Origin of the sequence: Parvibaculum sp. (genome assembly GCF_039973015.1) — a bacterium.
Taxonomy (GTDB): Bacteria; Pseudomonadota; Alphaproteobacteria; order Parvibaculales; family Parvibaculaceae; genus Parvibaculum.
This window is the reverse complement of sequence record NZ_JBDWLT010000007.1, coordinates 1-115343: the sequence shown is the minus strand read 5'-3', so window position 1 is coordinate 115343 and position 115343 is coordinate 1. Positions and strand designations below refer to the sequence as shown.

General features: G+C 59.7%; 104 protein-coding genes, 2 tRNA genes and 1 pseudogene (1 of these 107 running past the window's edge). 64 read left to right on the top strand and 43 right to left on the bottom strand.

The annotated features are described in order from the left end of the window. The 10 genes from nagZ to ABJO61_RS05215 all read left to right on the top strand — a co-directional run. A protein-coding gene (nagZ, locus tag ABJO61_RS05260; RefSeq protein WP_348327406.1) for a beta-N-acetylhexosaminidase crosses the window boundary here: on the top strand, window positions 1-717 show its 3' portion. It extends 297 nt beyond the left edge of the window; the window shows 717 of its 1014 coding nt (coding positions 298-1014); its start codon lies beyond the left edge, outside the window; its stop codon occupies window positions 715-717. Between the two features lie 144 nt (window positions 718-861). Beyond that, window positions 862-1767, top strand: a complete 906-nt coding sequence (locus ABJO61_RS05255) for a ScpA family protein (protein ID WP_348327403.1) — start codon at window positions 862-864, stop codon at window positions 1765-1767. Between the two features lie 185 nt (window positions 1768-1952). After that, entirely contained in the window at window positions 1953-2597 is a 645-nt protein-coding gene (gene scpB / locus ABJO61_RS05250; protein WP_348327594.1) for an SMC-Scp complex subunit ScpB, read from the top strand. Window positions 2598-2809: 212 nt separating this feature from the next. Then, a complete protein-coding gene (locus ABJO61_RS05245; protein WP_348327400.1) occupies window positions 2810-3037 on the top strand; it encodes a twin-arginine translocase TatA/TatE family subunit in 228 nt (75 codons plus the stop codon). Window positions 3038-3106: 69 nt separating this feature from the next. Beyond that, window positions 3107-3592 (top strand): Sec-independent protein translocase protein TatB, encoded by a 486-nt coding sequence (gene tatB, locus ABJO61_RS05240; RefSeq protein WP_348327397.1) that lies wholly within the window; start codon window positions 3107-3109, stop codon window positions 3590-3592. Further along, window positions 3589-4422 (top strand): twin-arginine translocase subunit TatC, encoded by an 834-nt coding sequence (gene tatC, locus ABJO61_RS05235; protein WP_348327394.1) that lies wholly within the window; start codon window positions 3589-3591, stop codon window positions 4420-4422. The genes tatB and tatC overlap by 4 nt, the downstream gene beginning before the upstream one ends. 139 nt (window positions 4423-4561) lie before the next feature. Further along, the gene (gene serS / locus ABJO61_RS05230; protein WP_348330670.1) at window positions 4562-5869 is read left to right on the top strand and encodes a serine--tRNA ligase; all 1308 of its coding nucleotides are present in this window, start codon (window positions 4562-4564) and stop codon (window positions 5867-5869) included. Next, window positions 5862-6686, top strand: coding sequence for a 5'/3'-nucleotidase SurE (gene surE, locus ABJO61_RS05225; RefSeq protein ID WP_348323125.1), 825 nt, complete (start codon window positions 5862-5864; stop codon window positions 6684-6686). The genes serS and surE overlap by 8 nt, the downstream gene beginning before the upstream one ends. 29 nt (window positions 6687-6715) lie before the next feature. After that, complete coding sequence (locus ABJO61_RS05220) at window positions 6716-7366, top strand: protein-L-isoaspartate(D-aspartate) O-methyltransferase (RefSeq protein WP_348323124.1); 651 nt, start codon at window positions 6716-6718, stop codon at window positions 7364-7366. 33 nt (window positions 7367-7399) lie between these two features. Further along, on the top strand, window positions 7400-8404 hold the full coding sequence (locus tag ABJO61_RS05215; RefSeq protein WP_348323123.1) for a M23 family metallopeptidase: 1005 nt from the start codon (window positions 7400-7402) through the stop codon (window positions 8402-8404). On the opposite strand, the gene ABJO61_RS05210 is transcribed toward ABJO61_RS05215, so the two are convergent. After that, on the bottom strand, window positions 8401-9261 hold the full coding sequence (locus tag ABJO61_RS05210) for an ATP-binding protein (RefSeq protein WP_348323122.1): 861 nt from the start codon (window positions 9259-9261) through the stop codon (window positions 8401-8403). The genes ABJO61_RS05215 and ABJO61_RS05210 overlap by 4 nt on opposite strands. 214 nt (window positions 9262-9475) lie before the next feature. Between ABJO61_RS05210 and yajC the strand changes: the two genes are divergently transcribed. The 6 genes from yajC (at window position 9476) to ABJO61_RS05180 (ending at window position 14505) form a co-directional block, all read left to right on the top strand. Then, window positions 9476-9793, top strand: coding sequence for a preprotein translocase subunit YajC (gene yajC / locus ABJO61_RS05205; protein ID WP_293331566.1), 318 nt, complete (start codon window positions 9476-9478; stop codon window positions 9791-9793). 39 nt (window positions 9794-9832) lie between these two features. Beyond that, a complete protein-coding gene (gene secD, locus ABJO61_RS05200) occupies window positions 9833-11440 on the top strand; it encodes a protein translocase subunit SecD (RefSeq protein WP_348323121.1) in 1608 nt (535 codons plus the stop codon). Window positions 11441-11461: 21 nt separating this feature from the next. Continuing rightward, entirely contained in the window at window positions 11462-12415 is a 954-nt protein-coding gene (secF, locus tag ABJO61_RS05195) for a protein translocase subunit SecF (RefSeq protein WP_348323120.1), read from the top strand. Between the two features lie 5 nt (window positions 12416-12420). Beyond that, window positions 12421-12795 (top strand): Mth938-like domain-containing protein, encoded by a 375-nt coding sequence (locus tag ABJO61_RS05190; RefSeq protein WP_348323119.1) that lies wholly within the window; start codon window positions 12421-12423, stop codon window positions 12793-12795. A 168-nt stretch (window positions 12796-12963) separates the two neighbouring features. Further along, entirely contained in the window at window positions 12964-13578 is a 615-nt protein-coding gene (locus tag ABJO61_RS05185; RefSeq protein WP_348323118.1) for a urate hydroxylase PuuD, read from the top strand. Between the two features lie 96 nt (window positions 13579-13674). Beyond that, window positions 13675-14505 carry a phytoene/squalene synthase family protein gene (locus ABJO61_RS05180; RefSeq protein WP_348323117.1) on the top strand — a complete coding sequence of 277 codons (831 nt, stop codon included), beginning with the start codon at window positions 13675-13677 and terminating at the stop codon, window positions 14503-14505. On the opposite strand, the pseudogene trmFO reads toward ABJO61_RS05180, so the two are convergent. From trmFO to ABJO61_RS05155, 5 genes and pseudogenes are all read right to left on the bottom strand, one after another. Next, window positions 14506-15915, bottom strand: a pseudogene (gene trmFO, locus ABJO61_RS05175) (methylenetetrahydrofolate--tRNA-(uracil(54)-C(5))-methyltransferase (FADH(2)-oxidizing) TrmFO); the annotation flags it as partial. Window positions 15916-15942: 27 nt separating this feature from the next. After that, window positions 15943-17370 carry an amidase gene (locus tag ABJO61_RS05170; protein ID WP_348323116.1) on the bottom strand — a complete coding sequence of 476 codons (1428 nt, stop codon included), beginning with the start codon at window positions 17368-17370 and terminating at the stop codon, window positions 15943-15945. Between the two features lie 21 nt (window positions 17371-17391). After that, entirely contained in the window at window positions 17392-18819 is a 1428-nt protein-coding gene (locus tag ABJO61_RS05165; RefSeq protein WP_348323115.1) for an amidase family protein, read from the bottom strand. Between the two features lie 72 nt (window positions 18820-18891). Continuing rightward, a complete protein-coding gene (locus tag ABJO61_RS05160) occupies window positions 18892-21036 on the bottom strand; it encodes an alkaline phosphatase D family protein (protein WP_348323114.1) in 2145 nt (714 codons plus the stop codon). A 70-nt stretch (window positions 21037-21106) separates the two neighbouring features. Continuing rightward, a complete protein-coding gene (locus ABJO61_RS05155) occupies window positions 21107-21913 on the bottom strand; it encodes a helix-turn-helix transcriptional regulator (protein WP_348323129.1) in 807 nt (268 codons plus the stop codon). 92 nt (window positions 21914-22005) lie between these two features. Here ABJO61_RS05155 and ABJO61_RS05150 point away from each other — a divergent pair, with 92 nt between their 5' ends. Further along, window positions 22006-22878 (top strand): alpha/beta hydrolase, encoded by an 873-nt coding sequence (locus tag ABJO61_RS05150; protein WP_348330667.1) that lies wholly within the window; start codon window positions 22006-22008, stop codon window positions 22876-22878. On the opposite strand, the gene uvrA is transcribed toward ABJO61_RS05150, so the two are convergent. Further along, window positions 22875-25913 (bottom strand): excinuclease ABC subunit UvrA, encoded by a 3039-nt coding sequence (gene uvrA, locus ABJO61_RS05145; RefSeq protein ID WP_348323112.1) that lies wholly within the window; start codon window positions 25911-25913, stop codon window positions 22875-22877. The two genes, ABJO61_RS05150 and uvrA, sit on opposite strands and share 4 nt — an antisense overlap. A 305-nt stretch (window positions 25914-26218) precedes the next feature. Here uvrA and ABJO61_RS05140 point away from each other — a divergent pair, with 305 nt between their 5' ends. From ABJO61_RS05140 to ABJO61_RS05100, 9 genes are all read left to right on the top strand, one after another. Next, window positions 26219-26701, top strand: coding sequence for a single-stranded DNA-binding protein (locus tag ABJO61_RS05140; protein ID WP_348323111.1), 483 nt, complete (start codon window positions 26219-26221; stop codon window positions 26699-26701). 64 nt (window positions 26702-26765) lie between these two features. Beyond that, window positions 26766-27623: a hypothetical protein gene (locus ABJO61_RS05135; RefSeq protein ID WP_348323110.1), complete on the top strand. Its 858-nt coding sequence runs from the start codon at window positions 26766-26768 to the stop codon at window positions 27621-27623. Between the two features lie 247 nt (window positions 27624-27870). Continuing rightward, on the top strand, window positions 27871-30726 hold the full coding sequence (gene gyrA, locus ABJO61_RS05130; RefSeq protein ID WP_348323109.1) for a DNA gyrase subunit A: 2856 nt from the start codon (window positions 27871-27873) through the stop codon (window positions 30724-30726). A gap of 8 nt (window positions 30727-30734) precedes the next feature. Further along, a complete protein-coding gene (gene coaD / locus ABJO61_RS05125; RefSeq protein WP_348323108.1) occupies window positions 30735-31241 on the top strand; it encodes a pantetheine-phosphate adenylyltransferase in 507 nt (168 codons plus the stop codon). Between the two features lie 44 nt (window positions 31242-31285). Next, complete coding sequence (locus ABJO61_RS05120; RefSeq protein ID WP_348323128.1) at window positions 31286-31810, top strand: peptidylprolyl isomerase; 525 nt, start codon at window positions 31286-31288, stop codon at window positions 31808-31810. Between the two features lie 21 nt (window positions 31811-31831). Then, entirely contained in the window at window positions 31832-32305 is a 474-nt protein-coding gene (locus ABJO61_RS05115; protein ID WP_348323107.1) for a peptidylprolyl isomerase, read from the top strand. Between the two features lie 78 nt (window positions 32306-32383). Continuing rightward, on the top strand, window positions 32384-33436 hold the full coding sequence (gene queA / locus ABJO61_RS05110) for a tRNA preQ1(34) S-adenosylmethionine ribosyltransferase-isomerase QueA (protein ID WP_348323106.1): 1053 nt from the start codon (window positions 32384-32386) through the stop codon (window positions 33434-33436). Then, window positions 33433-34572 (top strand): tRNA guanosine(34) transglycosylase Tgt, encoded by a 1140-nt coding sequence (gene tgt, locus ABJO61_RS05105; RefSeq protein ID WP_348323105.1) that lies wholly within the window; start codon window positions 33433-33435, stop codon window positions 34570-34572. Before queA ends, tgt begins: the two co-directional genes overlap by 4 nt. A 127-nt stretch (window positions 34573-34699) precedes the next feature. Continuing rightward, window positions 34700-34775 (top strand) — tRNA-Lys (locus ABJO61_RS05100). 24 nt (window positions 34776-34799) lie between these two features. Here the strand turns inward: ABJO61_RS05100 and ABJO61_RS05095 are convergent. The 4 genes from ABJO61_RS05095 to ABJO61_RS05080 form a co-directional block, all read right to left on the bottom strand. Continuing rightward, on the bottom strand, window positions 34800-35519 hold the full coding sequence (locus ABJO61_RS05095) for a sulfotransferase (protein ID WP_348323104.1): 720 nt from the start codon (window positions 35517-35519) through the stop codon (window positions 34800-34802). A 104-nt stretch (window positions 35520-35623) separates the two neighbouring features. Continuing rightward, window positions 35624-37006 carry a glycosyltransferase family 2 protein gene (locus ABJO61_RS05090; RefSeq protein WP_348323103.1) on the bottom strand — a complete coding sequence of 461 codons (1383 nt, stop codon included), beginning with the start codon at window positions 37004-37006 and terminating at the stop codon, window positions 35624-35626. A 28-nt stretch (window positions 37007-37034) separates the two neighbouring features. Continuing rightward, the gene (locus tag ABJO61_RS05085; RefSeq protein ID WP_348323102.1) at window positions 37035-37583 is read right to left on the bottom strand and encodes a dTDP-4-dehydrorhamnose 3,5-epimerase family protein; all 549 of its coding nucleotides are present in this window, start codon (window positions 37581-37583) and stop codon (window positions 37035-37037) included. 30 nt (window positions 37584-37613) lie between these two features. Further along, the gene (locus tag ABJO61_RS05080) at window positions 37614-38201 is read right to left on the bottom strand and encodes a hypothetical protein (RefSeq protein WP_348323101.1); all 588 of its coding nucleotides are present in this window, start codon (window positions 38199-38201) and stop codon (window positions 37614-37616) included. A 201-nt stretch (window positions 38202-38402) separates the two neighbouring features. Here ABJO61_RS05080 and ABJO61_RS05075 point away from each other — a divergent pair, with 201 nt between their 5' ends. Further along, complete coding sequence (locus ABJO61_RS05075) at window positions 38403-38924, top strand: DUF1993 domain-containing protein (RefSeq protein ID WP_348323100.1); 522 nt, start codon at window positions 38403-38405, stop codon at window positions 38922-38924. Between the two features lie 12 nt (window positions 38925-38936). Beyond that, on the top strand, window positions 38937-39371 hold the full coding sequence (locus ABJO61_RS05070) for a GFA family protein (RefSeq protein WP_348323099.1): 435 nt from the start codon (window positions 38937-38939) through the stop codon (window positions 39369-39371). Between the two features lie 40 nt (window positions 39372-39411). Here the strand turns inward: ABJO61_RS05070 and rnk are convergent, their stop codons facing one another. Together rnk and ABJO61_RS05060 are read right to left on the bottom strand one after the other, a co-directional pair. Next, window positions 39412-39831 (bottom strand): nucleoside diphosphate kinase regulator, encoded by a 420-nt coding sequence (gene rnk, locus ABJO61_RS05065; protein ID WP_348323098.1) that lies wholly within the window; start codon window positions 39829-39831, stop codon window positions 39412-39414. Then, window positions 39831-40346, bottom strand: a complete 516-nt coding sequence (locus tag ABJO61_RS05060) for a GreA/GreB family elongation factor (RefSeq protein WP_348323097.1) — start codon at window positions 40344-40346, stop codon at window positions 39831-39833. The genes rnk and ABJO61_RS05060 overlap by 1 nt, the downstream gene beginning before the upstream one ends. 380 nt (window positions 40347-40726) lie before the next feature. On the opposite strand from ABJO61_RS05060, the gene ABJO61_RS05055 reads away from it, so the two are divergent. Further along, window positions 40727-41671 (top strand): helix-turn-helix domain-containing protein, encoded by a 945-nt coding sequence (locus ABJO61_RS05055; RefSeq protein WP_348323096.1) that lies wholly within the window; start codon window positions 40727-40729, stop codon window positions 41669-41671. Between the two features lie 144 nt (window positions 41672-41815). Here ABJO61_RS05055 and ABJO61_RS05050 read toward each other — a convergent pair whose 3' ends face one another. Further along, on the bottom strand, window positions 41816-42460 hold the full coding sequence (locus tag ABJO61_RS05050) for a carbonic anhydrase (protein WP_348323095.1): 645 nt from the start codon (window positions 42458-42460) through the stop codon (window positions 41816-41818). Window positions 42461-43218: 758 nt separating this feature from the next. On the opposite strand from ABJO61_RS05050, the gene cysD reads away from it, so the two are divergent. From cysD to ABJO61_RS05000, 10 genes are all read left to right on the top strand, one after another. Continuing rightward, window positions 43219-44013, top strand: coding sequence for a sulfate adenylyltransferase subunit CysD (gene cysD, locus ABJO61_RS05045; protein ID WP_348323094.1), 795 nt, complete (start codon window positions 43219-43221; stop codon window positions 44011-44013). A 13-nt stretch (window positions 44014-44026) separates the two neighbouring features. Next, on the top strand, window positions 44027-45946 hold the full coding sequence (gene cysC / locus ABJO61_RS05040) for an adenylyl-sulfate kinase (RefSeq protein WP_348323093.1): 1920 nt from the start codon (window positions 44027-44029) through the stop codon (window positions 45944-45946). 34 nt (window positions 45947-45980) lie between these two features. Next, window positions 45981-46967 carry a UDP-glucose 4-epimerase GalE gene (gene galE / locus ABJO61_RS05035; RefSeq protein ID WP_348323092.1) on the top strand — a complete coding sequence of 329 codons (987 nt, stop codon included), beginning with the start codon at window positions 45981-45983 and terminating at the stop codon, window positions 46965-46967. A 127-nt stretch (window positions 46968-47094) separates the two neighbouring features. Then, entirely contained in the window at window positions 47095-48456 is a 1362-nt protein-coding gene (gene glmU / locus ABJO61_RS05030; RefSeq protein ID WP_348323091.1) for a bifunctional UDP-N-acetylglucosamine diphosphorylase/glucosamine-1-phosphate N-acetyltransferase GlmU, read from the top strand. Between the two features lie 2 nt (window positions 48457-48458). Further along, entirely contained in the window at window positions 48459-50282 is a 1824-nt protein-coding gene (gene glmS, locus ABJO61_RS05025; RefSeq protein WP_348323090.1) for a glutamine--fructose-6-phosphate transaminase (isomerizing), read from the top strand. 155 nt (window positions 50283-50437) lie between these two features. Next, window positions 50438-51718: a tetratricopeptide repeat protein gene (locus ABJO61_RS05020; protein ID WP_348323089.1), complete on the top strand. Its 1281-nt coding sequence runs from the start codon at window positions 50438-50440 to the stop codon at window positions 51716-51718. A gap of 116 nt (window positions 51719-51834) precedes the next feature. Beyond that, the gene (locus ABJO61_RS05015; RefSeq protein WP_348323088.1) at window positions 51835-53343 is read left to right on the top strand and encodes a 3-oxoacyl-[acyl-carrier-protein] synthase III C-terminal domain-containing protein; all 1509 of its coding nucleotides are present in this window, start codon (window positions 51835-51837) and stop codon (window positions 53341-53343) included. A 12-nt stretch (window positions 53344-53355) separates the two neighbouring features. Then, entirely contained in the window at window positions 53356-54558 is a 1203-nt protein-coding gene (locus tag ABJO61_RS05010; RefSeq protein WP_348323087.1) for an acetyl-CoA acetyltransferase, read from the top strand. Window positions 54559-54704: 146 nt separating this feature from the next. Further along, the gene (locus ABJO61_RS05005) at window positions 54705-56213 is read left to right on the top strand and encodes an MBOAT family protein (RefSeq protein WP_348323086.1); all 1509 of its coding nucleotides are present in this window, start codon (window positions 54705-54707) and stop codon (window positions 56211-56213) included. Between the two features lie 20 nt (window positions 56214-56233). Further along, window positions 56234-57256, top strand: coding sequence for a hypothetical protein (locus tag ABJO61_RS05000; protein WP_348323085.1), 1023 nt, complete (start codon window positions 56234-56236; stop codon window positions 57254-57256). On the opposite strand, the gene ABJO61_RS04995 is transcribed toward ABJO61_RS05000, so the two are convergent. From ABJO61_RS04995 to ABJO61_RS04980, 4 genes are all read right to left on the bottom strand, one after another. Then, window positions 57253-57750: a PAS domain-containing protein gene (locus tag ABJO61_RS04995; protein WP_348323084.1), complete on the bottom strand. Its 498-nt coding sequence runs from the start codon at window positions 57748-57750 to the stop codon at window positions 57253-57255. The genes ABJO61_RS05000 and ABJO61_RS04995 overlap by 4 nt on opposite strands. Window positions 57751-57900: 150 nt before the next feature. Then, a complete protein-coding gene (locus tag ABJO61_RS04990; protein WP_348323083.1) occupies window positions 57901-58284 on the bottom strand; it encodes a DUF6285 domain-containing protein in 384 nt (127 codons plus the stop codon). 4 nt (window positions 58285-58288) lie between these two features. After that, a complete protein-coding gene (locus tag ABJO61_RS04985) occupies window positions 58289-59305 on the bottom strand; it encodes a phosphotransferase family protein (RefSeq protein ID WP_348323082.1) in 1017 nt (338 codons plus the stop codon). A 1-nt stretch (window position 59306) separates the two neighbouring features. Next, window positions 59307-60341 carry a hypothetical protein gene (locus tag ABJO61_RS04980; protein WP_348323081.1) on the bottom strand — a complete coding sequence of 345 codons (1035 nt, stop codon included), beginning with the start codon at window positions 60339-60341 and terminating at the stop codon, window positions 59307-59309. Between the two features lie 194 nt (window positions 60342-60535). Here ABJO61_RS04980 and ABJO61_RS04975 point away from each other — a divergent pair, with 194 nt between their 5' ends. Further along, window positions 60536-61270 carry a DUF502 domain-containing protein gene (locus tag ABJO61_RS04975; RefSeq protein WP_348323080.1) on the top strand — a complete coding sequence of 245 codons (735 nt, stop codon included), beginning with the start codon at window positions 60536-60538 and terminating at the stop codon, window positions 61268-61270. Here the strand turns inward: ABJO61_RS04975 and recG are convergent. Beyond that, window positions 61262-63346 (bottom strand): ATP-dependent DNA helicase RecG, encoded by a 2085-nt coding sequence (gene recG / locus ABJO61_RS04970; RefSeq protein ID WP_348323127.1) that lies wholly within the window; start codon window positions 63344-63346, stop codon window positions 61262-61264. The two genes, ABJO61_RS04975 and recG, sit on opposite strands and share 9 nt — an antisense overlap. Window positions 63347-63440: 94 nt before the next feature. Between recG and ABJO61_RS04965 the strand changes: the two genes are divergently transcribed. From ABJO61_RS04965 to ABJO61_RS04955, 3 genes are all read left to right on the top strand, one after another. Further along, window positions 63441-63734, top strand: a complete 294-nt coding sequence (locus ABJO61_RS04965; protein WP_348323079.1) for a succinate dehydrogenase assembly factor 2 — start codon at window positions 63441-63443, stop codon at window positions 63732-63734. A 15-nt stretch (window positions 63735-63749) separates the two neighbouring features. Further along, entirely contained in the window at window positions 63750-67259 is a 3510-nt protein-coding gene (gene mfd / locus ABJO61_RS04960; protein WP_348323078.1) for a transcription-repair coupling factor, read from the top strand. A 75-nt stretch (window positions 67260-67334) separates the two neighbouring features. Then, window positions 67335-67763, top strand: coding sequence for a hypothetical protein (locus ABJO61_RS04955; RefSeq protein ID WP_348323077.1), 429 nt, complete (start codon window positions 67335-67337; stop codon window positions 67761-67763). A gap of 44 nt (window positions 67764-67807) precedes the next feature. On the opposite strand, the gene ABJO61_RS04950 is transcribed toward ABJO61_RS04955, so the two are convergent. Then, complete coding sequence (locus ABJO61_RS04950) at window positions 67808-68248, bottom strand: hypothetical protein (protein ID WP_348323076.1); 441 nt, start codon at window positions 68246-68248, stop codon at window positions 67808-67810. A 21-nt stretch (window positions 68249-68269) separates the two neighbouring features. Beyond that, window positions 68270-68917 (bottom strand): DsbA family oxidoreductase, encoded by a 648-nt coding sequence (locus ABJO61_RS04945; protein ID WP_348323075.1) that lies wholly within the window; start codon window positions 68915-68917, stop codon window positions 68270-68272. 157 nt (window positions 68918-69074) lie between these two features. On the opposite strand from ABJO61_RS04945, the gene ABJO61_RS04940 reads away from it, so the two are divergent. The 4 genes from ABJO61_RS04940 to ABJO61_RS04925 all read left to right on the top strand — a co-directional run bounded on the left by ABJO61_RS04940 (window position 69075) and on the right by ABJO61_RS04925 (window position 72124). Continuing rightward, window positions 69075-69854, top strand: coding sequence for an SDR family NAD(P)-dependent oxidoreductase (locus ABJO61_RS04940; protein ID WP_348323074.1), 780 nt, complete (start codon window positions 69075-69077; stop codon window positions 69852-69854). Window positions 69855-69945: 91 nt separating this feature from the next. Beyond that, window positions 69946-70224 (top strand): hypothetical protein, encoded by a 279-nt coding sequence (locus ABJO61_RS04935; protein WP_348323073.1) that lies wholly within the window; start codon window positions 69946-69948, stop codon window positions 70222-70224. A 58-nt stretch (window positions 70225-70282) separates the two neighbouring features. Further along, window positions 70283-71809 carry a sodium/proline symporter PutP gene (putP, locus tag ABJO61_RS04930; protein ID WP_348323072.1) on the top strand — a complete coding sequence of 509 codons (1527 nt, stop codon included), beginning with the start codon at window positions 70283-70285 and terminating at the stop codon, window positions 71807-71809. 117 nt (window positions 71810-71926) lie between these two features. Further along, the gene (locus ABJO61_RS04925; protein ID WP_348323071.1) at window positions 71927-72124 is read left to right on the top strand and encodes a hypothetical protein; all 198 of its coding nucleotides are present in this window, start codon (window positions 71927-71929) and stop codon (window positions 72122-72124) included. Between the two features lies 1 nt (window position 72125). On the opposite strand, the gene ABJO61_RS04920 is transcribed toward ABJO61_RS04925, so the two are convergent. Continuing rightward, a complete protein-coding gene (locus ABJO61_RS04920; RefSeq protein WP_348323070.1) occupies window positions 72126-73682 on the bottom strand; it encodes an AMP-binding protein in 1557 nt (518 codons plus the stop codon). Between the two features lie 158 nt (window positions 73683-73840). Between ABJO61_RS04920 and ABJO61_RS04915 the strand changes: the two genes are divergently transcribed. Both ABJO61_RS04915 and ABJO61_RS04910 read left to right on the top strand, forming a co-directional pair. Further along, the gene (locus ABJO61_RS04915; protein ID WP_348323069.1) at window positions 73841-74971 is read left to right on the top strand and encodes a CaiB/BaiF CoA-transferase family protein; all 1131 of its coding nucleotides are present in this window, start codon (window positions 73841-73843) and stop codon (window positions 74969-74971) included. Continuing rightward, a complete protein-coding gene (locus ABJO61_RS04910) occupies window positions 74968-75726 on the top strand; it encodes a histidine phosphatase family protein (RefSeq protein ID WP_348323068.1) in 759 nt (252 codons plus the stop codon). Before ABJO61_RS04915 ends, ABJO61_RS04910 begins: the two co-directional genes overlap by 4 nt. A 21-nt stretch (window positions 75727-75747) precedes the next feature. On the opposite strand, the gene ABJO61_RS04905 is transcribed toward ABJO61_RS04910, so the two are convergent. Next, complete coding sequence (locus tag ABJO61_RS04905) at window positions 75748-77568, bottom strand: extracellular solute-binding protein (protein ID WP_348323067.1); 1821 nt, start codon at window positions 77566-77568, stop codon at window positions 75748-75750. A 203-nt stretch (window positions 77569-77771) separates the two neighbouring features. On the opposite strand from ABJO61_RS04905, the gene ABJO61_RS04900 reads away from it, so the two are divergent. After that, window positions 77772-78329: an invasion associated locus B family protein gene (locus ABJO61_RS04900; protein WP_348323066.1), complete on the top strand. Its 558-nt coding sequence runs from the start codon at window positions 77772-77774 to the stop codon at window positions 78327-78329. A gap of 2 nt (window positions 78330-78331) precedes the next feature. On the opposite strand, the gene ABJO61_RS04895 is transcribed toward ABJO61_RS04900, so the two are convergent. Further along, a complete protein-coding gene (locus tag ABJO61_RS04895) occupies window positions 78332-79054 on the bottom strand; it encodes an acyltransferase (RefSeq protein ID WP_348323065.1) in 723 nt (240 codons plus the stop codon). A 76-nt stretch (window positions 79055-79130) separates the two neighbouring features. Next, window positions 79131-79463 (bottom strand): heat shock protein HspQ, encoded by a 333-nt coding sequence (hspQ, locus tag ABJO61_RS04890; protein WP_348323064.1) that lies wholly within the window; start codon window positions 79461-79463, stop codon window positions 79131-79133. A gap of 157 nt (window positions 79464-79620) precedes the next feature. On the opposite strand from hspQ, the gene ABJO61_RS04885 reads away from it, so the two are divergent. Further along, the gene (locus ABJO61_RS04885) at window positions 79621-80724 is read left to right on the top strand and encodes an NADH:flavin oxidoreductase (RefSeq protein WP_348323063.1); all 1104 of its coding nucleotides are present in this window, start codon (window positions 79621-79623) and stop codon (window positions 80722-80724) included. A gap of 6 nt (window positions 80725-80730) precedes the next feature. Here the strand turns inward: ABJO61_RS04885 and ABJO61_RS04880 are convergent, their stop codons facing one another. The 4 genes from ABJO61_RS04880 to ABJO61_RS04865 form a co-directional block, all read right to left on the bottom strand. Then, window positions 80731-81774, bottom strand: a complete 1044-nt coding sequence (locus ABJO61_RS04880) for a CoA ester lyase (RefSeq protein ID WP_348323062.1) — start codon at window positions 81772-81774, stop codon at window positions 80731-80733. Window positions 81775-81846: 72 nt separating this feature from the next. Then, window positions 81847-83139: an MFS transporter gene (locus ABJO61_RS04875; protein ID WP_348323061.1), complete on the bottom strand. Its 1293-nt coding sequence runs from the start codon at window positions 83137-83139 to the stop codon at window positions 81847-81849. A 72-nt stretch (window positions 83140-83211) separates the two neighbouring features. Beyond that, entirely contained in the window at window positions 83212-83781 is a 570-nt protein-coding gene (locus ABJO61_RS04870) for a gamma carbonic anhydrase family protein (protein ID WP_348323060.1), read from the bottom strand. Next, the gene (locus ABJO61_RS04865) at window positions 83774-85054 is read right to left on the bottom strand and encodes an MFS transporter (protein WP_348323059.1); all 1281 of its coding nucleotides are present in this window, start codon (window positions 85052-85054) and stop codon (window positions 83774-83776) included. Before ABJO61_RS04865 ends, ABJO61_RS04870 begins: the two co-directional genes overlap by 8 nt. 162 nt (window positions 85055-85216) lie before the next feature. Between ABJO61_RS04865 and ABJO61_RS04860 the strand changes: the two genes are divergently transcribed. The 5 genes from ABJO61_RS04860 to ABJO61_RS04840 all read left to right on the top strand — a co-directional run bounded on the left by ABJO61_RS04860 (window position 85217) and on the right by ABJO61_RS04840 (window position 87904). Continuing rightward, on the top strand, window positions 85217-85834 hold the full coding sequence (locus ABJO61_RS04860) for a glutathione S-transferase (protein ID WP_348323058.1): 618 nt from the start codon (window positions 85217-85219) through the stop codon (window positions 85832-85834). A 127-nt stretch (window positions 85835-85961) separates the two neighbouring features. Then, complete coding sequence (locus tag ABJO61_RS04855; protein WP_348323057.1) at window positions 85962-86357, top strand: hypothetical protein; 396 nt, start codon at window positions 85962-85964, stop codon at window positions 86355-86357. 288 nt (window positions 86358-86645) lie between these two features. Further along, window positions 86646-87062: a PaaI family thioesterase gene (locus tag ABJO61_RS04850; RefSeq protein WP_348323056.1), complete on the top strand. Its 417-nt coding sequence runs from the start codon at window positions 86646-86648 to the stop codon at window positions 87060-87062. A gap of 64 nt (window positions 87063-87126) precedes the next feature. Further along, window positions 87127-87216, top strand: a tRNA-Ser gene (locus ABJO61_RS04845). 319 nt (window positions 87217-87535) lie between these two features. Then, window positions 87536-87904, top strand: coding sequence for a hypothetical protein (locus ABJO61_RS04840; protein WP_348323055.1), 369 nt, complete (start codon window positions 87536-87538; stop codon window positions 87902-87904). A 3-nt stretch (window positions 87905-87907) separates the two neighbouring features. On the opposite strand, the gene ABJO61_RS04835 is transcribed toward ABJO61_RS04840, so the two are convergent. Continuing rightward, a complete protein-coding gene (locus ABJO61_RS04835) occupies window positions 87908-89239 on the bottom strand; it encodes an MmgE/PrpD family protein (protein ID WP_348323126.1) in 1332 nt (443 codons plus the stop codon). Between the two features lie 192 nt (window positions 89240-89431). Here ABJO61_RS04835 and ABJO61_RS04830 point away from each other — a divergent pair, with 192 nt between their 5' ends. From ABJO61_RS04830 to ABJO61_RS04815, 4 genes are all read left to right on the top strand, one after another. Beyond that, window positions 89432-90433, top strand: coding sequence for a septal ring lytic transglycosylase RlpA family protein (locus ABJO61_RS04830; RefSeq protein ID WP_348323054.1), 1002 nt, complete (start codon window positions 89432-89434; stop codon window positions 90431-90433). A 42-nt stretch (window positions 90434-90475) separates the two neighbouring features. Continuing rightward, window positions 90476-91630 carry a D-alanyl-D-alanine carboxypeptidase family protein gene (locus tag ABJO61_RS04825; RefSeq protein WP_348323053.1) on the top strand — a complete coding sequence of 385 codons (1155 nt, stop codon included), beginning with the start codon at window positions 90476-90478 and terminating at the stop codon, window positions 91628-91630. Next, window positions 91620-92273, top strand: coding sequence for a dTMP kinase (tmk, locus tag ABJO61_RS04820; protein ID WP_348323052.1), 654 nt, complete (start codon window positions 91620-91622; stop codon window positions 92271-92273). The genes ABJO61_RS04825 and tmk overlap by 11 nt, the downstream gene beginning before the upstream one ends. A 166-nt stretch (window positions 92274-92439) precedes the next feature. Next, the gene (locus ABJO61_RS04815; RefSeq protein ID WP_348323051.1) at window positions 92440-93117 is read left to right on the top strand and encodes a M23 family metallopeptidase; all 678 of its coding nucleotides are present in this window, start codon (window positions 92440-92442) and stop codon (window positions 93115-93117) included. Window positions 93118-93157: 40 nt separating this feature from the next. Here ABJO61_RS04815 and ABJO61_RS04810 read toward each other — a convergent pair whose 3' ends face one another. Genes ABJO61_RS04810 through phnC form a run of 5 tightly spaced genes read right to left on the bottom strand, consistent with a single transcriptional unit; the run spans window position 93158 to window position 97549 of the window. Beyond that, a complete protein-coding gene (locus tag ABJO61_RS04810) occupies window positions 93158-94021 on the bottom strand; it encodes a LysR substrate-binding domain-containing protein (protein ID WP_348323050.1) in 864 nt (287 codons plus the stop codon). Continuing rightward, window positions 94014-95027 (bottom strand): NAD(P)-dependent oxidoreductase, encoded by a 1014-nt coding sequence (locus ABJO61_RS04805; RefSeq protein WP_348323049.1) that lies wholly within the window; start codon window positions 95025-95027, stop codon window positions 94014-94016. The genes ABJO61_RS04810 and ABJO61_RS04805 overlap by 8 nt, the downstream gene beginning before the upstream one ends. An 18-nt stretch (window positions 95028-95045) precedes the next feature. Further along, window positions 95046-95849, bottom strand: a complete 804-nt coding sequence (gene phnE, locus ABJO61_RS04800) for a phosphonate ABC transporter, permease protein PhnE (RefSeq protein WP_348323048.1) — start codon at window positions 95847-95849, stop codon at window positions 95046-95048. Window position 95850: 1 nt separating this feature from the next. Beyond that, a complete protein-coding gene (gene phnD / locus ABJO61_RS04795) occupies window positions 95851-96732 on the bottom strand; it encodes a phosphate/phosphite/phosphonate ABC transporter substrate-binding protein (RefSeq protein ID WP_348323047.1) in 882 nt (293 codons plus the stop codon). 10 nt (window positions 96733-96742) lie between these two features. Then, window positions 96743-97549, bottom strand: coding sequence for a phosphonate ABC transporter ATP-binding protein (phnC, locus tag ABJO61_RS04790; RefSeq protein WP_348323046.1), 807 nt, complete (start codon window positions 97547-97549; stop codon window positions 96743-96745). 209 nt (window positions 97550-97758) lie between these two features. Here phnC and ABJO61_RS04785 point away from each other — a divergent pair, with 209 nt between their 5' ends. From ABJO61_RS04785 to ABJO61_RS04770, 4 genes are read left to right on the top strand one after another with little or no spacing between them, the layout of a single operon-like run. After that, the gene (locus tag ABJO61_RS04785; protein ID WP_348323045.1) at window positions 97759-98922 is read left to right on the top strand and encodes a DNA polymerase III subunit delta'; all 1164 of its coding nucleotides are present in this window, start codon (window positions 97759-97761) and stop codon (window positions 98920-98922) included. Next, the gene (gene metG / locus ABJO61_RS04780) at window positions 98897-100516 is read left to right on the top strand and encodes a methionine--tRNA ligase (RefSeq protein WP_348323044.1); all 1620 of its coding nucleotides are present in this window, start codon (window positions 98897-98899) and stop codon (window positions 100514-100516) included. The genes ABJO61_RS04785 and metG overlap by 26 nt, the downstream gene beginning before the upstream one ends. Then, window positions 100513-101319, top strand: a complete 807-nt coding sequence (locus ABJO61_RS04775) for a TatD family hydrolase (RefSeq protein ID WP_348323043.1) — start codon at window positions 100513-100515, stop codon at window positions 101317-101319. Before metG ends, ABJO61_RS04775 begins: the two co-directional genes overlap by 4 nt. Beyond that, the gene (locus ABJO61_RS04770; protein WP_348323042.1) at window positions 101316-102134 is read left to right on the top strand and encodes an MBL fold metallo-hydrolase; all 819 of its coding nucleotides are present in this window, start codon (window positions 101316-101318) and stop codon (window positions 102132-102134) included. Before ABJO61_RS04775 ends, ABJO61_RS04770 begins: the two co-directional genes overlap by 4 nt. A 95-nt stretch (window positions 102135-102229) precedes the next feature. On the opposite strand, the gene ABJO61_RS04765 is transcribed toward ABJO61_RS04770, so the two are convergent. From ABJO61_RS04765 to ABJO61_RS04730, 8 genes are all read right to left on the bottom strand, one after another. Then, window positions 102230-102595, bottom strand: a complete 366-nt coding sequence (locus tag ABJO61_RS04765; RefSeq protein WP_348323041.1) for a hypothetical protein — start codon at window positions 102593-102595, stop codon at window positions 102230-102232. Between the two features lie 195 nt (window positions 102596-102790). After that, on the bottom strand, window positions 102791-103183 hold the full coding sequence (locus ABJO61_RS04760; RefSeq protein ID WP_348323040.1) for a hypothetical protein: 393 nt from the start codon (window positions 103181-103183) through the stop codon (window positions 102791-102793). A 175-nt stretch (window positions 103184-103358) separates the two neighbouring features. Continuing rightward, complete coding sequence (locus tag ABJO61_RS04755) at window positions 103359-104210, bottom strand: hypothetical protein (protein WP_348323039.1); 852 nt, start codon at window positions 104208-104210, stop codon at window positions 103359-103361. Window positions 104211-104827: 617 nt separating this feature from the next. Next, a complete protein-coding gene (locus ABJO61_RS04750) occupies window positions 104828-108049 on the bottom strand; it encodes a type I restriction endonuclease subunit R (protein WP_348323038.1) in 3222 nt (1073 codons plus the stop codon). Continuing rightward, complete coding sequence (locus ABJO61_RS04745) at window positions 108049-109398, bottom strand: restriction endonuclease subunit S (RefSeq protein WP_348323037.1); 1350 nt, start codon at window positions 109396-109398, stop codon at window positions 108049-108051. Before ABJO61_RS04745 ends, ABJO61_RS04750 begins: the two co-directional genes overlap by 1 nt. Beyond that, window positions 109395-111014: a class I SAM-dependent DNA methyltransferase gene (locus ABJO61_RS04740; protein WP_348323036.1), complete on the bottom strand. Its 1620-nt coding sequence runs from the start codon at window positions 111012-111014 to the stop codon at window positions 109395-109397. Before ABJO61_RS04740 ends, ABJO61_RS04745 begins: the two co-directional genes overlap by 4 nt. A gap of 244 nt (window positions 111015-111258) precedes the next feature. Beyond that, window positions 111259-112296, bottom strand: a complete 1038-nt coding sequence (locus ABJO61_RS04735) for a hypothetical protein (RefSeq protein ID WP_348323035.1) — start codon at window positions 112294-112296, stop codon at window positions 111259-111261. A 980-nt stretch (window positions 112297-113276) separates the two neighbouring features. Further along, window positions 113277-114854 (bottom strand): patatin-like phospholipase family protein, encoded by a 1578-nt coding sequence (locus tag ABJO61_RS04730; protein WP_348323034.1) that lies wholly within the window; start codon window positions 114852-114854, stop codon window positions 113277-113279. Window positions 114855-115343: the final 489 nt, after the last annotated feature.

Below are 115343 nucleotides of genomic sequence, written 5' to 3'. Positions count from 1 at the left end.
TACGCGGCGCGTCTCGGCGCCCGCCTGATCGCGGCCGAGCTTCGCAGTGTTGGGGTTACCGTCGATTGCCTGCCGGTGCTGGATGTTCCTGTGCGGGGCGCGCATGACATTATTGGCGAGCGTGCATATGGGGAGGAGCCGGGGCTCATCGCAGCGCTTGGTCTCGCCGTGGCGGAAGGGCTCATGTCGGTTGGTGTCTTGCCAGTCGTCAAGCACATGCCGGGGCATGGTCGCGCCCTTTCCGATAGTCACAAGAATTTGCCTGTGGTCGATGCATCTCTCGAAGAGCTCGAAGGCTGCGATTTCGTACCTTTTCGTGCATTGAAGGCGCTGCCGCTCGCAATGACGGCTCATGTCGTCTACACCGCACTTGACCCCAACAGTCCGGCAACGACTTCCGCGACCGTTATCGGCGAGACGATCCGGGGCCGTATCGGCTTCGAGGGGCTGCTTATGTCGGATGACCTTTCCATGAAGGCCCTCAAGGGCGATTTCGGGGCGCGAACGCGGGCTTCGCTCGCGGCAGGCTGCGATCTCGTTCTCCACTGTAACGGCGATATGGCCGAGATGGGGGCGGTGGCGGCTGAAGCCAAGGTTCTTGTGGGGGAAAGCCTCAGGAGGTCGGAGGCGGCACTTCACCGCTTCGTGCCGCCCTCCGAAGCGGCCGATATTGATTCGTTATGGGCCGAATTCAGCGAAATTACCGGTTTGGCCTGAGAAGATCGCTGGGGATAAGCCGAGAAACGGGGTACCCGCGCCGGGGGGTGAAGGGTATAAAGGCTATTCGTCTTTAGCCACCTGGCAGGATCGGCTAAAGGACGCGGGGAATTCAACAATCTGGACCGGATGCAGCAGGCAGTCATGACCGAGGCGTCTTCTCAAAGCGACGCAGATGGCGGCGCGCAGCCCGATGAAGCTGCGGGCGCGGACACGGCTGCGTCCTTCGAGGAAGGCCCGCCTCGCGACACGGTAGAGACAGATGAAAATACACTGATCGTCGATCTCGATGGCTTCGAGGGGCCGCTCGATGTTTTGCTGACGCTCGCGCGGAACCAGAAGGTCGACCTCACGAAGATTTCGATCCTGAAGCTCGCCGAGCAGTATCTCGACTTCATCACGCAAGCGAAGCGGATGGAACTCGATCTCGCGGCCGACTATCTCGTCATGGCGTCCTGGCTGGCGTTTCTCAAGTCGAAGCTGCTGTTGCCGCCGCCGGAAGAGGAAGAAGGCCCCTCCGGCGCGGAACTGGCCGCGCGGCTTGCCTTCCAGCTGCAGCGGCTCGAAGCCATGCGCAAAGCCGCCCAGGAAATCTTCAATCGGCAGTGCCGCATGGGAATGCACGTCTTCCAGCGCGGTGCGCCGGAAGGCATCCGCCTTATCAAGACGAGCGAATATCAGGGAACGCTCTTCGATCTTCTGAAGGCCTATTCGGACCAGCGCCTCAAGGGCCATGACACGAAGTGGGAACCGAAGCGCCTGCCGATCATGGCCATCGAGGCGGCTCGCCGCAGGCTTGAAGGCATGATGGGCACGATGTTCGACTGGGGACGGATCGACAGCTATCTGCCGCTTGAAGAGATGAGCCCGGCGCTCCGCCGTTCGGCGGTTGCGAGCACGTTCAGCGCGGCGCTCGTTTTGGCAAAGGACGGGCTCATGGAAATCCGGCAGTCGGGCGCTTTTGGTCCGGTTTTCGTCCGGCGGCGCGAACAGACCCCCGATCAACCGTCGGCCGGACCGGCCGACACGTCAGAGAACCACGAAGAATGACCGATGAGACGACCCTGAGCGAAGCCGAAAGCGATACCGACATGGCAGCCGACGAGCAGGAACCGGACAAGAACGAAGAAGAGGGCACGGAAGCCGAGGCGCCGGAAGAAGAAGCTGCGCCGGAAGGCGATGCTTCGGAGAACGTCGTCAAGTTTCCAGTCAATGCGACGGAACATGCGCAAATCATGCGCATGGCGGAGGCGCTGATGTTCGCGGCAGCCGAACCGCTCGATATCGACAGTATTGCTGCGCGCCTGCCGGACGGGGCCGACGTGGGCGCCGTCATCGAAGACCTTCAGAAGGCTTATGAAAGCAGGGGCGTAAACCTCGTCCGCATCGCAAATAAATGGATGTTCCGGACGGCTGACGATCTCTCCTTCCTGATGGAGCGTGAAGCTGTCGAACAGAAGCGGCTCTCGCGCGCGGCGATGGAGACGCTTGCGATCATTGCGTACCACCAGCCGGTCACCCGGGCCGAAATCGAGGAGATACGGGGCGTTTCCGTTTCGAAGGGCACGCTTGACGTGCTGATGGAAACGAGCTGGGTGCGTCTTCGGGGACGCAAGCGGACGCCGGGACGTCCCGTGACCTACGGCACGACCGAGGATTTCCTTGTCCATTTCGGGCTGGAGAATGTGGGCGATCTGCCGGGCCTCGACGAGCTCAAGGCTGCCGGGCTTCTGGATGGGCGGCTGCCGCCGGGCTTCGACATTCCTAACCCGTCGGATACGGGCGGCGAAGGGGATGGCGAGTTTGAAGATGCCGCCGAACCGGAATACGGCGCCGAGCTGGACGATCATCTGGAGCAGGAAAAGGGCGAGGACGACTAAAACGCCACTTCATCCAGATTCTAAGCCTTGAGCATAATACTGCTTGAACTCAGAGGGTTGCCGACCTTGGTTAATGGCGTATCTTGACTGCGTTGCGGGCTTTTTGCTGAGGGTTTGATATCGCAATTTCGGCCCGGAACGCCCATATTAGTTCTAGGTAGTGCTTTATTTCGAGCAAGGCCGGGGCTCGCCCTTGGCCATTGGAGACAGAAATGCCGGGTTGGACACAAATCCTGATCGTCCTCGTCCTCATCGTGCTGCTGTTCGGCAGGGGCAAAATTTCCGACATGATGGGTGACGTTGCGAAGGGTATCCGCAGCTTCAAGAAGGGGCTTTCCGACGAAGACGATGTTCAGTCGGCGCAGCCAGAGCCCAAGACGATCGATGCGACAGCCTCTCACGAGGAGAGCGCGGAGAAGAACAAGGCCTCCCACGGCTAACAGCTTCGGGCGGGCTTTCGTCCCGGAACCTCTACGGAGGTCAGGGGCCGAGGCGTTTCAGGACCGCATATGTTCGATATCGGATGGTCAGAACTCATGGCCCTTGTGGTCATTGCCATCGTCTTCGTCGGTCCCAGGGATCTGCCGAGGATGATGCGTACGGCTGGCCAGTATGCCGCCAAGGTCAGAGCCATGGCGCGTGAGTTTCAGAATTCCTTTGAAGACCTTGCCAGGGAAACCGAGCTGGATGAGCTCCGCAAGGAGGTGTCCGACCTTCGCGGCAAGGTCACCGAGCCGATGCGTTCGCTTCAACGCGAAATGGACAAACCGGTGAAGATCGGTGGTGGCGGTGCGGGGGCGGCTGCGTCCGCCGTGTCCGCGACCAAAGCCGAGGAGAAGCGGGGCGAGCCTCTGGACACGGGCGATGTTTCTGAGGGGATCGCGGAGGCGATCCGGGAGGCGGAAGCCGTCGACGCCTATGAGGCGAGCGAGCCGATGCCTGCCGGGGACATTACGGCGGAGAAGCGGGCCCAGACAAAGCAGGAAGGTGAATGAGCACCTCTTCCGCCGAGCCCAATCCCGACGATGATATCGAGGCCTCACGGGCACCTTTGCTGGATCATCTGATCGAGTTGCGTACGCGGCTGATCAAGGTGCTGCTGGCTTTCGGTGTCGGCTTCGGCATCTGTTTCTTTTTCGCCAAGTACATCTTCAACCTGCTGGTCGAGCCTTATAACCGGATCGTCGCCGCCGATGGGGGCGCGCATCTTATCTACACGGCCCCGCAAGAGTTTTTCCTGACCCAGCTCAAGCTGTCGATGTTCGGAGCGATCTTCATCGCCTTCCCGATCATTGCGGCGCAGATCTACATGTTTGTAGCGCCCGGACTCTACAAACATGAGCGCGGGGCTTTTATTCCCTATCTGATCGCGACGCCCATTCTGTTCCTTTCCGGTGCGGCGCTGGTCTACTTCGTGGCCCTGCCTATTACGCTCAACTTCTTCATGGGCATGCAGCAGTCGGGCGGGGAGGGCGAAGCTGTCATCGAATTGCTGCCCCGGGTTAGTGAATACCTGAACCTCGTTACAGCCTTCATCCTGGCCTTCGGTATCTGCTTCCAGTTGCCGGTGATATTGACCTTGCTTGCGCGGGCCGGGATCGTGAACTCCGCCCAGCTCAGGAGGGGCCGGCGCTTTGCCATCGTTATCATCTTCGCCATCGCTGCTTTCCTGACGCCGCCGGACTTCTTCAGCCAGGTTGCCCTTGGAGTGCCGACACTGCTCCTCTATGAGCTGTCGATTTTCGCCGTCGCATGGGCGGAAAAGAAGGCCGCCGCCGAAGAGGCGGATGAAGCCGGGGACCCAGAGGAAACCGGGGAGGGATAATCCCGCACGGGCCTTGTCTGGACGCTTCGGGCCCTTCCGCGTATACAGAGCGCGCGACAAGCGGGTAGGCGGATCGCGGCCGATTCGGCCGTGTTTCGCGCTTCCGCATTCCGGAAAATCTCATCACCTTCGGGGTGTCATGTTCGACATCAAAGCCATTCGCGACGACGCTCAGGCATTCGATGCAGGTCTCGCGAAGCGCGGGCTCGACCCTCAATCCGCGCGCCTCATCGAGATCGACGAGCGACGGCGCAAGGTCATTACCTCGCTCCAGGAAATGCAGCAGAGCCGCAACGACGCCTCGAAGCTGATCGGGCAGGCGAAGGCCAAGAAGGATGAAGACCTCGCCCGGAAGCTGATGGACGAGGTTGCCTCGCTGAAAAGCAAAATTCAGGCAAGTGAGGAAGAGGAGCGGGCGGTCAATGCCGAGCTTCACGCCGCTCTCGCCTCGATCCCCAATATTCCGCTGGACGAAGTGCCCGTCGGTGCCGACGAGAGCGCCAATGTAGTGCATCACGAGCATGGCGCCGCACGGCAGATGAATTTCGAGCCGAAGGAGCATTTCGACCTCGGCGAGGCGCTCGGCCTGATGGATTTCGAGACGGCGGCCAAGCTCTCGGGCGCGCGCTTCTCGGTGCTCAAGGGTCCGCTCGCGCGGCTCGAACGCGCCATCGGCAATTTCATGGTCGACCTGCACACGAGCGAGTTCGGCTATACCGAAGTCATGCCGCCCTTGATGGTGCGCGACGAGGCCATGTTTGGCACGGCGCAGCTTCCAAAGTTCGAGGATGATCAGTTCGCGACTTTCAAGGGGCTTTCCCGGGACGACCAGGAGAAATACTGGCTGATCCCGACCGCTGAAGTGCCGCTAACGAATCTCGTGCGCGAGACCATTCTTTCCGAGGAGGAGCTGCCGAAGCGCTTCACCGCCTATACCGCGTGTTTCCGGGCGGAGGCGGGGGCGGCGGGGCGCGATACGCGCGGGCTCATCCGTCAGCATCAGTTCTCCAAGGTCGAACTCGTCTCGATCACGACGCCCGAGGCCTCCCTTGCCGAGCATGAGCGCATGGTCGCCTGCGCCGAGGAAGTGCTGCAGCGGCTCGACCTCCACTACCGGGTGATGACGCTTTCGACCGGAGACATGGGCTTCGCCTCGCGCAAGACTTACGACATCGAGGTCTGGCTGCCGGGGCAGAATGCCTATCGCGAGATTTCCTCCTGCTCCGTCTGCGGGGACTTTCAGGCGCGGCGCATGAATGCGCGGTTCCGTCCCAAGGGCGAGAAGAACACGCGGTTCGTTCACACGTTGAACGGTTCGGGGCTTGCGGTCGGTCGTACGCTTGTTGCGGTGATGGAGAACTACCAGCAGGAAGACGGCAGCATCGCGGTACCGGAGGTGCTCAAGCCCTATATGGGCGGGCTGGAGGTCATTGCATCTCATGGCTAAGGGCAAGAGCGGTACAGGCGGACTTCGAATCCTCGTCACGAATGATGACGGCATTCATGCGCCAGGCCTCAAGGTTCTGGAGAAGATTGCCCGCAAGCTCAGCAAGGATGTCTGGGTGGTAGCGCCGGAGGAGGAACAAAGCGGCTCCGCGCATTCGCTTTCGCTCGCCAATCCGCTGCGTGTGCGCAAGATGAATGCGAAGCGTTATGCCGTGCGCGGTACGCCTTCCGACTGCGTGCTCATGGCGGTGCGCCATATCATGAAGGATAACGAGCCCGACCTCGTACTCTCCGGCGTCAACCGCGGACAGAACATTGCCGATGATGTCACCTATTCGGGCACCATTGCAGCGGCGATGGAAGGCACTCAACTCGGCATACCCTCGGTTGCGCTCAGTCAGGCATTCGGCTTTTCCGGTCAGTCCAAAGTGAAGTGGACGACGGCAGAGCATTTCGCGCCCGACATATTGAAGAAGCTCATTGCTGCTGGCTGGCCGCGGGAAGTGCTGATCAATATCAATTTCCCGGATGTCGTCCCCGGCTCGGTCACAGGCATCGAGGTCACGCGGCAGGGTAAGCGAGATCAGTCTCTGGTCCGTGTCGAGGAACGCATCGACGCCCGCAACACACCCTATTACTGGCTTGGTTTCGAGCGCATCCTCAGCAATCCGCCGCAGGGAACTGACCTTCGCGCGATTTATGAGGGCCGTATCACCGTTACGCCGCTGCACATGGATCTTACGCATCAGCGGACCGCGAAGAGGCTCAATGAGGCTCTCGGTTCGCTGGCCGGTCCTGTGAAGCGCCGCAAGTCCTGACCGTAGCGCCCGTGAACGAAGAGCCGTCCATGGACGAAGTTGAGCACGAAAAGATCGAACTCATCATGGGGCTCCGGCGTCAGGGCATTCGCGACAATCGTGTGCTCTCGGCCCTTGAGCGCGTACCCCGCGAAAAATTCATTTCCGGCAGCTTTCGCAAGCAAGCCTATGAGGACCATGCGCTGCCCATCGAATGCGGGCAGACGATCAGCCAGCCCTATATCGTTGCCTACATGACAGAGCAGCTCCGCGTCGGCGAGCGCATGAAGGTGCTGGAGGTCGGTACGGGCTCGGGCTATCAGGCGGCTGTTCTCGCGCGGCTTTGCAGGCGGGTCTACACCATCGAGCGTTACCGAACGCTTCTCAATGATGCGCTCAAACGCTTCGACGATTTGCGCATCCACAACATCACGGCGAAGGTCGGCGATGGCGGCAAGGGCTGGCCGGAGCAGGCGCCTTTCGACCGAATCATCGTCACCGCGGCGGCGCCCGCGGTGCCCCAGAATCTCGTAGACCAGTTGAAAGAGGGCGGGTTAATGATTGTTCCTGTTGCCATTTCCGGCAATCGGGGCGAGCAGAAGCTTGTACGCATCGAACGGACAGGGGATGGTGTGAAACGCGAAGAACTTTTGCCAGTGCGTTTTGTGCCGCTTGTAGAAGGCGTGGCGAAGGAGTCCTGAGCGGCGGTTCCGGGACGGAGGCAGCGAGGCCATATGGGGCGGCGCGATCAGATGCGGAGAGGGGGAAGGCTGGCTGTTGCGCTGGCCCTTCTCGGCTTTCTTGCGGCCTGCGGCGGCGGCGAACGACCCTGGTGGGACGAACCGCAGGGTGCCCGCAGCCAGCAGCCTCGCGGTACGCCCATGTCGCGCCCGATCGATACGGTGGCTCCCGGCGGCACTTATGTCGTCCGGCGCGGCGACACGGTCTACAGCATTGCCCGGGCGCATGATGTGCCGCTTCGCGCCGTGATTGATGCAAACGGGCTTCGCGCCCCCTACGATATCGAGGTAGGTCAACGGCTGAAGATTCCGGCCGGCCGCTTTCATGTGGTACAGCGCGGAGAGACGGCCTACAGCATTTCGCGCATGTACAGCGTCGACGTAACCTCGCTTACAAGCCTCAATCGGATTCCGCCGCCTTACACAATCAAGGCTGGCCAGAAGCTGCAGGTGCCTTCGCGCGAGCCGGTGCGCACGGCCTCTGCGCCAAGCACCTCCGCACCCTCGCAGGCTGGTGGCCCTGTGCCGCTTGCACGGCCTGCAACATCTACCGCCGCACCTGTGCGCACCGCGTCCAATACGGCCGCCCGGAAAGAGCCCCTGCCATCGCCGCCAGCCGCAGCCGGGAGCCTGATATGGCCGGTTGAAGGCAAGATACTTTCGACCTATGGGCCGAAAGCAAACGGGCTCCACAATGACGGTATCAATATCGCGGCCGATATGGGGGCTCCGGTCCGTGCGGCGCAGAGCGGCGTCGTTGCCTATTCGGGCAACGAGCTCAAGGGCTATGGCAACCTGCTTCTTGTCCGTCATGAAAATGGCTGGATGACGGCCTACGCGCATAACAGCAAGCTGCTGGTACAGCGCGGCGACACGGTTGCTCGCGGACAGACAATATCGCTGGCGGGTAATTCCGGGAGCGTGGTGACGCCGCAGGTCCATTTCGAGGTTCGACAGGGCGCAAAGGCGATCGATCCGCAGACGGTAATCGGGCGCTAGCCGAGGTTCTGGCCGAGGCGTCCCGCGAGATCCTGAATGAATTGCCAGGCAACGCGACCGGAGCGCGAGCCCCGTGTTGCCGACCACTCGATGGCTTCGGCCTTCAGCGTTTCAGGCTCTATCTTCAGCCCGTAATGAGCGGCATAGCCGGACACCATGTCGAGATAGTCGTCCTGGCTGCAATTGTGGAAGCCGAGCCAGAGGCCGAAGCGGTCCGACAGCGAGACCTTTTCCTCGACTGCTTCGGAGGGGTTGATCGCAGTCGAACGCTCGTTCTCCATCATGTCACGCGGCATCAGGTGCCGGCGATTCGAGGTCGCATAGAAAATCACATTCTTCGGACGCCCCTCGATGCCCCCTTCGAGAACCGCCTTCAGCGATTTGTAGCTGGTGTCGTCATGGTCGAAGGAGAGATCGTCGCAGAAAATGATGGCGCGCCGGTCCTGCGTGCGCAGTTGCGTCATCAGGCGGGGCAGGCTCTCGATGTCCTCTCTGTGGATTTCGATGAGGATGAGGTTGCCCGGCTTTTCCGCGTTCACGGCGGCATGAGCGGCCTTGACCATGGAGCTTTTGCCCATGCCACGTGCGCCCCAGAGAAGCGCATTATTGGCGGGCAGCCCTTTGGCGAAGCGGCGGGTATTATCGAGCAGAATATCGCGGAGCCGGTCGATTCCCTTGATGAGGGAGAGATCCACGCGGGCGACCTCCTGCACAGGGTCGAGACGCCCTTCTTCCGCGTTCCATACGAAGGCGTCTGCCGCGTCGAGCGAGGCATCGGAGGGGCGTGGCGGGGCCAACCGTTCGAGCGCTTCGGCGATGCGGGTCAGGAGATTTGCCGTTTCGGAGGAACTGGTCATGTGCAGTGCTCGCAAGAGAGATCGCCAGTGGAGGCGGGGCTGCCCCTGCCTCTGGAAATCCCTGTATATCCCAAAACTTAGCTGCGTCCACGCAAGGCGCCCGGGCTTGTTTGCAAATGCCCGGCTGGCCGGTATAGTCCGGCGCAATTCAGTCTGAGGCGGCCTCTTTCGACAAGCGGTTCCGCCGTGAAAACGGCCATAACAGGAGACTTCAATGGGTGGAGCCGGCGGCGCTTCGGATTTCATGATCCAGCTTTTTCCGTTCATCGCGCTTTTTGCGATCATGTACTTCCTCGTGCTGCGTCCTCAGCAGCGCCGCGTGAAGGAACATCGCGAAATGGTCGCCAATGTTCGCCGTGGCGACGTGGTGGTGACGGCGGGCGGACTCGTCGGCAAGGTCACCAAGGTGGATGAAGGCGAGATCACGGTCGAAATCGCCGAGAATGTTCGCGTCCGCGTCGTCAAGGGGACACTCAGCGAGGTGCGCTCCAAGTCCGAGCCGGTCCCCGCGAACACCAACACCCCGTCCTAAGCCGCAAGCTCTCAGCCGCCCGGGAGGGGGCAATCCGCCATGCTGCATTTCGACCGCTGGAAGATCGTTCTTATCTACATCCTCTGCATTGCGGGGCTGGTCTACACGGCGCCGAATTTCGTGCCGAAGTCGCAGCTGGAGGACATTCCTGGCTGGCTTCCCAACCAGCAAATCAATCTCGGTCTCGACCTGCGCGGCGGTTCCTACCTGCTGCTCGGCCTTGAAACCGATGCGCTGGTTCGCGAGCGCCTGCAGGATCTGGTGGGCGAGGTGCGCAGTACGCTGCGCGACGAGGGCATTCCCTATACGGGGCTCGGTATTCATGGCGGCAATGTCGTTGTGAGCATCACCAATGGGGATGATGCGGAAAAGGCGGAGGAGGCTATCGAAGGCCTTTCCTCCGTCGTCAGCGGCAACCAGTTTTCCACGCTGCCGGAGCGCGATCTTCTGATCGAGGCCGAGGGACAGACGGTCTCCATTGCCCTCAGCGACGCGGCAAAGCGCGCCAGGGTTCAGTCCGCGGTGCAGCAGTCGATCGAGATTGTTCGCCGCCGTATCGATGAACTCGGCACGACCGAGCCGGTCATCCAGCAGCAGGGCATCGACAGAATTCTGGTGCAGGTGCCGGGTCTCGACGATCCGGGCCAATTGAAGGCGCTGCTCGGCAAGACCGCAAAAATGAACTTCCGTCTCGTGAGTAACGCGATGTCGGGCCAGCAGGCGCTGGCGACGCGCAGCGTTCCTGCCGGGACGGAGCTGCTTTACACGGTCGATGAGCCCAAGGCGCCGGTGCTCGTCGAGCGGCGCATCATGGTTGGCGGCGACCGGCTGACCGATGCGCAACCCGGCTTCGACCAGCGGACAGGGGAGCCCGTCGTCAATTTCAAGTTCGATACAACCGGTGCGCGACAGTTCGGCGAAGTCACTCGTGACAATGTGGGGCGGCCTTTTGCCATCGTGCTCGACAATGAAGTCATCAGCGCCCCGGTGATCCGCGAGCCGATCATGGGCGGGCAGGGCCAGATCAGCGGCAGTTTCTCCGTTCAGGAAGCAAACAACCTCGCGATTTTGCTTCGCTCAGGCGCGCTTCCCGTGGCGATCAGTGTGCTCGAAGAGCGGACAGTTGGCCCCGGCCTCGGCGCGGATTCGATCCGGGCCGGTGAAATCGCCGCTATCATCGGCTCTGTGGCAGTCGTCCTCTTCATGATTGCCAGTTACGGCTTCTTTGGCGTCCTTGCGAACATTGCGCTCATTTTGAACATTGCGATGGTCTTTGCCGTTCTCTCGGTGCTTCAGGCAACGCTTACGCTGCCCGGCATCGCGGGCATCGTCCTGACCATTGGTATGGCGGTCGATGCGAATGTGCTGATCTATGAGCGAATACGAGAGGAAGTGGCGGCGGGAAAAGGACCGATCCCCGCGATCGAGTCGGGCTACAACCGCGCCCTTTCCTCCATTCTCGATGCGAATATCACGACGCTCATCTCGGCTGCGATCCTGTTCCAGATGGGGTCGGGGCCCGTGCGTGGCTTCGCTGTGACGCTCGGTATCGGCATCGTTACGTCGGTCTTCACGGCCTTCACTGTCAACCGCTACATGGTTTCGGTATGGCTGCGCCGTCGCCGTCCGAAAACCCTCGTTCTGTGATCGCCGGGAGAATATGACATCATGAGACATCTGAAGCTCATTCCCGACGATACGAAAATCTCCTTCACCCGCTGGCGCTATGTCGCGGTGGGGCTCTCGCTTGCCGTGATGATCGCCGCCGTCGTTCTGCTCTTCGCGCGCGGGTTGAATTTCGGCATCGACTTCGAGGGCGGTATCCTGATCGAGATCGCGACCGAAGGCCCTGCCGATATAGGTAACATTCGCAATGAGCTTGGTGGACTCGGGCTGGGCGAAGTGCAAATTCAGCAGTTCGGGCAGCCGGACAATGTGCTGATCCGTGTGCAATCGCCACAGGGCGACGACGCGGAGAAGGCCTCGCAAGCCGTTGTTCAGCAGATCAAGAGTGCGCTTGGGGACGGCGTCGAGTATCGCCGTGTGGAAGTGGTCGGTCCGCAGGTCAGCGGAGAACTGGTTCAGGACGGCATCCTTGCCATCGTCGTTTCTGTCGCGCTGATGCTCATCTATATCTGGTTCCGCTTCGAGTGGCAGTTCAGCCTTGGCTCGGTGATTGCGCTTGTGCATGACGTGATGGCGACGTTGGCGCTCTTCTGTCTGCTGGACATGGAGTTCAACCTTCAATCGATCGCTGCGCTGCTCACGATTGTCGGCTACTCGATGAACGATACCGTGATCGTGTTTGACCGGGTTCGTGAGAACCTGCGCAAATACAAGAAAATGCCGCTGACGGAATTGATCGATCTCTCGATCAATCAGACATTGTCGCGCACGGTGATGACGTCCGGCACGACCTTGCTTGCGCTGCTGGCACTTTTCATCTTCGGGGGCGAGGTCATCCGCGGCTTCACCTTCGCAATGATCTTCGGGATCTTCATCGGTACCTATTCCTCGATCTTCATCGCTGCCCCGGTGCTTCTCGCCGTCGGTGTCACGCGCGACGCGACGACCGGCGGGCTCGGCGGTGTTTCCAAGGAAAAGGTGCCCGGCAAGGCCTGAGCGATATGGGCACGAAACCGCGCTTCAAGGGGCAACCGCCTGTCGATGCCTATGGCGATGGCGGTTTCCGTCTTGGTGACCAGCGTTTCGAGGGCTCGGTCATCGTGACCCCGCTCGGGCTTTATCCCTGGTCGCCGAAATCCGTCGAGCAGATCACGCCCGCTTCGCTTGCCCCGATTATCGAGGCCGCCGGGCATTTCGACTTCGTCATCATTGGCCTGGGAGAGCAAACAGTTCGTTTGCCCGCCGATGCGCAGCGGCGGCTTGAGTCGCAGGCGATCTTCCCCGATGCCATGGCGACCGGCCCGGCCTGCCGGACCTACAACATGATGCTCTCTGAAAATCGGCGAGTCGCTGCGGCCTTCATTGCCGTAGCCTGAGTAGGGTTTTCGCGGGCTTGGCTTTCTTCCCAGAAAATCCTAGCTTTTGCGCAGCTGGCGACATTGAGTCGCATGATGATGAGGCATGCTTCCCGGGGCTTTGGGCGCGCGTCTTGGCATCCCTGCTGGCCGCTCTCGCGGCGATTGGCATTCAGAGGGGAGGACTCCATGGCATCAATTCTGACATCCTTGCGAAACACGGTCATTGCCGGTTTCGTGCTCGCAGCGGTTCTGCTGCTGATGTATCTCAACTTCAATGGCTGGGAAGGTTATGCGCTCGGTCATAACTTCTGGGCCTTTATCTTCCGCTGGCTGCATGTCATCAGCGGTGTGATGTGGATCGGTCTGCTCTGGTATTTCAACTTTGTGCAGATTCCGAACATGCCGAACATCCCGGACGAGCAGAAGCCGGCTATCGGCAAGGTCATCGCACCTGCTGCTTTGTGGTGGTTCCGCTGGGGCGCCATGGCGACCATCATCACCGGCCTCATCGTTGCTTCGATGAACTTCTACCTCCTCGAGGCGCTGACGCTGGGCGCAATCGAAGGTTTTGCAAACCCGAAGAACATCGCCATCGGTATCGGCATGTGGCTTGGTACGATCATGTGGTTCAACGTGTGGTTCGTGATCTGGCCAAACCAGAAGATCGCACTGGGGCTGGTCGACGCTCCGGCCGAGCAGAAGCCGGCTGCCGCGCGTACCGCGATGCTCTTTTCGCGGACCAACACGCTGCTGTCGATCCCCATGCTTTTCGCCATGGTGTCGGCGCAGAACATCTACTGATCTCCTGATCGGGTGATTATCGCGGGGCCGCCTTGAGGCGGCCCCGTTTGTTTTAGGTAAGGCTTCATGACGAAGAAGGATGCCCCGCAAAGCAAAATGAGTGAGAGCATGCGCATATGCCTCGATGAGTTGCGCGCGCATGATCACGACCGCTTTCTGACGCTCCTGTTTGCGCCCGCCGCCCAGCGCCCCGCCTTGATTGCGCTCTACGCGTTCAACCTTGAAACCGCTCGCGTCGCCGAAACGGTCACAGAGCCGATGATGGGCCACATCCGGCTACAATGGTGGCGGGAAACCCTGGAGGGCATTCCAAAGGGCGAGACGCGCGGTCATGCCGCGGCGGTCGCGCTCCACGAAGCGAATGCTTTTCCAATCGACGCATTATCTGCGCTCGCGGATGCGCGTGAGCGGGATCTCTCGGAAGATGTTTTCGAGAATATGGAACAGCTCGAAGCCTATGCAGAGGCAACTTCATCTGCCTTGATGAAACTTGCCGCGCAGGCGCTTGATGCCGGAAAGGCGGACAGCGCCGGCGAGGCGATCCGGCATGCCGGCATCGCCTATGCGCTCACAGGTCTCCTTCGCGCGCTTCCGCTTCACGCCTCGCAGGGACGGCTCATGCTTCCCGCAGACATTCTGCTCGCGCGCAATGTCGATCCGCATGACGTGCTGGCGGGAAAGATGAACGAGGAACTGCGAGCCGCAATTTCGGATGTTGCTGGATATGCCCGAGCACATCTCGCCTCGGCGCGCGGCGCAACCTACGGCGCGGCTATTCTTCCGGCGCTGCTTCCCGCCTCGCTTTGCGACCGTTATCTGGACATCATGACGGCACCGGATTTCAACCCGTTTGTTACGCCGGTCGATGTGCCTGCCTTCCGGCGACAGTTGCGGCTGATGGGTCGAAACATCGTGAAGCGGATTTGACTATTCCGCCGCTTCGGCACGTGGTTGAAGCCAGGCCTCAAGATCATTGAGCGCGCGGGAGGTATAGGCGCGCTTGCGGGCAGGGGCCTTCGCCTTGCCGCGCGGGCGTTTTCCGTTTTCGTCGCGCGGGACTTCGGGCTCGGGAAAAAGGCCGAAATTCACATTCATCGGTTGGAAAGTCGCGGCGTTCGCATCGCCCGTGATATGTGCGAGCAGCGCTCCGAGCGCGGTGGTGCGGGGCGGCGGTGTCACGCTGCGGTCCTGCCGTTCGGCGGCGGCGAAGCGGCCCGCAAGTAAACCCATCGCGCCGCTTTCGACATAGCCTTCGACCCCGGTGATCTGTCCTGCGAAGCGCAGGCGCGGATCGTTCTTCAGGCGCATGATGCCGTCGAGAAGGTTCGGGCTGTTGATGAAGGTGTTGCGATGCAGGCCGCCAAGCCGCGCAAACTCCGCATTCTCTAGTCCGGGAATGGTGCGGAAGATGCGCGTCTGCTCGCCATGTTTCAGCTTCGTCTGGAAACCGACCATGTTGTAGAGCGTGCCGAGGGCATTGTCCTGGCGGAGCTGCACGATGGCGTAGGCTTTCACATCCGGGTTGTGCGGATTGGTGAGACCGACGGGTTTCATCGGGCCGAAGCGCAGCGTCTCGGCGCCGCGTTCCGCCATGACCTCGACGGGCAGGCAGCCATCGAAATAGGGCGTCGACTTCTCCCACTCCTTGAACTCGGTCTTGCCGCCGCTCAGCAGCGCCTCGACGAAGCCTTCATATTGTTGGCGCGTCATCGGGCAGTTGATATAGTCCTTGCCTGCACCCGCCGGTCCCGTTGCGCCCGTGCTTTCCTTGTCGTAGCGCGACTGGAACCAGCAGACAGACATGTCGATGCTGTCGCGATGGATGATCGGCGCGATGGCATCGAAGAAGGCGAGCTCGTCCGCACCGGTGATTTCGCTGATCGCCTTGCCCAGCGCATCGGAGGTGAGGGGCCCCGTCGCGACGATCACCTTGTCCCAGTCGGCGGGGGGCAGTCCGGCGATCTCGCCGCGCTCCACCGTTACCAGGGGATGTGCGGTGAGCTTTTCCGTTACATAGGCCGAGAAGATGTCGCGGTCGACGGCGAGCGCGCCGCCAGCCGGTACACGCGCGACTTCCGCTGCCTCCATCATGATCGAGCCGGCACGCCGCATCTCCTCATGGAGGAGGCCGACGGCGTTCAGCTCATGATCGTCCGAACGGAAGGAATTGGAGCAGACGAGTTCGGCGAAACCATCCGTATGGTGGGCGTCCGTTTTCATCACCGGCCGCATCTCGTGCAGCACGACGGGTACGCCAGCCTGCGCGAGCTGCCATGTAGCCTCGGAACCGGCCATGCCTGCGCCGATTACGTGTACGGGTTGTGTGTCCTTCGTCATGGCCGAGGAGATATCACTCCGCGCGGGTTAATTCCAGACGGCTGGTTTCCGCGCCGCCCAGGGCAGTTCCTTCTCTAGCTGCGCCGCCAGCCGGAACAGCGTCGCCTCGTCGGCATAGCGCCCGGTGAGCATCATGCCGATGGGCAGCCCGCTTTCGGATTGCCAGAGCGGCAGCGACAGCGAGGGCTGGCCCGTGAAGTTGAAGGGCGGGGTATAGGGGAAGACCTGCCCCTGCCGCTTGTTCAGTTCGCGCGGTTCCTGATCCGGTCCGAGAAAGCCGATTTCCGGCGGTAACTTGCCCATGACGGGCGAAAGATAGACGTCCACATCCTCGAAAATTGCGAGCACCTGCCGGTTCATCAGGCGAAGCTGCTGCCAGCCCCACATGGCCTGCGCGCCGGTGAGGCGGCTGCCGTTCTTGAAGCCTGCCCAGGTCAGCGGTTCCAGCTCATGTTCTTCCGGCTCGCGGCCCATCATCTCGATCCGGCGCATCATGCCGGCCGCGAAATTCGAACCCGAGACGGCGCCCTGCGCCCGGTAGAGCGCGCGATAATCGATGCCGAGCCCGCGCGGGGTCATCTCATGTCCGAGCTTGCCGAGAAGCTCCGCCGTTTTTTCCAGCGCCGACTGGATTTCCGGGTCGATGGGTTTGCCGCCCGGCGTCTCGCTCGACCAGGCAATCTTCAGTTTACCGGGGCTCTTCGTGATCTCTTCCATATAGGGCCGCTCTTTCGGGGGCGGCGCATAGGGCGATGCGGGTTCCGGGTAGCCCGTGGCATCGAGCATGGCCGCGCTGTCGCGCACGGTCCGGCTCACCACATGGTCGACGCTGAAGCCGATGGCCCGGTCGAAGTCTCCGGGCCCTTGCGGGTTGCGGTCGCGCGTAATCTTCATGCCGACAAGGCCGCAGCAGGCAGCTGGAATGCGGATCGAGCCGAGCCCGTCCGACGCATGCGCCAGCGGCAGGATGCCCGCACCAACCGCAGAGGCCGCGCCGCCCGACGAGCCGCCCGAAATGTGGTTCGGGTTCCATGGATTGCGGCAGGGCCCGAGCAGGCGCGATTCCGTTGTGCCCGTGATGCCGTATTCCGGCGTGTTGGTCTTGCCGAAGAGCACCGTACCCGCCTCGCGGAAGCGGCTGACCAGCAAGCTGTCGCGATCATCCACGATGTTTGAAACGAATTTGCTGCCGCTTGTGCGTGGCCAGCCTTTTACCTCGGTGCCGAGATCCTTGATCAGGAAGGGCACGCCCTTGAAAGGACCGTCCGGGAGCTTGCCTTTCGCAGCCGCGCGCGCCTCGTCATAGGCTTCGTAGACAATGGCGTTCAGCGTGCCGTTGTGGCGTTCGGCGCGTTCGATGGCGGCATCCGCCAGTTCGAGCGGCGTCACGTCGCCCTTCTTCACGAGTTCGGCCAGGCCGAGGCCATCGTAATCCGCATATTCGGCAAAGCTCATCTCGTTCCTCCCGGTTTTTCTTCAGTTCCAGACGTGGGGGTGGCGGCCCTTCCAGGGCATTGCCTCTTCCAGTTGCGCGGCAATCCGGAAGAGTGTCGCCTCGTCGCCAAAGCGCGCGGAGAACATCATGCCCACCGGCAATCCGCTCTCCGACATGCAGAGCGGCAGCGACATTGCCGGTTGCCCCGTGATGTTCTGGATTGGCGTAAAGGGCACATAGTCGACGGCGGGCGCGAAGGCGGCGATCGGGTCTGGCTCGTTCACATTGATGAGCCCGAGCGGAATTGGGGGCGCGGCGAGTGTCGGCGTCAACCATACATCGTATTGCTGCATGAAACCGGCAACGCGGCGCGTCAGTGCCTGGGCTTCCTTCACCAGCATGAGATATTGCGCGGCGCTCACGGACTTGCCGACTTCCCAGAGACCACGCGTCAGCGGTTCCAGTTCGTCATCTTTCGGTCCGCGCCCGCGGCGCGCGGCTTCTCCCTCGATTTCGGAGGCAAGCCATGCGGCCCAGAGCGGCAGGAAGAGGTTGCCCGGTTCGTCCGCGTTCAGCGGCGGCGCCGCTTCCGCAACTTCATGTCCAAGATCGGCGAGCTGTTTCGCTACTGCTTCCACGCCTTTCACGCAATCGGCGTGGAGAAACGCGCCTGCGGGGTTCTTCTTCGAAAAGGCGATGCGAAGCTTGGCCGGCTTCTTTTTCAGTTCATCGAGGAAATTGCCATTCACCGGCGGTGCCATGTAAGGGTCGCCAGGCTCGTTCCCGTGAATGCAGTCGAGCATGGCGGCGCTGTCGCGCACGGTTCTCGTCACCACATGCTCGTGACAAAATCCGCTCAGCACGTCGCCATAGTCGGGGCCGAGCGAGGTGCGTGCGCGGGTCGGTTTCAACCCGACAAGTCCGCAGGACGATGCGGGAATGCGAATGGAGCCGCCGCTGTCATTTGCATGTGCCATCGGCACGAGACCGGCCGCGACCGCTGCCGCCGATCCACCGGAGGAACCGCCCGTCGAATGGTCGAGGTTCCAGGGATTACGCGCGGGTCCGTAAAGCGTGGACTCCGTCGTCGGCAACAGCGTGAATTCCGGTACATTCGTCTTGCCGAGAATGGTGATGCCCGATGCCTTGAAGCGTTTGGCGAGAACGGCGTCTTCCTTCGCGGGTGTTTCGGCGCGAAAACGCGAGGCGAGTCGGGTCGGATAACCGGCGATATCGCCGAAGGCATCCTTCAGCAGAAAAGGCACACCGCTGAAAGGGCCATCCGCCGGGGCTTTCGCCATCTCGCGGCCGAGATCGTAGAGTTTCAGGACAACGGCATTGAGAGCCGGATTGTGTTTCTCGATCCTTGCGATCGCCTCTTCCGCGAGTTCGCCGGGCGAGACGTCACCCTTCCTCACGAGTTCGGCGAGGCCCAATCCGTCATAGGATGCGTAATCCGGAAAACTCATGCCTTGCTTCTCCCCCCCGTTCTGGTCGGCGAGAAGCTTAGCGGGTGATACCCGTCCGTCAAACCGGCGGGATCAGCTTTCCTTGTGCTTGAGTTTCCAGGGGTAGGGCGGCGGACCCTCGAATACGGGCCCTTCGAGCGCGGGCTCCTCGCCGCCGGCCCAGCGCTTCACCGTAAAGAGCGCCTTGCACTTTACGGGCGAACCTCCAGGTCCGGCGTCGCTCAGCACATCGCCCACATTCACCTGGATGACTTTGGCCTGTGCCTCATCCAGCGTGACAAGGGTGTAGCCGTGTGCGTCGGCGTCCATATAGTCGAGGCCGGGGCTTGCGCGTTCGTTGCGCACGAGATCGAACAGATAGTCGGAACTCGAATAATTGACGAGGATGCCCGCACGCAGCCCGTTGACCAGTGTGTTGTTCCAGTTGGGCTCGCTGCCATTTTCGTCTTCGTATGTCACCGCGCGATGGAAAAAGCCGCTGCCGCGCGTCCGCCGGTCCGCCATGGAATACATGGAGGAGGAGCTGACCGCTGCTGTCATGAATTCGACTGCCGGGCTGTTCAAGCTCTCCGCGTCCGGATCGACCGGCAGGCGGCCCGCGGCGAAAGCATGATAGTCGCCGGAGAGAGAAATCACATTGCCGATTTTCTCATCCCTCAGAAAGGTGAGGAGTTCCTTGAGTTCGCCCGGATAGCCCTGCCATGCATCTGTGCCCGCGTAGCCGTCTTCGAGACCGGCAAAGGGAATGCGGGAAAAGTCGAGCCGGATCTGAAGCGCCGGGCAGCTATTGGCCCAGATGCGCCATTCCGCTTTCGACGCTTTCATCACCTGCTTGAACCATGCCTTTTGCGGGCCACCCATATGAGTGCCGGGCGGTGCATCGGCGCGCGGATTTTCGATTTCGCGTCCGCCATAGGAAATCGTAGCGGGCGGCTTTCCCTCATTTGCGGTGCGTCCGGCGTCGAGCAACTGCACCACGCGCACGGGAGGCACAGGCGCGCCGTCCAGCAGTGCATCGATTTTCTCGTCGATCACCGGCGGGCTTCGATAACTGCGTAAATCCGTCAGCACAAGGTCGAGCATCGCGCCCCAGCGCAGTGTACGATAGATGGTCAGGCTCGACAGCGCTCTTGCATTGTTCCCCTCGAAAATGAAGCCGTCATCATGCGATGCCATCGGCGTGTCTTCGACGCGCGTGTCGCGGAAGTCATGGGCGGGCGATGCGACGCCATTGAAGCTCGGTCCATTCGACAGGACCGCGGGAATGAATTCGAACCAGGCGCGGTTCGCCGCGACCTTCCGTTTTTGTGCGGGCTCGCGGTTGCCGAAATAGCTCGCATAGCTTTGCCAGGCATCATTCGTGAATTCATGGTCGTCCCATGTATGCACGAAGGGAAAGCGTGCACGCGCCGCCTGCAGGTCGGGATCGCTCAGATATGTCTTGTAGAGATGCCGGTAATCGGCAAGCGTCACTGCCGCCTGTCCGCCCTTGCGCCACCAGTCACGCGTCCCGTCCGGTTCCCAGGGAATTGTGCCATCCGGCAGCGGACCGACGATGCGCGCGATTGGCCGGTCCTCCGGCACATCGCCCGTGCGTTCATAAATGAAGTCGCCCAGATGGAGCACGAAGTCGATCTGTTCGCCGGCAGGAGCAGCAATGTCGTCATTCGTCAGCCGCCGCAGCGCGCCGTAATAGCCACTCTCGTAGCTCTGGCAGGACAAGCTGGCAAAACGCACCTTGCGCTTCGTGCCGGGAAGAGGCGCCGTGCGTGTGCGGCCGGGATAGGGCGACTGGTCGCTCCCCGCATAGAAGCGGTAATAATAGATTGTGTCGGGCGAGAGCCCCTGAACGAAGACGCGTACCGTGTGGTCGGAACGCGTGTTTGCACGCACGGCCCGTTCGACCACGACTTGCTCGAAACTCATATCCGTGGCGACCTGCACGTAGAGATCGACATCGCCATTCGGCAATGCGGCGCCGGTGTCGATGGCTTCCACGCGCGTCCAGAGCATCACGGCGTCCGGTTGCGGGTCGGCGGAGGCAAGGCCTTGCGGAAAATGGAAGGCGCCGGGCGTTGCCCGCGCGGTACCCAGTGCCGGCACGAACGGCACCGCCGCCGCGTTCACGACAAAGCAGCCTGCCGTCGCCCCGAACAGTTTCAGAAATTCGCGTCGGTCGAGCGAAAACCCCGGCATCGGACCCGTTACCCCACTCAATCACCCTCGGTTACGGGGTTGTTATAGAGAGTTTGTCTCCCGGAGGAAACGCCGGGGCTGAGGGTGGGGCTTAGACACCTGCCACGGACGCTGGGACTTCTTGTCCTGTGAGATGGGCGAGGAATTCCCATGTCTCGGCATTTCCCGGAAAGAAGCACTCGATCCGGATGGATTGCATCGTCGCATCGTAGGGCGTCCCGAAGGTGCTGTAGTTCGAAATGAAACGGAGACTGCGGCCGTTCTGCCGGACCTCGAAAGTGAAGATCGGGAGTTCCGCCGCAGTCTTTCGCTCGACCCCTGCCATCCGCCCGATCTTCGAGACCAGCCGTTGCGCCTTCGCCTTGTCGGGCGCGTTGAGCGCTTCCTGCTCCAGATGATGGAGCAGGGCGGGAGCCACTTCGTCCCAGTTGGCGATGCTCTCGCGGAGCGTCTCGTTCGTGAAGAAGAATTCGAACAGGTTATCGCCCGCTTCCGGTGCCGCGCCGCCGATGGAGAACAGAAGTTTTGCCGCCTCGTTCATTTCGATGACATAGCCGAGCGCATCCGACGCCACCGCAGGGATCGGGCTCTGGCTTTGCAGGAGGTTGGAGACGGCATCGCGGGCAAGCACCCGTTCTTCGGGCGCCATGTCTCCCGGCGCAAAGGCTGGCGCGAAACCGGCGAGCCGCAGCAGCGTATTGCGCTGGTTCGCCGAAATCTTCAGCGCGTCGCCAAGGCGGAGAATGACATCGCGTCCCGGCCGCGCGCGCCCCGTTTCGAGGAAGCTCATATGCCGGGCGGAAATTCCCGCCGCAGAGGCGAGGCTCTCCTGGCTGAGTTTTCGCGACAGCCGCGCCCGGCGCAGCTGTACGCCGAATGCGCCTTCGTCCTGCGGCATGATGTTCACGGGCGTTTCTTACCTTTCAGGTAGTGGTGCGCATGGTTCACCCGGCCAATTCTCTTCGCGGATCAAGCGCAAGGAGGGCCATGATGACGGACACGCAGACATTTCCTTACGAGGACATCGAACTCGCCTACACGGTTTCCGGAAACGGTCCGGCCCTCATCTTGCTGCACGGCTGGCCGTTTCACAAGGCGAGCTTCCGCAAGCTGCTCCCTTTCCTCGAACCGCATTTCACCTGCTACGCGCTCGATGCGGCGGGCATGGGCGAAAGCGGCTGGAGCAGCCACACCAATTTCAGTTTCCATGCCCATGCCGAGCGCGTGCGCGCCTTCGCGGACCGGATGAAGCTCCAGAAATACTCCGTGATCGGACACGACACCGGCGGCACCTTCGCCAGAATGCTGGCGGTATCGGATGCTGCGCGGGTTGAGAAGGTCGTCGCGATAGATACGGAGGTGCCAGGTCATTTGCCCACCGTCGTTCCCCGGTTGCAGGCGTTGTTTCGCAGGGGCTTCGGGCGTGTCCTCTTCAAGGCTGCGCTCGGGTCGAGGCCGCTGATGCGCCGATGGCTCGGCCGCTCGGGTTTCTTCGTCGACAAGCGGCTGCTCGACGACGAATACATGGACCTGTTCGTCACAAGCTGGCTTCGCTCGGATCATGCCTATCGGGGACTGCTCGAATATCTTCTCGGCGTCGATCACAGCCTCGTCGCGCGCCTTGACGATCTGCACGCGAAAATCGATGTGCCGATGCTCTTTGTCTGGGGCGAGAAGGACGGCGTGTTTCCGGTCCGCCGCGCCCGGGAAATGGTGGCGCGGATGTCCGGCAGGGCAGGCCTTGCTATCATCGAGCGGGCGGCATTTCTTCCCCATGAAGAGCAGCCGGAAGGGGTGGCGCGGCATGTGCTGGCGTTTCTCGGTTCGTCCGCGCCCGTCCACCTCGCGGGCGAAGCCCGCTAGCGCCGGGGGCCCGCCCTTTTTTTCTTCCTGGTGGGCGCTGCCTTCTTCTTCGGTGCGGCCTTGCTGGCCGTCGTGTTGCTCTTCGCCGCCGCGCTCGCCTTGCGGGGTTTCGCGGGTGACGATGCTCCCTTGCCGGGCCGCCGTTTGAAGAGTTCCTTCAGATAATGCCCGGTATAGGAACGCGGTTCGTTTGCCACTTCCTCCGGCGTGCCGAATGCCACGATCTCGCCGCCGCCATCGCCGCCTTCCGGCCCAAGATCCAGTATCCAGTCGGCAGTCTTGATGACTTCGAGATTATGCTCGATCACCACCACCGTGTTGCCCGTGTCGACAAGCTCGTGCAGCACCTCGAGCAGCTTCGCCACATCGTGGAAATGAAGCCCGGTCGTCGGCTCGTCGAGAATATAGATCGTGCGGCCGGTCGCGCGCTTCGAGAGCTCCTTGGCGAGCTTGACGCGCTGCGCCTCGCCGCCCGAAAGCGTCGTCGCCTGCTGGCCGACCTTGATGTAGCCGAGACCAACGCGCTGCAGCACTTCCATCTTGTCGCGTACGGCGGGCACCGCCTTGAAGAAGGATGCCGCCTCATCGACCGTCATTTCCAGTACGTCCGCGATGGACTTGTCCTTGAACTTCACTTCCAGCGTCTCGCGGTTGTAGCGGTGCCCGTGGCAGGCATCGCATTCCACATAAACATCTGGCAGGAAGTGCATTTCGATCTTGATGACGCCGTCGCCCTGACAGACCTCGCAGCGCCCGCCTTTCACGTTGAAGGAAAAGCGGCCCGGCTTGTAGCCGCGCGCGCGGCTTTCCGGCAGTTCGGCGAACCAGTCGCGAATGAAGGTGAAGGCGCCGGTATAGGTTGCCGGGTTCGAGCGAGGTGTGCGGCCGATGGGCGACTGGTCGATATCGATGATCTTGTCGAGATGTTCGAGGCCGAGTATCTCGTCGAATGCGCCGGGATGCTCGCGACTGTTATTGAGCCGCCGCGCAACGGCTTTGTAAATGGTCTCGATAAGGAGTGTCGACTTTCCGCCGCCCGATACGCCGCTCACGCAGGTAAAGGTGCCAAGCGGAATTTCCGCGGTCACGTTTTTGAGATTGTTCTCTTTCGCGCCGGTGATCTTGATCCACTTGCCGTTGCCTGTCCGCCGTTCGGCGGGGACGGGCACCTGCAGGAAGCCTGTCAGATATTGCCCGGTCAGGCTGTCCGGTGCGGCCATGATGTCTTCGGGCGTTCCTTCCGCCACCACCTTGCCGCCATGAATGCCCGCGCCCGGTCCCATGTCGACGACATGGTCGGCGGTGCGGATCGCATCCTCGTCATGCTCGACCACGATCACAGTATTGCCGAGGTCGCGGAGCCGCTTCAGCGTTTCGAGCAGCCGGTCATTGTCGCGCTGGTGCAGGCCGATGGAAGGTTCGTCCAGCACATAGAGAACGCCGGTAAGGCCGGAGCCGATCTGCGAGGCAAGCCGGATGCGCTGGCTTTCGCCGCCGGACAGCGTGCCGGAGTTGCGCGACAGCGTCAGATAGTCGAGGCCGACATTGTTGAGGAAGTGCAGCCGCTCGCGAATTTCCTTCAGCACACGGCCTGCGATTTCATTCTGCTTCGAGGTCAGGTGCTGGTTGAGATCGCGGAACCATGCGTCCGCCTCGCGGATCGACATTTGCGAGACCTGGCCGACATGAAGCGTGGCGATCTTTACCGCCAGCGCTTCCGGCTTCAGGCGATAGCCGCCGCAATCCTCGCAATTGGTGATGCCCTGATAGCGTTCGATTTCCTCGCGCGCCCAGGCGCTGTCCGTCTCGCGCCAGCGCCGTTCAAGATTCGGGATCACGCCCTCGAACGGCTTTTTCGTCTTGTAGGAGCGCATGCCGTCGTCATAGGCGAAGGTCACGACTTCCTCGCCCGTGCCATAAAGGATGACGTTCTGCGCTTCTTCCGGCAGTTGCGACCACGGCGCGGTCATCGAGAATTTGTACTGCTTCGCCAGCGCCTGTAGCGTCTGCGTGTAATAGGGCGAGGTCGAGCGCGACCAGGGCGCAATCGCACCCTTCTTCAGCGAGAGCCCCGGGTCCGGCACAACAAGCTCCGGGTCCATGTAGAACTGGGTGCCGAGCCCGTCGCAGGCGGGACATGCGCCGAACGGATTATTGAACGAGAAAAGCCGCGGCTCGATCTCGTCGATGGTGAAGCCCGACACCGGGCAGGCAAAGCGCGACGAGAAGATGATGCGTTCCGCATCCCCGTCCTTCTTGCCGTCTTTCGGGGCGTCCGCCATCTCGACGACTGCGATTCCGTCCGCCAGCTCGAGTGCGATCTCGAAGCTGTCCGCCAGCCGGTTGCCCAGATCGCCGCGCACGACAATACGGTCCACGACGACGTCGATATCGTGTTTCAGCTTCTTGTTCAGCGCAGGCACGTCCGCGATCTCGTAAAAGGTGCCGTCCACCTTCACGCGCTGGAAGCCCTTCTTCTGCAGTTCCGCGAATTCCTTGCGGTACTCGCCCTTGCGGCCGCGCACGATGGGCGCCATCAGAAAAAGCCGTGTGCCTTCCGGCAGCGCCATCACGCGGTCGACCATCTGGGTCACGGTCTGGCTTTCGATGGGCAGGCCGGTCGCGGGCGAATAGGGCACGCCGATGCGGGCCCAGAGGAGACGCATGTAGTCGTAGATTTCCGTGACCGTGCCGACCGTCGAGCGCGGGTTGCGCGAGGTCGTTTTCTGCTCAATGGAAATGGCGGGCGAGAGGCCGTCGATCTGGTCGACATCCGGCTTCTGCATCATCTCCAGAAACTGCCGTGCATAGGCCGACAGGCTTTCGACATAGCGCCGCTGGCCCTCGGCATAGATCGTGTCGAAGGCGAGCGAGGACTTGCCTGAACCCGACAGCCCAGTGATCACGATCAGTTCGTCGCGCGGCAGCTCCACGCTCACATCGCGCAGATTGTGCTCGCGCGCGCCGATCACGCGGATAAAGCGGTTCTGCGTGTCGCCGGATTTGCCGGGCGCGGATTTCTTGGAGATGCTCATATGGCGGGAACTCTCGGGGGCGTCGCCGTCCGCGACGGGCGCGGGCAGCGTTACTCATGGGGCTGTGATGGATGCTAGGTCTCGGGCTTCATGTATGTAGGGCGTCGGGAGCAGCTTCAAGGGTCATGAGGTCAGGTGCGACAAGAATCACGCGGGCCGCGAAGCATCTTGCGCTAAAATCTGGCTTGTGAGAACATAATAAGAACACTTCACGCGCGGCTGTGGAAAACTTAACCCTTTCAGTGGGCAGGGGGCTCGGTTAGGTTCCGGCATTCCACGGCGGCAGACAGAGCGAGGGCGAGCATATGGCAGGCAGCGTCAACAAGGTAATCCTGATCGGCAATCTGGGCGCCGACCCGGAAATCCGCCGTACGCAGGACGGGCGCCCGATCGCCAATCTGCGCATCGCGACCTCGGATAGCTGGCGCGACAAGAATACCGGCGAGCGCCGCGAAAAAACCGAGTGGCACCGCGTCGTGGTCTTCAACGAGGGCCTCTGCAAGGTCATCGAGCAATATGTGAAGAAGGGCTCGAAGGTCTATATCGAGGGCGCGCTCCAGACCCGCAAATGGACCGACCAGTCGGGCGTCGAGAAATACTCCACGGAAATCGTCCTGCAGGGCTTCAACTCCACGCTGACCATGCTGGATGGCCGCAGCGGCGGCGGTGCTTCGGGTGGAGGTGGCGGCGGCGATTATGGCGGTGACTTCGGCGGCGGTTCGTCGGGTGGCGGCGGTGGCGGCCGCGGGAATTTCTCTCAGGATCTCGACGACGAAATTCCTTTCTAGTTTGCCCCGGTTCAATCCGCGGACCGTCATTTTTCGGAACGGGTGCGTCGTGTAGGCTTGCGGGATGCTCCGCATCCTCGAAACGCTCACGGACCCCGGTAATTCCGAAAAGGCAAACGAAGACGCCTTCGGGCACAGCGGCGCCCATGTGTGGGTGATTGACGGCGCGACGGATGTCGCTGACGGGCCGCTCATCGGTGCCGAGACCGGCGCGCACTGGCTGGCGCATGAGGCGAGCGCGCTTTTCGAGGCCAATGCCGCGCGCTACGGCGCCGATCTTCACGGCCTTGTCCGCTTCACCATCGAGACGCTGGCGCTCCGTTTCGGGCAGGAGCGCCTTCGTCCGCCGAACGGCCGCCACGAATGGCCGAGCGCGGCCATGGCGCTTGTCCATGCTGGGGAGGGCAGCCTCTCTTGCGCGAATTTCGCCGATTGCGACCTGATCCTGCTGGAAGATGAGAGCGACGAGGCGCATGTCTATGGCGTGAAACACACCTCGCGCGAGGCGCGCGCCGTGAGCCGCACCGCGGAACTGATCGATGCGCTCGCGCCTGGCGAACGGCCTTTCGACAATGCTGCAATCATGGAATATCTGCGTGACAATCGCCGCCGTCAGAATACGCATGACGGTTACTGGATTCTCGGGATCGATCCGGAAGCCGCCGCGCATATGCGTCATTGGGAAATTCCGCTCACGCGCCCCGTAACCGGCCTTCTCTTCAGCGACGGTTTCGGCTCCGTCGTCTTCGACTATCACCGCTTCGATCCTGCGACGCTCGTGCGCCGGGCGGCGCTCGGCGGACTTTCCTCCATCGTTGCGGAGGTCCGTCAGATCGAGGCGGTGGAAGACCCGGACTGCCTTTCCTGCCCGCGTTTCAAGCGCCATGACGATGCCACGGCGGTGCTCTTTCGCGTCGAATGAGGCGCTGCTTTGCAGGGTGCCCCGGCGGCAAACTCGGAGCGCAATTTTTCCCTTTCATTTCAGTGAGTTATCTCCGCTGTTCCGGCGTGTTTGAAGTTGCCGTGGCGGGGCGGGAATGCTAATCTTTCGAGCAATAAACGAGAGGGATTCGGCGCTTGCTGGATGACCTCTTTTTCGTTCCTTCAGGACGGTGTGCGTCCGGCTCAAAAAGCCGGGGCGGCAGCCCTCCGCAACGCCAGAAAAACACTTGTCCGATACGCAAGACAGCGACATTCCGGGTGATGAGCCGGGCCCGGGCGACGATACCGGCATGGGCGAGGGCCTGAACGGTTCGGGTGGTACGCCGCCCGGCGGTACAGGCGGTTCTTCCGCTGGCGGTCCGCCGCCGGAGCGTGACGTCGCCCCCATTTCCATCGAAGAGGAGATGCGCAGCTCCTATCTCGATTACGCGATGAGCGTGATCGTCAGCCGCGCGCTGCCCGATGCGCGTGACGGGCTGAAACCCGTCCATCGCCGCATCCTCTTCTCGATGAACGAGAACGGCTACGACTGGAACAAGCCCTATCGTAAATCCGCCCGCGTGGTCGGCGATGTCATCGGTAAGTATCACCCGCATGGCGACCAGTCGATTTACGACGCGCTGGTGCGCATGGCGCAGAGTTTCTCTATGCGCCTGCCGCTGCTGGACGGGCAGGGCAATTTCGGTTCGGTCGATGGCGATCCGCCCGCGGCAATGCGTTACACCGAAGTGCGCATGGCCAAGTCCGCGCATTCGCTGCTGAACGACATCGACAAGAACACGATTGACTTCAAGGACAATTACGACGGCACCGAAAGGGAGCCTGTCGTTCTCCCGGCCGAGTTGCCCAACCTTTTGGTCAATGGCGCCAACGGCATCGCCGTTGGCATGGCGACCAATATCCCGCCGCATAATCTCGGCGAGGTGATCGACGCCTGTATCGCACTCATCAACAACCCGGACATCTCGATCGACGAGCTGATCGAATATGTGCCGGCGCCCGATTTTCCCACCGGCGGCATCATGCTCGGCCGTCAGGGCGCGCGCTCCGCCTATCACACCGGCAAGGGCTCGGTCGTGGTGCGTGGCCGTGTCGAGATCGAGGAAGTCCGCAAGGACCGCCAGGCTCTGGTCATCACCGAAATTCCCTATCAGGTGAACAAGGCCTCGATGGTCGAGAAGATTGCCGACCTCGTGCGCGAAAAGCGCATCGAGGGCATTGGCGATCTGCGCGATGAGTCCGACCGTAACGGCATGCGCGTCGTGGTCGAGCTTCGCCGCGATGCCGTGCCCGATGTCGTGCTGAACCAGCTCTATCGCTTCTCGCCGCTCCAGCAGAGTTTCGGCTGCAACATGCTCGCGCTCGATCATGGCCGGCCGGAGCTGATGAACCTCAAGCAGTTCCTCGAGATCTTCGTCCGCTTCCGCGAGGATGTGATTTCGCGGCGCACGAAGTTCGAGCTGAACAAGGCGCGTGATCGTGCACATGTATTGGTCGGTCTCGCCATCGCCGTTGCCAATATCGACGAAGTCATCAAGCTTATCCGCACCGCGCCGGACCCGGCGACGGCGCGCGAAAGCCTGATGGCGCGCAACTGGCCTGCACGCGACATCGCGCCGCTCATCGCGCTTATCGACGATCCGCGTCACGGTCTCTCTGAAGACGGCACGATCCGCATGTCCGAAGAGCAGGCGAGGGCGATCCTCGAACTGCGCCTCCAGCGCCTCACCGCGCTTGGCCGCGACGAAATCGGCGACGAACTGAAAGGCCTCGGCGAAAAGATCGAGGACTATCTGAACATCCTGCGGTCGCGCGAACGTGTGCTCGATATCATGCGCGAGGAGCTGACCTCGGTCCGGAATGAGTTCGCGACGCCGCGCCGCACGGAACTGGCCGACTCCGAAACCGATTTCGAAGATGAAGACCTGATCCAGCGCGAGGACATGGTCGTCACGGTCAGCCACCAGGGCTATATCAAGCGTGTGCCGCTCTCGACCTACCGCGCGCAGCGCCGCGGCGGCAAGGGCCGCTCCGGCATGTCCACCAAGGATGAGGATTTCGTCACCCGTCTCTTCGTGGCGAACACGCACACGCCGATGCTTTTCTTCTCGTCCATCGGCATGGTTTACAAGCTCAAGGTCTGGCGACTGCCGCAATCGACGCCACAGGCACGCGGCAAGGCGATGATCAATATCCTCCCGCTCCAGCAGGGCGAATATATCACCACCGTCATGCCTTTGCCGGAGGACGAGGAAAGCTGGGACAGCCTCCACGTCGTGTTCGCGACGAAGAGCGGCAATGTCCGGCGTAACAAGCTGTCCGATTTCGTGCAGATCAATCGCAACGGCAAGATCGCCATGAAGTTCGAGGGCGCTGACGAAGGCGACAGCATCATCGGCGTCCAGATATGCACAGAGGATGACGATGTGCTGCTGACCACGGCGGACGGGCGCTGTGTGCGTTTCCCGGTGACGGAAGTGCGCGTCTTTTCCGGCCGCTCGTCGACCGGTGTTCGCGGCATTCGTCTCGGCGAGGACGACACGCTGATCGGCATGAGCATCATGCGCCATGTCGATGTCACGCCCGCTGAAGCGCGCGCCTATCTGAAGCAGGCCGCCGCCATGCGCCGTGCCGCTTCGGGCGAGACGGAGGAGCTGGAGGCGGAAGCCGTCGAGGCTGACGACGACACCGAAGATGCGGGCGACGAGCTCGCTCTTTCGCCCGAGCGTTACGCCGAGCTTGGCGCAAGAGAGCAACTCGTTCTCACCGTCAGCGAAAAGGGCTTCGGCAAGCGGTCTTCGTCCTATGATTACCGGACCTCCGGGCGCGGCGGCAAAGGCATCATCGCGATGGCCGTCACCAAGCGGAACGGCAAGCTGGTGGCCTCCTTCCCCGTGGAAGTGCAGGACCAGATCATGCTGGTGACCGATGCGGGCCAGCTCATTCGCTGCCCGGTGGACGATGTTCGCGCCGCTGGCCGCGCGACGCAGGGCGTCACCATCTTCCGCACGGCGGCCGATGAACGTGTGGTCTCCGTCGAGCGCGTCGAGGAGACGGGCGAGAACGGCTCGGAAGAAGAATAGGAGAGGGCATGGCGCGCGTCGGTCTTTATCCCGGCACTTTCGATCCGATGACGAACGGGCATCTCGATGTCATTCGCCGGGCCTTGAAGCTCGTCGATCACCTCGTCGTCGCCATTGGCGTCAATGCCACCAAGCAGCCGCTTATCACGCTTGAGGAACGCTTCGCACTTATCGAGGCGGAGGCAGGGCCGGTCGCGAAAGAGATCGGATCGAAGATTTCGACAGCCTCCTTCTCCGGCCTTGTCGTCAACGCCGCCGACGAACACGGCGCGAATGTCATCATTCGCGGATTGCGGGGCGCCGTCGATTTCGAATACGAAACCCAGATGGTCGGCATGAACCGCGTCATGAACCCGCATGTCGAAACCGTCTTTCTTGCTGCCTCGCCGGAGACGCAGTTCATTTCCTCGACGCTGGTCCGTCAGATCGCGTCCATGGGCGGCGATATCACGCCCTTCGTCCCGCCGCTGGTGAAGGCGAAAGTGCTCGCGGCTGTGGCCGCGAAGAAAAAATGAGAGGCTTGGGGCCTTATCGACAGGAGTATTTCATGCGTGGACTGATGGCGGCTTTCGTCGCTCTTTTCGCCCTTGCCGGGCTTTCGGGCAAGGCGCTTGCGCTCGACCCGGAAAACACGATCTATCTCGATCTCAAGGATGGCCGCGTCGTCATCGAGCTTCTGCCCGAGATTGCGCCAGCTCATGCCGAGCGTATCAAGAAGCTGGCGCGCGAGGGGTTTTATGACGGCATCGTCTTCCATCGCGTGATCCCCGGTTTCATGGCGCAGACGGGCGATCCCACGGGCACCGGCATGGGCGGTTCCTTCGAGCCGGACCTGAAGGCCGAGTTCACGGACAAGGAAAGCTTCACGCGCGGCGCCGTCGGCATGGCCCGCTCGCAGAGCCCCGATAGCGCGAACAGCCAGTTCTTCATCTGCACGGACGATGCGAGCTTCCTCGATGAGAACTACACGCTGTTTGGCCGCGTGGTCGAGGGAATGGATTATGTCGACAACATCGCCCAGGGCGAGCCGCCTGCCAATCCCGACAAGATCGTGAAGATGCAGGTCGCGGCGGACGCGAATTAAACGAACAGGACCGGAAATTACATGACCGATATCAAGGATCCCGAAAACACGCTCATTCTCGAAATTCCCCACGGGGAAGTCGTGATCGAGATGCGCCCCGATCTCGCGCCAAAACATGTCGCGCGGATCAAGGAACTGGCCCGCGAAGGCTTTTATGACGGCGTGGCCTTCCACCGCGTCATCGACGGTTTCATGGCGCAGGGCGGCGATCCGACGGGTACGGGTGCGGGCGGCTCCGGCAAGAAGCTCCCGGCCGAGTTCTCCGCCGAGCCGCATGTGCGCGGTGTCTGCTCGATGGCCCGCACGCAAGATCCGAACAGCGCCGACAGCCAGTTCTTCATCGTTTTCGGCGATGCCAGCTTCCTCGACCGGCAATATACGGTCTGGGGCAAGGTGATCTCCGGCATGGATGCTGTGGACAAGATCAAGCGCGGAGAGCCCGTGCGCGAGCCCGACCGTATCGTCAAGGCGCGCGTCGCGGCTGACGCGGCGTAGGACGGGATTTAGAACCACCAAAGCGTCATGGCCCGGCTTGTCCGGGCCATGATGTTTATTAGGGGTAAGCGCAAAACCATGCGCGTTTCCGATTTCGATTTCGAGCTGCCGGAAGAGCTGATTGCGCTCCGGCCCGCGCGGCCGCGCGATGCGGCGCGCCTGCTCGTCATCGGTCCGGCGCAAAACGCGCTCGAAGACCGGACCATCGGCGATCTCCCGTCCTTCCTGCGCGCGGGCGATCTTCTTGTCTTCAACGATACGAAGGTCATCCCGGCGCGCCTCTTCGGGACAAGAACGCGCGGCGAGGCGTCCGCGAAAATCGAGGTCATGCTCCATCGCCGCGTCAGCGCGGATGAGTGGCGTGCCTTCCTGCGTCCTGCGAAGAAGCTTAATACCGGTGAGATAATCTCCTTTCCCGGCGGGCTTTCCGCCACCGTCGAGGAAAAGGCGGAAGGCGGCGAGGCGGGACTTCGCTTCTCGCTCTCCGGTCCGGCGCTCGATGCGGCCATTGCGTCCGCGGGCGAAATGCCGCTGCCGCCCTATATCGCGAGGCGGCGTGCGCCCGACGAAGAAGACCTTGCCGATTACCAGACGCTTCATGCGGCAGAGCCCGGCGCTGTCGCCGCGCCCACGGCGGGGCTCCATTTCACACCCGAACTCATGGCGGCGCTCGAAGCGCGCGGCGTCTCCACCGTCCGTCTCACGCTTCATGTCGGCGCGGGCACCTTCCTTCCCGTTACGGCGGAAGATACGGATACCCACAAGATGCATGCCGAGTGGGGCGAGATATCGGAGGCGGAAGCCGCCGCCATCAACGAAGCGCGCGCAAGGGGCGGGCGCATCGTCGCCGTCGGCACCACATCGCTGCGCCTTCTTGAAAGCGCCGCCGACGCGAAAGGTGTGGTACATCCCTTCGCCAGAGAAACCGACATCTTCATCACGCCGGGCTATCGCTTCCGCGCGACGGACATTCTGATGACCAATTTCCATCTGCCGCGTTCGACGCTGTTCATGCTCGTTTCCGCGCTCCGCTCGACGGAGGAGATGAAGCGCGCTTATGCCCATGCGGTCGCGTCGAAATACCGCTTCTATTCCTATGGCGACGCCTGCCTGATATACGGCGGCACATGAGCAAGTTCACCTTCACCCTCGCCGCCACCGATGGCCGAGCGCGCACCGGCGTCATCTCGACGCCGCGCGGCGAGATCCGTACGCCTGCCTTTATGCCGGTCGGCACGGCGGCGACCGTCAAGGCCATGTATCCCGAGCAGGTGCGCTCGACGGGCGCCGATATCGTGCTCGGCAATACCTACCACCTGATGCTTCGCCCCGGCGCGGAGGAGGTGGCGGCGCTGGGCGGTCTCCACAAGTTCATGAACTGGCCGCATCCGATCCTGACGGACAGCGGCGGCTTTCAGGTCATGTCGCTCTCCAAGCTCCGCAAGATGACGGAGGAGGGAGTCACCTTCCAGTCACATATCGACGGCTCGCGCCACATGCTCTCGCCGGAGCGCAGCATCGAAATCCAGTGCCTGCTTGGCTCCGACATCCAGATGCAGCTCGACGAGTGCACGCCTTTCCCGGCAACGGAGGCGGAAGCCAAAAGCTCGATGGATTTGTCGCTTCGCTGGGCGCAGCGCTCCAAAGATGCCTTCGAGGCGCAGCCTCACCGCAAGGAGGGCATGGCGCTCTTCGGCATCGTGCAGGGCAGCACCTATGAACCCTTGCGCCATGCGTCCGCCGCCGGGCTTCGCGAGATCGGTTTCAATGGCTACTCCATCGGCGGCCTCGCGGTCGGCGAGGGGCAGGCGGAAATGCTTCGCGTCCTCGATTTCACGACGCCCGCCCTGCCGGAGGACCGCCCACGCTACCTCATGGGCGTCGGCACACCGGACGATCTTGTGGAATCGGTGGCGCTCGGCGTCGACATGTTCGACTGCGTGATGCCGACCCGGAATGGCCGCCACGGCCTTGCCTTCACGCGCCGGGGCAAGGTGAACCTCAAGAATGCGCGCCATGCGGCAGACCCGCGCCCGCTGGACGAGGAAAGCCTGTGTCCCGCCGCGCGCGACTATTCGCGTGCCTATCTCCACCATCTCGTGAAATCGGAGGAGATGCTGGGTTCCATGCTGGTGAGCTGGATCAACATCCACTATTACCAGACGCTCATGGCCGGTATGCGCGCCGCCATCGCCGAGGGCCGTTTCGAGGCATTCCGGGCGGATTTCAAGCGCGATCAGGCGGCGGGCGACATCGCCCCGCGTTAAAGCAGGCGCAGCCCAATCCCGGTGTTGACCGCATGGGAAGCGCCGCTTAAGTTCCGCCCAGCTTTTCGAGAGGCGAGCCTGTTTCGCTTCACCGGCCCAGCCGATCGAAAGCCAATCGATACGGTGAGAGCCGGTAGCTCAGCTGGTAGAGCATTCGACTTTTAATCGAATGGTCGTGGGTTCGAGTCCCACCCGGCTCACCATCCCCTGCATCTTCGCGTCGCCGCTCAGGCGGTCGCGGTCTTGTTCGTGCTCCAGCCTCGCGCGGGCGCGAAATCGTATTTTTCGATCAGCCGCCGCGTATCGTCAGCGAGGTCTTCGCGCCATGTCGCGGCCTCGTCTTCGCTCATGAAGCGCCGTTCCGTCCGCCGCGTGTTCTGCGGGGGCACAGCCTTGAGCTTGATCGGATCGAGACCGAAGAAATCCAGCACGCGCGCGGCTACCGCGACAGGCTCACGGCAGAGTTCGTCGAAGTCGAGCAGCAGCATGCCGGGCAGCAGCCCCGCGGCCTCATAGGCTTCGATCTGGCTTGCGTAGCACGACGTGTCGCGGAGCATCGCGACGTCGTATTTCCCGTTCCATTCGCCCCGCGCGACCTTGTGCGCGATGTGGCTTTCGATGCGGTCCACGGGATCGCGCATGATGTAGACGATGCGCTTCTCGCCCGGCAGTCCGGCAATGCGGCGCGGCGCGCTCGGCCAGCGTTTCGTCTTGCTGTAGCTCGTCGAGCCGTCCAGCGTCCAGACATGACGGGTCTTGTCGAGCTTCGGAAAGATCGCCTCATAGTCCGCCGCCGTCGCCGCTCCCGGCTTGTGGAAGAAGTCCGGTTCCTTCTTCGCCGAAACCGTAATCGCGGGGTGCTGTTCCAGCAGCGTATGCAGCGTCGTGGTGCCGCATTTCATCGCGCCGATGATGAAGGCATATCCGCGAAAGGAAGTGTCGGTCATTGGCAGAGGCATCCGGCAGCTGAGCAAGACCGCAGCCTAACGGCGGCCGCCTGCATCGGCAAGGCAACCGGCCCTTGTTCCTGCCTTTGTTGCATTCGTGCCGCTCAGGCCAATGTCTTTTCAAGAGTTTCACGGACTGCACGGGCGTTTTGTGCTTCCGCCATATGCTCAAGTGCGAACGCCAGCCTTTCCCGCACGTGCAGATAGGGCAGGGCGTGATGTGTGCCTTCGGGCATGGTTTTCAACATTTTCTCGCAGCGCACCCAGGCATCTTCCGGTCTTTCCGCTTTTTCAAGCGCCTCGACGACAGAGAGGCGAAAATAGAAACGGCGCCAGTCGGGCAGTGTTTTTGCTTCCAGGTCGATCAGTCTGATGTCTGCGGGCCGAATACGTTTTTGTCCTGCAAGCAGATGAAAGCGGAGAAGACTGATGCCGGGGCCGGGCGTGCAGACCTCGGTAAAGGCGAGCACTTGCGAACGCTTCATGCTTCCGAGAAAAAGATTGAGAATGGTGTTCACCGGAAACAGGGGGCCGAGCCGGGCGTCGGCAAGTTCTTCGATAAGCTGACGGCCCGCTTTTTGCGGCACCGGCTCCCGGCGTATAAGCGCTCCTACTGCATCGACACCGCGGCTTTGCGACGATGTCAGCTCGGCCTTGTTTCTGTTGTTTCCGAAAATTTCGGCCAGCAGCGCATCGTCGGTGAAAAGACCGGCTTTTCGCAGCGCCTGAAACAGCCGCATCGTATGGAAAACATAGCTGCCGCGCCGCCGAAGCATCGCCTCGGGGTTGGGGCGGTCGAGATGCGATATCCAGCGTTCGATCTCAGCGGTGCGTTTGCGCGCAGGTATTCCCGTTCGCGCGGCGCCGTGAAAGGAGAGGGCGGTGATGCGCTGCAGGTTTGTCCACCGGATGTTTCTGTTTTCGGCAAACCCTTTCAGCATGCTGCTGACGGCGCGTCTGTCCGGCGTGTTTTCCCAGTTGGCCCGGTTCGAGAAGTAGCCCGATTTGCGATGCGCGATATGGGTGTCAAAGACGTTCTTGTATTTATCGTCTGCCAGCATACGCCGTAAAGCAGGGTGGCTGGCGTCTTCGAGGCTGAGCGCAATGCGGCCATCGGTCTGTATCGAGGCGGGCGGTGTACAGACGAAATCCGCCTCGTCGAGCGCGGGCCCCAGTGTTTCGACATGCCAGGGCAGCAGAAGGTCGTCATCGTCATTGTAGAAAATCCGGTCCGAGCGCGCCTCTTCCAGGGTGCGATGCATGTTGATCGCGCCGCGCCGCGGGGCTTTTGGAAAGTCGAGGAAGCGCACCCGCGCGTCCCGCTCCGCAAAACCGGATGCGATCTCGCGAACATCGTCCGTGACGCCATCGCCGCAGATCAGCACTTCGATATTCTCGACGCTTTGTCCGAGTGCGGATCGCAGTGAAGCGGCAAGCGTGCTCGCCCGGTCATGCGTCGGGATCAGGATGCTGGCATAGGGGGTCATCTGGCCGCCGGACCCGGATTGCAAATCTTCATCTGAAAAGCGTGTGTCCCGGATAAAGCTCCTCAAGCGAGGGAAGCGCGGCATCGGTGCGGGAGAGGACCGGTTCCTTGTCCGGCCAATCGGCATTGAGGGTGGGATCGTTCCAGATTATGCCCTTGCGGCCTTCCGGGCTGAACTCGGCGGAAACATCGTTGATATAGTCCGTCTCCGTGAAGCAGTAGAATGCATTGGCGAGGCCCCGGCTCACGAAAAGCCGGGCATGTTCGCCCGGCGCATCGCCGAGCAGAATGCTCTCGGTCTTTCCGAATGTCGGACTGTCGGGCCTCGGGTCCGCAATGACGCACAGCGCCGTACCGCGCACCACATAGATCAGCTTGTCCCAGGGCTCCATGTGAAAGCCGCGGAGCACCCGTTCACGCGAGCGCGAATGATTCCCCTGGTTGAGCTGTGGTGGCCGCCCCAATGCTTCCGTGAGTTCGCCGGTTTGATAGCTTTGTTTGAAGAAGCCCCTGTCGTCCTCGAAGAGCGGCCAGCGGACGATCAGAAAGCCTTGTATCGGCGTTTGTTGCACAGGCATTGTGTGGAGCTGACTTTGATATTTCGCTTTTCAAGTTAACTCAACGGACGACTGCCTCCAATCTCTAATCTTTGCGTCGTTTCTTCCAAACGGAAAGCCGGATTCCGTGTCCAGTTGTTCGCTGCCGGCAAGAGCCATCTCCGGCTGCTTGTGCAGAGGAAGCAGCGTCACCGCGACGATGAAGCTCGCAAGCGCTGCGAGCAGCAGGAAGAACGCCCGGGCGCGGCTGCGCGATGCTGCTTCATTGTGTTTCCTGACGGAGCGTATGGCATCGAGGAAGAAGCTGGCCTCGTCGCTGTCGCGTAGTTGCGCTTCCACGCTTTGCGGACCTTCGCCGAGGAAGGTGCGCTCCACCCGGCCGAGATAGAACATGGCCGTGAAGATCAGCAGGATCGAGCCGAGGCTGAGTAGCAGGGCGGCAAACGTCGCGGGCTCGTGCCAGCGGGAAATATCCAGCTCCTGCGCAAAGGAGACATAACCGAAAATCAGGAAGGAGATGATGGTGACGGGGACCGCGAGCTGCGAGCGAATTGTCTGACTTTGTTCGCGTTCGCTCAGATAGAGATCCTTGAGGTTCTCCGGGCTGAGCCTCGCGATATCGACGCTCCCCTCGTTCATCGTTCCTGTCTCCTTGCTTTCTTCAAACACCTGTCCGCCTTGCCGCCTTTGGCAGATTGCCATTGCAGCTTTTCATTACGGCTCATCATGAATTTCCGGCATCAACACGCAGAAGGGCTTGCGGTTCCGTTCTGTCCGATGGAGCATCCCCTGCCGCAAATCATGAGTGCGCCGGAAAGGCGTTGCACCAGGGGAGAGACAATGACGATTTCGCTCTATGACATTAGCGTCCCGAACTATCTGCAGGGCCTTGCAGGCGTTTCCGGGTTCCTCAAAAAGGGCGCTGCCTTCTGCGAGGAAAAGGGGATCGATCCGAACGAGATTGTCGGTGCTCGTGTCATCGAGGACATGCTGCCCATGAGCTTCCAGATTGCCTCTGTCGCGCATCACTCCACGGGCACCATCGAGGGCATCCAGCGGGGTGAATTTGTACCGCCGAAAGACCCGGGCACCTGGAGCTATACAGACCTGCAAAAGGTCGTCGAGGAGGCACGAGAGAAGCTGACGCAGGTGAAGCCGGAAACGGTCAATGCCTGTCTGGGCAAGGACATGATCTTCAGCCTCGGCAAGCACAAGCTTCCTTTCACCGCCGAGGACTTCGTGCTTTCCTTCTCGCTGCCGAATTTCTATTTCCACGCCACTACGGCCTATGACATTCTCCGCGCTCGGGGCGTCCCGCTCGGCAAGGTGGATTTCCTCGGTCAGATGCGCATGAAGATGTAAAGATCGCAGACCATGCCTGCACATCCGGCCAATCTTGCGCCGCCTTATGAGGGCGGGTGCTCTTGTGGAGCGGTGCGCTTTCGCATCGAGGCGCCGCCCGTCGGGGTGCGCATCTGCCATTGCCGCATCTGCCAGCAAGCGATGGCTTCGCCTTTCATCGTGCAGGCGAGCTTTCCGAGGCCTTCCGTCACGGTAACGGGCGAGACCTCTGTCTGGCAGTCTTCGCCGCGTCTCAAGCGGCATTTCTGCCCGCGCTGCGGTACACGTGTGACCATCGAACCGGCGGATGGCGACCGCCTCGCCTTTCCGCTGGCGACCTTCGACGATCCGGCGGCGCTTCGTCCAGAAATGCATATCTGGACGACGTCGCGTATCCCGTGGCTCAGGCTCGATGACGGGCTGCCTCAGTATCCAGAGGCATCGCCCGAACCCTACCGGATGCCATGAATTCTACGGGCGCAGCGTTTTCACGCCGCGCCCGTTTCATTTATCGCTTGTGCTCGATGGCGAGCACCTTCAGCGAGCGCATGTCGCCATAGCGCGTGCTCCACGAAATCGTGTTGCCCGCCTTCATGCCGAGCAGGGCAACGCCCACCGGCGAGGCGAGCGATACGAACCCGTGTTCGGCCACTGCGCCCGCCGGATAGACAAGCGTCAGCCGTTCGGCGCGCCCCTTCATCCCGAAGATGAATTCGACCGTCGAGCCGACGGTCACGATGTCACCGGGCATCCGCGCGAGAGACATCAGTTTTGCGCGGTCGAGTTCGCGTTCGAGGAAGTGACCCACCTCTGGAATGGCATGGGCGAGCTGTTCGGCGACTGTTGAAAGTTCCTCGAACTGCTCCTCCGCCACGATGATGGGCGGGAGGCTGGTGGCGGCGATTGCCGCCTGTTCTATCGCCGCCATCACGCTGCCTCCGGTCCGTTGTCGTCCGGCCCATCCGGCATCCGGGCGCGGGCTTCCGCTTCCGGCTGGTGTTCGACCGAGGCAATCGCGATGCGGAGTTTGCCGCCATCGAAGGTTTCGGCTTCCACCAATTCGCCGGGCTTGCGCCCGAGGAGCGCCAGGCCCACCGGCGTCAGGACGCTCACATACTGTCCGTTCGGCACATGCTGGCGGCCAAGCGTCAGGAGCCGCCGTTCGAGGCGGTCCCCATCCACGCGGTAGCGCACCGTCGTGCCAAGCGTGATGACGTCCTCGGGAATTTCGGCCGAAGGCACAACTCTGGCTTCGGTCAGCAGCGCCGCGATGCGGGGCCGCATGGGGCTCAGCATGTCGAGCTCCTCGAAGGCGGCTACCTCCAGCCGGCCATAATCGTGAAGGCCCAGCTGGGGCCGATTGCCGCCGCCGGGCGCCGTGGCCGGAGCCGGGGCAGGGTGAAGGGAACGCAGGCGCGTGGCGCCGTTGTCGCGCATGGACATTGCGGGATCCTCATTGCGGCAGAACCTTGGGCCTGCCGTCAGATTTTCAGGGAATGGAGTGAGGCTTTACCCCGGACTTCGCGCGCAAGGGAGCGGCGTCGGCCCGGGGTCAATGTCCCGCGAGCAACGTACCCGGCGTCAGGAAGTGGCGTACAATCGAGCTTCGCATGGAAGAGAGCTTAGCCTTTGGGCATCTTTTGTCAAAGGCGCGGAAAGCCGCAGTCTCCAGGCCGAATTCCATTTCGGCATTGTCGTGGAATGGCGACACACCGGAGCAAATTTCGGTCTGTCATCATTCAATGAAGGACAAAATGATACACAATTGTTAACGCTGAGGGGCTAGCCTCCCTTGCGAAATGTCGGAACGGCAGGACAACCGGATGACACGACACAAAGAGGAAATAGGCCAGACCCTTCGCGATGCCCGTCAGGCTGCGGGGCTGACCCTCAAGGACATAGCCGACGCGATCCGCGTCAGGCCGATCTATCTTCAGGCGATAGAGGCGGGGCAGTTCGAGCTCCTGCCTGCGCTGCCGCAGACGGTCGGTTTCACGCGTGCCTATGCAAAGTATCTCGATGTGGATGTCGACCAGCCGCTCTCGCGCCTCGGCGAAGAAGTGCACGAGACGATCGAGCGGGCCGATTATTCCGAACCGGAAATTCCGTGGACCAACGTGTCGGGAAAGCGCGTTGCCTGGGTTGGCGGCGGCATCGTTCTCGGCCTTCTATTCGCAGCTTCTCTGATCGTCGACGTCGATACGCCGTCCGGCGATATTGCGGTCGCCTCAATGGATGCGAGGCCGGTGGCGCAGGCCGCGCCGGCAAGGGGCAACGAGATACTTCCAACGATGCATGTGAGAAATGCGAAGCCTGAACTGACAGACATGACCTCCCGCGTCCGGGCGGACGGGGCTGCCGCCGCCACTGTCCAGCAGGCCTCCTTTGCTCCGGCGACCGGCGCTGTGCGCGGGGGTGGTGTTTCGGTGACATCCGAAAACCCGTCCGTGTCGGGAGTATCCGGGGCGGACTCGCCTGTGGAGACTGCAACCGTTTCGGCGCCTGCAAGCGCCATATCCGACGCAGAAGAAACCGGGGACAATATTTCTTCCTTGGGCGATCCGCATTTTGCGACCGGCAGCGTCTATATCCGCTCGAAGCCCGATAATGGGGGACAAGCCGTCGGCGTCCTCAATTCATGCGAGCGCGTTGCGCTTCTCGCTCATGACAGCACGGATTACTGGCGCGAGGTGAAGCGAGAGGACGGGACGGGCGGTTGGGTCTTCCGCGACTATGTCAGCGGCGAGCGTCCCGCGAGCTGTTCCTGATTTTTGGATGGCTGCCGACGGGCGGTCACTTGTCCTCGCTCCGGGGACAAGTCCGTCTTCTTTGACGGTTTTGTGACGTTACCGTGACAGTGAAATCCGGGTGCGGAACGATGGCGGTTTTCCGCCACCTCCGAATTGTGACGGTTACTCCGTCACGTCGACAAAGCGGTCCGTGTCCGGATTGTAGATCGACAGGAGGCCTGTGCCGATGCCGTAGAACCAGCCATGTAGCCGGAGTTCGCCACGGTTTTCGCGTTCTTCGATGAAGGGGAAGGTGCGCAGGCGGTCGAGTGATGCGACCACGGCGCGTTGTTCCATCAGCCTCAGCGCCGCGTGCCGTTCCAGATCGCCATGTTTATCAGTGACTTGCTCCGCGATGTCTTCGGCGAGCGAGATCCAGTGGGGGACAAAGTCGCCGGGCGGCGGATTGCCTTTCGCGCCCTCATAGAGCGCCTCGATACCGCCGCAGCCAGCATGGCCCATCACGATTACATCCTTGATTTCCAAGGATTTTACGCCGAATTCCAGGGCCGCGCTGGTGCCGTGGTAGTGGCTGTCGGGCTCATAGGGCGGCACCAGATTGGCTACGTTGCGCACCACGAAAAGCTCGCCGGGGTCGGACTGGAACACCATGGCGGGGTCCGTGCGGCTGTCGCAACAGGCGATGACGAGGGCCTTGGGCTGCTGCCGCTTTGCCGCAAGTGCCTGATATCGCTCCTCATTCTGGCGATATTGGCCCTGGCGGAAGGCGCGGTATCCGGCGATCAGGCTGTCGATGGCTTTGTCCATATCCGTCCGTCCCCGTCTGTCTCTCGTTAGGCTGCTGGTGGCTTACATACACAAGCTCCGCCTCTGGCGGAAGCGGCTCTTTGCAAGGTATGGAGGCACTTTTCTGGAACTTTCCTGCTTAAATCGTCGTCACTTGCCTCAAATTTAGCCGCGGTTATCCTGCGTCTCTTTCCCTTTACGCTGGTGCTTCAATGCACTGGAAAAGGCCCGAAATCTGCATAGAGTCTGCGAAGGGCGCGCGAGGGGCCGCGCTGGATGATTTGGATGGGGAACGATATGCCGGTTGCTGAACTCCTTGGGAATATGTCCCTGGAGACCCTGATTTCCATTGGCGGGCTGATCTTTCTGGTTGTGGTTCTCACTGCGTTGCAAGTCAGCAGCCGCAGGAATCAGCGGGAAATGGAGCAAGCACGGACAGAGCGTGAGATGAGAGAGCGCATCGACGCGTTAATGGGAAAGCTTGACGGGGGGAGCAGGAGCATCTCCTCCGCACGGCTCCGGCCAATCCGGCGTACTGCGGACAGATATGTGCCAGCGGCGCGTTGCGGCAAGCCTTTCGGACGCGAAAACGGGTACTCCCGCCGCTAGGTTTTTGCTTTATTCGGGGCGCAGGCTTCGTCATTTGTACGCAGTTCGGACTTGCATTGACCGTCACGGGAGATTAAATCACAACCCGTGACGGGGTTAGTGTTTTAATCCCGATTTTTTCATGTGGTTTGTGACGGAAACGATATGCGTTTCCGGGCAGGAAGGCAGTCATGGATCGGCTCGATCAGCTCGAAAGCCAGAGCATTTTCATCTTTCGCGAAGCGTTCAACCGTATCGAGAACATCGCGATGCTCTGGTCGTTGGGCAAGGACTCCAACGTGATGATCTGGCTGGCGCGCAAGGCGTTTTTCGGACACGTGCCTTTTCCGGTCATGCACGTCGATACGGAAAAGAAGTTTCCGGAAATGTACGAATTCCGTGACCGCTATGCAGCGGAGTGGAACCTGAACTTCATTCGCGAACTCTGCCCCTCCATCGAGGAAATCGACGACACGCTGCCGCCGGCCGCCCGTTCCGCAGCGCGCAAGACCGCCGGTCTCAAAAAGGCGATCGAAAAGCACAAGTTCAATGCGCTCTTCGCGGGCATCCGGCGCGACGAAGAGGCAACCCGCGCCAAGGAGCGCGTTTTCAGCCCGCGCGGCGCGACCGGCCAATGGGACTTCAAGGATCAGCCGCCTGAATTCTGGGACCAGTTCAAGACCGACTTCCCGCCGGGAACGCATATCCGTGTGCATCCTTTGCTGCACTGGACCGAGATCGACATCTGGCTCTACACGCTGCGGGAGCAGATACCGACGATCCCGCTTTACTTCGCCCAGGACGGCAAGCGTTACCGTTCGCTCGGCGACAAGGACATCACCTCACCGGTCGCGAGCACAGCCACGACTATTGAGGAAATCATCGAGGAACTGCGGACGACCAGAATCTCCGAGCGTTCCGGACGCGCCATGGACCACGAGTCGGAAGATGCTTTCGAGCGTCTCCGTGCCGACGGCTATCTGTAAGGGAGTTCCGCATATGCCTGAAGCATCTGAAGCCAAGGTGAGGCTTGCCGCCGTGAACCAGAATCCCGCCTCTGCGCGTGATCTGCTGCGCATCGTCATCGTCGGCCATGTCGATCACGGTAAGTCCACGCTTGTCGGCCGTATGTTCCACGATACGGGCTCGCTGCCGGATGGCAAGTATGAGTCCATTAAAGCCATGTGCGAGCGTCGCGGTGTGCCTTTCGAGTGGGCCTTTCTCATGGACGCGCTTCAGGCGGAGCGCGATCAGGGCATCACCATCGACACCAGCCAGATCTGGTTCAAGACCGATGCGCGCGATTACACGATCATCGATGCGCCGGGTCACAAGGAATTTCTGAAGAACATGATCACGGGCGCGGCGCAGTCCGATGCGGCGCTCCTCATTATCGATGCTGCCGAAGGTGTGCGCGAGCAGTCGCGCCGTCATGGCTACCTGCTGCATCTTCTCGGCATTCGCCAGGTTGCGGTGGCGGTCAACAAGATGGACCTGATCGACTACGAGAAGGATCAATTCGATCTGATCGAACAGGAATATCGCGACTACCTTACTTCCATCGGCGTAACGCCCACCTTCGTCATTCCGGTTTCGGCGCGTCAGGGCGATTTCATCGTCAACGAGTCCGACAAGATGCCCTGGTACAAGGGGCCGACGGTCGTAAAAGCGCTCGACAGCTTCATGCCGAACGCATCGCCCATCGATCGCCCGCTGCGTCTTCCGGTGCAGGACATCTACAAATTCGACCACCGCCGCATCATCGCAGGCCGTATCGAGGAGGGCCGTTTCTCGGTCGGTGACGAAATCGTCTTCTCGCCGTCGAACAAGAAAGCCAAGGTCAAGTCGATCGAATACTGGTCGACCGTGCCCGGCAATCAGCCGCCAACAGAAGGCGTGGCGGGACAGTGCGTCGGCATCACGCTTGATGAGCAGATTTTCGTCGAGCGTGGCGAGCTGATCAGTCATGCTGAAAGCTCGCCCATCGAGACGGATGTGTTCCGCGCCCGGATTTTCTGGCTTGGTCATGAGCCCATGACCAAGGGCAAAAGCTACCGTATCAAGCTTGGTACGCTTGAGGCGCCGGTTACCGTTCAGTCGATTGAAAGCATCATCGACACGAGCGACCTTTCGAATGCGTCGTCCAACGCGGTCGAGCGCAATCAGGTTGCTGAAGTTGTGTTGCGCGCGCGCCGGATGCTGGCGCTTGACGAGTTCAACGAAGCGCCGAAAACCGGCCGGTTTGTCCTTATCGACAAATACGACATTGCCGGCGGCGGCATTATCTCGATGGAGGGTTATGCCGACCAGCGCGACCTCATCACCTCCCGCTCGACCAATATTACGCGCGTCGAGCACGGCGTGACTGCCGAGCAGCGTATCTTCCGAAATGGTCACAAGGGGGGCGTCCTCTGGTTCACGGGTCTCTCGGGGGCTGGCAAGTCGACCGTGGCTGTGGCGCTTGAGCAGAAGCTCTTCGAGAAGGGATATAATGTCTATGTGCTGGACGGGGATAATGTTCGCCACGGGCTCAATGCGAATCTGAGCTTTTCGCCGGAAGACCGCGCTGAAAATATTCGCCGGGTCGGCGAAGTGGCGGCACTGTTCGCTCGCGCGGGCGTCATCGTCATCACATCCTTCATCTCGCCTTATCGTTCGGACCGGGACCGTGCGCGTGAGGCGTCAGGCAAGGACTTCCACGAAATCTATGTGGATGCCGATGTCGCGACTTGCGAGGCGCGCGATCCGAAGGGGCTCTACAAGAAGGCCCGAGCAGGCGAAATCAAGGATTTCACGGGCATTTCTGCCCCCTATGAAGCGCCTGAAACGCCTGAAATGGTGGTCGACACGTCGTCGATGCCGGTAGATGAATCCGTTGCGATGCTCGTCAACTATGTGGAGACGAAATTCAAGGTATAAGCTCGCCTGTATTTCCATTCGGATAGGGTGAGCCATGAGCATTCTGGTAACTGGCGGCGCGGGCTATATAGGCAGCCATGCCGTCATCGACCTTCTCGGCGCGGGCGAGGAGGTCGTCGTTCTCGACAACCTCTCGACGGGGTTCGACTGGGCGGTTCAGGATGCTGCGACGCTCCATACCGGGGATATCGCCGACACGGATTTGCTCGACGGCATATTGCGAGATCATGCCGTCGAGGCGGTCATCCACTTTGCGGGCTCTATCGTCGTCCCGGAATCCGTCAGCGATCCGCTGAAATATTACCTGAACAACACGGCCAAATCGCGCACACTGATTGAGCGGTGCGTGGTGAACGGTATCCGTCATTTTATCTTTTCCTCGACTGCGGCCGTCTATGGAATGCTCGACGTTTCGCCCGCAACCGAAGACGCCGCCCTGAAGCCGATGTCGCCATATGGGCGCTCCAAGCTCATGACGGAATGGATGCTGCAGGACGTGGCCGCCGCTCACGACATGACCTATGCCGCGCTGCGCTACTTCAACGTAGCCGGTGCGGACCCGAAAGGCCGTGTCGGACAATCAACAGCAAACGCGACGCATCTCATCAAGGTTGCGTGTCAGACGGCCCTTGGCCAGAGGTCTCATATCGAGGTTTTCGGCGATGACTATCCGACGCCGGACGGTACCTGCATTCGCGACTATATTCATGTCAGCGATCTTGCCGCCGCTCATACCGCCGCGCTCCACTATCTTCGCAAGGGCGGAGACAGCCTTGTCGCCAATTGCGGCTATGGTCATGGCTTTTCTGTTCGCGATGTTCTGGAGGCCGTCGAGAGAGCAGCGGGCCATCCCTTTGAGGTCAGGCAGGCGCCTCGCCGCGCGGGCGATCCGGCATCCATCGTGTCGGACCCGAGCCTGGTCAAGAGGATGCTGGGCTGGCAGCCGGCTCATGACGACCTGGACAAGATCGTTGCCCATGCGCTGGCCTGGGAGAAGCGGCTCGGCGAGCGCAATCACTGAGATTTTCCTTAACCTCTTCCTGAATGAATCAGGGCAACATAGCGAAACATAAATTTATTTCCGGCGGCGGCGCCGGCGATGCACATTCCTGCGTGAAAATCATGCAACACGGAGACTGAACGAGGCCATGACGTCGAACGCCCTAAGCACCGTCATTCTGGCGGCGGGCAAAGGTACCCGCATGAAATCTCGTCTGCCGAAGGTGCTGCACGAAATTGCGGGCCGTCCGATGCTCGGGCACGTGCTCGCGAATACGCGCTTCGGGGGCGATACGCGTACGGTCCTGGTGGTCGGTCCGGATATGGACCGGGTTTCCGGGTATGCCTGCAGCGTACGACCCGATATCGCCGTTGTTGCTCAGCAGAAACAGCTTGGTACGGGCGACGCCGCCCGGACTGCCTTGCCGGTGCTTCACAGTTCGGACGGCGTTGTTTTGGTCGTCTTTGGCGATACGCCGCTTGTGCGTGCTGAAACACTCGAAAATATGGCCGATGCCTGCCGTAGAAGTGGAAGCATCGTTATCCTCGGTTTCGAAGCTGCCGACCCGACGGGTTATGGCCGTGTGTTACTCGAGGGCAATCAAGTGCGCCGGATCGTCGAGCACAAGGATGCGAGTGAGGGGGAGCGCCGCACCACCCTTTGCTTCGGCGGACCCATGGCGGTCCCCGCCGCGCAATTCGGCGAACTTCTCGAAGGGCTTGGCAATGATAATGCGCAGGGCGAGTATTACCTGACCGATCTCGTCGCACTTGGCCGGGACGCAGGTATCGACTGCATCTGCGTTACCTGTCCGGAAGCGGACATACAGGGCGTAAACAGCCGCGCCGATCTTGCATCTGCCGAGGCATCGCTGCAACGGCGCCTGCGGGGCGAGGCCATGGCCGAGGGCGTCACCTTCCTCGATCCCGAGACGGTTTATCTCAGCTTCGATACGAAACTCGGCAGGGATGTGACGGTCGGGCAAAATGTGGTTTTTGGTCCTGGCTGCGATATCGCGGATGGCGTCACGATCAAGGCATTCTCTCATCTCGAAGGCGCGACGGTTTCGGAGAGTGCGGAGATCGGCCCTTTCGCACGCATTCGGCCCGGCACTGAAATCGGCCGTAAAGCCAAGATCGGTAATTTCGTGGAGACCAAGAAAGCAAAGATCGAGGAGGGGGCGAAGGTCAGCCACCTCTCCTATATCGGCGATGCAAGGGTTGGGGCTGGAGCGAATATCGGTGCCGGCACGATCACCTGCAATTATGACGGTTACAACAAGTTCTTCACCGATATCGGAGCGGGTGCCTTTATCGGCTCCAATTCGTCGCTCGTTGCGCCAGTCAAGATTGGCGATGGCGCCTATGTTGGTTCCGGTAGTGTTGTAACGAAGGGTGTGGCCACCGATGCACTCGCTGTTGCGCGCGGGCGGCAAATGGAAAAGCCCGGCTGGGCGGCGGCATTTCGTGCAAAGAACGAAAGCATCAAGAAAGCATCCTCGGGCGACTGATCATGTGCGGTATTGTCGGAATCATCGGAACGGAGCCCGTTGCTCCAGTTATCCTCGAGGCGCTCAAGCGTCTTGAATATCGCGGCTATGACAGCGCAGGCATCGCTACGCTTTCGCATGGTGAAATCGAGCGCAGGCGTGCCGAAGGCAAACTTTTCAATCTGGAAAAGGCGCTCGAAGCTTCTCCGCTTGAGGGCACTATCGGCATTGGTCACACCCGTTGGGCTACACATGGTGCGCCGACGGAGCGCAACGCACATCCCCATGCGACGGATCGCGTGGCTATCGTTCACAACGGCATTATCGAGAACTTCCGGGAACTGCGGGAGCGGCTTGCAGCTGACGGTGCGGTTTTTGCGACGGAGACGGATAGCGAGGTCATCGCGCATCTCGTGACGCACTATCTCGATGCTGGATTGTCACCGCGCGTGGCGGCGGCGAAAGCAATCGCCGAACTTGAGGGTGCTTTCGCGCTCGGGATCATCTTCCGCGGCGAAGAAGAGCTCATGATCGGGGCACGGCGGGGCAGCCCGCTTGCCATCGGCTACGGTGTCGATGCGATGTATCTCGGTTCCGACGCATTCGCTCTTGCCCCGATGACGAACCGCGTCACCTTCCTGGAAGAAGGAGACAGGGTCGAGATCACGCGTAGCAGCGCGACGATACGCGACGCAGACGGACATGAGGTCAAACGCGCCGTCAAGATCACGGATGTTTCGGCAGCGCTTGTCGACAAGGGTAATCACCGGCACTTCATGGCGAAGGAAATCTTCGAACAGCCTGAGGTGATCGGCCACACATTGTCGGAGTATATCGACCCGCTGAACGACAAGTTGCGGAACATTGCATTGCCGGTAGACCTTGCGTCGGTGCCGCGCGTTACGATCATCGCTTGCGGAACCGCTTACTATGCGGGGCTTGTCGCCAAATACTGGTTCGAAAAATATGCCCGGGTATCCGTTGAGGTCGATATCGCCTCGGAGTTTCGCTACCGCGAAGCTGCACTTCCTGAAGGCGGGCTTGCCATCTTCATTTCGCAATCCGGCGAAACGGCGGATACGCTCGCGGCGCTCCAGTATTGCAAAGACCAGGGCCAGAAGATTCTCTCGGTCGTGAATGTGACCGAGTCCTCGATCGCGCGCGCTTCCGACGTGATCATGCCGACTTTCGCCGGACCGGAAATCGGCGTCGCTTCGACCAAGGCGTTCACCTGCCAGCTCACGACCCTTGCCATTCTTGCTGTCCGGACGGGGCTTGCGCGCGGTGCTATTGCGACGGCAGATGAGAGCCGCCTTGTGCGCACCCTGCTTGAGGTGCCGCGCCAAGTGGCGGAGGCGCTCGGAAGCGACGAACATATCCAGACATTGAGTGCCGATCTGGCCAAAGCACGGGATGTGCTCTATCTGGGCCGCGGGCATAACTATCCAATCGCACTTGAAGGCGCGCTGAAGCTCAAGGAAATTTCTTATATCCATGCGGAAGGCTATGCTGCGGGTGAGCTAAAGCACGGGCCCATCGCCCTTATCGACGAAGAAGTTCCGGTCGTCGTGATTTCCCCGGTCGATAGTCTGTTCGAGAAGACCATTTCGAACATGCAGGAAGTGATTGCGAGGGGCGGGCATGTTGTCCTCATCGCCGACAAGGAAGGTATCGCGAGGGCAGGCGAGGGGCTTTGGGCAACAATTGAGGTGCCTGCTGTCGATCCGCTTATCGCACCTATTGTCAATGCGATCCCGGTGCAACTTCTCGCCTATCACACGGCCGTCTCGAAGGGCACGGATGTTGATCAGCCGCGGAACCTGGCCAAATCGGTGACGGTCGAATAAGCGCGATTCGCGATTTTACGACCCATCATGATCGTCCAATGATCATGTAATCCTTTGATTTTATTTAACAAAATCCTCTCCGGCGCGGGTGTTTGTCAGCCCGTGATAGATTTTGATGTGTTTTATCGCTGTCGCCTTTCGAGGAGGGCCGGGTAATGCGGCGTCTAATCGAAGCAAACAGCTTGGGTCACATGTCGAGGAGATACGCGGCGACTGCAATGCTCGTTGCGGCTTTTGCCATTGCACTTCCAGCTGCACCGGCTCCCGTTCGCGCGGACAGTGCGGCGGCTGATGTGCAGGCACTGATGACAGCCGGTGTCGATTACATCGACCGTGGTCTTTATGATCAGGCAGCGATGAAATTTTCCAACGCTCTCGACAGTGGCGGCCTGACAGATGATGGACGCGCGATTGCCTATCATCATCGCGGCGTCGCGTTCCAGAAGATCGGACAGCAGAGTGCGGCAATCGAGGATTATACAGCGGCCATAGGCAGCGGCGCTCTGCCGGAGAAGGTGTTGCCGAAGGCATATTACAATCGCGGCATAGCGCTCGCGAATACGGGGCAGGAAAGCGAAGCCGAGCACGATTATCTTGAGGCAGTGCGCCTCAATCCGGCATATGCGGCCGCTTATCATAATCTCGCCAATCTCGAGCGGCGGCGCGGCGACTATGAAGGCGCCATCCAGCACTACACGGCTGCTATCGACAATATGACGGGCCGGGATCGCAAACTGCCGCTGTTCGGACGGGCTCTTTCTCTGGAACAGAAGGGCAGAATCGAACTGGCGGCCGATGATTTGAAGCTCGCGCTTGAGCTCGATCCCGAGTTCGAACTTGCGGAAATCAAACTCAATGCTATTTCCCCCCTGCTGGCCGCCGCGGACAAAACGGAATCTGGAGCTGTTGTCTCTCCTCGCGTTGTTCCGGCTGCATTGTCGCCGTTTCAGACTGCTGCTTCCGGACAGGAGCGGGGCCAGATCATTCGCGTCGCCAGTATTGGCGGGTGGCGGACAACTGCGACGCGCTTTGCAAACGAGGAAACGAAACGGGACGTAACTGCGGATGAGAGCACGGTGCCGCCGGGCGAGCTGACAACGGGCTCCCTGCGGCCTGCTGAGGCGGTGCCGGAAAAAGGGCCTCTCCCGCTCGCCGGAATTGCTCCTGCAAGCTCTGCAGGAGGAGAGGCACGTTATCGCGTCCAGCTCGGTGCGTTCCGTGATGAGGCCCTGGCGAGGCAGGCATGGAATGATTTGCCGACAGACGCGAAGCCCGCCCTCGGCTCCGCGGCGCCGGCAATTCAGCGCGCAGATCTGGGAGCCAAAGGAATATTTTATCGGTTACAGGCAGGCGCTTTTTCTGAAATCGCCGACGCCAAATCAGTCTGCAAGCAACTTGAGCGGCGCAAGATCGCCTGCTTTGTCGTCGATGGTTGAATCTGACGCAGCGGTAGATTGAGCATTTTTCACTCTGCGTTGTGGCGGTTGTCGGGGCCCTCCGAACGTCTGTAAACTTGTAAGAACAATAACAGACGGTTCGGAAAGGGAGACGAATGGCCCAGAAAATGGTGGGATTGACCGCTTTTGGCGGCTATATCCCGCGCCTCAGGCTTCAGCGGAAATCCATCGCCCAGGCAAATGCCTGGGTCGCGCCAAACTTCCTCGGCAAGGGGAAGGGTGAACGGTCGATGGCAAATTGGGACGAAGACTCTGTCACGATGGCGGTTGAGGCCGCCCGCGACCTGCTTGGGCCCGACGACGACCGTAGCCATGTGGATGCGCTCTATTTCGGCTCCACGACAATGCCCTTCAAGGACCGTCTGAACAGCGGCATCATTTCCGCGGCGTTGACGCTTGATGAAAGTGTTCGTGCGGTCGACGTAGCCTCCACGCAACGGGCCGGCACCTCGGCGCTCATGCAAGCACTTTCAGCTGCCAAGGCGGGTGAGGCCAGGAATGCTCTTGTCCTCGCATCCGATCATCGCAAGACAAAGGCCGTCACGGCGCAGGAGCTTGATTTCGGCGATGGCGCCGCCGCACTCGCCGTTGGCACCGACAATGTCATTGCCGCCTATCTCGGGGGGGCGAGCCTGACGACAGATTTTGTCGACCATTTCCGCGGCGACACAGAAGAGTTCGACTACAACTGGGAAGAGCGCTGGATCCGCGATGAAGGGTTTGCGAAGATTGTCCCGAAGGCCGTGAAGGCAGCACTTGAGAAGTCCAATACAAGCGCTGGTGATATCAAGCATTTCATTCTTCCGTGTAGTTTTGGTCCGAAGTTTACCCAGCAGCTGGCCAAACGGTCGGGCATCGATCCCGAGGCGGTTCGAGATACGCTTGCGGCCAATTGCGGCGAAACCGGCGCGGCGCATTCCCTCGTCATGCTGGTTCATACGCTTCAGACCGAGGCGAAGCCCGGCGACAAGTTGATGGTGCTCCATTTCGGTGGCGGCTGTGATGCGCTCGTTTTTGAGGTGACGGACAAGATTTCGAGCCAGGCGAGCAAGCGCGGCATCGTGGGCTCCCTTGCAGAGCGGACCGAAGAGACGAACTACATGAAGTTCCTCACCTTCAACGGTTTGATCGAATGGGAACGCGGTATGCGCGCCGAGCAGGACAAGAAGACCGCGCTCACCACGCTCTACCGCAACGAAGACATGCTGATGGGGCTTGTGGGTGGCCGTTGCACCGAGACAGGTGTCGTTCAGTTCCCGCGCTCCCGTATCTCGGTCAACCCGAACAAGCACACGGTCGATACGCAGGAGCCGTACAAGTTCGCCGAGAAGAAGGCCAAGATCCTCTCCTGGTCGGCGGATTTCCTGTCCTTCAGCATGAATCCGCCTAACCACTACGGCATGGTGGTGTTCGAAGAAGGCGGGCGGATCATGATGGATTTCACCGACGTGGAGGCTGGAACGGTCGATTCCGGTATGGAGGTGAAGCTCGTATTCCGGATCAAGGAGTTCGATGAAAAGCGCGGTTTCCGCCGCTATTTCTGGAAGGCGGTTCCTGTTGTTTCAAGCTCGGCAAAATCACAAACGGGCCAGGCGGCCGAATAAGGAGGAACGAACATGGCAGCAGGTATCAAGGACAAGGTCGCGATCCTCGGCATGGGTTGCTCAAAGTTCGGCGAACGCTGGGACGCCGGCCCTGAAGAACTGATGGTGGAAGCCTATCTCGAAGCCATGCAGGACGCGGGCGTCGAGCCTACGCAACTCGATGCCGCATGGTTTTCCACGCATATCGACGATATCGGAACGGGGAAGGGGGGCACACCGCTTTCGCTCGCTCTGCGTCTTCCCAATATTGCGGTGACGCGTGTTGAAAACTTCTGTGCTTCGGGCTCGGAAGCGCTGCGTGGCGCGGTTTATGCGGTGGCCTCGGGGGCGGCGGACATCGCCCTTGCGGTTGGCGTCGAGAAACTCAAGGACACAGGCTATGGCGGTCTTCCTGTCGGAAATATGGGAACGCTCAATCCGCAGTGGTCGCCGTCGGGCTCCGCTCCGGGTAATTTCGCCCAGCTTGCTTCGGCCTATCGTGCGAAGCATGGCGTCAACAAGGATGACCTCAAGCGCGCCATTGCGCATGTGTCGGTGAAGAGCCATGCGAACGGCGCCAAGAACCCTAAGGCCCATCTCCGCAATGAGGTGACCGAGGCTCAGGTCATGGGCGCACCGATGATTGCCGAGCCTCTCGGTCTGTTCGACTGCTGCGGCGTGTCGGATGGTGCAGCGGCGGCTATCGTCACAACGCCGGAAATCGCCAAGGCAATGGGCAAGAAAGACATCGTGACCGTGAAGGCCATGCAGCTTTCGGTGTCGAACGGGCTTGAAAGCCAGCACAACAGTTGGGATGGAAGCTATTTCCATACCGCCCGCATTGCGGCCAAAAAGGCCTACAAGGAGGCGGGCATCGACAATCCGCGCGAGCAGGTCAGCATGATGGAAGTGCATGACTGTTTCTCGATCACCGAACTCGTGACCATGGAAGACCTCTTCATCTCACCGGAGGGGGGCGCGGTTAAAGACGTCATGGACGGCTTCTATGACGCAGACGGCAAGATTCCCTGTCAGATCGATGGAGGCCTGAAGTGCTTTGGCCATCCTATTGGCGCTTCTGGCCTTCGGATGGCCTATGAGATGTATCTGCAGCTTCAGGGCCGGGCAGGCGAGCGCCAGCTTGCAAACCCGAAGATTGGCATGACTCACAATCTTGGCGGCGCTCCGTCGCAGAACGTCTGCTCGGTCACCATCGTTGGGGCTCACGGGGTCTGAGGGCACGAAAAATCATGAAGAAGGCCGGGGCAGAATCCCGGCCTTTTTTATGCCTTTGTTCTCCCTAACATCGCCTCCCGAAACCGGGTGGCCCGCCCGATTCCGTCCGTTCTTTCCCTGTTCGGGGCCGGAGCCCGTCTCACCAATTGCTGTTTAACTCACCCGTATTCCTTTTTGGCTTTCTGCCGCTGACCGCGCTGTTGTGTTTCGCCATCCGGGCGAAGTTCGGCCGTGAGGCCAGTCTCGGCTTCCTCGTTCTTGCCTCGCTGTTCTTCTATGGCTGGTGGAACCCCGTTTATCTACCGCTGCTGATAGGACTTGCGGTCTTCAACTTCCTGATGGCCAAGGCAATCCTCACGGAACGGCTGAAGCCAGGGGGAGGCTGGGCGACATACTTGACGGCATTCGGTGTTACCGTCGATCTCGCATCGCTGGGCTACTTCAAATACACCGACTTCCTGATCGGAACCTCAAATAGCGTTCTCGATACAGACTTCCAATTGCAGCACATCATTCTGCCGCTAGCGATTTCCTTCTTCACCTTCCAGAAGATCGCCTATCTGGTGGATGCGAGGCGTGGAGACGTCGAGCCGCATTCGTTCCTCGAATATTGTTTTTTCGTGATGTTTTTCCCGCAGCTCATTGCGGGACCGATCGTCCATCACAAAGAGATATTCTCGCAAACAAAGCTTAAGCGCGGCTTTGCCTTCGATCGCATGAACTTGATGATTGGCCTTACGATATTCTTCGTTGGCCTCTTCAAGAAGGTTGTGCTGGCGGACAATGTCGCGCTCGTTGCAACGCCGGTTTTCGCGCAGGCAGCCAATGGCGGGGATATCGGCTTCGCCCAGGCCTGGGAAGGGATGCTTGCTTATACCTTCCAACTTTACTTCGACTTCTCCGGTTATTCGGACATGGCGATCGGGGCCGCGCGTATCTTCGGCATAAAACTGCCACTCAATTTCCATTCGCCGTACCAGGCGCTGAATATCAGCGACTTCTGGCGGCGCTGGCATATGACCCTTTCGCGATTCCTGCGCGACTACCTCTACATTTCGTTGGGGGGAAACCGGCGTGGCAAGATCCGGCGCTATCTCAATCTCTTCATCACAATGGCGTTGGGCGGGCTCTGGCACGGACCTGCATGGACCTTCATGCTTTGGGGCGCGGCGCACGGTCTTATGCTGATCGTCAATCATGGCTGGAGCGCACTGCCCATCCGGCGGATAAACACCTGGTGGTCTAAAGGCGTTGCTCGCACACTTACTTTTCTGTGCGTTGCGCTTGCCTGGGTTCTGTTCCGCGCAGCCGATCTCGACGCGGCGATGGCGATCTATCGCGGACTTGTTGCGGTACCCGATTTCGGGACCCCGGCGCGCCTTGCCGAGGATATCGGCTGGCTTGTTTTCTGGATGGGCATTGTCTGGTTCTGGCCGAACACGCAGCAATGGCTTGCGATGGTGCGGCCGGCCTTCAATTATAAATGGGCTGACCGGCGCAAGGATCCGCTTTTGCTGCCAGTGGATCATACGCGATTTCAGCGGCTGTTTCTCTGGCGCCCCAGCATGCCGGTCGCCATTGCCGTTGGCCTGGCGACCGCCGCAGCATTTCTTAGCCTTCAGCGGGTCAGTGAATTTCTCTATTTCCAGTTCTGACCATTTTCCAGGTCCAGCCAATGACGATGAGCAAATATGCACCGGCCTATCTCGCGACGCTGACCGCTACGGTCATAGCCTGTGCGCTTGTCATTTTCGCTTTCAATGCTGTGGTCGATCCGCTCTGGTATTTCGGTGGAAACAAGGCGGGGAAAGTGAATTACGCTTTCAATGAGCGGCTCAGCAAGATGAACCTCTTCCTTTCCCGCCAGGGTGACTATGACTGCGTCATTTTCGGCGACAGTCGCACGACGCTGTTGCCGGAGGACAAGATCAAAGACCACACATGCTTTAACTTTGCCTTTTCAGCAGGTAAGGCCGCTGAGGCGGTTGCCTATGCCTATTACCTGCGGAACCACGGTTTCGATCCACGACTTGTCATTATCGGTGTGCCGGCAACGGCTTTTCGTGAACGCATAGGCGGGACGGATATCCCCGACTTCATTCGCGAAGGCGATGCTCCGAAACTGCCGTATATCGCCTATCTCTCTTTCGACGTGGTCTCCATGTCGTGGCAGACATTATTCGGGCGATCACCGCTTGATCGTATTTATGACCGTGAATTTCTTTGTCATGTCGCCCCCGGGGCGCCTGCTTACAAGCCGATAAAGCCCATTCGCGATATCTTCGCGAGCCGTTTCACCGGAACTCAACGTGTAGCGCTCTATGATGAGATGCGGGAGGTTTTCCCCGAAGCGGAATTCGTTGGATACGCGCCGCCCATTTCGGCATGGGCGATCAAGTCATACGACGAGAAGGGGTGGCTCGACGAATATGTTACAGCGATACATCTGGCTTCCGGGAAATTCGATTACTTTCAGGACTACAGCGTTCCATCAGCCATGACAGTCGATACAGGCAATACATATGATGGAACGCATTATTCGGAAGCGGCGAATGCGGCCATCGCGGGTCATCTTCTGGAGGGCGGGACGGTCGACTCTCTCGACCTCAAGAATGTCGACGCCGCGGAAATGCGCCGCATTTATTCGGAGCGCTTGAAGCGGTATGAAGCTGAATTGAAAGCGGGTCTGGAAGGCTAGCTGGAGAGCGGAGACCGCATAGCGCATTCCGTTGACTTTGGTGCGACGATCACAAACATCTGGTCTGCAGTATCCCCGTGGAGAGATACGGGAAAGACACCGCGATGCACGGTGATGAAATCCTTTGTCTTGATCGGAAGGCTCGTCGTGGAGAAGACCGGCTCCAGTGTGTTCGCCACGCGCGCGAATTCTTTCCGTCGGATTTCGGCACCTTCCGGTGTGAGATTCTCCCCAAGCATCTTGCCGGTATAGTCCACGCCGAAAAGTTCCGTGCAGCCCGTCCCAGCGAGACGATAACGGAACTCAGGTTCTTTGCGGTAGCGCAAGACCTCAAGTACAAGCATCCAGGGAAGGGTGCCTGCAATTTCCGCGGGATTGATCTGGCTGCGCAGCGGTAGGCGATCATTGGGCGCCAAGGTGGCCCAGTGGCTGTGAAAGGCGTTCACCGGGTGACGCTCAGGAACGCCCTCTATATCGATCTCGTGGTACGGCACTGGCGGTTTCCCGATACGCAACTGAACTCCGGGGATGGCCCGGCATTCAGATTGTGCGGTGCAGTGCTTACTAAAACGTATCCTTGCTGCCGAAAAACTACTGTTTTCATTGGCTTAGGAAAGGCTGTCCGAGGGTGGAGCGAAAAATCTTCAAGCTTTACCGCTTTCCTCCAAGGCCCGGCGATAGCCTGAATAATTCGGCTGATCGATAGCGAGCTTGGTCAGCGTGGTTTGCCAGAGATGTTCTTCGAGGGCAGGGGTGTCGAGGCCAATTTCGCCAGCTTCGATCCTTCTGCAAAGCTCCCGGTTGAGTTCGTCCAGCGAACCTTCCGTTCCGAGCAGGGCCTTGAGACGAGCAGCCTCTCCGGCGTTCGCCGCAGGGCCTACTTCCAGTTCGCGCTTCACGATATCGAGTGCATTGGCGGCTACGCGTGCATGAAAGGCCGTGTGTCCTTGCAACTGAGGCATGGCGTGATTTCGGATGAATTCGGTCACGGCCTCGATAAGCTCGACGGCTGATGGTTGATCCTGCATTGGTTTAGTCCTTGCTTGTCAGAGGTGCGAGAAGGCGCAGCAGGTCGACTTCCGTTTCGGAAGAACGGCGCCCGATAGTCGCGCGTTCAACCGAACGGTCTCCCTGCAGGAAGGCTGACGCCATGCCCATGCACATCACTCCCCATTTGAGCGTCCCAAGAACTTCCCAAAACTTGACACGTGCTGGATCGACCTTGCCGCCACCCGCTGCTTCATAGCCTGCAAAAAGATCTTCACGTGTGCCGAAACCACCTACGGGCATGTCGATATTACCAAAGCGCCATGGGTTGATGCATATCCAGGAGAGGTCGGCCATCGGGTCGCCAACATGGGCGATTTCCCAATCGAGAACGGCGCGAAGGCCATCCGCTCCGATCATTAGATTGCCATTCCGGAAATCCCCATGGACGAGTGTGAGTTCCGTTTCGTTCGGCGGGGCATTGTCCTTTAGCCAGCGGAAGGCAAGTTCGAAAACAGGGTGCGGAAAATCGAGCTCCTTGTAGGTCTTGAAATACTGTTCGACTTCATCGCGACCGGTCGCAATCCTCAGCGAGGGCAGTTTCGCCTTCTCGACCGTGTGCAGTTTTGCCAGCACCTCACCGCATTGACGTGCCAGCTTCGGGCGAGCGGCGGCAAACTCTTTGTCTCGAAGAATTTTTCGCGCCAGCGTCTCACCCGGTACGCGGTCCATGATGAAGCCCTGACCGATGCCATCGTCTTCTGTCAGCACATAGCGAACAGGCGGCACGGGTACGCCTACTTCTTCAGCAAGGCTGATGAGCTTTGCTTCGGTCTCGAGCGCAACAGCCGTCCCGGAACGGCCGTTGTCGCGGAAACCGCCAGGCGCCCGGCGCAGGATGAGGGGTATCGCTCCCGCTTCGGTTGTCGCATCGAAGGACCAGATTTCCTGACTGGCCCCCCCGGAGAGGCGCTGCAAATCGGCAATTCCCGTTGCACCCGGGATATGGCTTTTTACCGCGTCAGCAAGCGGTCCCTCGATCGGATTGGTCTCGGCCGCCATATCAGTTCCCCGCACCGACCGGTTGGCCGTCCACGATCTGATCGAGGTATTCGGAAAGACCATACCCGGTCATGCCGTTGCAGCGGTATTCCGTCATGCCCTCGGTAATGCGGGTGTTCAGTTCCGTTCCATCTGGTGATTGACGTCGATTTCGTAGCGGAATGAGCGAGAGTACCTTGCCGTCGACGTCGTAGATCGCGCCGCTTTCCGTTTCCACATGCGCTCGAAGCGCGGTCTGGTACCAGTTTTTGTCCCAGTCGCTGTCGATGGTGCAGGATTTTATGAGGTCGTATTTCCCGTCTTTCAGGACCATACCGCCCTGACGTTGCTGGCCTTCGTCGTTCGTGACGATGGAAATCATCATGCCGAAATCACGGCCGAAATTCATAGGTAGCCAGCGGTACCAGTGGATGGATTGCCAGTAACGTGGCCCCCAGCTCTTGTCGCGGAGGCCGAAGCCATTCACCTCAAAGTTTTCCTCACCGATCTTGAAGCGCCCTTTGGCGGCCATGTGCTGTTCGTAGTGCGCCTTCGCGAAGGACTTTTCGGGATCGAGGTCGAGCGGTGAGCCATCTTCCTTCACCGTCTCGCCGCCAAACATCGGAGAGACGCCTTCATAGTCGAGCTCGACTTCGCACGGGACGACAGGGTTTTCCTTGAAGGCCTTTGCGGGGTCCGCCATATCAAACGGGTTTTTGAGAACGACGGCCTTGCCGGAAAAGGTCAAGCGAAGTCGTTTGAAGGGTTCGATTACATCGATCTTCATGCCGCCGGCGTTCATTGCCTTGTTGTCCGAAATCTTGGGTTTGGCGTAGGTGAATGCGACGCGGCCATCCGGCAGGTAAAGGCAGACCGACATTTCAGCATAGCCTTCATTCGGACGGTTGCCGAGACGGAACCATCCGCCGGTCTTGGCGGCAGGGTCAAACATGTTGAAATACATGCTCTCGTTATAATTCAAGGCAGCATCTGGAGTGTGCGTATACTCGTCTTCCGGCAGAAGCCGGACTTTCGTTCCGGGCGGTACTGTGGCCATGCCAATCTCTCCCTGAATGTCGTTTTGACGGGCTTCTCGAGGGCCCTGAGCAAAATCTGTCTGGCCATGATGAAACGCATGCGCCTGACAGGGAAGCCCTGCGATGCTAAGAAGAAACAGGGCGGGCTGGAGGCCAGCGCGCCCCGGCGTCAACGCGGCGTCCGGTGGAACCCAGAGAGGATGCGGCGGGCCGAATGAACCAGCAGGACAGTAATAATCCCGCCCCCGGGGGTGAACCTCCGTTGATTCTGCCGGGCAAGCACACCGGCTTCATGACGCGCATCAGGAACTATTTTTTGACGGGCCTGGTCGTCGCCGCTCCTATTGGCCTCACGATCTGGCTTGTGCGCTGGTTCATTGATCTCATCGATACTTGGTTCACGCCGCTTATCCCCCGGCAGTATCAGCCGGACAACTATCTGCCATTCGATATTCCCGGGCTCGGGCTGCTCATTGCCTTTGTGCTGCTGACGCTACTTGGTGCGCTGACGGCTAATTTTTTTGGCCGTGCTGTATTAAATTTCGGCGAGCGTCTGGTCGCGCGCATGCCAGTCGTCCGAAGCATTTATGGCGCTCTTAAGCAGATATTCGAGACCGTCATCTCCCAGTCGGCGGCGTCGTTCCGGGAGGTTGGGCTCATCGAGTATCCCCGGAAGGGGCTTTATTGCATCGTCTTCGTTACGACGCAGACCAAGGGGGAAATCGTCGACAAGGCCGGCTCAGAACTTGTCAGTGTTTTTCTACCAACGACACCAAACCCGACTTCCGGCTTTCTGCTCTTCGTGCCGAGGGAAGATCTGAAAATCCTCGACATGTCGATCGAGGAGGGCGCAAAGCTGATTATCTCAGCAGGTCTGGTGGAGCCGCCGCGGAGGACGTCGCCGGAGGCCGCCGAAGCTGTGCCGATCTCCAACCCCGGCTCAGCCTGACCGAAGATAGCGGATCGCTTCGTCACGTTCGAAGAGGTAGAGCAGGACGCGCAGGGCCCTCCCGCGCTCGCTTTCCAGCTCTGGATCGCGGTCGATAATCATACGCGCGTCGTCATGTGCTGCGGCGAGGAGCTCTTTCTGTTCCTCCAGATCGGCTATGCGGAATGCGGGAAGCCCGCTCTGGCGTGTGCCGAGCAGTTCGCCTGCACCGCGCAGACGGAGGTCTTCTTCGGCGATTCTGAAGCCATCTTCGGTTTCCCGCATGATCTTGATGCGGGCAGCGGCCGTTTCGCCCAGCGGTGCGTGATAAAGGAGAAGGCAACTCGACCTGTCTCCACCTCGGCCAACGCGCCCGCGAAGCTGATGTAGTTGCGCGAGGCCAAAGCGCTCCGCATGTTCGATAACCATCACGGTCGCCGTGGGGACGTTGACGCCCACTTCGATGACTGTCGTGGCGACCAGTACCCTGATTTCTCCCTTCTGGAAGTGCGCCATAACGGCGTCTTTGTCCGCTGCTTTCATGCGCCCGTGAACGAGACCCACTTTCGTACCGAAGATGGAGCGCAGATGTTCGTAGCGTTGTTCTGCCGCAGCCGCATCCACTTCATCCGATTCCTCGACAAGCGGGCACACCCAATAGACTTGGGCGTCTTTAGCTAGAGCGCGATCAAGGCTTGCGGCCACTTCTTCCAGCCTGTCGAGTGGCAAGGCGCGAGTGTCAACAGGCTTTCGCCCCGGCGGTTTTTCGTCAAGCTTCGACACGTCCATATCGCCATAGGCGGTCAGCGTCAGTGTGCGTGGTATGGGCGTTGCTGTCATTACCAGCACATCCGTTCCCGGACCGCCCTTTGAGGTCAACATCAGCCGTTGGTGGACGCCAAACCGGTGCTGTTCATCGACCACCGCAAGTGCTAACGCATGGAAGACGACATCTTCCTGAAAGAGTGCGTGGGTGCCGACAATAATTTTTGTCTCACCGCTCGCCACACCGGCCAGGATTTCTTCTCGTCGCCTACCTTTTTCCCGGCCAGTCAACAACTCAATAGTGACACCGGCCGTTTCGCAGAGCGGTGCGAGTGTCGCAAAGTGTTGCCGTGCAAGAATTTCGGTCGGCGCCATCATGGCTGCCTGGAAACCCGCCTCGACTGCATTCAGCATAGCGAATAGTGCGACCACGGTCTTCCCGCTGCCGACATCGCCCTGCAGGAGCCGGAGCATGCGATGCGGACTTTTCATGTCGGCGTCTATTTCGGCGAGTGAACGGATTTGCGCGCCGGTGAGGGCGAAGGGAAGGGCGTCCTCGATCTTTATGCGGAGCTTGCTTGTCCCGACGATCGTCCGCCCCGGCAATTTTTTCATGCGTAGCCGGACAAGCCCAAGGGCGAGTTGGTTGGCCAGCAACTCGTCATAAGCGAGCCTCGCCCGTGCTGAAGCGGAAGGCTCTACGTCCTTTGCCGTTTGCGGTTCGTGTGCGTTGGTGAGTGAGGCGCTCCAGGACGTCCAGTCTTGTGCCTTGAGCCAAGGTCCATTCTGCCATTCCGGAAGATCGGGAATGAGCGGCAAGGCGCCTTTCATGGCCTTCTGGATCGACTTCAGGGGAAGACCCGCTGTCAGAGGGTATACGGGTTCCAGCAGCGGTAGATCCTGCAGCCCGTCTATGGGCACAATATGGTCGGGATGGGTCATCTGCGGACCGCCCTGATAAAATTCGACCCGGCCAGAGAGAATACGCCGTTCGCCTTCCGGCATGGTCTTCGCGATGTAGTCCGACCGCGGGTTGAAGAAGACTATCTGCATCTCCCCCGTCTCGTCGAAAACATGGACCCGGTAGGGAAGCCGTTTTGTACGCGGGGGAATATGCAGCCCCACGGTCGCCTCAATGGTGGCAATCTCACCGTCGCGGATTTCTGCGATTTTCGGACGGCTGCGCCGGTCGATCAGCCCCGACGGAAGATGCCAAAGCAGATCGATGATTTTGGGTCCGGCAAGCTTCTCCACAAGCTTTTCAAGACGCGGACCTATGCCCGGCAATGAGCGTGCCGGGGCAAACAGGGGAAAGAGGATTTCAGGCCGCATCGCCACGCCGATCACATGGAGGAATCATGGGGCCATTCTAATGACATGTGGGCGCTCAGGGTCTATATCCCGCTCATGCGCAAAGGAGAGAGAAATGGCGGAAACTAGCCCGATTGACCGTGAGGCGCGCCTCAGGAGGCTCCGGTTCCGCGCCTGGCACCGGGGTATCAAGGAGATGGACCTGATACTGGGCCATTTTGCGGATGAGGCGCTGGAAACCCTTTCGGAGGCTGAGGTCGACCAATTCGAGAGTTTGATCGAGGTTGAGGATACGACGCTTTACAACTGGGTCACCGGGCGCGAAAACGTGCCCTCCCAACACGATACGGCGCTTCTGGCCCGTATTCGAACATTTCAACATATGAAGGGGCCGCTCTGGCAGAGATAGCCGGGCGCAACTCGTTTGAAGAATCTTGCGGAAATCGTATCGGCACCGGGCCGTCTTGCGTTAGGCGAGGTGCCGGAGGGGTTTGATGCGCTCGTACTTGCCGATATGGCTCGGCATGTCGATGCGGATTCGGGGTCTGCCGTTCTCCACGTTGCGCGGGACGACGCCCGCATGAACGCGCTTGCCGAAGCGGTTTCGTTTTTCGCGCCGGATGTCGAAATCGAGACGATTCCTGCCTGGGACTGTCTGCCTTATGACCGCGTCTCGCCGCATGCTGATGTGAGCGCCCGGCGCATGGCAGCGCTGTCACGCCTTGCGATGCGGGCTGAAGGTCAGGGTGAGAAACCGCTGATTGTTGTCGCCACGGTCAACGCCATGCTGCAGCGGGTTCCTGCGCGCGACATGGTGAAAACATCAGCGTGGTCCGCGCGGGTCGGTAACAGAATCGACCTCGATAACCTCACTGCCTATCTTGCAGCCAATGGTTATAACCGCACGGGAACAGTACGCGAACCGGGCGAGTTTGCCGTTCGCGGGGGTATTGTCGATATTTATCCTTCCGGCTTCGAATTGCCAGTCCGGCTCGACATGTTCGGCGACACGCTGGACGCGATCCGCACATTCGATGCGGCGACGCAACGAACCGTCGGGCAGCTCACCGGACTTGAGCTTGTACCTGCAAGCGAATTCCATCTCGATCAGGAATCTATCCGCAGGTTTCGAGCGGCTTATGTCTCACAGCTCGGTGCGGTCACCGATGGCGATCCGGTTTATGAGGCAGTAAGCGAAGGCCGCAAGCATGCCGGTATGGAGCATTGGCTGCCACTCTTTCACGAAAAGCTCGAAACAATCTTCGACTATGTGCCCGGTGGGCTTCTTACTCTCGACGCGCAGGCAGAGGAAGCACGCGAAGCTCGTATCGAACTGATCCGGGACTATTACGATGCGCGGGCCGAGGCGCGCAAGACGGTTCGCGACGCGAAGCTTGCAGCCAATGCGCCGAGCTACAAGCCGCTGCCGCCTGATTCTCTCTACCTTACGAATGAGGAGTGGGGAGTGCTGACGGGTGCGAGGACCGTTCGTGCGTTCACGCCGTTCAGTCTGCCGGAAGGTGCGGGTACAAACCTTGACGGAAAGCATGGCCGCAGTTTTGCTCCCGAACGCTCTCAAGAAGGTGTCAACATCTTCGAGGTGCTTGGAGGACATATTGCGGGCTTGCGCCGCGCGAACAAACGCGTTGTTTTAGCAAGCTGGAGTGAAGGGTCGCGCGACCGTCTTCAGCATGTTCTCGCGGACCACAGTATCGGGAATGTTCTCATTGCCGATAGTTGGAGCGAAGTTAACGGTGTTAACAAAAACACAGTTTCACTAATTGTTCTCGGTTTGGAGGCCGGGTTCGAGACCGACGAACTCGCCGTCATCAGCGAACAGGATGTTCTTGGCGACAGGCTGATCCGTCAGCGCAGGAAGAAGCGAGCGGAAAACTTCCTGACGGAAGCCGCAAGTCTCAGCCCCGGCGATCTCGTCGTGCATGTCGATCATGGCATTGGCCGATTTGAAAGATTGCAGTCGATCGATGTCATGGGTGCGCCGCATGATTGCCTGCTGCTCATCTATCAAGGCAATGACAAGCTTTACCTGCCTGTCGAGAACATCGAACTTCTTTCGCGTTACGGTGCCGATGAGAGCGATGCCCAGCTCGACAGGCTTGGGGGGACCGGCTGGCAGGCGCGCAAGGCTCGTCTCAAGGAGCGCATCCGGGAGATGGCTGGCGAACTCATACGCATCGCCGCTGCCCGCGAACTGAAGACCGCGCCGAAAATCGAGCCGCAACCCGGTTCCTATGACGAGTTCTGTGCCCGGTTCCCGTTCACCGAGACGGACGACCAGCTCCAAGCTATCGAATCCGTGCTGGAAGACCTCGCCCGCGGCCGCCCGATGGACAGGCTTGTCTGTGGCGATGTCGGTTTCGGAAAAACGGAAGTTGCCTTGCGCACAGCGTTTGTGGCGGCGATGGCCGGTTATCAGGTTGCGGTGATTGTACCGACAACGCTTCTTGCGCGACAGCACTTCAAAACCTTCTCGGAACGTTTCAACGGCCTTCCTGTCAAGGTCAGGCAATTGTCGCGGCTGGTCAGCTCCAAGGATATGGCGGAGACGAGGGAAGGTCTTGCGAGTGGCGATATCGACATCGTGATCGGTACGCATGCGCTGCTCGGCAAACAAATCAAGTTCCGCAATCTCGGTCTCGTTATCGTCGATGAAGAGCAACATTTCGGAGTCGTTCACAAGGAGCAGCTAAAGAAGTTCCGCGCGGAAGTGCATGTGCTGACCCTAACTGCAACGCCCATTCCACGTACGCTGCAGCTTGCACTCTCGGGGGTGCGCGAACTTTCGCTCATCGCGACGCCGCCGGTCGACCGGCTTGCTGTGAGGACTTATGTTTCGCCTTTCGATTCTGTGGTTGTCCGCGAGGCACTTCTTCGCGAACACTATCGTGGCGGACAAAGTTTCTATGTCGTGCCCCGTATCGCCGACCTTGCCGATGCGGAAGAGTTTCTTCGCCAGTATGTGCCGGAGGTAAAGTTTATTTCTGCGCATGGTCAGATGCCCGCGAGCGAGATCGAAGACAAGATGACCGCCTTCTATGACGGCAAGTTCGATGTTCTCGTTTCCACAACCATTGTTGAATCCGGGCTCGACATTCCGACCGCCAATACGCTTGTCGTTCACCGCGCGGACATGTTCGGTCTTTCTCAGCTCTACCAGTTGCGCGGCCGGGTAGGGCGTTCCAAGGCCCGCGCCTACGCCTATCTTACAGTCCCTCAACACCGCACGTTGACGCCGGGAGCAGAGCGCCGCCTCCGCGTTTTACAATCGCTCGACTCACTCGGTGCGGGCTTCTCGCTTGCCAGTCACGATCTCGATATTCGTGGGGCGGGTAATCTTCTCGGCGACGAGCAATCGGGGCATATCCGTGAAGTGGGCTACGAGCTTTATCAGGAGATGTTGGAAGAAGCCGTTGCTTCGATGCGTGGCATCGGGGATGGGGAAGATGGCCATTGGTCACCGCAGATCAATGTCGGCACACCGGTCCTCATTCCTGAAAATTATGTGCCCGATCTCGACGCACGCATGTCGCTTTACCGCCGCCTTTCGGATGTCGAGACTCGGCCTGAGATTGACGGTTTTGCGGCCGAGCTCATCGACCGCTTCGGCAAGCTACCCCAGGAAGTTGAGTTCCTGCTCAAGATCGTTGAGATCAAGGGGCTCTGCCGCACGGCGAATGTCGAGAAGATCGAGGCCGGACCGAAGGGCATCGTCCTCACATTGCGAGAAAACACGTTCCCTAACCCGGGTGCACTCGTCGAGCTTATCAATGACGAACGGGGCAATGCGAAGTTGCGGCCCGATCACAAGCTTGTCTTCAAGCGCGATTGGGAAACGCCGGAAGAACGGCTAGCCGGTACACATCGCCTGATGACCACGCTCGCGAAAATTGCGGCGCAAGATAAAGCGGCGTGACCTCATGCTGTTTTCGTCTTGTCGAACAATCTCAAGTAATCATAATCCCCGGGTTTTTAAAACTGGGGGAAACAAATGAAACGCCAATTTATCATGGCAAGCATTCTGAGCTTTGCTCTCGCGGGGTGCACACCGAGCACCAGCGAGATTCGAAGCAGTTATGTGAGCCCGACGGCATATTCAGACTACTCATGTGAAGATCTTGACAAGGAGCGACAAGCCATCATTGCCGAAGCAAAAACGATTGGTGACCTCCAGGAAGAGAATGCCGAGATGGATGCCGCCTTCATGGCGGGGTTCCTTCTCGTTTCAATGCCGCTCATTGTTGGTACGGCATTCACAAAGAACCGGGAAGAGGAATTTGCGCTGCTTAAGGGCAAGTTCCAAGCCGTGCACGAAATGCAATCCGACAAGAACTGTGAGATACCTGCCGAAATGCGCGATCAGGCGTTCTATACGAAGCCACCGAAGAAAGAGCCTGAACTGCTTCCCTCAAAAAAATAGTCCTTGGAATAGGACAAGGCTTCGGGGCGCCAGGCAAGGGAAAGTCATTCTCGGAGCTTCGGGCGCCACAAACCCCGGATGATCATCGCGACGCCAATCACCATTGCGATAGAAATCGTGATCAGCAGGAAGGCAATAATGCCTTCCTGTATGCTGTTGCCTGTCAGCCCCTTTGCCGCGATTGGCATCATAGAAGCGCCGGCGCCCCAGAAGCCGCCAAGCAGCACACCGAGCCAGTTGGCAAACGCGGCATAGACGACCATCCAGAAAGCGACAGAGGAAGCGGTGCGCGATAGAGAAAGGTGATGCCAGAAAAGTCCGAGTACCGCGAGAAAGGTGCCGTTCATCAAGCCCTCGAGATGGGCGGAAATACCCATTCGGGGGTTGGCGAAAGTACCAGAGACAAAGCCGGTCAACAGGCCAAGCATGAATAAGATCATGCCAAGCAAAATCAGCAGCCTGCCGGGCTGTGAAAGATTGGACAAATCAGTTCCCCCAAGTAACCGCTAACTTGCGGCATGCTCCTCGGCTTCCTTCGCCAGCAGCTTTTTGAACATCTTTACGAGTGTTTCAGGTTCCTGCGCCCCGACCATCACCCATTGCGAATTCACGACAAAACTCGGCACACCTTGAATGCCCATCTGCCGGGCGAGCGCATCTTCCTGACCGATCAGTTCCTTGTCCGCGTCCTTCATCAGCAGATCGGCGACGATGTCGGTATCCATTCCGGCTTCGTTCGCGGCGTCGATCAAAATGTCGTGCGAGCCGATGTCATCGCCATCCTCGAAGTAGCGACGGAAGAGAATATCCACCATTTCGTTCTGGCATCCTGCTGTGCCGGCCCAGCGGATCAGGCGATGGCTATCGAGTGTGTTCGGTGAGCGCTCGATCTTGTCGAAACGGAAATCGATGCCGACGGCTTCGCCGAACTCGCGGATGGTATTGCCGACCGACTTGGCGCGCTCTGAACCAAACTTCTTTTCCATGTAGGTTTTGCGGTCGACCCCTCCCTCGGGGATCGAGGCGTCGAGTTGGAAAGGCCGCCAAACAAGGGTGATACCTTCTCTGCCGTGCAGGGCAAGGGCCTGATCCAGGCGCTTCTTGCCGATGTAGCACCAAGGGCAAACCGTGTCGGAAACGACGTCGAGTTGCATTGCGGCTCTCCTTCCCAAATATCGTTCCTGTAATTCTGGGGTGCCTAACAGCGGCAGGCAAGCCGGACATCCGCTTGACGACGAGGGCTCGGCTTCTAGGATGCCGCAGTCAAAAAAATATGCGTAGAATCAGCAGGATAGGAAGGGTGGATTTCAGATGGCCGACGCAACGGAAATCGGGATGCCGAGCTATGACCTTTCGGGCAAGGTCGCCCTTGTTACCGGAGCCACTAGCGGGCTGGGCCGCCGTTTTTCTCTGATTTTGGCAAAAGCCGGCGCCAGCGTCGCCATTACGGGGCGGCGCATCGAGCGCCTCGAAACGCTCAAAAAGGAAATCGAGGCTCTGGGAGGCAGGTCCGCCGCAATTGCACTTGATGTTACCGATACACAAAGTATTTCGGATTGCGTGGCCGGAACCGAGCGCACGCTCGGGCCGCTTGATATTCTCGTCAACAATGCAGGTATGAACGTACAAGCACTCCCGGCAGATGTGACGCCGGACGGGTTCGACACGATGTTCGATACCAATGTGCGCGGCGCCTTCTTCATGGCGCAGGCGGCCGGTCGGTCGATGATCGCCCGGGGGCAGGGCGGGCGGATAATCAACATTGCGTCTATCGGTGCTCATACCGTATTGCCGGGCCTCACCATTTACTGCATGACCAAGGCTGCTGTCGCGATGATGACGAAATCGCTTGGCAAGGAATGGGCCCGTCACCAGATCAACGTGAACGCGATGTGTCCGGGGTTCATAGAAACGGAGCTCAACTCCGAGTGGTTTCAGTCCGACGGCGGACAAAGGCAGATCAAGACCTGGCCGCGTCGGCGTCTCGGTGTTGAAGAGGATCTAGACGGAACGCTGCTTCTCCTTTCTTCGGATCATGGCCGTTTTATCACCGGGTCTCTTTTTACTGTCGATGACGGGCAATCGCTCTGATGCTTTGCCGAAGACATCCCTAATCTTTTGTTAAGTATAATCACGCATAATTTCTCATATGGGGTGCCCTTTGCAGCCATGAGGAGCCGTCGTGGGAAAACTGTTAGGCGGATTCATTCTCGGGTTTTTGTCATGCGTCTGGACCTATGGCCTGGATCCGGGAGAGGCTGTCTTCGGTTTCAGCCACAAGCTCGCCATTGCTCACGATCAAATCGAGCAGGAATATCGCGTGGACGCGCGCCACGGCCACAAGGGTCAGTATGGCGCTCGACCGATTCCGCAAACATCGGTCAGTCCGCGCCCCGATGACGGGGTTGCCAATTCTTTCGGCTACTGGCTAAGTCGTAGCGGCGGGCCGTCTGTCATGTAGGCCTCGCAAGGGGAAACATGATTGGTGAACTGACTATTGGCGGTTTGGAGCTAGCTACGTGGGTCATGTTGACCTTGCCTGCCTGCGCCATCTTTCTCTCAGCTATTTCCTGGATCAGGGCCTCGCGATGAGCGCGGTAGCGGGAAGTATTATTGCCGTTTACCTCGTTGCCATGCTCGGCCTCGGTGCGGTTGCCTATCGCTATACTTCCAATCTCAAGGATTACATTCTCGGTGGCCGGCAACTAGGCGGTGCCGTTACTGCGCTTTCCGCCGGGGCCTCTGATATGAGCGGCTGGCTGATGCTGGGACTGCCCGGTGCAATCTACGTTTCCGGTCTCAACCAGATATGGATTGCTGTGGGCCTTGTCGCCGGTGCGCTGATTAACTGGCGCTTCGTTGCGCGTCGCCTTCGCTGCTATACAGAGATTGTTGGCGATGCGCTTACCATGCCCGATTACTTCGAGAACCGCTTTGCTGATACAAGCCGCGTGCTGCGTGTCACCAGCGCCTTCGTGATTCTGATCTTTTTTACGATCTACACTTCCGCCGGTCTCGTCTCCGGGGCTATCCTCTTCGAGCAGGTCTTCTCGCTCGATTACCATTGGGCGCTCATCATCGGCGCAGCAAGTATTCTCTCCTACACAGCCATAGGTGGCTTTCTCGGCGTCTGCTGGACCGACACGGTGCAGGGGATCATGATGTTGCTCGCACTGCTCATCGTGCCCGCCATTGCAATCTCGTCGATGGGCGGTTGGGACGCCACCCTCTCCGTCACGGTGCCGGGCGCGCCACCGGGCACCTTCGATGCCTTCCACGATACGACAATTGCCGGTGCGTTCTCTCTTATGGCCTGGGGGCTGGGCTATTTCGGCCAACCGCATATTCTCGCGCGCTTCATGGCCATTCGCCATCCGCGCGACATGCCCGAGGCGCAGATGATTGGGATGACATGGATGGTGCTTGCCCTTTATGGCGCCGTGGCAACCGGCATTGCGGGCATCGGCTATTTTGCAAGCGCGCCCCTCGACAATCCGGAGACAGTCTTCCTCGCTCTATCGCAAGCACTCTTCAGCCCCTGGCTCGCGAGTATTCTGCTAGCGGCCGTTCTTGCCGCGATCATGAGTACCGTCTCGTCGCAGCTCCTCGTCTCATCGAGCGTCATTGCGGAAGACTTCTGGAAGCGTCTATTGCGTCCCGAGGCAGAAGCGAAAGAGCTATTGAGGGTGGGGCGATTTTCCGTCGTCGCGATTTCACTCGTAGCCTTCGTCCTTGCGCTCGATCGGGACAGCACCGTCCTTTCGCTGGTGGCATATGCCTGGGCCGGCTTTGGTGCAGCCTTCGGGCCAGTGGTTGTCTTCTCTCTCTTCTGGTTCCGAATGACTCGCGATGGCGCACTCGCCGGCATGCTCACCGGTGCTGTCACCGTGATTGTCTGGAAGCAACTCTCGGGCGGGCTTTTCGAAGTGTATGAAATATTGCCCGGATTCATCCTGGCGAGCGCGGCGATTATGCTTGTCAGCCTACTGGGCAGGATGCCGGACGAAGCCATCATTGAGACGCATCGACGCGTTGAAAATGTTTGAGCGACCGTCTCGATATGGCACAAGTCATTGAATTTACTTGTTTTTTACCTTTTTCGACCGCAGGCTGTTGTTCGTGATTCGGTGCAGCTTCAGGGGGCGAGGAGGCCCCGGGCGATCATGTCCAACTTTCTGGTCGGTGCGGTTTCCGGCTTTTTCATCTGCGTCTGGGCACTCAATGCGAACCCCGTCTCTGCGACGGTGGCGCTGATTGATCGCGTCCGCCAGGTGGAGGTGAGTTTCGTGGACGAGGCGACGCCGGATGCAAAGGCAGCTTCGCTGCCGGGGGATACCCATACGTCGTATGACGAGCGCTGAATTAGATCGAAGAGAGCGCGCGGCGCATCACTTTTCCGTTCGCTGTGCGCGGCAGGCTTTCTACGAAAATCACTTCGCGCGGGCATTTGTAAGCCGCGAGCCTTTCCTCTGCCCATTTCATGATGAATGCCGCATCGGGTTCGCTCGCTTCGGTCGGTACGACAAAAGCCGCGATGATGCTAACATCGGTCCGAACGTGGATTTCCGTTACAGCCACTTCCTGAATGTCGGGATGTCCTGCGAGTGCGGCTTCCACTTCCTGCGGTGAGACCCGGTACCCCATTGCATTCATCAGATCGTCGGCCCGGCCCTGATACCACATGTATCCATCGGCATCGAAGCTCGCCAGATCGCCGCCGACAAACCATTCGCCCCGATAGACCTCCGCTTCCTCATCGGGCCTCCGCCAATAGCCGAGCATCAAGCCGGGGTCAGAGCGATGTACGGCGAGCAAGCCCGTCTCACCGGCATGAAGAGGCTCTTCGCCCCCATCCACTGGCAGGGCGGCTACACATCGACCTAGTTGCGGTTTACCGGGACTGCCTTCCCGGATTTCCATGCCCGGTCCGGTCGAGACGTATGTCGAGCATTCGCTCATCCCGAGTGCCTCATAAAGCTCCTTGCCCGTTGCTTCTCGCCAATGAGCGAGAAGCGCAGGCGAAAGGGCTTCGCCCGCCGTCAGCCCATGGCGCAGCGCGGAAAGATCGTGCGCGGTAAGATCGCAATATTTGAGTATCTGGCGATAGAGCGTCGGTACAGCGGCAAAGAGTGTAGCTCCCGTCTTCTCCATCAGCTTTGGCCAGACTTGGACATCCTTCTCGCCATTGTAGAGGACGGTCGTCGCTCCATTTGCCCAAGGGTCGGTAAGACCAACGCCCAGCGTATAGGTCCAGTTGAATGCACCGGCATGCAGCATGACATCGCTTTCATCCATGCCATACCAGCCGCAATACATGGGCCTGCGTCCCCAGGCGCTTCGATGTGCATGGAGGACGCCCTTGGGCCGACCACTTGTGCCGGAGGTGTAGACAAGGAACGCCGGGTCGTTGGCCAGTGTTGTTGCATAGCCGTCGAGCGGCTCGTGTTGTCTGAGCCTCGACACGGTATCGGCGTCGAAGGTGCGTATGTTGCTTGCGGTCATGCTCATGCCAGGAGCCAGGGCAATAGCACTTGAAGCCGAGTCCGACAGCAGGAAATCGGCTTCGGAGGGTGTGAGTTGCGAGGACGAGGGCAGGGGGACGATTCCCGCTGCCAGCGCTCCGAAGAACATCAAGGCGTAGTCCGATGTATTCGGCATACGGATCATTACCCGCTCGCCGGGACGCAACCCCTCGGCCAATAACCCGGCAGCGACGCGGCGCACTGCTTCGTCCAGCTCGCCATAGGTCCAGCATTCAGCCTGCGTCAGCGGCGCCTCGACATCGGCAACCACGATCAATGCGGTTTTATCCGGCGTGGAGGTGGCCCCGCGCGCCAGACAATAGCGAGCGATGTTGAAATTTTCGGGGCACTTTTCGCCGAAATATCCCCGGGCGATGGAGGGAGCTGGTATGGCCATGTCCGGCTTTTTACGAGGCGCCTCTCCCCGACGCAAGCGCGACGCTGCGTCAGATCGGGAGCTTCCCCAACTGCGTTTACGCGCCAGCCGCCAGCCTGTACAAATCTGCCAACGAACAGCAACGCCATGCAATGGCTGACATATACGGGAGCAAAAAGATGGGAAGCGGACCCCTTAGCGGTATCAAGATCGTCGAATTTGCAGGCATCGGTCCGGGTCCGTTTTGCGCCATGCTGCTTTCGGACATGGGCGCCGACATTATCCGCATCGATCGCAAGGGCGGCCGTGGCGGCTCCAAATACGACATCGGCTCGCGTGGCCGCCGCTCGGTCGCGCTCGACCTCAAGAAGCCGGAATCGGTCGAAGCCTGTCTCAAACTCATCGAAAAAGCCGACATTCTTCAGGAAGGCTTTCGCCCCGGCGTTATGGAGCGGCTTGGCCTTGGACCGGATGTCTGTTTGAAGCGCAATCCGAAGCTCGTATACGGACGCATGACGGGCTGGGGGCAGACGGGGCCCCTGGCCAGCGCTGCAGGCCACGACATCAATTACATCTCGCTCACCGGCGCTCTTCACGCGATCGGCCGCCCGGGCGAAAAGCCAGTTCCGCCCCTGAACCTTGTTGGTGATTTCGGTGGTGGTGCGCTCTACCTCGCCATGGGCATGCTTGCGGCCCTCGTTGAAGCCCAACGGAGCGGTCAGGGACAGGTCGTCGATGCCGCGATGACGGATGGCGCGACCTCGCTCATGGCCATGTTCTATGGTTTCACGGCATCCGGCATGTGGCAGGAGCCGCATGGTACGAACATGCTCGATGGCGGTGCGCATTTCTACGACACCTACGAGACAAAAGATGGTCAGTGGATTTCCATCGGCTCCATTGAACCGCAGTTCTACGCGATCCTTCGCGAGAAGGCCGGCCTTACCGACAGCTATTGGGACGCGCAGATGGACCGTGACCAGTGGCCCGAAATGAAGAAGAAGATCGAAGAGGTCTTCAAGACGAAGACGCGCAACGAGTGGTGCAAAATTATGGAAGGTACGGACATCTGTTTCGCGCCGGTGCTCTCCATCAAGGAGGCAATCAACCATCCGCATAACAAGGCTCGAGAGACTATCGTCGAGATCGATGGCGTCGCACAGCCGAACATCGCGCCGCGTTTCTCGCGCACTGTCTCGAAAATCCAGGGCCCGGCACCTGAAGTTGGCCAGCACACCGAAAGCGCTCTCAAGGATTGGGGCTTCTCGGACGGCGATGTCGACGGCCTGAAGAAGGCTGAAGCGATTTGACCGCACTTCCCGGCACGACCGGCCGGCGGCGCATCTATCTGATGCGTCACGGCCATGTCGACTATTTCGGACCTGAGATCAGAGCAGCGGGGGGCGATACGAAAGTCGTCCCCCTGACACCGCTCGGGCAAGAGCAAGCGAAAGCGGCCGGGCAGGCGCTCAGTCATGTCCCGCTGGATCGGGCTATCTGCTCCGGCGTCCCTCGTACATGGCAAACGGCCGAATATGTTCTTGCCGCGCAAGAAGGCAAGACGCCAACTCTTGAAGTGGTGGAAGAGCTGGTCGAGATTCACGGGGGATCTTTCGGTCAGGCAAATAGCCGGGCAGAACTTGCGGCACGCATGGCATATCATTTCGATATGGCGGGTAGTGCGGGTGCCACAATGCTCGATGGCGGTGAGGTCTTTGCAGAAGCGCTCCGGCGCTCGGTCTCTGCGATAGAACGGCTTCTTGGCGATCCCGGCTGGCATACCATGCTGGTTGCGGCACATGAAGGTATCAACCGGCTTCTCCTCGGCTGGGCGGCAACCGGCTGTTCCGTGGAGCGAGCGCTCGGCGCCGTCCGCGCCTTCGAACAGGATCCCGCCTGCATCAACGTGATCGATTTCGATATGGTGCCTGCGGCGGATGGCCGAATGGGTACGGAAATCGAGCGGGCGCTTATAAAATCAGTCAATGTCACGCCATATAATTACGTGAAGCACGGCATGAACATGACGAGCCTTGAATCCATTTTCGCCATCGAGCCGCGCTAAGCCTCTGGCTTTTGCCTGGTACTACTCCACCCACCATGTGCTGCTGCGATATCCGTAGAGAGATATCTTCTCTGGCGTTTTGACCTTTTGCCAGAGCGCGATCCACTGGTCCGGCCGGTGGAAAAGCGGGATCATGTATGCACCGGACAAGAGAACGCGGTCCATCGCGCGCACTGCCGCAATGAAATCCTTGCGTGTACGGGCTTCAAGCATGGCCGCGATCATCGCATCTACAGCGGGATCCTTGACCCCCATATAGTTGCGTGTCCCCGGAACATCCGCTGCTTCCGATCCCCAGTAGAAGCTCTGCTCGTTGCCCGGAGAAAGCGATGAGAACCAGCTATTGAAGATAGTGTCGTATTGGTAGGTGTTGCGCCGCTCCTGGTATTGACTCGGGTCGACATTGCGTACGATGGCATCAATGCCGATGCGTTTCACCATGCGGGAATAGGTGAGGGCGAGGCGCTCTTCCGCGGGCGTTGCGACCAGAATTTCGAATGCGAGAGGGCGGCCCGTTTTTTTGTTGGTCATTACCCCGTGGAGGATTTCAAATCCTGCATCGCGGAGAAGCGCGATGGCGCGGGCGCGATTTTCACGGTCCTGCCCCGAGGGATCGCCCTCGGGGGCCTGCCAGCCATGTGCCATGATCTCCGGCGTCACTGCGCCGGGAAACGGCGCCAGAAGCTCACGCTCTCCCGGACCGGCCGGACGGTCATGCGAGCCGAGTTCGGAATTGTCAAAAAAGCTCTGTGTTCGAACATAAGTGCCGTAGTAGAGATTCTTGTTCACCCAGGCGAAGTTTAGAACCTGGATCAGAGCCTCGCGTACACGGCGATCGGAGAAGACCGGCTTGCGCGTATTGAAGACAAGCGCATACATGCCCGACGGCATGCCGCTCTCGAACGTCGCCTTACGGACCTTTCCGTCTCGAAGGGCGGGAAAATCGTATCCTGTGGTCCAGCGGCCGGGATCGTCCTCTGGCCGGGCGTGATAGATACCGGTTTTGAAAGCTTCGAAAGAAGCATTGGCGTCCCGGAAATATTCGTAAGTCAACCGGTCGATATTGTTCTGCCCGACATTTACAGGCAGCGATGCCCCCCAATATTCGTGGTTCCGCCGATAGGTAATGCTCGCCCCTGGTTCTGCTTTCTCGACTACATAGGGGCCACTTCCGACAGGCGTTTCAAATCCCGCTGCGCTGAAGTCGCGCTTCTCATAAACATGCTTCGGGATGATTGGCATCAAACCCAAGATGAGCGGAATTTCGCGATCTCCCTCGGCGTTGAAAGATAGACGTATCTCACGGCGTCCCAGTGCCTCGATCTTCGAAACCTTGGAATAGTAGGTCTTGTAGTTGGGCCGTCCTTTGTCCCTCAATGTTTCGAGGGAATAGATCACGTCTTCGACTGTCACCGGCGCGCCATCGGAAAACCGTGCGGCCAGGTTGAGCGTGAATGTGATGGAGCTTCTGTCGTCAGGCATCTCGACCTTTTCCGCCAGCAACCCATAAAGCGTGAAGGGTTCATCATAGCCGCGTGCCAGGAGACTCTCGAAAACATGCTCGCGCAACCCGATAGCCGCGGTTCCGCGCACGATAAATGGATTGAAGCTGTCGAAAGATCCGGTCGACCCGAAAACGATGGAACCGCCCTTCGGCGCGTTTGGGTTCACATAGTCGAAATGCTTGAAATCCGGCGGGTAGAGCGGATCGCCGTGCATAGCAATCGCATGATCGGCGGCGCTGGCGGACAAAATGCTGAAGCCTGGCAGTATAGCCAGTACGACAACCGTTAACGCCTGCCCGAGCAACTGCCTACGAACCTGGCGGGAGAGAAAATTCATTGGATTTTTTGTCTCATGGGTCTCGGCCGATTTGGTTGAGGCACACTGAGTTAAGCAGATCCGCCGATTCTTCAAAAATTCCTTGTGCCTTCTTTATGCCGAAATGCAAGGGTAGCGCTCAATGCCGGTCGCCGTTATCGCCTTGTTTGGGGCTGTGGCGGTGGAGACCGCTAGGAACGCTCTGATCCTGAAAGGATTTCAATATGCTACTTCGACGCTTGCTTTCCGGCGTCGCCGCTGCGGGGTTCGTTGCGGCCGCAGGAATGGCTCCGGCCAGCGCTCAGACCGCAGGGGCGAACGCGGAGTCCGCCGACAAGATCGAGAACTTTGGTACCTGGAGTACTCGATGTGAAAAGAATGAGACGGGTGCCGAGCAGTGCCATGCCTTTGTCGATGTACGGATCGGGGAAGAGAAACAACGCATCGCTTATCTCGGAATTGGGTACAGCCCGAAGGACGTGAATGAAGACGGTACTCAGGATCTCTTCATGTTCGCGATCACGCCTCTCGGTACGTTTTTACCCGCGGGCATCGGCTGGAGCGTTGACGACAAGGAGAAGTTCAGCCAGCAGTTCATGTATTGCCTGCCGGGTGGCTGCCAGACCGAAATCCTTTTGACGAAGGAACGTCTGGACGCGATCAAAAATGGCGGCGAAATGAAGATCGCTTTCCGCATTGTAGGGAAGGGCGATGTCAACGTACCTGTGAAGCTGGACGGTGTGTCCAAGGCGATCGCCGCCGTGCCCGAGCCGAAGTCCTGAGCTCAGTCCGTTCTTGAAGGTGAGAACACGCTCCGGAGCCATCCGAGAGTCGTGTTCTCCCGCAGGATGTAGCGCATCAGATTATCCATATCGCGGTCGAGCTTTTCCGGGTTCTGGAAGAGTGCGGAGCGCCGCCTGAATTCCTTCGTTCCATCGAGTTCGCGCACCACGCGCGCCGGGTTTCCGGCGGCTATGCAATTTGCCGGAATGTCCTGTGTGACAACTGAACCCGCGCCGACGATGCTGTTTTCGCCAATCGTCACACCTTTACCAACAATCACTCTTACGCCAAGCCAGACATTCTCTCCGATCGTGACGGGGCGATGTTTGTCGAGTTCCGCTGTGCGGTCGTAGGTGTCGTGCCAGTCCGAATCCGAGATGTAGCAATTGCTAGCGATCATCGTGTCGCTACCAATTACGATTTCTTCTGACGCAACGATATGAGTACCGGGACTGATGAGGACACAATCACCAATGGAAATACGACCCTCGCGCTCCCCTGTGCGCCATGTTGCCAACCGCACAAGACTGCCATGCGAGGCATGAAGATGGAGATGTGCACCTGCCGTAATTCCCGCGCCCCATATCTCGATATTGCGTGGGCTGGAGACATCGATACCCGGGCCCAAAGTGTCGAAAGCAGGGGCGATGAAACGGGTCACATAGAACCTGTTCCAGCCGTCCACGATCCTTCGGATCAGATAGGTTCGCCTGTCTCGCCGCAATGTGCTGTTCCTCTACCGCCATGCGCTTTTCAATGCGCTTCGCGGGTGCATTTCCTAACACGGTTCCGGAGAGAATTCAGTGCGCGGATTTGGTGCGGACAGCATAAATACCGTCCTTTAGCGGACCAAAAAGTTCCTGCACCTGGGGGTGGCGGACAGGTTCGCCCGATTCGTCCGGCAGAAGATTCTGCTCGGAAACATAAGCGACATACTCAGTGTCCGAGTTTTCGGCAAGGAGGTGATAGTAGGGCTGATCCTTACGCGGGCGGACCTCTTCGGGAATGGATTGCCACCATTCCTCCGTATTATTGAAGGTCGGGTCCACATCGAAGATGACGCCACGAAAGGGATAGAACCGGTGGCGGACCACCTGTCCGATCCTGAACTTTGCTTCCCGGTTAACCTGCATTTCCGGCTTTCGTTTGTCGAAACATTCACAACTCTAACAGTTTGATGATGCTGGAGAAAACCCTATGTAGAACAGGGAGTTGCATGCCGCCATTGCCATTAGGGGGTAAATACCCAATATGACGCCTATCTGAATATTCCCACTCAAGGAGAAGTTGATGAGCCGTTCGGTGGCCCCTCTGTTCGAGCCTTTTACACTCAACGGGCTTGAGTTGCCCAATCGTGTTGTCATGGCGCCTATGACGCGCTCGCACTCGCCTGAAGGCATTCCAGGACCCGACGTGGCTGCCTACTACCGGCGCCGCGCGGAGGGGGAATGCGGCCTCATCATTACCGAGGGCACGACGGTGAACACCCCCGTTGCGACCAGCGACCCGAACGTACCGCAATTCTGGGGCGAGCAGGCCCTCAAAGGCTGGAAACACGTTGTTGAGGAAGTCCACGATGCGGGCGGCAAGATCATGCCGCAACTCTGGCATACCGGTATGACGCGCAATCCCGCCAAATCGACCAACCCGGAGCTGCCGAGCCAAGGTCCGTCCGGTCTTGCGGTGCCGGGCAAGAAGCGTTCGGAGCCGATGACGAAGGAAGAGATCAAGCAGACCATTGAGGCCTTCGGGCAAGCTGCCGCAGATGCTCGCGAAATCGGCTTCGATGGCGTCGAGATTCATGGGGCGCACGGCTATCTCATCGATCAGTTCTTCTGGGCGGGTACTAATGAGCGCGAAGATGAATATGGCGGTGACCTCGTCGGCCGTACGCGCTTTGCCGTCGAGATCATTGAGTCGATCCGCCGTCATGCCGGCAACGACTATCCGCTCATCCTCCGCTTCTCACAGTGGAAACAGCAGGACTACTCGGCGAAGCTTGCGCAGACGCCGGAGCAGCTCGGTGCCTTCCTGAAGCCGCTCTCCGAGGCTGGTGTGGATGCTTTCCATTGCTCACAGCGCCGTTTTTGGGAGTCCGAGTTCGAAGGTTCGGACCTCAACCTCGCAGGCTGGACGAAGAAGCTAACGGGCAAGCCGAGCATTACGGTTGGCAGTGTCAGCCTGTCCGGTGAATTTATCGCCTCCTTTGGCGGCGAAAGCTCCGAAGCAACAGGTATCGACGAATTGCTGAACCGGCTGGAGAAGGGTGAGTTCGATCTCGTCGGCGTTGGTCGCGCGTTGCTGGTCGATCCCGCCTGGACGCAGAAGGTCCACACGGGAGCATTCGACAAGCTCATGCCCTTCCGCGCAGAGGCGCTGGCAACACTCTCCTAAAAGAACTCAGAAACCGTAGGCCTTGGCGAGGTCGGGATCCTTCTCAGCAACCTTCTTCGCCAGGTCTACGATCACCTTGGCCTGTTTCCAGGTGGCGTCGTCCTGCATCTTGCCGTCAATCATGGCAACACCGGTGCCATCCGGCATGGCATCGAGGATTTTCTTCGCGAAGATAACTTCGTCGGCATCCGGGCTGAAGACACGCTTCGCGACAGCCACCTGGTTCGGATGCAGCGACCATGCGCCTACGCACCCCATCAGGAAAGCATTGCGGAACTGCTGTTCGCAGGCATCCAGATCCTTGATGTCGCCGAAGGGGCCGTAGAAGGCACTAATTCCGTTCGCGACGCAGGCATCCACCATCTTTGCGAACGTGTAGTGCCACAAATCCTGTTGAGCGGCGATGCGCGGGCTGCCGTCTTCCTTGGGGTCTTCAAGCACCCGGTAGAAAGGGTGACCGCCGCCGACGCGTGTCGTTTTCATCTTGCGCGATGCCGCAAGGTCGGCCGGCCCAAGGCTCATGCCATGCATGCGCGGGCTCGCGCAGGCAATCTCCTCGACATTTTTCACTCCCTGAGCCGTTTCGAGGATGGCGTGAATGAGGAGCGGTTTCTTGATTCCGTGCTTCGCCTCGAGTTGGGCAAGAAGCTGGTCGAGATAGTGAATGTCCCACGCACCTTCGACCTTCGGCAGCATGATGACGTCGAGCTTTTCACCGATCTCGGCCACCAGTTCCATAACGTCGTCGAGTACCCAGGGGCTATTCAGTGGATTGATCCGTACCCAGAATCCTGTTGAACCGAAATCATGCGTCTTGCCAACCTCGATCACACCTCTACGCGCAGCTTCCTTCTCATCCGCAGGAATAGCGTCCTCAAGATTGCCAAGCAACACATCGACTTGCGGGATCATTTCGCCGACCCGCGAACGTACCTTCTCGTTATGACCGGGGAAAAAATGGATCATCCGTTCAAGCCTCACCGGAAGCTCCCGGTAGGGGTCCGGGGCACCGATCGCGAGCGGTTTGTAAAAGTTCGATGGCAGTTTCATGGCAATCCGTCGGGGTAAGTTGAGATGCGGTTGCAGTCTAGCGGTGCCGATAGCCGAAATCCATGAAGCATTTCAGCGATCTAGGGGCTTATCCTGCAGGTTCAGTATCGCTTTCACGGGGCCGGCAGCGTAGAGGCACGCAAACCCAAGCACCGACGAAACGGTGATAGCGAGATAGGCGGTTTGATATCCACCTGCCGATGCATAAAGAAGACCAAGCAGAGCAGGGCCAGCCGCATTCGCACAGGTCGTAATCATCTGAGCTACCGAGAGAATCCTGGCATAAGCCTTCAACCCGAATGCCTCCGCCAGGATCAATGGCTGCATCATCTGCATATTGCCGACCGTCGCACCGAACATTGAGGAAACGATAAAAAGAGCGACCACTCCTTCAGCGAACGCGAATGCACAGAAGGAAATCCCCTGCAGCACATAGATTGCGTAGAGGTAGTGTTTTGACGAGATGCGTGAAAGAAGCGACCCACCGACAAGACGTCCGGCGATGCTCGATGCAGCCATGATCGATACAGCAAGAGCGGCGATATGATCGTCACCGGTACGTGTTGCGACAAGACGGAACTGATGTGCTAGCGATCCGACCTGCGCCATCATGGAAAAAACAAAGGCGGCAGTGCAGAGAATGAAGAAGCGGCTCCGCATCGCATCATGGAAGGCAACGCCGTCTGGTGGCATGAGGCTTCCATCTGCTTTGCGTTGTGGCGGGTCGCCATCGGGAGAAAGCCCAATGGCTTCAGGGCTTTTACGAAGCATGAGGAGCGAGATAGGAACGACGCCGAGGACCAGGGCAAGCCCGAGCCAATAAGCGGCTTCGCCCAGCCCGTATCTTTCGATGAGTGTTGCCGACAGGGGAGTGAAGACGATGCCGCCGAGCGATAGCCCTGTCGAAGCATAGGCGATCGCCTTGGAACGCTGGCGCGTAAACCACCGGGCGACAATCGTCATACCTGGGATGACGGCAACCGCTGCATTCCCGATACCGAAGAGGATGTAGAAACAATATAGCTGCCACATCTCGGCGACGTGACCGGCGCTTGCCAGAACGATTGCAGATATGAACGCTCCACCAGTTACTATCCAGCGCGGATCGTAGCGGTCGAGTAACCAGCCGACCGCCAGCCCCGCAAATCCTGACGAGATGAAAAAGAGAGCGGTCGCGTTGGATGTGGCGGAGACGGAGAAGCCGCCTTCAGCAACAAATGCCTTCAGGAAGATCGAGAGGTTGTAAAAAATGAGACCGCACGACACGGTATGAATCATGAAAACCGTGCCGACGATATACCAGCCGTAAAAGATCGGGCCGCGTGTCTGCGCACGCGGGCCTTCTGGCGCTTGGCCAGTATCCATTTTTTAGGCTCCGAACTATCAATATCTATTGTGACCTAAATAGCGTTTTGAGTCACAAGGCCCAAGCGGAATCTAGGCGCCTTCAACGAGTGCTCTCGTTTCCGCGTCCATTGCTTTCCGGAAGCTCTCTCGTTCGGTCACGCGATGGTCGCCTTTTGCATAGGCGAGTGCATTTTCATAGTAAAAACGGGCATTCAGAGTGTTTGCGATACTGTTGTCGCGCGCCTTGATCACTTTGGCCGGTGAACCTGCGACGATCGAATTTTCCGGGATCACTGTCCCTTCCGTCACGATTGAGTGACCGGCCACAATAGAATTTTGGCCGACTTTAACCCCATCCATCAGGGTCGCGTTGATGCCAATCAGGCAATTGTCGCCGACGTCGGCGCCATGCACCGTCACGTGATGGGTTATCGAGCAATTGTTTCCAATGATTGTTGGCGTCTCGTTGCCGACATGGATCATGACGAAGTCCTGAATGTTTGTTCGCCGACCGATCCTCACCTCATGCATTTCGCTTCGTATGACCACATAGGGCCAGAGCGATGCGCCTTCCCCTATAAATACTTTGCCGTAAACGAGCGCTGTATCGTGGATGAAGGCAGGGTTATCAAGCACAACGTCGGAGTCGAAGTCACGCATAGCTTTCACTTTCTATAAGCGCACGGACAGGGCCGGCCGCGATTACGAGGAAAAACGCCAAACATGATGCGGCCGCCATAACGAGAAATGCGACGTCGTATCCACCCAGCCATTCGTAAAAAAAACCGACGGCGGCCGGGCCGGTGGCCACCCCGAGTGTCATGAAGAGCTGGTTGAGGGAATAGATGCGGCCATAGGCTTTGAGGCCGAATGCCTCGGCAATCAGCAAAGGCTGCATCATCAGCAGATTTCCGACTGTTACACCGAAGATAACAGTGGTTGCCAGAAGCGCATGTGTGCCTTCTACGGAGGCATACAGCGTCAGGGCCGCGCCTTGCACCAGCATAAGGCCGAACACGAAAAGCCGGGACGAGATATAGGCCAGCCCCCATCCACCAACAAGACGCCCAACGATGCTTGCCATCGCCATCGTTGCGACGGCTAGCGCTGCCGTATCGTTGCTGCCACTTCGTACCGCCACGAGACGAAACAGATGAGCGATCACGCCGACCTGAGCCATCATTGCAAAAATGAATGCGCCTGCGGTGAAGACGAAGAAACGGCTGCGGATCGCCATCTCGAAGTCGATCCCATCCGCCGGAAGCGGCGCGCCATTCTTGTCGCGCATGATCGGATCGCCGTCTGGCCCCAGTCCCATCGCATGAGGAGAGGGGCGAATGAAAAACCACGAAACCGGGATCACACCGAGAAGGAACATAGTCGCGAGCCACGGGCCCGCTCCGCCAAGGCCCATATGTTCAATCATGTTGGCGGCCAGCGGTGTAAGCAAGATGCCGCCGAGTGATAGCCCCGTCGACGCGACGGAGAGCGCGATAGAGCGTTTGCGCACGAACCAGCGTGCCACAAGCGTGGTGCCGGGAATGAGTGCTGCGCCTGCGTATCCCGCACCGAAAAGGACATAGAAGGCATAGAGCTGCCAGAGCTCAGCTACATAGCCCGCTCCGAAGGTCGCGATCGCGCTCAGCACGGCGCCGACGGTAATGACCCAACGCGGGTCGTATCTCTCGATCAAGGAGGCAACGCCCAGCCCGGCAATCCCAGATGAAATGAAGAAACAGGCTGTCGCGCCGGAAGTCGCAGAAACGGAGAACCCGCGCTCGGCGATGAATGCCTTCAGATAAACGGAAAGATTGTAGAAACCGAGGCCCGCAGTGACCGTCATGACCACGAGGACGGCACCGACGACGAACCAGCCATAAAAAATTCCGGTGTCGGGTTCGCCTTGCCCCGCCGCTTGGCTGCGTGCGTTCATTTCGCCTCCCTTTCCCGGTCTGCTGCCGGATTGCGCCTAGATAAACACGGAACAGCCGTGAGCCAAGGTGAAAGGGTGTAAAAGTGGCGCGACCTGGCGCATTCGGATAATCATGAGGCCATACCGGCAATTGTGAAAAGCCCGGAACACAGGGAGACGAATATGAAATTGTACAATTCGGTTGGGCCAAATCCCCGCGTTGTTAAAATGTTCATGCAGGAAAAGGGTATTGAGCTGCCTTTGGTTGACGTCGACATCATGCAGGCTGAGAATCGGAAGGAACCTTATCTTGCCAAAAATCCGGCAGGTCAGCTGCCGGCGCTGGAGTTGGATGACGGGAGCTATCTCGCTGAAATCACGGCTATCTGCGAATATCTCGACGAAAAATTTCCAGGCGGATCATTGATCGGAACAACCCCGGAAGAGCGAGCCGAGACCCGCATGTGGACACGCCGGGTTGACCTGAATGTTTGTGAACCTTTGGCCAACGGCTTCCGTTTCTCGGAAGGGCTTCCTTTGTTCAAGGATCGGATGCGCTGTCTTCCAGACGCCGCAGATGGCCTCAAGGCAATTGCACAGGACAAGCTCGCCTGGTTTGACAAGATGCTGGCGGGTAAGGAGTACCTCGCTGGCAAGCGGGTGACGCTGGCCGACATTCTGCTGTTCGGTTTTCTGGATTTTGGCGCTGCCGTAGGTCAGCCGCTTAATCCTGAACTAAAGAATGTAGCAGCGTGGTTCGAGCGGATGAAGGCGCGCCCCTCTGCAGCTGCTTCTGCATAACACTCATACACGGCCGGACCCGCCTGAATGCGGGTCCGGCCTATTCTTCCCGCTTGCGGATTCGGCCAAATCTGGCAACCTCGTAAAACAAGATTACGAGTTGGGGGCTAGCGTGGGAGGACGCATCATGAAATCTCTTGTCCAATTCTGTCTGGCTCTCGGCTTTGCGATTGTCGGTCTGACGCTTGTGAATTCAGGCGAAGCTCGGGCACAAGGTGTGCCCGAATGCATCGACTCCGAAAAGAGCGGGAATCCGCAAGCGACCGCCTCCTGGTGGGGAAGGCGTTCAACTGAAGAAAAAAAATACATAAGCGAGCTTCCGTGTGCTGAGCGCTATATCCCGATGACCTGCATTTTTCTGTGGGATCCCAATCTTCGTGGATGCACCAACAAGGGTGTCGCCGAATACCGAGCGGACAAGGCCTGCTCGAAAAAGGGCCATGCACTTCTTTCTCCAGAACACGCCACCTGTAAGGAAGACTTCAAGAAGACTTTTGCACCGCCTTTCCCTGCTTCATCCTGACGATCAAGAGATCGTGTCATCAGTTATTTGGTATAACTCTGTTTGGTTTTCGGAATCGGTCTCTGTTTTGCGAGTGCATTTTTCCGACCTTCGCGGTTGCACCAACAAGGGCGTCGCCGAATATCGGGCGGACAAAGCGTGCAGCGCAGAAGGTTACAAGCGCCTTTTGGCGAAACGTGCTGAGTGCAAGGAGCGCTTCAAGAAAATCTTTGTGCCGCCGTTTCCCAACCCGACTTCGTGAACACCGGGAAATCGATTCCCAGATGATACCAGCAAAGTGGAGAGACAATGAACGAAGCGGTGGGTAATCCGGCTCAGGATCCGGACTGGGAGTCTCCTGCTGCGGTTACACTTGGCAAGAAGGTTATTGAGAAAGATGCCAAGCGCGGTTATATCCGCGCCTCGTTCGAGGCTGATGATTCCTTTCTAAATAGGGGTGGTCGTATCTTCGGTGGCTTTCTGTCAGCTATGCTGGATGGCCTGTGCGGGCATGCCGTGCGCCTCACGCATGACGAGCCCGGTACGCCGCAAGTTACTCTTGAACTCAAAACGAGTTTCGTTGGCCGCGCGGACAAGGGAACATTGATAGGCGAGGGGTGGGTCCGCCATAGAGGCAGATCGATTGCTTTCGCAGAGGGCGAGCTTCGCAACGAAAATGGCGATCTGATCGCGAAGGCCAGTGCAACGTTCAAGATTGGTCGCTAGGGGACTTTATTCTCGTAGTAATTCCCGGTTGAGAAACGGCCTCTCGCGATATAACCAAGAAGTTGGATGGGTGGCCGAGTGGTTTAAGGCACCGGTCTTGAAAACCGGCGTGGGTTTACGCTCACCGTGGGTTCGAATCCCACCCCATCCGCCACTACGTCATTGCCGGCATGTTCGCGGCCTGCCATTTCGTGCGGGAGCGTCATTCTTCTTTCTGCAAGATCGACGGGAAGAGAAGAATGAAGGGGAATATGAGCGCTTCGCCACGAGCGATTTTTGCAGATTAGAGTGTCAGAGACTCTTCTTCATGCGTCACATGAAGTTGGTGTGCCTTTTGGGCTGCATAGAAGAGCCTCCGGCCTGAATCCGTATGGTTAACGTGAAATCTCTTTTGCAAGTCTCAACGAGGCTTGCCAAAATGGGACAAAAGACGGCAAGAATGCCGCGAACGTTGTTATGGGGGGAGTTTCGTTGTGCCGGTTGATTTAACATCACCGTGGATTCCGCTGGGCATCATCATGCTGCTCGGCATTTTCATGATTTTTCAGTTCATCCAGGAACGTAAGGTTTCGCGAGCTCTGACGCTCGCGGAAGCTGCGGCTCCAGTCTCGCAGCCTGCGCCGGAGTCGGTCGCGTCAGCGGCAGTTCCCGCAGAAGCGGAAGTCTCGCCTTCAGCCCCAGCCCCCGAAGCGCGGACGGTTACGCCGTCGACGGAAACGCCTCAAAAAAAGAAGATGAAGCTCCGTTGGCGGACGGCCTGGATATGGCTGCCTTTCCTTGTCGGGTTTTTCGGGCAGGCATATCTCAGCTTCATCAAGCCGATGCTCGATAACGCTGGATAGGATTCAGGCGAGATCTATCCGTGGCAGGGGGGCGTCGTAGGCCAACGCCAAAATGCCGTCGATGATTAATTGGGGGGCAGAAACGCCTCCATGGCTGAGTAGCATATCCGCCTTGGCTATCATTTCGCTCCGATCAAGCGGTGCCTCGGGGTCGCCCTTGGCGTTTGTTCTCTCAGCTTCGGCTTCTTCGCCGTCAGCCATTCTTACTCTCACGCGGCCACCCCAGGATCGCGGGTAAGCCGATGCCCACGGCTCGGCTGCTGTAACCGTTACTCGTAGTGCAAGGTCAGCGCAGCACTCCCTCGCTTCCGGCCCAAACGCCTCGAAGTTTACTTCGGGAAGAAGAAGCGCGGCGGCCACTGTGTGCTGCAGCGAGAATTTGGCCTCATAGTCAGTTGCCGCACGTGGCCGGTTGCAAACATCGAGCGCCGCGCGATATGTCTCAACTTCCACTTCACGGATGTTCGCAGGGTTTTTTCCGTTGGCGATCAAGCGGGTACGCAACTCTTCTGCCGCATCGATAGCCGGATGTGTATGGCGGCATGAGGGCCAGGGCTTGATCGATGTCCGGGTAAGTTGCCAAGGTGCGCCGGGCTCACGGATTACAGCTTCGGGATCAGCATCGGGGCAGGCGGCACGGAAGAACCCTTTTTCTCCCTCAAGAATTTTTGGCGGGCCAGTGAACCCGAATGCAGCAAGTTCCGCTGATCTGATACCTGCTTCTGCCGCGTGACCAGCGTGCAGATGTTTTGTCATCGCGCCGGTCTCCAGGAATTCCCAGAGGCCTGAAGACTGGCTTCCTGCGTTGCCGAGCGCGTGAGCGGCTTCTGCATCGCTCAGATCAAGCAGTGAGGCGGCCGCCATCGCGGAGCCAAAGGGGCCACAAGTCGCCGTATTGTGCCAGATACGGTAGTGTTCCGGGCCTACGGCCATGCCGACGCGCGTTGCCGCCTCGAATCCCTGGAGGATAGCCGTCAGGACTTGCCGCCCGCTCATATTTCGGCTTCTTGCCAAAGACCAGACGGCGGGAACGACGACGCATCCGGGGTGAACGACGGATTCCCTGTGCAGGTCATCCGTTTCCAGAATGTGGCAGAGAGCAGCCATGAGGAAGGCCTCACGCCCCGGATCGGGGGCGGTATTGGAGGAACTTCTCCACCAATCGGACAAGACCTTTCCCGGTCCCGAATTCCGGCCCGCAAGACTGTTTGCAACAGCGTCCAGCGTGAAGAGAGCTGCAGCGTCGAGATCGTTCTGCGTCACGGGTTTTGCCCGAATGAGCGCGACCAGAGTTTCGGTAAGGGACGGAGCAGAGGGGGAATGGGGAGCGTTCACGACGGTCCAGTTCAAGAAGCAGGCGGATTGTTCAGGTGCGTATGATGGAGTCAATCGGGCAGCGCCGCAAATGGTGCCTTTCAGAGCCGCTCCTTGCCGCTGCAGCTTTGGCTGATTATAAGGTTTTCATTGTGTTCGCGGGGTGATTCGCTGCAGAGCGGCGCAGCCAAAGTCCTCGAACGAGGTTTTCCGATGCCTATTCGATCTACAAAAACGGTTCGCCGCGGCTCAGCGATGCCGCGCGCCTTGATTTTTGCTGCTCTCTTGCCACTTGCGCTGGCACTTGCCGCCTGCGGCACAACGCAGCCCAAAAGCTCGGCGCCGATCAAGCAGGGCGGCGGAATCTACAAGGTCGGCAATCCCTATCAGATCAACGGCATCTGGTACTATCCAGCCGAGAACGACAAATATGACTCGACGGGCATCGCTTCGTGGTATGGGCCGCAATTTCACGGCAAGCTTACAGCCAATGGCGAGGTGTTCGACGAGAACCAGCTGACCGCAGCGCATCCGACATTGCCCATGCCGGTTCTGGCGCGTGTCACCAATCTTGAAAACGGGAAGTCGCTTGTCGTTCGTGTGAACGATCGCGGACCGTTCGCGGCAGGCCGCGAAATCGACATGTCGAAGAAGGCGGCCGAGGCCCTCGGCTTCATGCAGAAGGGGACCGCCAAGGTTCGTGTCCAGTATATCGGGCGCGCACCGCTTGAAGGCGGCATTGGAGACGGGCGCGGCGTTGCGGAAACCTTTGTCGCGCCGCCTGTCGTAACGCCGAAAGACGAACGGAAGGTAATCGGTGCTGCACCTGTAACGGCAGTTGCCGCCGTTTCGGCAACGGCTTTACCTGCGCCCACTGGGGTGAGCAGTGCGCCGGTACCAGCGGCGCAGGCGACAATGCAACCTATTCCCGACAACGCAGTCACGCGCAGTTCGGAAACTGTCGACCAGGTTCCGGTCACAGGTCCGGGCAATATCTATGTACAGGCCGGGGCGTTTCAAAACCTGCAGAACGCGGAAGCGGTGAAGCAGGAGCTTACGGGCGTCGGGCGTGTGGAAATACAGACCACGATGGTCGATGGCCTGCCTTATTACAGGGTGCGTGTCGGTCCGTTGACCGATGTGCCCGCTGCAGATAGCTCATTGCAGAATGTTATTGCCCATGGCCACAAAGGTGCCCGAATTGTCGTCGACTGAGGCGTGAGCCTGCGTAGTCGATGAAATCCAGAAGTGAGACCAATGAAGCATCCAGCTCTTTTTGCCGTTTTCCTTGTTGCCCTGTGTGGAGTCCTTACCGTCGCTCCGCGCGAGGCTGAGGCCTTCGACACACAGGCCGAATATGCCGTTCTCATGGACTACGAAACCGGGACGGTTCTCTGGGGCAAGAAGCCAGACGAGCAAATGCACCCGGCGAGCATGAGCAAGCTCATGACGCTGGAAATGCTGTTTCAGGCGCTGGAAAACGGCAGCGTGACGATGGATGACGAGTTCAAGGTAAGCGAGCACGCATGGCGCACCGGCGGTGCCGCATCGGGCTCGTCGACCATGTTCGCGGACTTGAACTCGACCATCCCGGTTCACGCTGTCCTGCGTGGCATCATCGTCCAGTCGGGCAACGATGCATGTATTGCAACAGGGGAAGCGCTTTCCGGTTCGGAGGCCGCCTTTGCCGAAGCGATGACGGAACGCGGCAAGGAACTCGGGCTTCAAAACTCCCAGTTTGAAAATTCAACGGGCTGGCCCCACCCGGATCACTTGATGACTTCGCGCGATCTGGCAACGCTTGCGCGTCACCTCATTGCCGACTACCCGCAATACTATCCGATCTTCAAGGAAACGGATTTCACCTGGAACGGCATCAAGCAGGGTAATCGCAATCCCGCACTTTACCTCGATCCGTCGGTAGACGGGCTGAAGACAGGCCACACCGAAGCATCCGGCTATGGCCTTGTCGCGTCAGCCGAGCGAAAGGGACAGCGGCTCATTCTCGTTCTTAACGGTTTGCCGAGCGAAAAGGCGAGGGCAGACGAGAGTGTGCGTCTGCTCGACTGGGGTTTCCGTTCCTTCAAGCATTACGAGCTCTTCGTTGCTGGCGCGCCGGTGGAGAATGCACCGGTCTGGCAGGGCACCTATGACGAAGTACCGCTCGTCAGCAAGAGCGACATCGACCTGATCATGTCGCCCGAGCAGCGCAAGGGCATGAAAGTGACGGTGGTATATGACACACCGGTTCTGGCGCCGGTCGAGGCGGGGCAGCGGATTGGAACGCTGCGTGTCGAAGCTCCCGAAATGCCGGTTCGCGAGTTCCCGCTTGTGGCAGGTGGTGCTGTTGAACGGCAAGGTATCTTCGGCCGGGCCATTGGTTCGCTGAAACATATGATCTTTGGCAGTTGAACCTGTGACGCGCGAGCGTTTCATTACACTCGAAGGCGGTGAGGGCGCAGGCAAGTCCACGCAGGCGCGCAGACTTGCAAGCAAGCTCGAAGAGAAGGGGCACAGCGTCGTTGTCACCCGGGAACCCGGTGGCTCACCGGGCGCAGAAATAATCCGTAAGCTGATCGTTTCCGGCGATGCAGGGCGGTGGACCCCGAAGGCCGAAGCCCTGCTTGTCTTTGCCGCGCGCGAGGATCATCTCATGCGGACAATACGTCCCGCACTCGATCGCGGGGCGTGGGTGGTGTGCGACAGGTTCATTGATTCCACACGCGCCTATCAAGGAGCCGCACAAGGCCTCAACCGACAACTCATTGATACTCTTGGGGAAATGGTGATCGGTGAGGACATGCCGGGGCTGACGCTGATGCTCGATCTGCCCGTGGAGGCAGGGTTGGCGAGGGCCGGAAAGCGCGCAGGCGAAGGTGCCGCAGAGGACCGTTACGAGAAGATGGAAACCCAGTTCCATCAGACACTTAGACAGGCTTTTCTCGATATTGCCGCGGCAGAGCCCGGGCGTTGCGCGGTCGTCGATGCGGCGAGAAACGAGGACGAAGTGGCGGCCTCCATATGGGCCGAGGTGGGGACAAGACTGGCCATTTGAGGCCCGACCGTTACCGAAACGTCATGGAAACGTCACAAAACTAGAAGTTATCCATGGTTAAAGCCGTTTGCCGATCTTCCCGGCTTCGACTATAGAAGTCCGGTCATTTTCTCTCAGACGGAAAAACACCCGGCGGTCGCGCCGGCCACAGGAACAAGGATCGCCGATGAAACGACGACACCCGACCCCATTTGGCGCGTCGTTCTCTCTCCTTGCCGTCCTCGTTTTTTCCTTTTTTCTTATCCCCGCTTTTCCCGCTCTTGCATCCGCAGGGCAGGATCTGGTCGTCGCGCGAGGCATCGTGCCGATGACGCGGCCCGAACAGACACCCGCTACCTATCCGAACCGGCCGCTCCATTTCATCGATCCGCTCGACGTGACAAAGGCGCGGATGACGTCCGGTTTTGGATGGCGCACACATCCGGTGCTGAAGGACAAGCGCTTCCACAAGGGCGTCGACTATGCGGCGCCGAAGGGCACACCTGTCTATGCGACCGAAGACGGCATAATCGGCATGGCAGGGTGGCGCGGCAATTACGGCAAGCTTGTTACCGTCCGCCATTCAGAGAATGTCGAAACCTATTATGCGCATCTCTCGGGTTTTGCGCCGGGCATTCGCCCCGGCACGGGCGTCCGCAAGGGTGAGGTGATCGGCTATGTGGGCCGGACGGGTCTTGCGACCGGCAATCACCTCTACTACGAAGTTGCCATCAACGATGAGCGCATCAATCCGTTGGCTGACGATCTCAATGCGCAGGTCAATGTGCTTGCCGGTGCTGTCCGCCGCCCCAGCGACAAGCAGCTCGCGCAGGGTCAGGATGAAGGCCTGAGCGCCGCGCGCTAGACATCGCCGGACTTCAAGATTCAAGACAAGCAATCGCCGGTCAGGCGTCCGCGCAGGCATGTGCGAGGAAGCGGCGCGCCGCCGACCCCTCCGGCATGTCCCGACGAAAAAGGAATTTCGTTTCCTTTACGAGCTCAGCGTCTTCCAGCGGCAGGGCGACAAGTGTTCCCGCTGCCACCTCATCCGTCACCGACGCGGCCATGACCAGCGATATGCCGAGTCCGGCGCGAACGGCACGCTTGACGGCTTCCGTATTGCCGAAGCCGTCTATGGTGGTTAGCTGCGAGACCAGTCCGCCGAGCTGCCGGCGGAGAAGTGTCCCGGTTCCGGTGCCGCGCTCACCGCCAAGCATCCTCTCTCCAACCAGTTCACAGGCACTTACGCTTTCTCGCGAGGCCCAGGGATGGGAGGGGGCGACGATAAGCACGAGCCTTTCGTGCACCCAGTCATGAGCTTCGAAATCCGGTGAAGGCTGCCAGCACTCGACAAGGGCAAGGTCGGCGGCACCCTGCCTCAAGCGCTCAAAGACGGAAGGATTGTCACCGATCCACAGATCGACTTCAGCGCCTTCCCGGCTGCGGAAACGCGAGAGCGGCGCCTGAAGAAGATAGGTGCCGATATTGCTGGATGCGGCAAGACGCAAGGGACCGCCTGCCACAACCGCATAGGCACGTTCCGCCGTCGATACGAGCGCCTTTGCCAGAGGCAGGAAGGCCGCGCCCTCCGGTGTCGGCTGTACGGAACCACGCCTGCGCACGATGAGCGCGGCGCCGAGTTCCGCTTCGAGCTGGCCGACATGATCGAGAATGGTGGAGGGCGCGATGCCGACGATGCGAGAGGCGGCCCGAAAACCGCCTGCATCGATCACGGCCAGAAATGTCCGAGCGTGCAGGAGGTTAAGCATCTTCGATAACTTCCCGGGAAACAGGCGCATTGACCGCGTGGGCCGGGGGACGTCCGGCGATCGCATCGACGATGCTCCGGGCAGCGGAAAGCTCAATGTCGCGGCGGACATGAGTAACGGCGGAACCGATATGCGGCGTGAGAATGGTGCGCGCCTTGTCTGCGAGAAGGCGTGGATCAATATCTTTCGGACGGTCATCGCGCGCCCAGTCTTCGCATTCGAAAACATCGGCGGCGTAACCGGCGATATGGCCCGTCGAAAGCGCGTCGGCAATGGCGGCCTCATCGACCAGTGATCCGCGCGCGGGGTTCACGATGCGCACACCCGGTTTCATGCGTGCAATCGCGGAGCGGTCGATAATGTGCTGCGTTTCCGAGGTCAGGGGCAAGGCAAGGACGAGCCAGTCTGCCTCCGCCATGACGCGATCCGTCTCCGCGAACTGGATGTGCGGGAAAGCCGCGTCCGAGCGGAGTTCGGCGTCGGCGGCAAGAACCCGGCAACGGAAGGGATGGAGCCGCTCGGCGATTGCCTGACCGACCAGACCAAATCCCAGAATGCCCACGGTTGCCCCATCGAGCCCCGCGCCATAAAGCGCGGGACGCCAACCCGAAAACCCGTCACCTCTGATCGCGGCATCGCCGGTCAGAATATTGCGGCCCAGCGAAAGGATCAGACCGATGGCGAGTTCCGCGGTGGGAACAGTCAAAAGATCGGGGACGATGGTGACGGTGATGCCTGCACGCGCGCAGGCATCGACGTCGATATTGTCGTATCCCTTGAGTGCGGCGCCGACGATGCGAAGCTCGGGACAGGCGGCGATAAAATCCTCGCCGATGCTGTCGGTCATGAAAGCCATGAGGCCGAAGGCGTCCCGGCAATGCTCCAGAAGCTTGCCGGCGGGCCAGGGTTCATCCGTCTCGTTGACGACAACCCGCGCATGAGCTTCGAGAAGTGCCCGCGTCTCGGGAAAGACACGGCTGGTCACGACAATCTTTTTCTTCTCCATTCGTTTCTTCTCTTCTTCTTATTTCAGCGCCTTGCGCAAGCGCGCGCCGAGTGCGTCGACAACGACGACACAGGCAAGGATCGAGAGCAGGATCGCGGAGACCTGGTCATAGGCGATGAGGCGCAAGGCGGCCATGAGCTCGAAACCGATACCGCCCGCGCCGACGATGCCGAGGACGGCCGAGGCGCGGAAGTGATACTCCCAGCGATAGAGCGTGATATCTGCGAGCTGCGGGAAGACCTGCGGCAACACAGAATGCGTAATGACCTGCAGGGGCGTTGCGCCCGCCGCGCGGGCGGCCTCCAGCGGTTTCGGATCAACATGCTCGATCGCTTCCGCATAGAACTTGCCGACCATGCCGACGGAGTGGAGAGCGAGGGCGAGAACACCCGGCAATGCACCGAAGCCGACAGCGGCGACGAAGATGACGCCGAGAATGATCTCCGGAACCGAACGCAGAAAAGCGAGGAGTGTGCGCGTGATCTGGCAGAGAAAGACATTTGGCGATGTGTTGGGCGCGGCGAGGATCGCGAGCGGCAGCGAAATGACGACGGCGAGGGCGGTGCCGGCAATCGACATGGCGAGCGTATCAAGCAGCGGCCTCAGCCATTGCTGCCAGCGCGAAAAATCGGGCGGCACCATTTCGGTCGCGAGCTGACCAAGGGCGGGAAGCCCGTCGGCGAAGCGACGGCCGTCGAAAAAGCCCGTGATCCAGAGAGCGGCGATACAGACAAGGAAGACCGTGGCGGCGAGCGCCGCGTGGCGAAAGCCACCGCGACGCTCTTCGGCCAGGATCGTCGCATAGGTTTGCGACTGGCTCATCTCAGTTCATCTTTGCGAGTTCGAGGTTGAGCATCTGCGCGGTGTCGCGAAGCACGTCATACGCAGCGTCATTTGTTTCAGCAAAGCCTTCGACGCGGAAAGACTGGAGGATTTCCGGGTCTTTGATATCGAGAAAGGCTTTGCGGATTTTTTCCTTCAACTCAGGTGCGAGATAGCCTTGCATGGTCAGCGGGTAGTTGGGGATAGGATCGCTGAGGCCGATCTGGAGAAGTTTGCTGTCATCGATCGTGCCGCGCTCGACCAATGTGCGGTAGATCTGTTCGGAGAGGGCGCCTGCGGGGATCTGCCCGTTCTGAACGGCGCGCGCCACGCCATCATGCGTGCCGAGATGCACGACCTTGTAGTCGGTGCCGCCCACAAGACCATTTTTCACAAGATGCGCGCGCGGCGCGAGATGACTGGAGGTGGAAGCCTGATCGCCAAAGCCGAAAGCCTTTCCCTTGACGTCGGAGAGGGACTTCACCGGCCCGTCCGCCGTCGCGATCAGGATCGAGTTGTAGGTGGGCTTACCCTTCTCGACACCGACGGCGAAAGCCTCGATTTCGGGCGCCTTCGACTTTGCCAGTACATAGGAGAAGCCGCCGAAATATCCGATCTCGATGCGGCCGAAGCGCATGGCCTCGATCATCGAGGAATAGTCGGTCGTGACCACGATCTCGATTTTCTTGCCGAGGGTATCGGCGAGGTAGTCCTTCAGCGGTTGAGCATTCTGGATCAGCGTTGCCGCGTTCTCATCGGGCAGCAGCGCGACGCGCAGCGTATCCGGGTTCGGCTCCTGCGCCGAAGCGGCGAAGGGCGAGAAGAGGGCCGCCGCCGCGAAAGCGGAGGCGATCAGGGTTCTGCGATTCAAAGAGAAAGTCATCGACTTGTCCTCAGGCAATTTTGGCCATCTTCGGGCGAGCAGGCGTCTGCTCGGGCTGAAGGGGACCGGGGTGGACGGTGGGGGTGGAAGCGGAGCCGTAAATCGTATCGAGCGTGGCGGCATCGAGTTCGGCGGCCGTGCCGTCGAAAACGATACGGCCGCCCGCGAGGCCATAAATCCGGTCGCCATAGCGGCGCGCGAGCTCGACCTGGTGGAGGCTGACGATGGCGGTGATGCCATCTTCGCGGCAGATGCGATGGAGGAGGGCGAGCACCTTGTCCGCCGTGGCGGGGTCGAGGGAGGCGACGGGTTCGTCGGCGAGAATGGCAAGCGGCTGCTGGGCGAGGGCGCGGGCGATGCCCACACGCTGCTGCTGGCCGCCGGAGAGCTGATCCGCCCGGTGAAGCGCACGGTCGGCAAGGCCGACGCGGTCCAGCGCCTCAAGCGCGAGGAGGCGATCCGCCTCCGGCAGGGGAAACAGGGAACGAAGGGTTCCATGAAAGGAGAGGCGCCCCATCAGCACGTTCTGGAGGGCGGTGAGGCGGCCGATCAGATGATGCTGCTGAAAGATCATGCCGGTGCGCTGCCGGTGGGCGCGAAGGGCGGCGGAACCGGCGAGGATGTTGCCTGCCTCCGAGCGCACGGTGCCGGAGGAGGGGCGGACAAGACCGTTCAGGCAGCGAAGCAAGGTGGACTTGCCCGCGCCGGAAGGACCGAGCAGAACAACGAACTGCCCCTTGCCGAAGCCCGCGCTCGCCTTTTCCAGCGCGGTGACACGATTGGCATAGCGCACGGTTACATTGTCGAGATCGAGCATCGAAGCCCCCAGAAGATGAACGGCAGAACCGAACGAAAAGCGGTTTTGATCGATAAAGCCGGTCTATCAGGGGTGGATGACGCGGAAACGACAGCTTCACGTAAGTTTTGAGACAGTTGCGGGCGAAGGCCGGGCGAAGGCGAAATCTGCCCCCGGGGCCCCGCTCAGGCCCCATGACGGCCTGCGGCGGCTCGTGCTACCAAAGGGGTATGAGCGAGACAGAGATTCCCCAGAGCGACCGGCTTGGCGACTATCCGCATCCGCGCGAAGTGGCCGGCTTTCAAGGGCAGGCAGAAGCTGAGCGCGCGCTGTTCGACGCCTTCATGAGCGGGCGGATGCAGCACGCCTGGCTGCTGACAGGCCCCAAGGGGATCGGCAAGGCGACGCTTGCCTATCGCATGGCGCGGTTCGTTCTCCATTACGGGACGCCGGAGAAGGCGCGCGCGGCGGGCGCAAGCGACCTCTCCGTGCCCATCGACAGCACCGCCTTCAACCAGATTGCGGCGGGGAGCCACCCTAACCTCATCACCGTTCGCCGCCCCTGGGACGAGAAGGCGAAGAAGCTCAAGACGGTGATCACCGTGGACGAGGTGCGGCGCATTGCGCATTTCTTCGAGCTAACGACCACGGAACGCGGAGCGTGGCGTGTGGTCGTGATCGACAGCGCCGACGAGATGAACACCAATGCGGCCAATGCCCTTCTGAAAGCACTTGAAGAACCGCCGCCAAACGGGCTGTTCCTGGTGCTTTCCCATCAGCCGGGGCGGCTGCTGCCGACGATACGTTCGCGCTGCCGGACGCTGCGCATGACGCCGCTGGGGACGGAAGATATTGCGGCGATGATTGCGGATGCCGAACGCGAAGCGGAAGCGCGCGAGGGCGAGAGCCGCAAGAAGACGACGGCGACGCCGGACAGCGAGCGGCTGCAGCTCGCGCATCTTTCCGAGGGCAGCGTGGGGCGGGCGCTCTCGATTGCGGGAAGCGGGGGGCTCGCGCTCTACCGGGAACTCGCATCGCTGCTGGTGCAGCTGCCGCGGCCGGACATTGCCGCGCTCCATGCCTTTGCCGACAAGGCGGGCAAGCGCGGCGCGGACGATACCTATGAGACGATGATCGAACTTCTCACGCACTGGCTGCAAAGGCTTGTCAGGGCGGGGGCGGGGCTCGATCCCGGCCCCGATATCGTCGAGGGCGAAGGGGCCGCGATGCGGCGGCTTGCAGCCGGGGGCAGCCTTGATCGGTGGGTCGAGGTATGGGAGAAGATCAGCCAAACGACCGCTCGCGGCGAGGCGCTCAACACGGATCGCAAGCTCGTGATTCTGAACGTCTTTTCCATGCTGGAAGCGGTTGCGAGCGAACGCGCCGGCGCGTGAAGCCGGCGTTCTTTTTTCTGAATCGGATGCTGGAATGCCGGGCCAAAAAGCCTTCTATGTGACGACCCCGATCTATTACGTGAACGACGTGCCGCATATCGGCCACGCCTATACGACGCTTGCCTGCGATGTGCTGGCGCGTTTCAAGCGGCTCGACGGCTATGACGTGATGTTCCTGACGGGAACGGACGAGCACGGCCAGAAGGTGGAGAAGGCGGCGGCCGCGGCGGGCGTTACCCCACAGGAATTCACGGATCGCGTCTCGCAGAACTTCCGCGACCTCTGCGAGCACATGAACTATTCGAACAACGCCTTCATCCGCACGACCGAACCGCGCCACGCGCAAGCCTGTCAGGACCTCTGGAAGAAGCTCGAAGAGAGCGGGAATATCTATCTCGGTTCCTATTCGGGCTGGTATGCGGTGCGCGACGAAGCCTTCTATGGCGAGGACGAACTGACACCCGGTCCAAACGGCAAGAAAATCGCGCCGACGGGCGCCGAAGTCGAATGGGTGGAGGAACCGTCCTATTTCTTCAGGCTGTCGGCCTGGGCCGAGCCGCTGCTCGAATTCTACGAGAGCCATCCCGATTTCATCGCCCCGCAAGCGCGGCGGAACGAGGTGGTGAGCTTCGTGAAGGGCGGGCTGCACGACCTCTCGATCAGCCGGACGACCTTCGACTGGGGCGTGTCCGTGCCCGGGGACGAAAAACATGTGATGTATGTGTGGCTCGACGCGCTGACCAACTACATGACGGCTGTGGGCTATCCCGATACGGGCGTGGATGCCTACAAGCGCTACTGGCCGGCCGACCTGCACATGATCGGCAAGGACATCCTGCGGTTCCACGCCGTTTACTGGCCGGCCTTCCTGCTGGCGGCGGGCCTTGAAACGCCCAAGCGCATCTTCGCGCATGGCTGGTGGACGGTCGAAGGGCAGAAGATGTCTAAATCTCTCGGCAATGTGGTCGCGCCCGATCATCTGGTCTCGACCTACGGGCTCGACGCCTCGCGCTATTTCCTGCTGCGCGAAGTGCCGTTCGGCAATGATGGCGATTTCTCGCACAAGGCGATCGTGCACCGGACGAATGGCGACCTTGCGAACGATCTCGGCAATCTGGCGCAGCGCTCGCTCTCCATGATCGCGAAAAACTGCGGCGGCGCCGTGCCGGAACATGGCGAGTTCACCGAGGCGGACAAGGTGCTGCTCGGCGCGGCGCACGGGCTGCTGGAGCGGGTGCGGACGGAATTCGACGCGCAGATGTTCCACAAGGGGCTGGAGGCGATCTGGTCGGTTTGCGGCGACGCCAACCGCTATATCGACGAGCAGGCGCCCTGGACGCTGAAGAAGACCGACCCGGCGCGGATGGCGACCGTGCTTTATGTGCTGGCCGAGACGATCCGGCATATCGCGATCCTCGTGCAGCCGGTGGTGCCGGCATCGGCGGCGAAGATGCTCGACCAGCTTGCGCTGGGGGAAGATGCGCGCGGCTTCGAGACGCTCGGCCCGGACCATGCGCTGACACCCGGCACACCGCTGCCCGCGCCGCAGGGCGTGTTCCCGCGCTTCATGGAGCCGGAGGCCGCCACGTCATGACGCTGCCGGTGCTCGTGGACAGCCATTGCCATCTCGATTTCCCGGACTTCGGACCGGAGGTCGATGATGTGGTGGCGCGCGCGCATGCGGCGGGCGTCGGCCTGATGGTGACGATCTCGACCAAGGTGAGCGAGTTCGACAAGGTGAAGGCGGTGGCGGAGCGCTTCAGCCACGTGTTCTGCACGGTCGGCATTCATCCGCATGAGGCCGAAAGCGAGCCGGAGATCGACACGGAGAAGCTGGTGGAGCTGGCGCGGCATCCCAAGGTCGTCGGCATCGGCGAGACGGGGCTCGACTACTACTACGAGCATGCCCCGCGCGAGGCGCAGCAGCGCAACTTCCGGGCGCATATCGCGGCGGCGCGCGAAACCGGCCTGCCGCTGATCGTGCATACGCGCGACGCAGACGAGGACATGGCGCGGATACTGGATGAGGAAATAGGGAAGGGCGCCTTTCCGGGGCTCTTGCATTGCTTCAGCTCAAGCCCGCAACTTGCTGAAAAGGCTCTGGAACTCGGCCTCTATATTTCGCTATCGGGGATCGTGACCTTCAAGAATGCGGTGGAACTGCGCGAGACGGCGGCGAAAGTGCCGATGGAGCGGCTGCTGGTAGAGACGGATGCGCCTTATCTCGCGCCGGTGCCGAAACGCGGCAAGCGCAACGAGCCGAGCTTCGTCGTCCACACGGCAGCCAAGGTCGCCGAGATCAAGGGTGTGCCCGCGGAAGAGCTGGCCGAGACCACGACGGCGAATTTCCTTCGGCTCTTCAGCCGCGTTCCGCCGGAGGCTGTGCTCCGGGCATGAAGCTGCGCGCAACGATCCTCGGCTGCGGTTCGTCCGGCGGCGTACCACGGCCCGGCATTGGCGGCCCGTTCTGGGGAGCCTGCGACCCGCAGGAGCCGAAGAACCGGCGGCGGCGCTGCTCGCTGCTGATCGAGCAATGGGACAAGAACCCGGAGGAAAAGACCGTCGTTCTGGTCGATACGTCGCCCGATATGCGCGACCAGCTCATCGACGCGAAGATCGGCTGGGTCGATGCGGTGCTGTTCACCCATGACCATGCCGACCAGTGCCACGGGATCGACGACCTGCGGATGCTCGCAATCAACAAGCGCCAGCGCGTGGACTGCTGGATGGATGCTGCCACGCATGACACGCTGATAACGCGCTTCGGCTATTGCTTCCGGGAGAAGCCCGGCTCGGGATATCCGGCGATCCTGAACAACCACATGATCGAAAAGCCGGGGCAGGTGATCCGCGTCGAGGGGCCGGGCGGCACCATCAAGGCCACGGCCTTCGATCAGGATCACGGCAATATCCGTTCGCTGGGATTTCGCTTCGGGCCTGTCGCCTATTCGGCGGATGCGGTTGGTATTCCAGATGAGAGTTTTGCGCTACTCGACGGAATCGATTGCTGGATTGTCGATGCGCTGCGCTATGCGCCACATCCGACACATGCCCATGTGGAGATGGCGCTGGAGTGGCTGAAGCGGGCGAGGGTGAGGGACGGTGTGCTGACCAATATGCATGTCGACCTCGACTACGCCACGTTGGCGGCCGAGCTGCCGGAGGGCGTGCGGCCCGCCTTCGACGGGATGCAGGTTGAATTCAGCTTCTGACCCCGCCCGATCTCCTTACCTAATCTCCAGACAAGAAAACGGCGCGGAAGCCGAGACTTCCGCGCCGCGCTTAAAGCATCAGTCGAAGGGCTGACTTACTCGACCGGCTCTTCGCTGATCACCGTGCCCGCTTCCTCATCGAAGAGGATGGTCACGCTGTCGCCTTCGGCGTTCGTGCCGGTGTAATAGGCCTGACCTTCGGCGGCGGCGTCACCCTGGGCGTCGATCGGCTCCACATCGTTGTAGCCAAGGTTCTCAAGCTGGGCCACCGCATCGGCACCCGCGTTCAGCTCCACCGCACCTTCCGTCTGCATGTCGCCGGCGGGCGCCTGGTCGATGGTGCCTTCCATCTGGACATCGCCCGCAGGGGCCGTATCGATGCCGCTTTCCGCGAGAGCGGGACCAGCCATCAGGGCGAGGCCGGCAGCACCGGCGAGAAGCGTATTCTTGAACTTGGTCATAGCAATTCCTCCTGTCTGCGATCCGCGCGCCCTTGGTGAAGCGCGCCTTGCCTAATCAACAACGCAAAGGCCAGCAGGTTCACCCGGTCACGAAATTACCTCGCACAAGGCAAGAACAAGGCATAACGCCTGCAAATTGCAGGCATGAAAATGGGCGCGCCGGGGAGGGCGCGCCCTGAGTTTTCATAGGCCGCATTACGGCTTGGAAGGCGTGTCGACCTTGCGCAGGTTTGTTTCACGCACGACTTCGCCCGTCGCCTTGTCCATCACGATCTCGACTGGCTGGCCCATTCCGTCCGCGGCATGGAAGGCCATCTGATCGTCCTTCGTCACGCCCGCGACCTGCTCGATATTCGAATAACCCTTGTCTTCAAGCCAGGCGACGGGATCCGCGATGTTGGCGCGCTGGCCAATGACCGTCGTCGTCGTCACCGTTGTGGTGGTAACGGCGCCCGTTGCCGGATCGTAATAGGTACCCGCCGGAGCGGTATCGGTTACCACAGTGGTCTGGGCCATCGCGCTCAGGGGAGCGAACAGCAAGGCCGCACCAGCGGCACCAATGAGGAGCTTGTTTCCGGTCTTCGTCATCTCTGACCTCCATTATCGTTCATGATCATCAGTCGCGGACTTATGACAAAAACGCCCCGGACCGGATTTTGTTCAAAAGAAAGACAGTCGTGCGCAAAAGAAAAGCGTGGAACACAATGTGTTCCACGCCAGACTTCACCTGATTTCTCAGGTTATTCAGTTTCCAGAAGGGCGATTACATCTTGCCTTCTTCGGCGGGCTGCTCGCTCACGACCGCGCCGGTGCGTGCATCGACGAGGACGTTCACTTCTTCGCCTTCGGCGTTGGTCGCCTTGAATGCCGTTTCGCCGCTTGTCTGCGTTTCGGCTTCAACCGGCTCTATCTGCGTGTACCCCATTTCCGTCAGCTTCGACGCCGGATCGACTTCGGCGGCGGGCAGCCCGGGCGCGGCTTCGTTCGTGGTTTCAAGAGCACTCCCGGCGTCTGCTTCGACGTCAGCAGCGGCGTTTTCAGCCATAGCCTTCGTTTCGGAGACGGTGTTGCCGCGAAGGGCGGCGCCATCGCCAATCGAAGCGCCCGTGGAGGCATCCGTCTCGGAGCTCACGGCACCTTTGCCTTCGCCCTGAATACCGGAGCCAGCCCCCTGGGCTGCTTCCGAGGCTTCATCGGCCGCCGCATCGCCAGCCGACTTGACCTTGCCGGTCATGTCTTCGGCGGCATCGCGGGACGCAGCGGCAGCGCCTTCGACGCTTTCTTCGATTTCAGCCGCGCTGGGGCCTTCCGCCGCGCCGGACACGGAAGTGCCGCCCTTGGCGCCCGTGGAGAGGTCCGAGCCTTCAACCGCAGCATCGGCATTCACGCTGCTTCCAACAGACGCGCCGTCAGCGCCGGCGTCGATATCCGTGGCGGCGCCAGCGGAACCGCCGAGCGACTTGCCGCCAGCATTGCCTGTGGCGTCAACAGCGCCGGAGGTCGTTCCAGACACGGCGCCGGACGCACCACCAAGCACATCGGCGGCGAGAACGGGCGTGGCCACAAGGGCGAGGCTCGCCGTACCGGCAAGCAGGATCTTTTTGAAATTCGTCATTCTATCTGTCCTCCAGACTTCGACGCCCCAGCGCCCATTGCCCGATAGAACAAACAAGCCGGCTTTCCGTTCAGAAGTTCTTTGAATTACCCGATGTGTGGCGAGAATGGACAAAGATAAATCCGGCTTACGGAATGTCTCCGCAATCACGGAACCTCATGTCTTCGCGGTATTTTCTTCAGGCGTATTCGGGAAGGAACATGGTTTTACGCGAGAGTCCCGGCGCTTGTTTTACCCGGCACAGGAAAAGCGGACCCGATGCCTGGAACCTCTCTGGCTGTATTTAGGCGGATATAATTAGCCATAATATATATTATCGGCAAAACGCTTGACAGAAAATAATGCAGAATCAAGAGCTGTAGGATCGCATAGAACCTGAATCTGGTTGCACAGAAAGAGAATCTGGAGAACTCCAGTTTTTACTAATGGCTGCGGGTACTTACGCTGCCCTCTTGCCGGAAAATCTGGGTCTATAGGACGAGGTTCCTGCACAGGGTGTCACCTTTAAGGAATGTATTCCCGTGCAGCCTGTGGTCATCAACGTACCGCAAAACCTGGTGCGTTTTTCCAATTTCCGCGCCGTTTTTCCGAAAGCGCTCGGTTCTTATTACTCCCGCCTACGCCACCCAACTCGCGGATAGCGCCTCGGCCTGACGAAGAACGGTTTGCACGGCCGCATCCTGCATGTCCGGTGGATAGCCGTGCTTGCGAAGTATGCGCTTCACGAGGACCCGCATCCGCGCCCGCGCGCTTTCGCGGTGCGACCAGTCCACCGTCACATTGCCCTGGAGGCTCTCCAGCAACTCGTGGGCGATCAGCTTGAGAGCATCATTTCCCATAGCTTCGACGGCACTCTCGTTCTCCGCGAGAGCGTCATAGAAGGCAATTTCGTCTTGGGTGAGCCCCTCCTCCGCGCCGCGCTGCCTCGCGGCCCGGACGTCCTTCGCCAGCTCGATCAGCTCCTGCATCACCTCGACGGTGCTGATGGCGTTGGTGTGATAGCGGGCAATTGCGGTCTCCAGACGCTCCGAAAAGCGTTTGGTCTCGACGACATTCGTCTTGCTGCGGGAGCGGATCTCGTCATTAAGGAGCTTGCGCAGGGCTTCGAGTGCGAGGTTCTTCTTTTCGAGCTGCTGAACCTCGGCGAGGAATTCGTCCGACAGGATCGAGATGTCGGGCGTCGTAATGCCGGCGGCGGCGAGGATGTCCACGATCTCGGTGGAGACGACCGCACGGTCGAGGATCTGCTGGATGGCGAATTCGCGATCAGCACCGGAAAGACCCGTCGTATCGGCGGACTTCACCAGTGCGACCCGCACGGTCTGGAAGAACCCGACCTCGTCGCGAAGCGACCGCGCCTCGTCGCTGCCCGAGGCGAGCGCGAAAGCCTTGGAGAGTGCCAGCACGGCGTCCTGATAACGGCGGTTCTCCCGCCGCTTGCCATCCTCGGTCGTTTCGCGCGCGGCAGCCTCGTGCTGCTTTCCGAGAATCCAGTCGACCGCTCCGGCAAGAACGGCAAGCCGCTCATGGCCCGTTCCGGCAAGACCGCTCGCATAGTCGAAGCCGTGATACATGGCTTTCACGACATCGAACTTCTCGATCAGCGCAGCGACGGCCTCGGCCTCGTCGACCCCGGCCTGGCGCTGATCGTCCGCCGAATACTGGCTGAGCGCGCTTTTCAGGTTCTGTGCGATGCCGATGTAGTCGACGACGAGCCCGGCCGGCTTGTCGCGGAAGACGCGGTTGACGCGGGCGATCGCCTGCATCAGCCCGTGGCCGCGCATCGGCTTGTCGACATACATGGTGTGCATCGATGGTGCGTCGAAACCGGTGAGCCACATGTCGCGGACGATGACGAGCTTCAGCGGATCGCCGGGGTTCTTCGCGCGCTTGGCAAGAAGATCACGGCGCGACTTGGTGCCGATATGCGGCTGCCAGTCCTGCGGATCGGAGGCCGACCCCGTCATCACGACTTTGACCGTGCCTTCGGCATCGTCGTCGCTGTGCCATTCGGGCCGCAGTTCGACGATCTTCCGGTAAAGCGCAACGCAAATGCGCCGGCTCATGCAGACGATCATGGCCTTGCCGTCCATGGCACCCACACGTTCCTCGAAATGACGAACGAGGTCCTCCGCCACCATGGACAGCCGCTTGTCGGAGCCGACCAGCGCCTCGACGGTCGCCCATCGCTGCTTGATCTTCTCCTGCTCTGTGACGGCCTCGTCCTCGGTCAGTTCCGCTATCTCGGCATCGATCCGCGGCTTCTCATCCTCCGGCAGTTCGATGCGCGCGAGGCGGCTCTCGTAGTAGATCGGAACGGTGGCGCCATCCTCGACCGCTCGGCTGATGTCGTAGATGTCGATATAGTCGCCGAAGACGGCCGGCGTGTTCACATCGTCCTGCTCGATGGGCGTTCCGGTGAAGCCGATGAAGGAGGCATTGGGCAGCGCATCGCGCAGATACTTCGCGAAGCCATAGGCCATGTCGCCGGTCTTGCGCTCGATGCGCGCGCGAAAGCCATACTGGCTGCGATGCGCCTCGTCGGCGATGACGACGATGTTGCGCCGTGCGGACAGGACCGGATAATCCGCCTCCCCGGTCAGCGGCGAGAATTTCTGGATGGTGGTGAAGATCACGCCGCCCGAGGCGCGACTGAGCGCGGCCTGCAAATCCTCGCGGCTCTCGGCCTGGACCGGCCTCTGGCGAATGAGGTCGCGGCACATGGAGAAAGTCGCGAAGAGCTGGTCGTCGAGATCGTTGCGGTCGGTGATGACGACGATGGTCGGATTCTCGAGTTCGGGATGGCGCACAAGCTGCCCGGCATAGAAGGCCATCAGAAGGCTCTTGCCCGACCCTTGCGTATGCCAGATGACGCCGATGCGCTTGTCGCCCTTCTGATAGGACCCGACGCCCGGCAGGCCGAATGTGGCCGGGTCCTCAGCAAGGCCCGGCGCCCTCGCCTCACCCTCCTTGTTGAGCGCGAGCGCGCGCAGCGTCGAGGCGACCGCGCGCTTCACCGCATGGAATTGGTGATAGCCCGCGATAATCTTGGCAAGGTCCGATCCCGTTTCGCCGAAGACCGTGAAGTCGCGCAGGAGGTCGAGCAGACGGCGAGGCTCGAAGATGCCTTCGATCAGCACCTGGAGTTCGGGCTCACCCTTTGCCGCGACGACCTCGCCATCTGTCGTACGCCAGGGCATGAGGCGTTCGCGGGAGGCGGTGAGGGAACCGACGCGCGCCGTCAGCCCGTCCGAAATGACGAGAACGGCGTTGGTGCGGAAGAGCGAGGGGATCTGCGTCTTGTAGGTCTGAAGCTGGTTATGCGCGCCGGTGAGCGTGGCGCTCTCGCCGCCCGGCGCCTTCAGTTCGATGACGCCCAATGGCAATCCGTTTACGAAGACGACAATGTCTGGCCGGCGGTTGACACTGCCCTCCACCACCGTGAACTGGCCGGTCGCCAGAAAGTCGTTCGTAGACGGATCGTCGAAATCGATGAGGCGCACCTTGTCGCCGCGGATCGTTCCGTCCTCGCCGTAGAACTCGACATCGACGCCCTCCACCATCTGCTTGTGGAGACGCCGGTTTTCCTCGACGAGGGAAGGCTTTTCGGTGGCGACGAGTTTGCGCAGCGCGTCGCTGCGCGCCTCGGCGGGAATGGCGGGGTTGAGCCTCTCGATGGCGGCGGTGAGACGCTTCAGCAACAGCACATCGGCATAGGCTTCGCGCTCGGGCGCGTTGCCGTCGGGGCCGATGTCGGCCTCGAAGGCGACCGCATAGCCGAGCGAGCGCAACTGCCCGAGCAGCAGGTCTTCAACCTCTGCTTCGGAGATGAAGGCCATCAGGCGACCTCTTCGATAATGGCCTCGGCATCCTTCACGCGGATTTCCCCGGACATGAGTTTTGGGAGGAGGAGATCGCGAATGGCGGCGAGAGTCCGAGATTCGAAGTCATTGGCGACGATACGGTTCAAAAGTGGGCTGACGCACGAATCCGCCTGCCGAATTAACTCCAGTGGAGGAACAACAGATGGCAGCGAAGCGACCATCTTGGTAGTCAAACTGCCTCTCGAACTGTTGCTATCGGAAATTTGACGAAACTGATCATACCTTCTGTTGACATCCAGAAAGAGCAGGGCGTCGGTAGTGACAAGCTTGTCTGCTTTCAGCGCGATAATCGACTGATTTATATACATGTCACGGGCAAGAAATGCCGTCTGACCGCGCGTATTTCCCTGTCCAGCGCTTGCTATGACAGCACTTCCCTTCGTTGCCAACCTTGTCGAGGAGTTATCTACCCCCGCTTGCGTGATAGAACGCTCTGTTTTCGTTACAACTAGGTTTCTCGTTTCGCCGGACGACAACCATGGAACGTCACCACCCCAAAATTCAGCAACTGTGGTGGACGGAGTGCCGCCGCTGAAGATCGCAGAACAGCACTGACCCAGCGGCACAATTTTCCAGCCCGCCGGCTTGTGCTCGCCATTGAGGCGCTCGGGGAAGAGAGACCAGAGGTCTGGCGCGAGGTAGGGCGCGCGGCCTTCCATCTTCGCGCGGGTCGGACCGAAATCGACGAACCAGTCTTCGAAAATTGCCCGCGCCATCGCCTCCAGCGTCTCGTTCATCTGCCGGCTCAACTCGATCTTGTCGTCGAGTGCACCGAGAAGTTCGCACATTCGCGTTAAATCGGCCTGAGGCGGTAGCGGTATAGGGTAATTTGCCAGAACCCGTGCAGACAGATTTGGCTGGGCAGAACCATTGTCAAACGTTCTTGCCAAGCGTTGGCCGACCGAGCTTGATAAGTAATGATAAATAAAGCTTTGCAAGTAGGGATTGCCAGATCGAATGATGATCAACGATGAGGCGATGGCTCCCTCGGCAAATTCATTTCTAGCGACCTTTCCGATGGTCGATCCTCGTAAGCAGTAGACAATATCTCCCCTACAGACCTTACCTGAGCCAAGCTTTTCGAACGTCTCGCGTGCGATGTATTCCATGCGATCACGGTTTAGGCGCCCGTTTGAATCAATGTGCCCGGTGTTAATGAAAGGAACTCCAGAGCAGACACGATCTGTAGGCGAAGGGTAGTTCTTTCCGCGATCGCCGTTTATGAAGCGAGCTAACTGCCCGAGCTTTGCCCACCGCCAGCCTTCAGGAAGTTCAGCATTGAAGGAGCGGAGATCATCAATCAAACGCCTATCCTCCTGAGCTTCGTTGTAATCGCAGCACTTAGCTTCTCGGATTCTACAAACTGTGCAGCCAATCTATCTTGCAAGACAGCAAACCGCTCCTCGAACGGCACGTCGTCTTCTTCCACCTCCGCCGCGCCGACATAGCGCCCCGGCGTCAGCACATGGCCGTGCTCTCTGATCTCCTCCAGCGTCGCCGACTTGCAGAAGCCCGGCACATCCTCATAAGCCCCTGCCCGCGCCTCGCCGCGCCAGGCATGATAGGTGCGGGTGATCCTTTCGATGTCCTCGTCGGAGAATTCCTTCCGTGTACGGTCCACCATATGGCCGAGCTTGCGCGCATCGATGAAAAGGACTTCGTTGCGGCGGTCGCGCAGCTTTTCGTCGCGGGCGATGCCGTTGGAGCGGTCCCGGGCGAGGAACCAGAGGCAGACGGGAATCTGCGTCGAATAGAAGAGCTGGCCGGGCAGCGCCACCATGCAATCGACGACGCCGGGCTTGCCCTCCACACCCTCGATCAGCGCGCGGCGGATCTCGCCCTCGCCGCTCTGCGTCGACGACATGGAGCCGTTGGCGAGCACCACGCCGGCCGTGCCGGATGGTGACAGATGATGAACGATGTGCTGCACCCAGGCGAAGTTCGCATTGCCCGACGGCGGCACCCCGTATTTCCAGCGCACATCATCAAGCAGGCGGTCGCCGCCCCAGTCCGAAATGTTGAAGGGGGGATTGGCGAGGATGTAGTCGGCGCGGAGGTCGCGCAGTTCGTCCTTGTGGAAGCTGCCCTCGCTGTTCCAGCGGATGTCCGCATCTATACCGCGCACCGCGAGGTTCATCTTGCAGAGCCGCCAGGTCGTGTAGTTGGACTCCTGCCCATAGACAGCGATGTCCCCTGTCCGGCCCTCATGCTCCTCGGCGAATTTCTCCGACTGAACGAACATGCCGCCCGAGCCGCAGCAGGGATCGTAGACGCGGCCCTTGTAGGGCTCCAGCATCTCGACCATGGTGCGCACGACGGAGCGCGGCGTGTAGAACTCGCCGCCGCGCTTTCCTTCCGAGCCCGCGAACTGGCCGAGGAAATATTCATAGACGCGGCCGAGGACGTCGCGCGACTGGCCCCTCTCCTGCCCCAGAGCTATCCCTGAGATGAGGTCGATCAGTTCGCCCAGCATGACGGCGTTGAGCGCGGGGCGCGCATATTCCTTCGGGAGAACGCCCTTCAGGCTTTCGTTGCGCTTTTCGATGGCGATCATCGCCTCGTCGATCAGCTTGCCGATGCCGGACTGCTTCGCATTCGCCTGGAGATGCGACCAGCGCGCCTCCTTCGGCACCCAGAAGATGTTGTCGGCGGCATAGGCATCCGGGTCTTCGGCATCCTCCGGATAGTCGGCCAGCAGCTCGGCGCGCTTCGCCTCGAAACTGTCCGAGATGTGCTTGAGGAAGATCAGGCCGAGCGCGACATGCTTGTAGTCGGAGGGCTCCATGTTGCCGCGCAGCTTGTCGGCCGCCTTGAAGAGCTCCGCCTCGAACCCAAGATCGCCCTTGTTTCCCTTCGATTCCTTCGCTGTACCGGGCTTTTTCGCCTTCGCCCCGCGCTTTTTCGGCTGCCCGCTGGACATGCTTCCTCTTTCCGCTTGTCGAATGGAGAACGGCCCGGCTGGCCGCCAGGCGACCATCCCCCTCCCCCCGAATCCGAGACTTTAGCGGATGATACGGCAAGTCTGAACAAGCAAAAGCCCGTGTGGCGGGCACTGGCTTTGACGAGGGATTTGGACGGGATGTGAGGGAGGATCCGAAGGCCGGTGGCAACCCTCTGGATGGCCACTTGCGCCAGAAGCCGCCGTCCGGGCGACGTGACCCGAGTCATGCGGATGTGCGGCCCTCGGCGTGTTTAGTCTCTTCACTGATCGTGGGCACCATCGAGAAGTGATCCGTGTATAAGAAGGCGGGCATACGTTCGAGAACAAGTTGCGTCCAGCTATAGCCCTTGGATCGCATTCCGCCGACGATATTCGGATAATTGTCGAAGAGGATATCATTGTAAGTGGGCTTAAAGCTGTGGATGAGAAGCGCCTCGATCTCTCGGGTCAAAGCCTCGTCGCCAAGTTGGACGTGAGGTGTGGCCATGAAGCGATCGCAAGAGTCGTTCTCGACATCTAACGAAAAGACGATCGGGTCGGGACCGGCCATGGGATGGTCCGCGCCACCGCCGATCATGGGCATATCGTCCAGCCCAGTCATCTGCAAGGTAATGAGAGAAATCTCGAATGGCGCGCGTGTCTCGGGTGCTCGCCCGATCTCGCGCTCGCGGGTCAAGATGCGCTGCATCTTCGAGTGCCCAGTGAGCCTGTTCCAGACCTTCTGTGAGAAGTTCTTTCCAATGTAGTGAACCTTGAAGTCCAGGAAGGTGAGCGGATCGGATCCCTCCGCGATCTCAACCTCGAGATTTTTCACCAGCATCTCGTAAAGGAGCTTCTGCGGGCTCCACCAAAGTATGAAATCGCCATTCTTGCGATAGAGCTTGAATGCACCGACGTTGCGGAGTGGTTGCTCACGGTTGGGTTTGTCGGAGTGAAAGCCGATCTCGATATTGACCGTCTCATCGATCTGGCAGATTTCGTTGGCGACCAGGTTTATACGGCATGGCAGCGGTGGCTTGTCGGCATCAGCGATCTCGAACTGGATGTGGCTGTCGTCGATCACTACGTTGTCGAAGTAAGTGAGCGGACGCTGCACGATGAGATAAATCGTCGAGGCGTCCCATCGCTCGCGGATGATCTTCTCCTCCCGGAGAAAATCAAACTCGAAAGCCGAAACGATTGGATAGTTAGTGCTCGCGAAGACGCGTGCGAACCGCAATGCGGGGACCTTTTCATCGAACTGGCTGTTGGTTTCGATCATGGTCGGACAATAGCAAACACAGACTGCGCTGTCGCAGTATCCTGCTACAAGGTGAAATGACGTGCAAACCTTCGCTCTCAATAAAAATGCCGCTTCATCGCGCAAAAAGGAGTAGGAGGAAGGTTCCAATCGCGGTCACGGACAGTGTCAGGCTGAGCTTTTCCTGAAGCTCAGCTTTTTGGAGAAATCAGCAAGCGCGTTTGTGATCGATTTGATGCTCAGAACTGCAATTCAGAATTGAAGTGACGGCATTATCTTTGGGTTAAGGACGGCCCCAGATCTTTTCCCGGCTACGAACTTTTGAATCATCGGTATGCTGAATAATAAGATTCGGAACCTATGGACCAACTACCCAAGAATAATGGCCCGATACTAAATGCACAGTTTAGATTCGCGGATCATTTCCTGGGTACAGGCGGAGGAAAATCTCAACTTCGATCCGCAGTCGGAACTGCAGACAGAGGACGAAATCTTCTGCGGAAGCAAACGCATTAAGTCGGAGATAACAAACGAAAATTTAGCGCGAGCAGTACGTCCAAAGCGGCGACACGCTCACGATCGACGTGTAGCCCAACTCATACGAATGAATCGGTGAGTCAACGCCCAGCTGACACCTATCCGTATCAACTCTCGCAGGGATGCGAGCATTTATAGAGCGTCCGATTGTCAGCTTTCATCTTTGTCTGAGACAAAGAAAACCACGTCCTGACTCAGACTAGCAAAAGCGAGATATGCATGTCGCGGTTAGTTAGAACGGACTGGGCGCGCTTGGCGGCAAGTGCCAAATAGACGCTCGCGAACATGCGAACGCTCTTCGTCCAATTCATTCCGTTCCTGGCTGCTAAACGTCACGGTAAAGCTCCGATCCACAGTGATCGAACTATTAGCAGTAAAGTGAGACTCGGTTCTCGGACCATAGACGCGCGCCGCCTTTTCACGAAAGCTCACCTTCGACGAATCTTTGGAATTGTGATCGGTCATTAGCTCACTCCGAACTTGATAGCAGCTTGAAGTACCGCGCTCCGCCTCACGATAAATTCCTTAACAGCAAAATCATTATAATCGGCTTCGATATCCTCGTCACTATCAAAGCAGAAAACCCCTAAGGGAAGACTTCTAGGCTCGGTTTGGCCTTTTTCCCATTCACCTTCATTTTCAAAAATAGGAACGCAAATTGCTCCTTTCAAGGTCCGCCGAACCATCGCTCTTTCATATTTCCTCATGTATTCAAAGGCTTGGGGATCTGTGAAATCTTGGAAGACTAATCCCTTGGTCCGGTAAGCCTCGGCAGCCCCGTTGCTTCGGTCATCTAAAACCAGCCGGTCGTCCGCGTCCTCCTCCATATTAACCGCATATTTGACCCGGAGAGTGCGTCGTCCCACGAGTTGGATTAGATTGCCCCTATAGTGCAGCAGAGGCTTCTGGCCAATCGAGATTCGTCTTTTGTTAATTTTGGCTTTGATGTCCTCGACGATCGTCTTGAGTTCCTTTTGCACGAGATCGGGCTTGCTAAGGATTATCCCTGCACTCAGCCCATCCGTAGCGTCTTTTCTCCCGGCTCTGTAGGCATCGTTAAAATCTGACCAAGGTTTGTCGAAGTCCAACATTCCAAAGGTAGTTTCAAGTTTGACCATTTCCAGATCTTCAACGAACTGTTCGCTCACCATCTGACTCCCAGATAACGCAGTGCGAACGACCTGTCCGAAAAAATCGAGGAAGGCTGCAAATTCGCTCTTCGGCTTCTCATCGAGAGTTTTTTCGATGAGCGAGAAACCCACAATGGGAATAGGCGGATCTGCGGGCCAATCCCGCTCCCAAGCGAGCTTCTCTTCTGAAAACACCCAAATCGGCAGGTTTGAGACCAATCCACCGTCCAGATAAGGGCCTTCCTCGGTTTTCGATCTCATCGTTACTGGCTTGAAGACGATAGGGATGGCGATCGAGGCAACAACGGCGTCTGCAACCTCTACGTCAGGCGTCAGCGTATTGTCGAAGATCGTCAGCCCGCCTGTCCGCATATTTGTCGCCACGATCTTAAGCGGAAGTACATCCCCAGGGAACTTTGTATAATCAAGATCACGAAAGGTAATCCGCTCCGGAATTTTGTAATCCGCACCATGGGAGCTGTACGCGCCGTACAGCTCCTCCAACTTTCGGCGCAAGACAAGATTCACGAAGTCACGAATCTCATCAGTAGAAAAATAGCCACGATAGCGGAAAATGCCCCAGACGACGCGCCAACAGCGGCGGTCAAAAAGCCGTAAAAGCCAAAATCCCTCCCGACAACGCTTGAAGCACCGCCATTCCGTATGGCCAAAAAGATCGATGGGAGCCTTCCCAAAACGTCGCAGAATGTTGTTTTCCGGTACGTCGGGATCAAAAATCTCATCTGCTCTAAAGCCGGCAGCAATCATAGTCGCCACTACGGCGCCGGCAGAGGAACCGGCGACAGCAGCGAAGGCGAATTCATTTTCTTCCACTGCTTTCATCGCGCCAACATGCGCAATGCCTTTTGCGCCGCCACCTTGAAAAATAGCGAATATCGGTCGATCTGCCATGGTCTTACCCTAACGTGACACCTGGGTTTTGAGTTGAATTGATTACACAACAGTCAATAGTTCAGTAAAAAATGATAGATGAGCGCCGTGACAAAGCGAGAAGCTACATTAAATCTTCGTACGTGAAACAGTGACATGAAACAGGATCGGAAAAAATTGAGGCGGCGCCATCACAAAATTCCGGCACCGATCAGAAGAGCGGCAACCAAATAGTAGCGATCATACAAAACCCCGGATTCTGATCACTACGCACCAATGCGGTTGAGAGGATGCTTACGCCTAGCTCTATCGTTGATTTCTGATTGAAGGCCGACTGCAAACGATGGGTGCAGATAGTATGACCGCTTCGCGCCGATATTGTTGATTTAATAGCTGCGAGATCGAGAGTTCGTCCGTGGGGCGATGATTTCGGGTCTGCTGTCCCGCGTCCCGATCCAGATGGTCTTTATGACGGCGTGCCGGGTACCCGGCAGCGGCAGCTTCATGCCG

Coding starts and splice junctions, on each gene's coding strand:
- ABJO61_RS05255 (WP_348327403.1), top strand. CDS start 862: ATGACCGAGGCGTCTTCTCAAAGCGACGCAGATGGCGGCGCGCAGCCC.
- scpB (WP_348327594.1), top strand. CDS start 1,953: ATGCGCATGGCGGAGGCGCTGATGTTCGCGGCAGCCGAACCGCTCGAT.
- ABJO61_RS05245 (WP_348327400.1), top strand. CDS start 2,810: ATGCCGGGTTGGACACAAATCCTGATCGTCCTCGTCCTCATCGTGCTG.
- tatB (WP_348327397.1), top strand. CDS start 3,107: ATGTTCGATATCGGATGGTCAGAACTCATGGCCCTTGTGGTCATTGCC.
- tatC (WP_348327394.1), top strand. CDS start 3,589: ATGAGCACCTCTTCCGCCGAGCCCAATCCCGACGATGATATCGAGGCC.
- serS (WP_348330670.1), top strand. CDS start 4,562: ATGTTCGACATCAAAGCCATTCGCGACGACGCTCAGGCATTCGATGCA.
- surE (WP_348323125.1), top strand. CDS start 5,862: ATGGCTAAGGGCAAGAGCGGTACAGGCGGACTTCGAATCCTCGTCACG.
- ABJO61_RS05220 (WP_348323124.1), top strand. CDS start 6,716: ATGGACGAAGTTGAGCACGAAAAGATCGAACTCATCATGGGGCTCCGG.
- ABJO61_RS05215 (WP_348323123.1), top strand. CDS start 7,400: ATGGGGCGGCGCGATCAGATGCGGAGAGGGGGAAGGCTGGCTGTTGCG.
- ABJO61_RS05210 (WP_348323122.1), bottom strand. CDS start 9,261: ATGACCAGTTCCTCCGAAACGGCAAATCTCCTGACCCGCATCGCCGAA.
- yajC (WP_293331566.1), top strand. CDS start 9,476: ATGGGTGGAGCCGGCGGCGCTTCGGATTTCATGATCCAGCTTTTTCCG.
- secD (WP_348323121.1), top strand. CDS start 9,833: ATGCTGCATTTCGACCGCTGGAAGATCGTTCTTATCTACATCCTCTGC.
- secF (WP_348323120.1), top strand. CDS start 11,462: ATGAGACATCTGAAGCTCATTCCCGACGATACGAAAATCTCCTTCACC.
- ABJO61_RS05190 (WP_348323119.1), top strand. CDS start 12,421: ATGGGCACGAAACCGCGCTTCAAGGGGCAACCGCCTGTCGATGCCTAT.
- ABJO61_RS05185 (WP_348323118.1), top strand. CDS start 12,964: ATGGCATCAATTCTGACATCCTTGCGAAACACGGTCATTGCCGGTTTC.
- ABJO61_RS05180 (WP_348323117.1), top strand. CDS start 13,675: ATGAGTGAGAGCATGCGCATATGCCTCGATGAGTTGCGCGCGCATGAT.
- ABJO61_RS05170 (WP_348323116.1), bottom strand. CDS start 17,370: ATGAGCTTTGCCGAATATGCGGATTACGATGGCCTCGGCCTGGCCGAA.
- ABJO61_RS05165 (WP_348323115.1), bottom strand. CDS start 18,819: ATGAGTTTTCCGGATTACGCATCCTATGACGGATTGGGCCTCGCCGAA.
- ABJO61_RS05155 (WP_348323129.1), bottom strand. CDS start 21,913: ATGCCGCAGGACGAAGGCGCATTCGGCGTACAGCTGCGCCGGGCGCGG.
- ABJO61_RS05150 (WP_348330667.1), top strand. CDS start 22,006: ATGACGGACACGCAGACATTTCCTTACGAGGACATCGAACTCGCCTAC.
- uvrA (WP_348323112.1), bottom strand. CDS start 25,913: ATGAGCATCTCCAAGAAATCCGCGCCCGGCAAATCCGGCGACACGCAG.
- ABJO61_RS05140 (WP_348323111.1), top strand. CDS start 26,219: ATGGCAGGCAGCGTCAACAAGGTAATCCTGATCGGCAATCTGGGCGCC.
- ABJO61_RS05135 (WP_348323110.1), top strand. CDS start 26,766: ATGCTCCGCATCCTCGAAACGCTCACGGACCCCGGTAATTCCGAAAAG.
- coaD (WP_348323108.1), top strand. CDS start 30,735: ATGGCGCGCGTCGGTCTTTATCCCGGCACTTTCGATCCGATGACGAAC.
- ABJO61_RS05120 (WP_348323128.1), top strand. CDS start 31,286: ATGGCGGCTTTCGTCGCTCTTTTCGCCCTTGCCGGGCTTTCGGGCAAG.
- ABJO61_RS05115 (WP_348323107.1), top strand. CDS start 31,832: ATGACCGATATCAAGGATCCCGAAAACACGCTCATTCTCGAAATTCCC.
- queA (WP_348323106.1), top strand. CDS start 32,384: ATGCGCGTTTCCGATTTCGATTTCGAGCTGCCGGAAGAGCTGATTGCG.
- tgt (WP_348323105.1), top strand. CDS start 33,433: ATGAGCAAGTTCACCTTCACCCTCGCCGCCACCGATGGCCGAGCGCGC.
- ABJO61_RS05095 (WP_348323104.1), bottom strand. CDS start 35,519: ATGACCGACACTTCCTTTCGCGGATATGCCTTCATCATCGGCGCGATG.
- ABJO61_RS05090 (WP_348323103.1), bottom strand. CDS start 37,006: ATGACCCCCTATGCCAGCATCCTGATCCCGACGCATGACCGGGCGAGC.
- ABJO61_RS05085 (WP_348323102.1), bottom strand. CDS start 37,583: ATGCCTGTGCAACAAACGCCGATACAAGGCTTTCTGATCGTCCGCTGG.
- ABJO61_RS05080 (WP_348323101.1), bottom strand. CDS start 38,201: ATGAACGAGGGGAGCGTCGATATCGCGAGGCTCAGCCCGGAGAACCTC.
- ABJO61_RS05075 (WP_348323100.1), top strand. CDS start 38,403: ATGACGATTTCGCTCTATGACATTAGCGTCCCGAACTATCTGCAGGGC.
- ABJO61_RS05070 (WP_348323099.1), top strand. CDS start 38,937: ATGCCTGCACATCCGGCCAATCTTGCGCCGCCTTATGAGGGCGGGTGC.
- rnk (WP_348323098.1), bottom strand. CDS start 39,831: ATGGCGGCGATAGAACAGGCGGCAATCGCCGCCACCAGCCTCCCGCCC.
- ABJO61_RS05060 (WP_348323097.1), bottom strand. CDS start 40,346: ATGTCCATGCGCGACAACGGCGCCACGCGCCTGCGTTCCCTTCACCCT.
- ABJO61_RS05055 (WP_348323096.1), top strand. CDS start 40,727: ATGACACGACACAAAGAGGAAATAGGCCAGACCCTTCGCGATGCCCGT.
- ABJO61_RS05050 (WP_348323095.1), bottom strand. CDS start 42,460: ATGGACAAAGCCATCGACAGCCTGATCGCCGGATACCGCGCCTTCCGC.
- cysD (WP_348323094.1), top strand. CDS start 43,219: ATGGATCGGCTCGATCAGCTCGAAAGCCAGAGCATTTTCATCTTTCGC.
- cysC (WP_348323093.1), top strand. CDS start 44,027: ATGCCTGAAGCATCTGAAGCCAAGGTGAGGCTTGCCGCCGTGAACCAG.
- galE (WP_348323092.1), top strand. CDS start 45,981: ATGAGCATTCTGGTAACTGGCGGCGCGGGCTATATAGGCAGCCATGCC.
- glmU (WP_348323091.1), top strand. CDS start 47,095: ATGACGTCGAACGCCCTAAGCACCGTCATTCTGGCGGCGGGCAAAGGT.
- glmS (WP_348323090.1), top strand. CDS start 48,459: ATGTGCGGTATTGTCGGAATCATCGGAACGGAGCCCGTTGCTCCAGTT.
- ABJO61_RS05020 (WP_348323089.1), top strand. CDS start 50,438: ATGCGGCGTCTAATCGAAGCAAACAGCTTGGGTCACATGTCGAGGAGA.
- ABJO61_RS05015 (WP_348323088.1), top strand. CDS start 51,835: ATGGCCCAGAAAATGGTGGGATTGACCGCTTTTGGCGGCTATATCCCG.
- ABJO61_RS05010 (WP_348323087.1), top strand. CDS start 53,356: ATGGCAGCAGGTATCAAGGACAAGGTCGCGATCCTCGGCATGGGTTGC.
- ABJO61_RS05000 (WP_348323085.1), top strand. CDS start 56,234: ATGACGATGAGCAAATATGCACCGGCCTATCTCGCGACGCTGACCGCT.
- ABJO61_RS04990 (WP_348323083.1), bottom strand. CDS start 58,284: ATGCAGGATCAACCATCAGCCGTCGAGCTTATCGAGGCCGTGACCGAA.
- ABJO61_RS04985 (WP_348323082.1), bottom strand. CDS start 59,305: ATGGCGGCCGAGACCAATCCGATCGAGGGACCGCTTGCTGACGCGGTA.
- ABJO61_RS04980 (WP_348323081.1), bottom strand. CDS start 60,341: ATGGCCACAGTACCGCCCGGAACGAAAGTCCGGCTTCTGCCGGAAGAC.
- ABJO61_RS04975 (WP_348323080.1), top strand. CDS start 60,536: ATGAACCAGCAGGACAGTAATAATCCCGCCCCCGGGGGTGAACCTCCG.
- recG (WP_348323127.1), bottom strand. CDS start 63,346: ATGCGGCCTGAAATCCTCTTTCCCCTGTTTGCCCCGGCACGCTCATTG.
- ABJO61_RS04965 (WP_348323079.1), top strand. CDS start 63,441: ATGGCGGAAACTAGCCCGATTGACCGTGAGGCGCGCCTCAGGAGGCTC.
- ABJO61_RS04955 (WP_348323077.1), top strand. CDS start 67,335: ATGAAACGCCAATTTATCATGGCAAGCATTCTGAGCTTTGCTCTCGCG.
- ABJO61_RS04945 (WP_348323075.1), bottom strand. CDS start 68,917: ATGCAACTCGACGTCGTTTCCGACACGGTTTGCCCTTGGTGCTACATC.
- ABJO61_RS04940 (WP_348323074.1), top strand. CDS start 69,075: ATGGCCGACGCAACGGAAATCGGGATGCCGAGCTATGACCTTTCGGGC.
- ABJO61_RS04925 (WP_348323071.1), top strand. CDS start 71,927: ATGTCCAACTTTCTGGTCGGTGCGGTTTCCGGCTTTTTCATCTGCGTC.
- ABJO61_RS04920 (WP_348323070.1), bottom strand. CDS start 73,682: ATGGCCATACCAGCTCCCTCCATCGCCCGGGGATATTTCGGCGAAAAG.
- ABJO61_RS04915 (WP_348323069.1), top strand. CDS start 73,841: ATGGGAAGCGGACCCCTTAGCGGTATCAAGATCGTCGAATTTGCAGGC.
- ABJO61_RS04905 (WP_348323067.1), bottom strand. CDS start 77,568: ATGAATTTTCTCTCCCGCCAGGTTCGTAGGCAGTTGCTCGGGCAGGCG.
- ABJO61_RS04900 (WP_348323066.1), top strand. CDS start 77,772: ATGCTACTTCGACGCTTGCTTTCCGGCGTCGCCGCTGCGGGGTTCGTT.
- hspQ (WP_348323064.1), bottom strand. CDS start 79,463: ATGCAGGTTAACCGGGAAGCAAAGTTCAGGATCGGACAGGTGGTCCGC.
- ABJO61_RS04885 (WP_348323063.1), top strand. CDS start 79,621: ATGAGCCGTTCGGTGGCCCCTCTGTTCGAGCCTTTTACACTCAACGGG.
- ABJO61_RS04880 (WP_348323062.1), bottom strand. CDS start 81,774: ATGAAACTGCCATCGAACTTTTACAAACCGCTCGCGATCGGTGCCCCG.
- ABJO61_RS04875 (WP_348323061.1), bottom strand. CDS start 83,139: ATGGATACTGGCCAAGCGCCAGAAGGCCCGCGTGCGCAGACACGCGGC.
- ABJO61_RS04870 (WP_348323060.1), bottom strand. CDS start 83,781: ATGCGTGACTTCGACTCCGACGTTGTGCTTGATAACCCTGCCTTCATC.
- ABJO61_RS04865 (WP_348323059.1), bottom strand. CDS start 85,054: ATGAACGCACGCAGCCAAGCGGCGGGGCAAGGCGAACCCGACACCGGA.
- ABJO61_RS04860 (WP_348323058.1), top strand. CDS start 85,217: ATGAAATTGTACAATTCGGTTGGGCCAAATCCCCGCGTTGTTAAAATG.
- ABJO61_RS04855 (WP_348323057.1), top strand. CDS start 85,962: ATGAAATCTCTTGTCCAATTCTGTCTGGCTCTCGGCTTTGCGATTGTC.
- ABJO61_RS04850 (WP_348323056.1), top strand. CDS start 86,646: ATGAACGAAGCGGTGGGTAATCCGGCTCAGGATCCGGACTGGGAGTCT.
- ABJO61_RS04830 (WP_348323054.1), top strand. CDS start 89,432: ATGCCTATTCGATCTACAAAAACGGTTCGCCGCGGCTCAGCGATGCCG.
- ABJO61_RS04825 (WP_348323053.1), top strand. CDS start 90,476: ATGAAGCATCCAGCTCTTTTTGCCGTTTTCCTTGTTGCCCTGTGTGGA.
- ABJO61_RS04815 (WP_348323051.1), top strand. CDS start 92,440: ATGAAACGACGACACCCGACCCCATTTGGCGCGTCGTTCTCTCTCCTT.
- ABJO61_RS04810 (WP_348323050.1), bottom strand. CDS start 94,021: ATGCTTAACCTCCTGCACGCTCGGACATTTCTGGCCGTGATCGATGCA.
- ABJO61_RS04805 (WP_348323049.1), bottom strand. CDS start 95,027: ATGGAGAAGAAAAAGATTGTCGTGACCAGCCGTGTCTTTCCCGAGACG.
- phnE (WP_348323048.1), bottom strand. CDS start 95,849: ATGAGCCAGTCGCAAACCTATGCGACGATCCTGGCCGAAGAGCGTCGC.
- phnD (WP_348323047.1), bottom strand. CDS start 96,732: ATGACTTTCTCTTTGAATCGCAGAACCCTGATCGCCTCCGCTTTCGCG.
- phnC (WP_348323046.1), bottom strand. CDS start 97,549: ATGCTCGATCTCGACAATGTAACCGTGCGCTATGCCAATCGTGTCACC.
- ABJO61_RS04785 (WP_348323045.1), top strand. CDS start 97,759: ATGAGCGAGACAGAGATTCCCCAGAGCGACCGGCTTGGCGACTATCCG.
- ABJO61_RS04775 (WP_348323043.1), top strand. CDS start 100,513: ATGACGCTGCCGGTGCTCGTGGACAGCCATTGCCATCTCGATTTCCCG.
- ABJO61_RS04770 (WP_348323042.1), top strand. CDS start 101,316: ATGAAGCTGCGCGCAACGATCCTCGGCTGCGGTTCGTCCGGCGGCGTA.
- ABJO61_RS04765 (WP_348323041.1), bottom strand. CDS start 102,595: ATGACCAAGTTCAAGAATACGCTTCTCGCCGGTGCTGCCGGCCTCGCC.
- ABJO61_RS04760 (WP_348323040.1), bottom strand. CDS start 103,183: ATGACGAAGACCGGAAACAAGCTCCTCATTGGTGCCGCTGGTGCGGCC.
- ABJO61_RS04755 (WP_348323039.1), bottom strand. CDS start 104,210: ATGACGAATTTCAAAAAGATCCTGCTTGCCGGTACGGCGAGCCTCGCC.
- ABJO61_RS04750 (WP_348323038.1), bottom strand. CDS start 108,049: ATGGCCTTCATCTCCGAAGCAGAGGTTGAAGACCTGCTGCTCGGGCAG.
- ABJO61_RS04740 (WP_348323036.1), bottom strand. CDS start 111,014: ATGTCCAGCGGGCAGCCGAAAAAGCGCGGGGCGAAGGCGAAAAAGCCC.
- ABJO61_RS04735 (WP_348323035.1), bottom strand. CDS start 112,296: ATGATCGAAACCAACAGCCAGTTCGATGAAAAGGTCCCCGCATTGCGG.
- ABJO61_RS04730 (WP_348323034.1), bottom strand. CDS start 114,854: ATGGCAGATCGACCGATATTCGCTATTTTTCAAGGTGGCGGCGCAAAA.